The organism is Cobetia amphilecti, assembly GCF_020217465.1.
Classification (GTDB): domain Bacteria; phylum Pseudomonadota; class Gammaproteobacteria; order Pseudomonadales; family Halomonadaceae; genus Cobetia; species Cobetia amphilecti.
On sequence record NZ_CP084115.1, the window covers coordinates 1,089,102 to 1,204,444 of the forward strand.

General features: G+C 64.3%; 98 protein-coding genes (2 of these 98 cut by a window edge). 68 read left to right on the forward strand and 30 right to left on the reverse strand.

The genetic code is table 11. The annotated features are described in order from the left end of the window. The 5 genes from LCW13_RS04660 to LCW13_RS04680 form a co-directional block, all read left to right on the forward strand. Positions 1-1,114, forward strand: partial view of a MotA/TolQ/ExbB proton channel family protein gene (locus LCW13_RS04660; protein ID WP_225347704.1) — the 3' portion only. It extends 338 nt beyond the left edge of the window; the window shows 1,114 of its 1,452 coding nt (coding positions 339-1,452); the start codon falls outside the window, past its left edge; it ends in the stop codon at positions 1,112-1,114. Continuing rightward, positions 1,107-1,730, forward strand: a complete 624-nt coding sequence (locus LCW13_RS04665) for a MotA/TolQ/ExbB proton channel family protein (protein ID WP_082388107.1) — start codon at positions 1,107-1,109, stop codon at positions 1,728-1,730. Before LCW13_RS04660 ends, LCW13_RS04665 begins: the two co-directional genes overlap by 8 nt. Further along, positions 1,723-2,121 carry an ExbD/TolR family protein gene (locus LCW13_RS04670; protein ID WP_043331884.1) on the forward strand — a complete coding sequence of 133 codons (399 nt, stop codon included), beginning with the start codon at positions 1,723-1,725 and terminating at the stop codon, positions 2,119-2,121. The genes LCW13_RS04665 and LCW13_RS04670 overlap by 8 nt, the downstream gene beginning before the upstream one ends. 1 nt (position 2,122) lies before the next feature. Further along, the gene (locus tag LCW13_RS04675) at positions 2,123-2,917 is read left to right on the forward strand and encodes an energy transducer TonB (protein ID WP_225347705.1); all 795 of its coding nucleotides are present in this window, start codon (positions 2,123-2,125) and stop codon (positions 2,915-2,917) included. A gap of 133 nt (positions 2,918-3,050) precedes the next feature. Continuing rightward, entirely contained in the window at positions 3,051-4,346 is a 1,296-nt protein-coding gene (locus LCW13_RS04680) for a hypothetical protein (RefSeq protein WP_225347706.1), read from the forward strand. A gap of 137 nt (positions 4,347-4,483) precedes the next feature. On the opposite strand, the gene xthA is transcribed toward LCW13_RS04680, so the two are convergent. Together xthA and LCW13_RS04690 are read right to left on the reverse strand one after the other, a co-directional pair. After that, positions 4,484-5,296 (reverse strand): exodeoxyribonuclease III, encoded by an 813-nt coding sequence (xthA, locus tag LCW13_RS04685; RefSeq protein ID WP_225347707.1) that lies wholly within the window; start codon positions 5,294-5,296, stop codon positions 4,484-4,486. Continuing rightward, positions 5,296-5,562 (reverse strand): hypothetical protein, encoded by a 267-nt coding sequence (locus tag LCW13_RS04690; protein WP_043331879.1) that lies wholly within the window; start codon positions 5,560-5,562, stop codon positions 5,296-5,298. Before LCW13_RS04690 ends, xthA begins: the two co-directional genes overlap by 1 nt. A gap of 1,007 nt (positions 5,563-6,569) precedes the next feature. Here LCW13_RS04690 and LCW13_RS04695 point away from each other — a divergent pair. Both LCW13_RS04695 and dinG read left to right on the forward strand, forming a co-directional pair. Continuing rightward, complete coding sequence (locus LCW13_RS04695) at positions 6,570-7,874, forward strand: DEAD/DEAH box helicase (protein ID WP_131431459.1); 1,305 nt, start codon at positions 6,570-6,572, stop codon at positions 7,872-7,874. A gap of 217 nt (positions 7,875-8,091) precedes the next feature. Beyond that, the gene (gene dinG / locus LCW13_RS04700) at positions 8,092-10,230 is read left to right on the forward strand and encodes an ATP-dependent DNA helicase DinG (protein ID WP_192838440.1); all 2,139 of its coding nucleotides are present in this window, start codon (positions 8,092-8,094) and stop codon (positions 10,228-10,230) included. 176 nt (positions 10,231-10,406) lie between these two features. Here the strand turns inward: dinG and LCW13_RS04705 are convergent, their stop codons facing one another. Further along, positions 10,407-11,495: a 3-deoxy-7-phosphoheptulonate synthase gene (locus tag LCW13_RS04705; protein WP_043331875.1), complete on the reverse strand. Its 1,089-nt coding sequence runs from the start codon at positions 11,493-11,495 to the stop codon at positions 10,407-10,409. Positions 11,496-12,028: 533 nt separating this feature from the next. On the opposite strand from LCW13_RS04705, the gene rpoE reads away from it, so the two are divergent. Further along, a complete protein-coding gene (gene rpoE, locus LCW13_RS04710; protein ID WP_043331873.1) occupies positions 12,029-12,631 on the forward strand; it encodes an RNA polymerase sigma factor RpoE in 603 nt (200 codons plus the stop codon). 367 nt (positions 12,632-12,998) lie between these two features. Next, positions 12,999-13,736 (forward strand): sigma-E factor negative regulatory protein, encoded by a 738-nt coding sequence (locus LCW13_RS04715; protein ID WP_107335316.1) that lies wholly within the window; start codon positions 12,999-13,001, stop codon positions 13,734-13,736. A 186-nt stretch (positions 13,737-13,922) separates the two neighbouring features. Here LCW13_RS04715 and LCW13_RS04720 read toward each other — a convergent pair whose 3' ends face one another. After that, positions 13,923-14,168 carry a VF530 family protein gene (locus LCW13_RS04720; RefSeq protein WP_043331871.1) on the reverse strand — a complete coding sequence of 82 codons (246 nt, stop codon included), beginning with the start codon at positions 14,166-14,168 and terminating at the stop codon, positions 13,923-13,925. A 127-nt stretch (positions 14,169-14,295) separates the two neighbouring features. On the opposite strand from LCW13_RS04720, the gene LCW13_RS04725 reads away from it, so the two are divergent. From LCW13_RS04725 to acpS, 9 genes are all read left to right on the forward strand, one after another. Further along, positions 14,296-14,766: a SoxR reducing system RseC family protein gene (locus tag LCW13_RS04725; protein WP_054554989.1), complete on the forward strand. Its 471-nt coding sequence runs from the start codon at positions 14,296-14,298 to the stop codon at positions 14,764-14,766. Positions 14,767-15,051: 285 nt separating this feature from the next. Next, complete coding sequence (locus LCW13_RS04730; protein ID WP_043331870.1) at positions 15,052-16,467, forward strand: DegQ family serine endoprotease; 1,416 nt, start codon at positions 15,052-15,054, stop codon at positions 16,465-16,467. Positions 16,468-16,788: 321 nt separating this feature from the next. Then, complete coding sequence (gene lepA / locus LCW13_RS04735; RefSeq protein ID WP_043331869.1) at positions 16,789-18,609, forward strand: translation elongation factor 4; 1,821 nt, start codon at positions 16,789-16,791, stop codon at positions 18,607-18,609. A 55-nt stretch (positions 18,610-18,664) separates the two neighbouring features. Further along, a complete protein-coding gene (gene lepB / locus LCW13_RS04740; RefSeq protein WP_054554987.1) occupies positions 18,665-19,468 on the forward strand; it encodes a signal peptidase I in 804 nt (267 codons plus the stop codon). Between the two features lie 340 nt (positions 19,469-19,808). After that, entirely contained in the window at positions 19,809-20,501 is a 693-nt protein-coding gene (gene rnc, locus LCW13_RS04745; RefSeq protein ID WP_043331866.1) for a ribonuclease III, read from the forward strand. Positions 20,502-20,593: 92 nt separating this feature from the next. Continuing rightward, on the forward strand, positions 20,594-21,538 hold the full coding sequence (era, locus tag LCW13_RS04750) for a GTPase Era (RefSeq protein WP_052384345.1): 945 nt from the start codon (positions 20,594-20,596) through the stop codon (positions 21,536-21,538). Positions 21,539-21,741: 203 nt separating this feature from the next. Beyond that, positions 21,742-22,458 (forward strand): DNA repair protein RecO, encoded by a 717-nt coding sequence (gene recO / locus LCW13_RS04755; protein WP_225347708.1) that lies wholly within the window; start codon positions 21,742-21,744, stop codon positions 22,456-22,458. Between the two features lie 121 nt (positions 22,459-22,579). Then, the gene (gene pdxJ / locus LCW13_RS04760; protein ID WP_225347709.1) at positions 22,580-23,410 is read left to right on the forward strand and encodes a pyridoxine 5'-phosphate synthase; all 831 of its coding nucleotides are present in this window, start codon (positions 22,580-22,582) and stop codon (positions 23,408-23,410) included. Next, a complete protein-coding gene (acpS, locus tag LCW13_RS04765; protein ID WP_043331863.1) occupies positions 23,407-23,784 on the forward strand; it encodes a holo-ACP synthase in 378 nt (125 codons plus the stop codon). The genes pdxJ and acpS overlap by 4 nt, the downstream gene beginning before the upstream one ends. 125 nt (positions 23,785-23,909) lie before the next feature. On the opposite strand, the gene LCW13_RS04770 is transcribed toward acpS, so the two are convergent. Then, entirely contained in the window at positions 23,910-27,152 is a 3,243-nt protein-coding gene (locus tag LCW13_RS04770; RefSeq protein ID WP_225347710.1) for a hybrid sensor histidine kinase/response regulator, read from the reverse strand. 221 nt (positions 27,153-27,373) lie between these two features. On the opposite strand from LCW13_RS04770, the gene cysM reads away from it, so the two are divergent. The 5 genes from cysM to ppc all read left to right on the forward strand — a co-directional run bounded on the left by cysM (position 27,374) and on the right by ppc (position 36,036). Beyond that, the gene (cysM, locus tag LCW13_RS04775; RefSeq protein WP_225347711.1) at positions 27,374-28,360 is read left to right on the forward strand and encodes a cysteine synthase CysM; all 987 of its coding nucleotides are present in this window, start codon (positions 27,374-27,376) and stop codon (positions 28,358-28,360) included. Further along, positions 28,360-29,763, forward strand: coding sequence for an RsmD family RNA methyltransferase (locus LCW13_RS04780; protein ID WP_225347712.1), 1,404 nt, complete (start codon positions 28,360-28,362; stop codon positions 29,761-29,763). The genes cysM and LCW13_RS04780 overlap by 1 nt, the downstream gene beginning before the upstream one ends. 56 nt (positions 29,764-29,819) lie before the next feature. Next, entirely contained in the window at positions 29,820-32,084 is a 2,265-nt protein-coding gene (gene relA, locus LCW13_RS04785; protein WP_043331860.1) for a GTP diphosphokinase, read from the forward strand. Next, entirely contained in the window at positions 32,081-33,055 is a 975-nt protein-coding gene (gene mazG, locus LCW13_RS04790; protein WP_225347713.1) for a nucleoside triphosphate pyrophosphohydrolase, read from the forward strand. Before relA ends, mazG begins: the two co-directional genes overlap by 4 nt. A gap of 332 nt (positions 33,056-33,387) precedes the next feature. After that, a complete protein-coding gene (gene ppc / locus LCW13_RS04795; protein WP_043331859.1) occupies positions 33,388-36,036 on the forward strand; it encodes a phosphoenolpyruvate carboxylase in 2,649 nt (882 codons plus the stop codon). A 255-nt stretch (positions 36,037-36,291) separates the two neighbouring features. Here ppc and LCW13_RS04800 read toward each other — a convergent pair whose 3' ends face one another. From LCW13_RS04800 to LCW13_RS04835, 8 genes are all read right to left on the reverse strand, one after another. Further along, positions 36,292-37,338, reverse strand: coding sequence for an asparaginase (locus LCW13_RS04800; RefSeq protein WP_225347714.1), 1,047 nt, complete (start codon positions 37,336-37,338; stop codon positions 36,292-36,294). Positions 37,339-37,440: 102 nt separating this feature from the next. Beyond that, on the reverse strand, positions 37,441-38,100 hold the full coding sequence (gene pcp, locus LCW13_RS04805; protein WP_225347715.1) for a pyroglutamyl-peptidase I: 660 nt from the start codon (positions 38,098-38,100) through the stop codon (positions 37,441-37,443). 76 nt (positions 38,101-38,176) lie between these two features. After that, entirely contained in the window at positions 38,177-39,088 is a 912-nt protein-coding gene (locus LCW13_RS04810) for a DUF979 domain-containing protein (protein ID WP_225347716.1), read from the reverse strand. Then, positions 39,085-39,858, reverse strand: a complete 774-nt coding sequence (locus tag LCW13_RS04815; protein WP_225347717.1) for a DUF969 domain-containing protein — start codon at positions 39,856-39,858, stop codon at positions 39,085-39,087. The genes LCW13_RS04810 and LCW13_RS04815 overlap by 4 nt, the downstream gene beginning before the upstream one ends. A 368-nt stretch (positions 39,859-40,226) precedes the next feature. Continuing rightward, positions 40,227-41,417, reverse strand: coding sequence for an MFS transporter (locus LCW13_RS04820; protein ID WP_225347718.1), 1,191 nt, complete (start codon positions 41,415-41,417; stop codon positions 40,227-40,229). A 222-nt stretch (positions 41,418-41,639) separates the two neighbouring features. Then, complete coding sequence (locus LCW13_RS04825) at positions 41,640-42,254, reverse strand: hypothetical protein (protein WP_225347719.1); 615 nt, start codon at positions 42,252-42,254, stop codon at positions 41,640-41,642. A gap of 250 nt (positions 42,255-42,504) precedes the next feature. Then, the gene (locus LCW13_RS04830; RefSeq protein WP_225347720.1) at positions 42,505-43,119 is read right to left on the reverse strand and encodes a CBS domain-containing protein; all 615 of its coding nucleotides are present in this window, start codon (positions 43,117-43,119) and stop codon (positions 42,505-42,507) included. Positions 43,120-43,459: 340 nt separating this feature from the next. Beyond that, positions 43,460-43,960 (reverse strand): hypothetical protein, encoded by a 501-nt coding sequence (locus LCW13_RS04835; protein ID WP_225347721.1) that lies wholly within the window; start codon positions 43,958-43,960, stop codon positions 43,460-43,462. Positions 43,961-44,668: 708 nt separating this feature from the next. On the opposite strand from LCW13_RS04835, the gene LCW13_RS04840 reads away from it, so the two are divergent. From LCW13_RS04840 to LCW13_RS04850, 3 genes are all read left to right on the forward strand, one after another. Continuing rightward, positions 44,669-45,871: a GGDEF domain-containing protein gene (locus LCW13_RS04840; protein ID WP_225347722.1), complete on the forward strand. Its 1,203-nt coding sequence runs from the start codon at positions 44,669-44,671 to the stop codon at positions 45,869-45,871. An 87-nt stretch (positions 45,872-45,958) separates the two neighbouring features. After that, complete coding sequence (locus LCW13_RS04845; protein ID WP_225347723.1) at positions 45,959-46,594, forward strand: flagellar basal body L-ring protein FlgH; 636 nt, start codon at positions 45,959-45,961, stop codon at positions 46,592-46,594. A 369-nt stretch (positions 46,595-46,963) separates the two neighbouring features. Continuing rightward, entirely contained in the window at positions 46,964-47,503 is a 540-nt protein-coding gene (locus LCW13_RS04850; protein WP_043331847.1) for a glycine zipper 2TM domain-containing protein, read from the forward strand. 134 nt (positions 47,504-47,637) lie between these two features. Here the strand turns inward: LCW13_RS04850 and LCW13_RS04855 are convergent, their stop codons facing one another. The 8 genes from LCW13_RS04855 to LCW13_RS04890 all read right to left on the reverse strand — a co-directional run bounded on the left by LCW13_RS04855 (position 47,638) and on the right by LCW13_RS04890 (position 60,235). Next, positions 47,638-48,264 (reverse strand): PqiC family protein, encoded by a 627-nt coding sequence (locus LCW13_RS04855; protein WP_225347724.1) that lies wholly within the window; start codon positions 48,262-48,264, stop codon positions 47,638-47,640. 80 nt (positions 48,265-48,344) lie between these two features. Then, the gene (pqiB, locus tag LCW13_RS04860; protein ID WP_225347725.1) at positions 48,345-49,979 is read right to left on the reverse strand and encodes an intermembrane transport protein PqiB; all 1,635 of its coding nucleotides are present in this window, start codon (positions 49,977-49,979) and stop codon (positions 48,345-48,347) included. Next, positions 49,976-51,478: a paraquat-inducible protein A gene (locus LCW13_RS04865; protein ID WP_225347726.1), complete on the reverse strand. Its 1,503-nt coding sequence runs from the start codon at positions 51,476-51,478 to the stop codon at positions 49,976-49,978. Before LCW13_RS04865 ends, pqiB begins: the two co-directional genes overlap by 4 nt. A gap of 376 nt (positions 51,479-51,854) precedes the next feature. Next, the gene (locus LCW13_RS04870; RefSeq protein ID WP_215824022.1) at positions 51,855-54,986 is read right to left on the reverse strand and encodes an efflux RND transporter permease subunit; all 3,132 of its coding nucleotides are present in this window, start codon (positions 54,984-54,986) and stop codon (positions 51,855-51,857) included. 101 nt (positions 54,987-55,087) lie between these two features. Further along, the gene (locus LCW13_RS04875; RefSeq protein ID WP_225347727.1) at positions 55,088-56,386 is read right to left on the reverse strand and encodes an efflux RND transporter periplasmic adaptor subunit; all 1,299 of its coding nucleotides are present in this window, start codon (positions 56,384-56,386) and stop codon (positions 55,088-55,090) included. Between the two features lie 549 nt (positions 56,387-56,935). Then, positions 56,936-58,186: an ArsA family ATPase gene (locus tag LCW13_RS04880; RefSeq protein ID WP_225347728.1), complete on the reverse strand. Its 1,251-nt coding sequence runs from the start codon at positions 58,184-58,186 to the stop codon at positions 56,936-56,938. Further along, a complete protein-coding gene (locus LCW13_RS04885; RefSeq protein ID WP_199852375.1) occupies positions 58,177-58,497 on the reverse strand; it encodes a cory-CC-star protein in 321 nt (106 codons plus the stop codon). Before LCW13_RS04885 ends, LCW13_RS04880 begins: the two co-directional genes overlap by 10 nt. Then, positions 58,487-60,235, reverse strand: a complete 1,749-nt coding sequence (locus tag LCW13_RS04890) for a carbon starvation CstA family protein (RefSeq protein WP_225347729.1) — start codon at positions 60,233-60,235, stop codon at positions 58,487-58,489. The genes LCW13_RS04885 and LCW13_RS04890 overlap by 11 nt, the downstream gene beginning before the upstream one ends. 490 nt (positions 60,236-60,725) lie before the next feature. Between LCW13_RS04890 and coxB the strand changes: the two genes are divergently transcribed. The 4 genes from coxB to LCW13_RS04910 are packed head-to-tail and all read left to right on the forward strand — an operon-like array spanning position 60,726 to position 65,062. After that, entirely contained in the window at positions 60,726-61,901 is a 1,176-nt protein-coding gene (gene coxB, locus LCW13_RS04895; RefSeq protein ID WP_225347730.1) for a cytochrome c oxidase subunit II, read from the forward strand. A 30-nt stretch (positions 61,902-61,931) separates the two neighbouring features. Then, entirely contained in the window at positions 61,932-63,584 is a 1,653-nt protein-coding gene (gene ctaD / locus LCW13_RS04900) for a cytochrome c oxidase subunit I (RefSeq protein WP_107335293.1), read from the forward strand. A 27-nt stretch (positions 63,585-63,611) separates the two neighbouring features. After that, complete coding sequence (locus tag LCW13_RS04905) at positions 63,612-64,205, forward strand: cytochrome c oxidase assembly protein (protein ID WP_225347731.1); 594 nt, start codon at positions 63,612-63,614, stop codon at positions 64,203-64,205. Continuing rightward, a complete protein-coding gene (locus LCW13_RS04910; protein ID WP_131431479.1) occupies positions 64,202-65,062 on the forward strand; it encodes a cytochrome c oxidase subunit 3 in 861 nt (286 codons plus the stop codon). Before LCW13_RS04905 ends, LCW13_RS04910 begins: the two co-directional genes overlap by 4 nt. A 17-nt stretch (positions 65,063-65,079) precedes the next feature. Here the strand turns inward: LCW13_RS04910 and LCW13_RS04915 are convergent, their stop codons facing one another. After that, positions 65,080-65,271: a DUF2909 domain-containing protein gene (locus LCW13_RS04915; protein ID WP_043337068.1), complete on the reverse strand. Its 192-nt coding sequence runs from the start codon at positions 65,269-65,271 to the stop codon at positions 65,080-65,082. A gap of 118 nt (positions 65,272-65,389) precedes the next feature. Here LCW13_RS04915 and LCW13_RS04920 point away from each other — a divergent pair, with 118 nt between their 5' ends. From LCW13_RS04920 to LCW13_RS04930, 3 genes are all read left to right on the forward strand, one after another. Then, positions 65,390-66,094, forward strand: a complete 705-nt coding sequence (locus tag LCW13_RS04920; protein ID WP_225347732.1) for an SURF1 family protein — start codon at positions 65,390-65,392, stop codon at positions 66,092-66,094. 75 nt (positions 66,095-66,169) lie between these two features. Next, positions 66,170-66,811, forward strand: coding sequence for a hypothetical protein (locus tag LCW13_RS04925; protein WP_225347733.1), 642 nt, complete (start codon positions 66,170-66,172; stop codon positions 66,809-66,811). 407 nt (positions 66,812-67,218) lie between these two features. Next, on the forward strand, positions 67,219-68,325 hold the full coding sequence (locus LCW13_RS04930) for a COX15/CtaA family protein (RefSeq protein ID WP_225348109.1): 1,107 nt from the start codon (positions 67,219-67,221) through the stop codon (positions 68,323-68,325). Positions 68,326-68,459: 134 nt separating this feature from the next. Here the strand turns inward: LCW13_RS04930 and LCW13_RS04935 are convergent, their stop codons facing one another. Continuing rightward, positions 68,460-68,855 carry a glutaredoxin family protein gene (locus LCW13_RS04935; RefSeq protein ID WP_043337063.1) on the reverse strand — a complete coding sequence of 132 codons (396 nt, stop codon included), beginning with the start codon at positions 68,853-68,855 and terminating at the stop codon, positions 68,460-68,462. 75 nt (positions 68,856-68,930) lie between these two features. Further along, positions 68,931-69,998: a LysR family transcriptional regulator gene (locus LCW13_RS04940; RefSeq protein ID WP_225347734.1), complete on the reverse strand. Its 1,068-nt coding sequence runs from the start codon at positions 69,996-69,998 to the stop codon at positions 68,931-68,933. A 130-nt stretch (positions 69,999-70,128) separates the two neighbouring features. Here LCW13_RS04940 and LCW13_RS04945 point away from each other — a divergent pair, with 130 nt between their 5' ends. The 6 genes from LCW13_RS04945 (at position 70,129) to LCW13_RS04970 (ending at position 75,472) form a co-directional block, all read left to right on the forward strand. Beyond that, positions 70,129-71,334 carry a multidrug effflux MFS transporter gene (locus tag LCW13_RS04945; protein ID WP_225347735.1) on the forward strand — a complete coding sequence of 402 codons (1,206 nt, stop codon included), beginning with the start codon at positions 70,129-70,131 and terminating at the stop codon, positions 71,332-71,334. A gap of 146 nt (positions 71,335-71,480) precedes the next feature. Continuing rightward, positions 71,481-72,389: a lipid kinase YegS gene (gene yegS / locus LCW13_RS04950; protein ID WP_225347736.1), complete on the forward strand. Its 909-nt coding sequence runs from the start codon at positions 71,481-71,483 to the stop codon at positions 72,387-72,389. 163 nt (positions 72,390-72,552) lie between these two features. Further along, positions 72,553-73,005: an NfeD family protein gene (locus LCW13_RS04955; protein WP_225347737.1), complete on the forward strand. Its 453-nt coding sequence runs from the start codon at positions 72,553-72,555 to the stop codon at positions 73,003-73,005. A gap of 140 nt (positions 73,006-73,145) precedes the next feature. Then, entirely contained in the window at positions 73,146-74,171 is a 1,026-nt protein-coding gene (locus LCW13_RS04960; RefSeq protein ID WP_043337056.1) for an SPFH domain-containing protein, read from the forward strand. Between the two features lie 73 nt (positions 74,172-74,244). Continuing rightward, positions 74,245-74,703: a nucleoside deaminase gene (locus tag LCW13_RS04965; RefSeq protein WP_373456560.1), complete on the forward strand. Its 459-nt coding sequence runs from the start codon at positions 74,245-74,247 to the stop codon at positions 74,701-74,703. Between the two features lie 220 nt (positions 74,704-74,923). Beyond that, positions 74,924-75,472 carry a hypothetical protein gene (locus LCW13_RS04970; RefSeq protein ID WP_052384908.1) on the forward strand — a complete coding sequence of 183 codons (549 nt, stop codon included), beginning with the start codon at positions 74,924-74,926 and terminating at the stop codon, positions 75,470-75,472. Between the two features lie 260 nt (positions 75,473-75,732). Here LCW13_RS04970 and LCW13_RS04975 read toward each other — a convergent pair whose 3' ends face one another. Beyond that, the gene (locus tag LCW13_RS04975; protein WP_043335501.1) at positions 75,733-75,936 is read right to left on the reverse strand and encodes a cold-shock protein; all 204 of its coding nucleotides are present in this window, start codon (positions 75,934-75,936) and stop codon (positions 75,733-75,735) included. Between the two features lie 247 nt (positions 75,937-76,183). Here LCW13_RS04975 and LCW13_RS04980 point away from each other — a divergent pair, with 247 nt between their 5' ends. The 8 genes from LCW13_RS04980 to LCW13_RS05015 all read left to right on the forward strand — a co-directional run bounded on the left by LCW13_RS04980 (position 76,184) and on the right by LCW13_RS05015 (position 82,361). Further along, complete coding sequence (locus LCW13_RS04980; protein WP_043335503.1) at positions 76,184-77,023, forward strand: isopenicillin N synthase family dioxygenase; 840 nt, start codon at positions 76,184-76,186, stop codon at positions 77,021-77,023. A gap of 218 nt (positions 77,024-77,241) precedes the next feature. Further along, positions 77,242-77,667: an NINE protein gene (locus LCW13_RS04985; RefSeq protein ID WP_043335505.1), complete on the forward strand. Its 426-nt coding sequence runs from the start codon at positions 77,242-77,244 to the stop codon at positions 77,665-77,667. 127 nt (positions 77,668-77,794) lie between these two features. Next, complete coding sequence (locus tag LCW13_RS04990) at positions 77,795-78,220, forward strand: hypothetical protein (RefSeq protein WP_225347738.1); 426 nt, start codon at positions 77,795-77,797, stop codon at positions 78,218-78,220. Continuing rightward, positions 78,217-78,933 carry a ZIP family metal transporter gene (locus LCW13_RS04995; RefSeq protein WP_052384785.1) on the forward strand — a complete coding sequence of 239 codons (717 nt, stop codon included), beginning with the start codon at positions 78,217-78,219 and terminating at the stop codon, positions 78,931-78,933. The genes LCW13_RS04990 and LCW13_RS04995 overlap by 4 nt, the downstream gene beginning before the upstream one ends. A gap of 98 nt (positions 78,934-79,031) precedes the next feature. Beyond that, positions 79,032-79,616: an exopolysaccharide biosynthesis protein gene (locus LCW13_RS05000; RefSeq protein WP_043335511.1), complete on the forward strand. Its 585-nt coding sequence runs from the start codon at positions 79,032-79,034 to the stop codon at positions 79,614-79,616. A 300-nt stretch (positions 79,617-79,916) separates the two neighbouring features. Beyond that, positions 79,917-80,561, forward strand: coding sequence for a LysE family translocator (locus LCW13_RS05005; RefSeq protein ID WP_216061481.1), 645 nt, complete (start codon positions 79,917-79,919; stop codon positions 80,559-80,561). 67 nt (positions 80,562-80,628) lie between these two features. Then, positions 80,629-81,165 carry a hypothetical protein gene (locus LCW13_RS05010; RefSeq protein ID WP_043335517.1) on the forward strand — a complete coding sequence of 179 codons (537 nt, stop codon included), beginning with the start codon at positions 80,629-80,631 and terminating at the stop codon, positions 81,163-81,165. 113 nt (positions 81,166-81,278) lie between these two features. Further along, on the forward strand, positions 81,279-82,361 hold the full coding sequence (locus tag LCW13_RS05015; RefSeq protein ID WP_225347739.1) for a hypothetical protein: 1,083 nt from the start codon (positions 81,279-81,281) through the stop codon (positions 82,359-82,361). Between the two features lie 117 nt (positions 82,362-82,478). Here LCW13_RS05015 and LCW13_RS05020 read toward each other — a convergent pair whose 3' ends face one another. Continuing rightward, positions 82,479-84,461, reverse strand: a complete 1,983-nt coding sequence (locus LCW13_RS05020) for a transglycosylase SLT domain-containing protein (RefSeq protein ID WP_225347740.1) — start codon at positions 84,459-84,461, stop codon at positions 82,479-82,481. A gap of 274 nt (positions 84,462-84,735) precedes the next feature. Between LCW13_RS05020 and LCW13_RS05025 the strand changes: the two genes are divergently transcribed. The 12 genes from LCW13_RS05025 to sixA all read left to right on the forward strand — a co-directional run bounded on the left by LCW13_RS05025 (position 84,736) and on the right by sixA (position 99,991). Next, entirely contained in the window at positions 84,736-85,074 is a 339-nt protein-coding gene (locus tag LCW13_RS05025; RefSeq protein ID WP_107335278.1) for a YkvA family protein, read from the forward strand. 241 nt (positions 85,075-85,315) lie between these two features. Then, a complete protein-coding gene (locus LCW13_RS05030; RefSeq protein WP_225347741.1) occupies positions 85,316-85,702 on the forward strand; it encodes an MAPEG family protein in 387 nt (128 codons plus the stop codon). After that, the gene (locus LCW13_RS05035; protein WP_225347742.1) at positions 85,702-86,877 is read left to right on the forward strand and encodes a PaaI family thioesterase; all 1,176 of its coding nucleotides are present in this window, start codon (positions 85,702-85,704) and stop codon (positions 86,875-86,877) included. Before LCW13_RS05030 ends, LCW13_RS05035 begins: the two co-directional genes overlap by 1 nt. 318 nt (positions 86,878-87,195) lie before the next feature. Continuing rightward, the gene (gene htpG / locus LCW13_RS05040; RefSeq protein ID WP_107335276.1) at positions 87,196-89,079 is read left to right on the forward strand and encodes a molecular chaperone HtpG; all 1,884 of its coding nucleotides are present in this window, start codon (positions 87,196-87,198) and stop codon (positions 89,077-89,079) included. A gap of 423 nt (positions 89,080-89,502) precedes the next feature. Continuing rightward, positions 89,503-90,441, forward strand: a complete 939-nt coding sequence (locus LCW13_RS05045; RefSeq protein ID WP_225347743.1) for a glucosaminidase domain-containing protein — start codon at positions 89,503-89,505, stop codon at positions 90,439-90,441. 57 nt (positions 90,442-90,498) lie between these two features. After that, entirely contained in the window at positions 90,499-92,550 is a 2,052-nt protein-coding gene (locus LCW13_RS05050; protein ID WP_225347744.1) for an ATP-dependent helicase, read from the forward strand. Further along, the gene (locus LCW13_RS05055; protein WP_225347745.1) at positions 92,543-94,297 is read left to right on the forward strand and encodes a protein adenylyltransferase SelO; all 1,755 of its coding nucleotides are present in this window, start codon (positions 92,543-92,545) and stop codon (positions 94,295-94,297) included. Before LCW13_RS05050 ends, LCW13_RS05055 begins: the two co-directional genes overlap by 8 nt. A 619-nt stretch (positions 94,298-94,916) precedes the next feature. Then, positions 94,917-96,134 (forward strand): NAD(P) transhydrogenase subunit alpha, encoded by a 1,218-nt coding sequence (locus tag LCW13_RS05060; protein ID WP_225347746.1) that lies wholly within the window; start codon positions 94,917-94,919, stop codon positions 96,132-96,134. Further along, entirely contained in the window at positions 96,131-96,463 is a 333-nt protein-coding gene (locus LCW13_RS05065; protein WP_043335532.1) for an NAD(P) transhydrogenase subunit alpha, read from the forward strand. The genes LCW13_RS05060 and LCW13_RS05065 overlap by 4 nt, the downstream gene beginning before the upstream one ends. After that, a complete protein-coding gene (locus tag LCW13_RS05070; protein WP_043335534.1) occupies positions 96,463-97,851 on the forward strand; it encodes an NAD(P)(+) transhydrogenase (Re/Si-specific) subunit beta in 1,389 nt (462 codons plus the stop codon). The genes LCW13_RS05065 and LCW13_RS05070 overlap by 1 nt, the downstream gene beginning before the upstream one ends. Positions 97,852-98,196: 345 nt before the next feature. Then, positions 98,197-99,324: an NAD(P)H-dependent glycerol-3-phosphate dehydrogenase gene (locus tag LCW13_RS05075; RefSeq protein WP_084589572.1), complete on the forward strand. Its 1,128-nt coding sequence runs from the start codon at positions 98,197-98,199 to the stop codon at positions 99,322-99,324. Between the two features lie 157 nt (positions 99,325-99,481). Further along, positions 99,482-99,991 carry a phosphohistidine phosphatase SixA gene (sixA, locus tag LCW13_RS05080; protein WP_054554945.1) on the forward strand — a complete coding sequence of 170 codons (510 nt, stop codon included), beginning with the start codon at positions 99,482-99,484 and terminating at the stop codon, positions 99,989-99,991. A gap of 138 nt (positions 99,992-100,129) precedes the next feature. Here sixA and LCW13_RS05085 read toward each other — a convergent pair whose 3' ends face one another. Both LCW13_RS05085 and LCW13_RS17425 read right to left on the reverse strand, forming a co-directional pair. Then, positions 100,130-101,080 carry an AEC family transporter gene (locus LCW13_RS05085; protein ID WP_043335541.1) on the reverse strand — a complete coding sequence of 317 codons (951 nt, stop codon included), beginning with the start codon at positions 101,078-101,080 and terminating at the stop codon, positions 100,130-100,132. 152 nt (positions 101,081-101,232) lie between these two features. Next, positions 101,233-101,364, reverse strand: coding sequence for a hypothetical protein (locus LCW13_RS17425; RefSeq protein WP_263643036.1), 132 nt, complete (start codon positions 101,362-101,364; stop codon positions 101,233-101,235). A 617-nt stretch (positions 101,365-101,981) separates the two neighbouring features. Between LCW13_RS17425 and LCW13_RS05090 the strand changes: the two genes are divergently transcribed. The 6 genes from LCW13_RS05090 to LCW13_RS05115 all read left to right on the forward strand — a co-directional run bounded on the left by LCW13_RS05090 (position 101,982) and on the right by LCW13_RS05115 (position 110,532). Further along, complete coding sequence (locus tag LCW13_RS05090) at positions 101,982-103,157, forward strand: ABC transporter ATP-binding protein (protein WP_225347747.1); 1,176 nt, start codon at positions 101,982-101,984, stop codon at positions 103,155-103,157. Continuing rightward, positions 103,154-105,922, forward strand: a complete 2,769-nt coding sequence (locus LCW13_RS05095) for a GldG family protein (protein ID WP_225347748.1) — start codon at positions 103,154-103,156, stop codon at positions 105,920-105,922. The genes LCW13_RS05090 and LCW13_RS05095 overlap by 4 nt, the downstream gene beginning before the upstream one ends. Beyond that, positions 105,922-107,268, forward strand: a complete 1,347-nt coding sequence (locus LCW13_RS05100) for a DUF4340 domain-containing protein (RefSeq protein WP_225347749.1) — start codon at positions 105,922-105,924, stop codon at positions 107,266-107,268. Before LCW13_RS05095 ends, LCW13_RS05100 begins: the two co-directional genes overlap by 1 nt. A gap of 126 nt (positions 107,269-107,394) precedes the next feature. Beyond that, positions 107,395-108,339, forward strand: coding sequence for an alpha/beta fold hydrolase (locus LCW13_RS05105; RefSeq protein WP_318527677.1), 945 nt, complete (start codon positions 107,395-107,397; stop codon positions 108,337-108,339). Next, positions 108,336-109,304 (forward strand): alpha/beta fold hydrolase, encoded by a 969-nt coding sequence (locus LCW13_RS05110; protein WP_225347750.1) that lies wholly within the window; start codon positions 108,336-108,338, stop codon positions 109,302-109,304. The genes LCW13_RS05105 and LCW13_RS05110 overlap by 4 nt, the downstream gene beginning before the upstream one ends. A gap of 58 nt (positions 109,305-109,362) precedes the next feature. Next, on the forward strand, positions 109,363-110,532 hold the full coding sequence (locus LCW13_RS05115) for a patatin-like phospholipase family protein (RefSeq protein WP_225347751.1): 1,170 nt from the start codon (positions 109,363-109,365) through the stop codon (positions 110,530-110,532). A gap of 141 nt (positions 110,533-110,673) precedes the next feature. On the opposite strand, the gene LCW13_RS05120 is transcribed toward LCW13_RS05115, so the two are convergent. Continuing rightward, on the reverse strand, positions 110,674-111,516 hold the full coding sequence (locus LCW13_RS05120) for a transporter substrate-binding domain-containing protein (protein ID WP_225347752.1): 843 nt from the start codon (positions 111,514-111,516) through the stop codon (positions 110,674-110,676). Between the two features lie 172 nt (positions 111,517-111,688). Then, positions 111,689-112,294 carry a Smr/MutS family protein gene (locus LCW13_RS05125; RefSeq protein WP_131431499.1) on the reverse strand — a complete coding sequence of 202 codons (606 nt, stop codon included), beginning with the start codon at positions 112,292-112,294 and terminating at the stop codon, positions 111,689-111,691. Between the two features lie 254 nt (positions 112,295-112,548). On the opposite strand from LCW13_RS05125, the gene prmB reads away from it, so the two are divergent. The 3 genes from prmB to LCW13_RS05140 all read left to right on the forward strand — a co-directional run. Further along, a complete protein-coding gene (prmB, locus tag LCW13_RS05130; protein ID WP_225347753.1) occupies positions 112,549-113,511 on the forward strand; it encodes a 50S ribosomal protein L3 N(5)-glutamine methyltransferase in 963 nt (320 codons plus the stop codon). 167 nt (positions 113,512-113,678) lie between these two features. After that, positions 113,679-114,770, forward strand: a complete 1,092-nt coding sequence (aroC, locus tag LCW13_RS05135; protein WP_043335551.1) for a chorismate synthase — start codon at positions 113,679-113,681, stop codon at positions 114,768-114,770. A 236-nt stretch (positions 114,771-115,006) separates the two neighbouring features. Then, positions 115,007-115,343: the 5' portion of a DUF6489 family protein gene (locus tag LCW13_RS05140; protein WP_225347754.1), read on the forward strand. 200 nt of this gene lie beyond the right edge of the window; 337 of the gene's 537 nt are visible here — the first part of the coding sequence; it begins with the start codon at positions 115,007-115,009; its stop codon lies off the right edge, out of view.

The window sequence follows — 115,343 nt, forward strand, 5'->3', positions numbered from 1 at the left end:
GGCCCAGCAGGGCGATCTCGGTCAGGTGTTCGAGGTGGCACGCAAGCATGCACGCGAGACGCGTGAAGCACTGGCGGGCAACTGGCTGCTGGTCGGCGGCCAGGCGCGTCTGCCGGACCTGGGGCCGCGCGATGAGGTGCCGGGCCGCGAGCGACTCGCCGCCCTGACCGCGGACATCCGCAGCATCGCCACCGAAAGCGGTCGCGCGCTGCGCTTCCAGGCACCGCTGGCCGGGCCGGATGGCAGCATCAAGCCGCGTGAGATCGTGCGCGTCGGCGAACAGATGGCCTTCAGTGGTCGCCACCTGCTGGCGCCGCTGTCGGAAGACAAGGCTGTGGATGGTCCCTCTGCGCTGGATACCCTCGGCCTTGCGGGTACCACGCCGCTGCGCATTCGCAAGCAGCTGGCGGCCTTCGATGCCGGCGACAGTGATCGTCTGAGCTTCGATCCCACCGGTGGCGATGTCACCCAGGCGCTGGCGCGGGCGCCGCGTCTCGGTGAGCGTCTCAAGCAGGGCGGCGCCGTCGGTTACGTCATCGTCGGTCTTGGCGTGCTGGGCCTGATCATCGCGCTGATCCAGCTGGTGCGCCTGTCGCTGACCCGTCGGGCGGTCAAGCGTCAGGAAGCCGACCTGAGCCAGCTCAGTGACGACAACCCGTTGGGCCGTGTGCTGCATCGCTTTGAAGGCATGCGCCATGATCACGAGCCGGAAGCGCTCGAAGCCCGTCTCGATGAGGCGTTGCTGGCCGAGCAGCCCAGGCTCGAACGTGGCCAGGCGCTGGTCAAGCTGCTGGCTGCCATCGCGCCGCTGCTGGGTCTGCTGGGCACCGTGACCGGCATGATCGGCACCTTCCAGTCGATCACCGTCTTCGGGACCGGCGACCCCAAATTGATGGCCGGCGGTATCTCCCAGGCGCTGGTGACCACCGTGCTGGGTCTGGTGACCGCCGTGCCGCTGCTGTTCGCCCAGACCGGGCTTTCCAGTCTGTCCAAGGGCCTGATGGGCCGCCTCGAGGGCCGCGCCAGTGCACGTCTGGCCGACCACCTCGAGAAGCGCGCCCCGAGCAAGGCTGCCAGCACGGCGGCGCGTCAGCGGGATACCGAGCATGCCTGATTCGTTGGCCGCCTCTTCCTTGCTGAGCGGTGGCTTCGCGCCAGTGATGCGGCTGGTGGAAAGCGGTGGCCCGCTGATCGTGGTGATCTGCCTGATCGCCATGGTGCTGTTCGGGCTGGCGCTGGAACGCGGCCTCTACTGGCGGCTCGTGCATCGTCCGGCGCGTCAGCAGTTGATCCACGACTGGGTGGCGCGCAGCGAGCACCACAGCTGGTCGGCGCTCACCCATCGCGAAGTGCTGACCCGTGAGCTGCTGTCACGCCTGCGTGCGCCGCTGCCGTGGCTCAAGCTGCTGGTGCTGATCTGTCCGCTGGCGGGGCTGCTGGGTACCGTGACCGGCATGATCCATGTCTTCGATTCGTTGGCGATCGCCGGCACCGGTCAGGCGCGTGCCATGGCCGATGGTGTGGCACGCGCCACGCTGCCGACGCTGGCCGGCATGGCGGTCGCGGTGGTGGGCCTGATGTTCGTCACGCGTTTCGAGCGCGTGGTGCGTCGTGAAGACCAGCGCCTGCACGACCGTCTGGCGCGCGCCGTCGACGATGCACGTTCCGGCATGTCCGCTGCGAACGGCTTTGATTCCTCCTCTGATACAAGCGAGACACCACATGCGTAGACGTCGCATGGAGGCCGCGGAAGACAGCGGCGAGATCAATCTGACGCCGATGCTGGATGTCGTCTTCATCATGCTGATCTTCTTCATCGTCACCACCAGCTTCGTCAAGGAGTCCGGGGTCGAGATCCAGCGTCCGGAAGCCTCCAACGCCACGGCACGCCCTGACGCGGCGGTCATGGTCGCCATCACCGCCGAGGGTGCGGTTTGGGTCGACGGCAAGCCGGTGGATGCCCATCGCGTCGGCGACGCCGTGGCCGATCTTGCCGATGGTCAGCCGGTGGTGATCCAGGCCGACAGCCGCTCACAGACCGGTCTGCTGGTCGAGACGATGGATGCACTGCGCAACGCGGGTGTGCAGGACATCGCGGTCGCCGCCTCGAAGGGCGAATGACATGACGCGACGCCTGTATGCCAATCGACTCGTCGGGCTTGTCGGTGGTGCCTTGCTGGCGCTGGTGCTGTTCTATGCGCTGGCCTTGCTGGTCGCGCCGCCGGTGAACGACACGCCGCCACCGGAGCCTCTGTCGGTCTCCACCGTTCAGGCGCCTGAAGAGGCACCGGCGCCCGCGCCGGCGGCGAGTGAAAGTCTGCCCACGCCGCCGGCCGAGCCACCGCCGCCACCCAAGGCAGCGCCGATGCCGGCACCCAAGGCGACAAGCCCGGTGGCAATTCCCGAGGTCAAGACACCATTGCCGCCGACGCCAGAGCTGACCATGGATGACAGCCTGCCGCCGCTGGAAGTCGAGCGTCCGCCCAAACCGACCCCGAAGCCGAAACCGACGCCGAAACCGGCACCCAAGGCCAAGCCGGAACCCAAGGCGGTCGCCAGGCAGGCCGAGGCCGCTTCATCTGCGCAGTCGGCGTCTGATGCGTCATCACAGGCCGCGGCGAAGCCGTCCAAGCCCAAGGCGGCCCCGGCGGCGCAGGGTGGTTCACCGCGGCCCACCGTGCGCACCGCTCCCGAATATCCGAGTCGCGCGCGTCGCCGCGGCATCGAGGGCTTCGTCGAGGTGGCCTTCGTGATTCGCCCGGACGGCAATGTCGATGTCGGCTCGCTGCGGGTGGTGCGTGCCGAGCCGTCGGGCGTGTTTGACCGGGCGGCGATGAAGGCGATCGCGCGCTGGGAATTCCCGGCCGCGGGCAATGCGCGCCAGGCGCGCCAGCGGCTCGAGTTTCAGTTGCGTTGAGGCAACCCAAGACCCCATGGCGCGGGCTTTCATCGGGTGTCTGATGTGTGTCATATGTCGTCATCTCTGATGCCGTGGACTTGTCGGCAATGCGCCGGGTCATGGCAGCGGATGAACGCAAGAGGAAAGACTCATGGTAGCGAAATCCACACCGCCGCAGGACGCCGACAGCGCTGAGCGATCGCGAGGCCTGATGGCGCGGGCACGCCAGCTGCTGAGACGCGGCGGGCGCCGACTCACCCGCGTGACGCTGGTCTCGACCTGCCTGATGCTGATGATGGAAGTTGGTGGCATCAGTGCGGCCCATGCGGCGACGCGCGTCTCCGCCGAAGTGGCGGGGCAGTTGCGCACGCTGCAGTCACGGCTGGATGAAGGCGATTATGACGCGGTCGGTGAGCGCGCCGAGCGTGAGGCCAAGCGCCAGCGCGGTGAGGTGCGTGCGCTGTATCTGTCATTGGCGGCCAGTGCGCGTGCGCGTCAGGGCGATCAGGCCCAGGCGGCGCGTCTGTATGCCGAGGCGCGTCGCCTGCCGGGCGTCAATGCCTCCCAGGCTCGTGAGTGGCTGCGTCGTGAAGCGATGCTGCGCCTGCGCGCCGGGGAGCGCGATAGCGGTATCGCTCGCCTGGCGGAATATCTGCACGGCGGCTCGGCGAGTGCCGATGACCTGTGGCTGGCGGTCAGCCTGGAGGCCAATCGGGGTGACTGGGCGCGCGCCGAGGACTGGCTGGAGCGTGCCAGCAAGGCGAGTGCGCCGAGCGGCGATCGCCTGAAGCTGGCCGTCAGCGTCTATCAGCAGACCGGCCGCCATGGCGCGGCGGTGGCGCTGGTCGAGCAGGGGCTGGGCGAGTCACGTGACCCGCAGGACTGGCAGCGTGCCGTGGCGCTCTATCAGCGCCTCAATCAGAACACCCGCGCCGCCAGTACCTGGGAAGCGGCGTGGGCGGCGGGGATCGTCAGTGGCAGTGATGCCTACCAGCAGCGAGTCGACCTGCAGCTGGCGGCCGGTGCGCCGGCGCGGGCGGCGGAGCTGATCGAGGCGGGGCTTTCGAAATCCGCGACACCCGAGGGGCAGCCGCTGCTTGAAGACACCCCGGCGCTGCGTCGCCAGCTGGCGCAGGCCTGGACGGCGGCGCGCGATGTCGAGCATGCGCTCAAGGCGTGGGCAGCCGTCTCGCAGCAGAGCCAGTCACTCGAGGATGCTCGGCAGTATGCCGAGCTTGCCTATGACTGGGGCCGCTGGGAAACGGCGCAGCAGGCGCTGGCCGCGGCCGGTGAGCGTGGCGATGACTCGGCGCGTCATTGGCTGCTCTCCGGCGTGGTCGCCAGTCAGCTGGAGCAGTTCGACCCTGCGCGTGAAGCCTTCAAGAAGGCTCAGGCGCGTGGCGCCGAAGGGGCCGATGCCTGGTTGAAATCCGTCGCGCAGCGCTGATGACGTGAGAATCTGGCGATCCAGCGCTGTCTGAGCATTACTGCAACGAAAACGCCGCCTTTCCTGATCGTCCTGAGACGGGAAAGGCGGCGTTTGCGTGTCTGGCGATCGTGTTCGCGCTGGCGCTGCTCAGCGTATCAGCCGATATCGGTCCACACCGGGGCGTGATCCGACGGCTTTTCCATGCCACGCAGTGCGTAGTCGACACCGGAATCCTTGATCAGCGGAGTCAGGCCGGGGCTGGTCATGATCAGGTCGATGCGCAGGCCGCGCCTGGGCTCACGCTCGAAGCCGCGTGAGCGGTAGTCGAACCAGCTGAACTGGTCATCGACTTCCGGGTGCACGTGGCGGAAGCTGTCGGTCAGGCCCCAGGCGTAGAGGCGTTCCATCCACTCGCGCTCGATGGGCTGGAAGCTGGTCTTGCCTTCGCGCAGCCAGCGCTTGCGGTTGGGCTCGCCGATGCCGATGTCGCGGTCAGTGGCCGAGATGTTGTAGTCGCCCATCACCACCACGTGCTGCTCGGGCTGGTGGTCTTCTTCCAGCAGGCGGAACAGTTGCTGATAGAAGCGCGTCTTGTAGGGGAACTTCACCGGGTGCTCGATATTCTCGCCCTGGGGGAAGTAGCCGTTGTAGACGATCAGCGGCTCGCCGTTCGGGCCGTCGATCTCGACGCCGATCATGCGCTTCTGGGCATCCTCGTCGTCATCCGGCATGCCGTAGTGCACCTTCTTCGGCACCTGACGGGTCAGCATCGCGACGCCGTAGTGGCCCTTCTGGCCGTGCCAGACCACGTGATAGCCCAGCGCCTCGATGTGCGCGTGGGGGAATTCACTGTCCTGCACCTTGGTTTCCTGCAGGCCAATGACTTCCGGCTGATGTGCCTCGATCAGCGCTTCCAGCTGATGCGGACGCGCACGGATGCCGTTGATGTTGAAGGAAATCAGGCGCATCACGCTTCGCCTCCACCATCATCCTTGGAGGAGCTGTCTTCCTTTGCCGGCGCATCAGGGTGCAGCGGCAACAGCGGCGCGGCGTTCATGCGCTCCAGCTTGGCGGCAGCCTGGCTCTTGCGCTGGTCCTTCTTCTTGGCCACATAACGCGGACCGGAATGTACCTGGTCCGGGTTCTCGGCGCGCCACTTCTTGAAATCCTTGCGGCGCCCGGTACGAATCTGCACCTTGTCGGCGATGGAGCGGCTCTTCTTTCTACGTGTCATCTTCGGGCTTTCCTGTTCGGTGTCGGCAGTCGCCAGCCTTGAGTCGCACGGCAAGGCCGCGGCACGCGGGCAACCGCATCAGTTGTCGTGCATTCTACCAGCCTGCATGGGGCGGGTGCCATGAGGGGCGTCGTGGTGAGAAGCATCGCGTGTCGTGCACGCGAGGATGTCTCGCGCCGAGTGCGTCATGATGCAGGGGCGCGAAGACGCCGGCGGGCTGGTACAATATGTCGGCGTTATCGTCGCTGCCCGCAGGTGAGGTGCGTGACTGGCCGCTTGAATCGGCGCCTTGTGTCTCATGCACGATGGCGGGTCGCCTGCCCCTCGGGGCGCGCTTCCCCTCACGCATGTCAGAGACAACGGCTTGCCGGACGCGCCAGTCTTGCTGCCATTGCCCGTGCCAGCGACATGCAATATGCAATATGTGAGTGTTACCTGAATGACCCTGGCAGGTACGCCGCCCCGGCCCACACAGACAGATAGACAGACGGGCGGTGGCGAACTGTCCCGTGGCGTGGCCAAGGTTGCCCGGCAGCCTGATGCCCGCCCGATGAAGAAGCCCTTTCGACCGACACGCAGTATCGGCCGTCCTTGTGGCGACCCATGAGCCTGTCCGTTGCGTGAGCCCGGCGATGACATGACCGGTGCCACGTGAGCAGACCCTCATGGCAGACGTCCGCTCCAGTCCCTTGCCGAACATTCGGGCAGGGGAGCGCTGGATGCGTGAATCCGTCAAGAACAGGTGAGAGCATTCGTGTCCTTCTGCACCCGAGGCCTGCGTGGCCCCGGAGACGCACACCCAGGGGGTGTTGCCGCAGAAGGGCAGGGGATGGCTCCCAATCCGGTAAAGGCGCATGCAGCCCGAGACTACCGCGCATCAGGCGCGAGTCAGGCGAACCAGGTGAGACGACTGGGCATGACGAACCAACCGGGTGTGGCCTGTCACGGCGAGATTCCGAGAACGACCCGCGCCTGTCGCATATGAACCCTTGAAAAGAACGGATTACATGAGCGAGACGGATCAGACCCAGCCAGCCGCTGAGCAGACTCAGCAAGAGCCGCAGGACCCGAACCAGAAGCCGAGAAAGCCCAAGCGTCGTCGTCGCAAGCCGCGCCGCTCCCAGTCCAAGTGGAACCTCGATCAGTTCCCGGTCGCGCCGGTCGCCGGTCAGTGGCGCTTCCATGATTTCGATCTGCCGCTGCCACTGATGCGTGCCATCCAGAAGGCCGGCTTCGAATACTGCACCCCGATCCAGGCCCAGACCTTCGAGAAGGCACTGCTGGGTGGTGACGTGGTCGGTCGTGCCCAGACCGGCAGCGGCAAGACCGCCGCCTTCCTGATCGCCACCCTGGCCTACTTCCTGGAAGAGAAGGCGCCGGAAGGTCAGAAGCCGGGCGCGCCGCGTGCCGTCATCATCGCGCCGACCCGTGAGCTTGCGCTGCAGATCGAGAAGGACGCCAAGGCGTTCTCCGAATTCGCGCGCATCTCGGTGGCCTGCGTGGTGGGCGGCATGGACTACCAGAAGCAGCGTGAACGCCTCGAGCGCAAGGTCGACCTGCTGGTCGCAACGCCAGGCCGCCTGCTCGATTTCCACACCAAGCGCGATGTCGATCTCTCCGAGACCGAGGTGCTGGTGGTCGACGAAGCGGACCGCATGCTGTCGATGGGCTTCATTCCCGACGTCAAGCGCATCATCCGCGCCACACCGCGTCCCGAAGAGCGCCAGACGCTGCTGTTCTCCGCCGAGCTGTCTTCCGACGTGCTGGGGCTGGCCGAGCAGTGGACGCATGAGGCGACTCAGGTCGCGGTCGAGCACGAAGCGACGGCTGCCATCGCGGCGGACAACGACGCCGTGCAGACCTACACCGTGAGCGATGATGACAAGCTGCGTCTGTTGATCAATCTGGTGAAGCAGGGCGAGATGGAGCGCTCCGTGGTCTTCGGTAACAGCCGTGGGCTGGTGCGCAAGATCAACGCCGCGCTCAAGGAAGCCGGTATCGAGTCGGCGGTGATGTCCGGCGCCGAGACCCAGACCGAGCGCCTGGAAGCCCATGAGGCCTTCCGCAACGGCAAACTCAAGGTGCTGGTGGTCAGCGATGTCGCCGGGCGTGGCTTCGCACTCGAAGACGCGACCCATGCGATCAACTTCACGCTGCCGGAAGTGCCGGAAGACTATGTCCACCGTGCAAGCTTCAGCGATGTGACCTTGATCAGCTTCGTCGGTGAGGAAGATGTCTTCTCACTGCCGGAAATCGAAGACTACCTGCAGGAAACGCTGCCGCGTCAGCAGCCGCCCCAGGGCCTGCTGTAACGCCTGCTTGCATCCGCCCGGTCGCGATAGGGTGACCGGCCGCGCAGGGCAGTCGAGGTAGATGGCAGTAGCACGCAAAGACGGCGGACAGCTCAGGCTGTTCGCCGTCTTGCGCTCCATGACCCGCAGGTTTGATGACGAGTGGCCAGTCGCCAGTTGTTGTCGGCCGGATGTCGTGGGTCAGGGGTGGATGGCCAGTTGAGGAGAGAGACACGCAATGCTGGAAGATAGCCTCAAGGGCGAGATTCAGGGCGCCTACCGCAAGTTGCTCGAGGGTCTTGAGCTGACGCCGCGCTACGGGCAGCGGCTGATGATCGCCGAGATCGCGCGCACGCTGGGCAACATCGAGCAGAATCCGGAAGGCTATCGCCTCGGCAACGAGCATGTCTGCGTGCTGGAGGCCGGTACCGGTACCGGCAAGACGCTGGCCTATCTGCTCTCCGCACTGCCGGTGGCCAAGGCGCGCGGCAAGCGGCTGGTGGTCTCGACCGCGACCATCGCGCTGCAGGAGCAGGTCATGCATCAGGACCTGCCGGCGCTCAAGAAGCATTCGGGGCTGACCTTCGACTATGCGCTGGCCAAGGGCCGTCGCCGTTACCTGTGCGTGCAGAAGCTGGATCAGGCGCTGGAAGGTGTCGAGGACAACCCGACCATGGCGCTGTTCGAGCGCGACATGATCGCCAGCGACGGCGGCAGCTTCGTGGAGCTGGCCGGCAAGATGGCCGAGGACTATGCCAGCGGCGAGTGGGCAGGAGACCGCGACAGCTGGCCGCTGCAGGTCGAGGACCGCGACTGGGCGCGTCTGACCACGGATCACCGTCAGTGCACCAATCGCCGCTGCAGCCACTTCTCGGCGTGTGCCTTCTTCCGTGCCCGTCGTCAGCTGGAGCAGGCCGACATCATCGTCGCCAACCATGACCTGGTGCTCGCGGATCTCTCGCTGGGCGGCGGGCTGGTATTGCCATCGCCCAGTGACTGCATCTACGTCTTCGATGAGGCGCACCATCTGCCCGACAAGGCGCTGGATCACTTCCATCACCGCACGCCGATCAATCAGACGCTGCGCTGGCTGGGCAACCTCAAGAAGTCGCTCACCGAGCTGAATGCGGCGCTGGGCAGTCAGCCGACCATCGGGCGTCTGCTGGCGCGCATGCCCGAGTTGCTGGCGGATATCGAGCCGCGTCTGGGCGAGGTGTTCGGGCTGGGGCATCAGCTGGCGGATCTGCCCAATGGGGCCGGCGAGGACGTCACCAATCATCGCTTCGAGCGCGGTCAGGCACCGGAGGCGCTCAAGGAGCTGGGCCACAACCTGCTCAAGGGCTTCGCGGAGCTGTCGCGGGCGCTGGAGCAGATCGCCGACATCCTGCGTGAGAGCCTGGACCCGGAGAAGGCGACAGGTCTGCCCAAGGAGAATGCCGAGGACTGGCTGCCGCTGGTGGCCCTGCTGCACGGGCGTGCGCTGGAAGCCCATGCGTTGTGGGAGGCCATCGGCCTGAGCGACCCTGCCGATGGGCCGCCGCATGCGCGCTGGCTGACCTTCGAGCGCTTCAATGGCGAGCCGGAGATGACCGTCTCGGCAAGCCCGGTGTCGGCCGCGGAAACGCTGGCACGCCATCTGTGGGGCACCTGTTTCGGTGCGGTGCTGACGTCGGCGACCCTGACGGCGCTCAATCGCTTCGAACGCCTGCAGGAGCGCGCAGGCCTGGCCAATCGCTATCGCTATCAGCGTCTGCCCAGCCCGTTCGATTATGGCAAGGCGGTGCTGGCCATCCCGCGCGAGGCGGTGGAGCCGTCGCCGCCCGGCCCGCATGAGCAGGCGATCGTCGACTTCGTCAATGCGCTGGATGTGCGCGAGGCGGTGCTGGTGCTGTTCAGTTCGCGCAAGCAGCTGGCGGCGGTCAACAAGGCGCTGGACAGCGAGACCCGCAAGCGGGTGCTGGCGCAGAGTCGTCTGCCCAAGCATGAGCTGCTCAGTCAGCATCGCAAGGCGGTGGATGGCGGGCGCGGCAGCATCATCTTCGGGCTGGCGAGCTTCGCCGAGGGCATCGACTTGCCCGGCAAGTATCTGACCCACGTGGTGATCACGCGGCTGCCGTTCGCGGTGCCGGATGACCCCGTCGGTGCGACGCTGGCGGAGTGGATCGAGTCGCGGGGCGGCAACCCGTTCATGCGTATCGCGGTGCCGGATGTCTCGATCAAGCTGGTGCAGGCCTGTGGGCGCCTGATCCGCAAGGAAGCCGATGAAGGGCGTATCACGATTCTGGATCGACGCATCCTGACCAAGCGTTATGGTCAGCAGTTGATCGAGGCACTGCCGCCCTTCGTGCGCGAGATCGATGGCGTGCGCCAGAACTGATGGGGCAGAAGTGATGGGTCAGAACTGATGGGGCAGGGCTGAACGGTCAGAGCTGGCCCGTCAGCTGCCGACCCAGCGGCCACAAAAAAGCCCCGCCAATCGGCGGGGCTTTTTCATTCATCCAATGCGGCTGGTCTGAAATCAGTGGCCTAAGGCTTCTGGCTCAGGCTTCTGGCTCAGGCTTCGGCAGGCTGCTCGAGGCGGGCGCGCAGCGCGTCCTTGAGCTTGGCGTCCATGGTCTTGAAGGTGTCTTCGGTGGTGGCCCAGTCGATGCAGGCATCGGTGATGGAGACGCCGTATTCCATCTTGCTGCGGTCGGCATTGATCTTCTGCGCGCCCCAGTTGATGTGCGACTCGACCATCAGACCCATGATGGAGCGATTGCCCTCGAGAATCTGCTGGGTGACGTTCTCCAGCACCAGCGGCTGCAGGCCCGGGTCCTTGTTGGAGTTGGCATGGGAGCAGTCGACCATCAGGTTGGCGGTGACGCCGGCCTTGGCCAGTTCCTGCTCGGCCAGCGCGACGCTGACGCTGTCGTAGTTCGGCTTGCCGTTGCCGCCACGCAGCACGACATGGCCGTAGGCGTTGCCACGCGTGCGGATGATCGCGACCTGCCCGGCCTGGTTGATGCCCAGGAAGTTGTGGCCGTGGGATACGGACTGCAGGGCATTGACGGCGACATCCAGCGAGCCGTCGGTGCCGTTCTTGAAGCCGACCGGGCAGGACAGGCCAGAGGCCATCTCGCGGTGGGTCTGGGATTCGGTGGTGCGGGCGCCGATGGCAGACCAGCTGATGCAGTCCTGCAGGTACTGCGGGGAGATCGGGTCGAGGGCTTCGGTGGCCAGCGGCAGGCCCATCTCGGCCAGTTCGACCAGCAGGCCGCGCGCGATGTGCAGGCCTTCCTCGATCTCGAAGGTGTCATTGAGGTGCGGGTCGTTGATCAGGCCTTTCCAGCCGACGGTGGTACGCGGCTTCTCGAAGTAGACGCGCATCACGATGTAGAGGCTGTCCTTCACTTCCTCGGCCAGCACCTTCAGGCGGCGCGCGTAGTCACGGGCGGCGTCCAGGTCATGGATGGAGCAGGGGCCGACCACGACCAGCAGGCGCGGGTCTTCACCGTCCAGAATGCGCTGGATGGTGCGACGGCCTTCGATGACGGTCTCTTCGGCCTTGGCGGTCAGCGGGATGTCCTGCTTGAGCGCTTCGGGGGTGATCAGCACGTCCTGTGACAGGACGTTGAGGTTGTTGACGTGTTGTTCTGACATGACAGTGTCCTGAGCGGTGTGCGGTCTGCATGGCTGCTAGCAGAGTCAGACGGGCGTCTTCGCGCCCGCCATCCGTGTTGTGCGTACTGAATGACGTCCATGGTATCTGCTGCATGCCGGCTTGTCAGCGTCCTTGGGTCAAATTTAATCAACTGTCAAGCTGACTGGCGCTGACTTGAGGCTCGTGTGACTCAAGATAAGCGTAAATCGTAAAGAAATCGTTACGCTTTGACGTGTCAGCGTCGCCAAACGCTGTCATGACGGGAGTGAACACGCAAAACCTGAGGCTTTGACGGCATGGCGTCTTGCCGTACAAATGATAAACAGGAACACTGTGCGTTGATTTTGGTCGCGTCAGCGGGCCGCCGGGCGCTTTTTCGCCCCGCGCCAGGCATCGCATCCATCACAACGAATATCAATGGGGCCGGATAACGCATGCGCGAGTCGCAATTCCTGTCAGGTGCTGATGCCCCGGGGATTCCTGATGTGGAGTCCGCAAGCGGTGCCTCCACTCCCGCGGAGGGAGCGAGTGAATGAGTGTCAATGAAACGGACCAGCAGTTGGTCGAGCGCGCCCAGAAAGGGGATAACCGCGCCTTCGATCTGCTGGTCAGGAAATATCAGCACAAGATTCTCGGCCTGATCAGCCGTTACGTACACGATCATTCAGAAGTGCAGGATGTCGCCCAGGAAGCCTTCATCAAGGCCTATCGTGCGTTGCCCAACTTCCGGGCCGAGAGCGCCTTCTATACCTGGATGTACCGGATCGCCATCAATACGGCCAAGAATCATCTGGTCTCGCGGGGCCGTCGTCCGCCGGGCACCGACATGGATATCGGCGATGCCGAGGTGGTCGATCAGTCCGGCCGCCTGTCTGACATCGAGACGCCGGAAGCCGCCATGGCGCGCGATGAGCTGGAGAAGGTCGTCTTCGAGGCCATCGAGAAGCTGCCTGAAGATCTGCGCACCGCCATCACGCTGCGCGAGTTCGATGGCCTGTCCTATGAGGATATCGCCGAGGTGATGCAGTGCCCGGTGGGCACGGTGCGTTCGCGTATCTTCCGGGCACGTGAAGCGGTCGACAAGGCGATCCAGGGGCTGGTCAGTCCCGCCGCGGCGGTGTCTGCCGTCGAGTGACGTCGCTGTTCTGCGTCGCCCCTGTGAGAGAAGAGCCACAAAAATTTTGTTGGTTAAATTCAATCAACTCAGTGGCTTGGCGAAATCTTGCAGCTAAAGTGAATGTTTTCTGAACGAATGGCGGAACAATCCGTGCGGCGCGTGTTCTTACTGTTCAGTAGTCATGTAGCTCAGCGACTGCGTGCATGAGCGCTGGAAAGTTGAGTGGTGAGGGGCAGGGCACGAAAGCCCCTCTTCCACGGCGCAGTAACGCTGTTTGCCGTTGGCCCGCTCGGGCCATCAGCCGCCATGGTGAATGACGCCATTTGTTGCCAGGAGTGCAGATTGAAGTCGTCGTTCAATCTGACGAGTGTGAGGGTATTTACGCATGAATCTGAAGACCACCGAATCCGTGAAGGAGTCGCTGTCCGCGCTGATGGATGCGGAGGGTGACGAGCTGGATCTGCGTCGTGTCCTCAAGGGGCTCGATGAGTCTCCTGAGGCTGCAGACACCTGGCGCCGCTATCACCTGGCGCGCAGTGCCATGCATCGCGAGCGTGAAAGCACCTTCACTCTGGATATCGCGTCGGCAGTCAGCGCCGAGGTCGAGCTGATCTCCCGCGAGGCTCCCGCGAGCGCACCGCCCGTGGCCGAGCGCCGCAGCCTGTTCTCCTTTGCCGGCTCCGCGGCCATCGCGGCAGGCGTCGCGGTGATGGTGATCACCGGCGTGCAGGTCTTCAATGGCGGTGACAATGGGGTGCCCGGCGGCGTGAACAGCGGTGCAGAGCTTGCCAGCGGTTCTTCCGTCAACCAGGGCGGTTCAGCCATCCAGGGCGGCACCGTGCGTCAGGTCAGCCAGCCGTCAGTGAATGCCGAGGCGTCTCAGTGGGTACAGCCCGGTGCCAACAGCGGCTTGATGCAGGTCGGCGTGACGCCCTCCAGCTCGCGTCCGATGTTCATGGCGCCGCAAAGTGGCAGCTACGATTCCGGCATGTCGTCCAGCAATGTCGCCGCGGCGGATCTCGCCCAGCGTCGTCTGCTCGAGGCCTACCTGAGCCAGCATTCCTCGCGTGGCCCGGTGCCGGAGCGCAGTGAGTGGATCAGCCTGCAGGATGTTGCCCAGTAACATTCGCTGGATGACTGGCTTGCGCTGGCGTCGCTGCCAAGGCAGATGAAAGCAGCATGGATAGACAAGAAAAGAGGGGCAGCCAATGGCTGCCCCTCTTTTCTTGTCTGTATATCCTGGTTGCGCCCACACAACCTGGTCGCATCCGGCCAGCGTCGTCACTTGCCGGTGTGACCACGCTCGGCCTCAGTCATGCAGATAGCGATCTGCCGTCTGGATGTAGAGTGCCTCGACCTTGGCGCGTGCCCAGGGCGTGCGGCGCAGGAACTTGAGGCTCGAGTTGATGCTCGGGTCGCTGAGGAAGCAGTTGATGGGAATCAGCTCGCCCAGGGTCTCGAAGCCGTAGTGGTCCACCAGCCAGGTCAGCAGTGCCTTGAGGGTGACGCCGTGCAGCGGGTCCAGGCGGGAAGTGGATGGGGGTGCGTCGCTCATGCGGGCTCCTGTTGATGGTATCGTGGGCGCTTATCGGGCCTGAGGCGCGTGAAGTGCCGCCGTGAATGACGCTATTCTACGCGTATGTGTCGCCAGTGCGCGGCGAGTTTTTGCAGGAGTCAGCAAGATGATGCAGGAAGAGGGGCAGGTCACGGGGCATGGCAAGGAAGGCGTCTGGGTCGAGACCCAGCGTCGCTCCACCTGTGGTGCCTGCAATGCGCGCAGTAGCTGTGGCAGCGGCCTGTTGAGCCAGTTTTCGCGTCGCAAGCCGCATCGCGTGCTGATCCATGTGCCGGCAGGCGAAGACTTGCCGATGGTGGGTGAGCGGGTGGTGATCGGCATCGATGAGTCGGCGTTTCTGCGCAGTGCGGGCCTGCTGTATGGCCTGCCGCTGGTCAGCGGCATGCTGGGGGGAATCGTGGCCGAGCAGCTGGCGGGCGCTGGCACCCTGGCGGTGCCGTTGGGCTTCGCGCTCTCGTTGGCGGCGGGCCTGATGGTCGTGCGCTGGCATGCCGCGCGTCCTGAGCGCCAGGCACTCTACCGGCCGCGCTTGATGCGTCGTCTCGGCATGGACGCGATGGCGATCAAGGCGCTGTAGTCGTCGTGCTCAAGTGATAGCGGTAGTCGACTCTCTCGGCAGATAGGGGGAGTGACTTGCGTAGTCGGCAGGTGGCGTCGTCAGTCTGCATCGGGCTGGCATCGGCACCTGTCGGATGTTGGCGACGCATGGTTGCGTCCAGCGCGGCACCAATCGCTGAACTTCAACGACGCTTCGACGTCAATGAGAAGGACGCCGCCAGCGATGTGACGCTGCCATCGTCAGTAGTTGCGTGATTGCACGCCTGATAACAAGTGATGACAGGACGTACCAGGAGCCGCACTGATGAAATCCCTTTCCCGCCTGATGGTACCTGCCTTGGCCATGGCTGCCCTGATGGGCTCCCAGCTGGTTCAGGCTCGTGAATTGCCCGACTTCACCCAGCTGGTCAAGGACTCGGCGCCCGCGGTGGTCAATATCGCGACCACCACCGAGATCCAGCGCAGCTCGGGGCCGGTGTTCCGTGGGCCCAATGGCGAAGAGATGCCCGAATTCTTCAAGCGCTTCTTCGGTGATCAGCTGCCTGGTCCGGGCCGCGGGGGCGTCGAGAAGCGCTCCAGTCTCGGGTCTGGCTTCATCATCTCCGATGATGGCTACATTATGACCAATGCCCACGTCATCGACGGTGCCGATGAGGTGATGGTGCGCCTCAACGACCGCCGCGAACTCAAGGCGCAGGTGGTCGGTGAGGACAAGAAGACCGATATCGCGCTACTCAAGGTCAAGGCGGAAGACCTGCCGACCTTGCCGATGGGCGACAGTGATGCGCTGGAAGTCGGCGAATGGGTGGCCGCGATCGGCTCACCGTTCGGCTTCGATCATTCCGTCACCGCCGGTATCGTCAGCGCCATCGATCGCACCCTGCCGTCGGACGCCTATGTGCCGTTCATCCAGACGGATGTAGCGATCAATCCGGGCAACTCCGGTGGGCCGCTGTTCGATCTCGATGGCGATGTGGTGGGCATCAACTCCCAGATCTATACCCGCTCCGGCGGCTTCATGGGCGTGAGCTTCGCGATTCCGATCAATGTGGCGATGGATGTCGCCGACAAGCTCAAGACCGATGGACGCGTGGATCGCGGCTGGCTGGGCGTCGTCATTCAGCCGGTCTCCAAGGACCTGGCCGAATCCTTCGGGCTGGACCGTGCGCGCGGTGCGCTGATCGCCGATCTTGATCCGGATGGCCCTGCTGCCGCCGCTGGCCTCAAGAGTGGCGACATCATCACCGCCGTCGATGGCAAGGCGGTCGAGAGCTCGGCTTACCTGCCGCGCATGGTCGGCGCCAGCTCGCCGGGCGATTCGCTCAAGCTCTCCATCCTGCGCGATGGCAAGAGCCAGACGCTGACCGCCAAGGTCGGCCATTGGCCGGGCAGTGAGCAGGCGCATGCCGCCAAGGCCAGTGACGACAAGCAGGGGCTGGGCGTTGCGGTGGCAGAGCTCGACAAGGCCAGCTTGAACGAGCTCAACCTCGATCACGGGGTGCGCGTGATGGAAGTCGACCCGCAGGGCGTGGCTGCCGAGGCAGGCATCAGCGCTGGCGATGTGCTGGTCGAACTCAATCAGCAGCCGTTGACCAGCGTGCAGGCGCTGCGCGATGTGGTCGCCAAGCTGCCGACCAACCGTCCGGTCTCGCTGCGCCTGGTGCGCAATGGTCGCCCGCTGTACATCGCACTGCGCATGCGTGCCGACAGCGACAAGTGATCCCGCCAGCGCCTGACGCAAGCGTCAAGAACTTGAGCGACGAGCGCGCAGGCAACAGAAGGTGACCGCCACCGGCACGAAGGCGGTCACTCCGGTAGCAGACGGGGCGCACGGGCGACTGTGCGCCCCGTCTGCTGCCGGGCGGCCCTGCGGTTCACCCGAGTTCAGGCGGGTTGTGACAGGGCCGGAGGGGCGCAAAAGGCAACGCCTTCTATCATCGCTTGTGGTCGGACTGTACAATGCGTGCAATTCGATTTCCGTCGTCTCCCGTGTTGGCCGTGTGATTTCACGGAGACGGGCACAAATACAGAGCAGTGATCCATGACCGAACGCGTAACGCCGCCGTCCTTGAAGCATATCCGCAACTTCTCAATCATCGCCCACATTGACCACGGCAAGTCCACGCTGGCTGACCGCATCATCCAGCTGTGCGAAGGCTTGAGCGACCGTGAGCTCAAGGAGCAGGTGCTTGACTCGATGGACATCGAGCGTGAGCGCGGCATCACCATCAAGGCGCAGTCGGTGACCCTCGACTACCACGCTGACGATGGCAATACCTATCAGCTGAACTTCATCGATACGCCGGGCCACGTTGACTTCTCCTATGAAGTCTCGCGCTCGCTGTACGCCTGTGAAGGGGCGCTGCTGGTGGTCGATGCCGGCCAGGGCGTCGAAGCCCAGTCGGTGGCCAACTGCTACACCGCCATCGAGCAGGGCCTCGAGGTGCTGCCGGTCCTCAACAAGATGGATCTGCCGCAGGCGGACCCGGAAAAGGTCTCCCAGGAGATCGAGGAGATCATCGGTCTGGACGCGACGGATGCCTGTCAGGTGTCGGCCAAGTCCGGCATGGGCATGGAAGCGCTGCTCGAGCGTCTGGTGCGTGACATTCCGCCGCCCAAGGGCGATCCGGAGGCACCGCTGCAGGCGCTGATCATCGATTCCTGGTTCGACAACTATCTCGGCGTCGTCTCGCTGGTGCGTATCTTCGACGGTACCCTGAAGAAGGGCGAGAAGATCCGCCTGAAGTCCACCGGCCGTGACTGGGAAACCGGCGCGATCGGTATCTTCACGCCCAAGCGCAAGGAAACCGGCGTGCTGCGCGCCGGTGAGGTCGGCTTCATCGTCGCCGGTATCAAGGACATCATGGGCGCGCCGGTGGGTGACACCATCGTGCACACCAAGACCGCCGACAAGGTCGAGCGTCTGCCGGGCTTCCAGAAGGTCAAGCCGCAGGTCTATGCCGGCATGTTCCCGATCAGCTCCGATGACTACGAGGACTTCCGTGATGCGCTGCAGAAGCTGGCGCTCAACGATGCCTCGCTGGACTACGAGCCGGAGAACTCCGACGCGCTGGGCTTCGGTTTCCGTGTCGGCTTCCTCGGCACCCTGCACATGGAGATCATCCAGGAGCGTCTGGAGCGTGAGTACAATCTCGATCTGCTGACCACCGCACCGACGGTGATCTATGAGGTGCTGATGGACAACGGCGATGTGCTGCCGGTGTCCAACCCGTCCAAGCTTCCGGACATGGCCAACGTCGATGAGCTGCGCGAGCCGATCTGCCGCGCTACCATCCTCGTGCCGCAGGAATATGTCGGCAACGTCATCACCGAGTGCGTCAATCGTCGTGGCGTTCAGCTCGACATGCAGTTCCTGGGTAGCCAGATCCAGCTGATCTATGAGCTGCCGATGGCGGAAGTGGTGATGGACTTCTTCGATCGCCTCAAGTCCATCTCCAAGGGCTATGCGTCGCTGGATTACAGCTTCGAGCGCTTCGAGGCGGCCAAGCTGGTGCGTCTGGATGTGCTGATCAACGGCGACCGCGTCGATGCACTGGCGGCGATCATCCACCGTGATCACGCACATGGCCGCGGCCGTCTGCTGGTCGAGAAGATGAAAGAGCTGATTCCGCGTCAGATGTTCGATGTGGCGATCCAGGCTGCCGTCGGTGGCCAGGTCGTGGCACGCTCCACCGTCAAGGCGCTGCGCAAGAACGTCACCGCCAAATGTTACGGCGGCGACGTCAGCCGCAAGAAGAAGCTGCTCGAGAAGCAGAAAGCGGGCAAGAAGCGCATGAAGCAGGTCGGCCGGGTGGAAATTCCCCAGGACGCCTTCCTTGCCGTGCTCAAGATGAACGACTGAGGCAGGCCGCCGTCTGGCGGCTTGCCACCAAGACCCAGGGCAGACAGGGACAACGATGGATTTCTCGCTAGTATTGGTGATTGCCGTAGCGGTAGCCGGCGTGGTGTGGTTGATAGACCTGGTTGCCCTGCGCAGTGCGCGCAAGGCGCGTGTGGCCAAGGCCGAGGCCTCCGTCGAAGGAGAACTGGACGCCGGCACGCGTGAGAAGCTGGCGCGTGACCCGTGGCCGGTGGACTATGCCAAGTCCTTCTTCCCGGTACTGCTGCTGGTGCTGGTGGTGCGCTCCTTCGCGTTCGAGCCGTTCCAGATTCCGTCCGGCTCGATGTTGCCGACGCTCAAGATCGGCGACTTCATCCTGGTCAACAAGTATGACTATGGCCTGCGCCTGCCGGTGGTCGACACCAAGGTGCTGGAAGTCGGCGAGCCGGAGCGCGGTGATGTGATGGTGTTCCGTTTCCCGGAAGATCCGTCCACCAACTTCATCAAGCGCGTCGTCGGTCTGCCGGGCGATACCATTCGCTACGAAGGCAAGCAGCTCTACGTGAATGGTGAGGCCATCGACAAGACATTGAATGCGCGCAACTCCAGTGAACAGTCCGGTGAAGACCTGCTGGATGAGACACTGGGGAAACACGCCCATCAAATCTACAATAACCCTCAGGACCCCGGCCCGCAGATGCGCGAGATCCGGGTGCCGGAAGGCATGTACTTCGTGATGGGTGACAACCGTGATCACTCCAACGACAGCCGCTACTGGGGCTTCGTGCCGGAAGAGAACATCGTCGGCAAGGCGGTGGCGGTGTGGATGCACTGGAAAGAAGGGTTCCCGGACTTTTCCTCGGTACGCCTGATTCATTGATCAGTGCATTGACCGGGCCGCCGAGAGGCGGCCCGGTCGTGTCTGGCAGGGCCACATTGGCCCGCCGGCCTTATCAGTGCGGATTTTCGACATGGGACGATGCGTCGTGCCTGCCATGTCAACCTGCTGTTCATCATGTCGGACCCGTGGCCACAAGCTTGCGGGCAGCGCGGCTGACGAATATCGGATTGGGATGGTGGCAATCGGCAACTCCTCAAGCCGCGTAGGCTTCGGGCATCGCGAGACATGTCGAAGACGACAGGCATCAGCCAGCATGACTGATGCACCATTCGACAGGACGCCCGCGGGCGTCAGCGACAAAAAGAGAGTAGGGAGACCTGTGAGTAGCCCGCTGAATGCCTTTGTAAAGCGTATCGGCCACACCTTCGAGGATGCGAGCCTGCTGGAACTGGCTCTGACTCATCGAAGCTATGGTGGCCAGAACAATGAGCGTCTCGAATTCCTTGGCGATTCCATCGTCAACTTCGTGATCGCCGAAGCGCTGTTTTTGCGCTTCCCCCAGGCCCGTGAAGGCCAGCTGTCGCGCCTGCGTGCGCGCCTGGTCAAGGGCCAGACCCTCGCGGAGCTGGCGCGTGAATTCAATCTCGGCGAGAACCTGCGTCTGGGCTCCGGCGAGATGAAAAGCGGCGGTCACCGTCGCGAGTCCATTCTGGCCGATGCCGTGGAAGCCGTGATCGGCGCCATCTATCTGGACGCCGGCATGCAGGTGGCGCGTGAACACGTGCTGCGCTGGTACGCCACCCGTCTTGAAGCGCTGAATCTTCAGGACACCCAGAAAGACCCCAAGACGCGTCTGCAGGAATTCCTGCAATCGCGTCAGGCGGCACTGCCGCGTTATGAGGTGACCAGCGTCGAAGGCGAAGCGCATTCGCAGACCTTCAGCGTCGATTGCCACGTCGAGATGATCGACACCAAGACCACAGGCGTCGGCTCCAGCCGTCGTCATGCTGAACAGCAGGCGGCCGAGTTCGCGCTGCAACTGCTCGAACCTGCCCGCGGAGGCCGCTCATGAGCCATACCCCAGAAGACAACGTCACCCCGAGCGGCGACGCCCCTGATCACTCCACTGATAACGGCGTCGGCACGCCGGATGCCCTCGAGGGCATGCTGGCCGCCGCCGGTGTCAGCGATCAGCCGCTGCCGGACACCCGCTGTGGCTTCGTCGCCATCGTCGGTCGCCCGAATGTCGGCAAGTCGACGCTGATGAACCACATCCTGGGCCAGAAGGTCTCGATCACCTCGCGTCGTCCGCAGACCACGCGTCACCAGGTGATGGGTATCCACACCGAAGAGGGCACCCAGTGCGTCTTCGTCGATACCCCGGGGATCCACATCATGCAGCGCGATCGCAACAAGGCGATCAACCGCTTCATGAACCAGGCCGCCACCCAGGCGCTGCGTGATGTCGATGCCGTCGTCTTCATCGTCGACCGCACCCGCTGGATGGAAGAAGACCAGATCGTGCTCGAGAAGCTGGCCCACGTGAAGGCGCCGGTGATTCTGGTGGTCAACAAGATCGATTGGCTCAAGGACAAGACCACCCTCGCGCCGTGGCTGCAGAGCCTGCAGGAACGTCGTGACTTCGCGGCCATCATTCCGATGTCGGCCAAGAACGGCACCAACATCGATCTGCTGCTCGAGAACGTGATGAAGCGTCTGCCGCAGGGCGAGCACATGTTCGCGGACGACCAGATCACCAACAAGAGCTCTCGCTTCCTGGCCTCCGAGCTGGTGCGCGAGAAGGTGATGCGTCAGCTGGGCGACGAACTGCCCTACCAGATGACCGTCGAGATCGAGGAATTCAAGACCGATCAGCGCGGCACCCTGCACATCAGCGCGCTGATGATGGTCGAGCGTCAGGGTCAGAAGAAGATCCTGATCGGCGAGAACGGTGAGCGCATCAAGAACATCGGCCGTGAAGCGCGTCTCGAGATGGAACGTGCCTTCGACGCCAAGGTCATGCTGAACCTGTGGGTCAAGGTCAAGCGTGGCTGGTCGGATGACGAGCGTGCCCTGAAGAGTCTGGGTTACACCCACGACAAGGACTGACGACGTCGCGCGAGCGGTGCAGGGCGGTGGCGATCCGAGAGGGTCGCACCTGCCATGTGTCGCCCGTCGTTGATCCGATGTTCTCGCGGCCTCTGCCGCGCACCGCCTGGCCCTGTCCAGGCGGTCTCGTTTCTTGCCAGCCCCTCTGCCAGTCCTTCTGCCAGCTTTTTTTGCCAAGCCACCGTCTGACGTGAGCCTGCCTGATGACGCCGCAACCGGCCTTCCTGCTGCATCGCAAGCCTTACCGTGAAACCAGTGCCATCATCGAATTGCTGACCCTCGAACACGGAAGGGTGCGCGCGGTGGCGCGTGGCGTTCAGCGCCCGGGCAGCAAGGCGCGTGCACGACTGCAGCCGTTCACGCCCTTGCATGTCACCTGGCGTGGCGAGAGCGATCTCAAGACTCTCAACCTGATGGAGACCGGCGGCAGTGCCAGTCTGCTGGCGGGCGAGGGGCTGCTGTGCGGGTTCTACGCCAATGAGCTTTTGACCCGCACGCTGCCGGTGGAAATGCCGGTGCCGGAGCTGTTCGCGCTCTACTCGCTGACATTGGATGAGGTGGCACTGCCCGCCAGACGCGCCCCCGCGCTCAGGCGGCTCGAATACAGCCTGCTGGAAGCGCTGGAACAACTGCCGCAGTTTCGCGCTCTGGATGACAGCCCCTTGATGCCGGATGTGCGCTATGACTATGTGGTCAGTGAGCGACGCTTTCAGGCGCAGCCGCCAGGCGCGGCGGGCATCGAAGGGCGGGCCCTGAAGTTGCTGGCCAGCGAAGACTGGGGCCATCCAGGGCTTGCCCGTGAGAGCCTGTGGCTGGCGCGGCGTGCGCTGGCGCCGCTGCTGGGGGATCGTCCGCTGCGTTCGCGCGAGTTGATGATGCAGCTGACGGCCAGGCGGCGTCAGAGTCGTCAGTCCGACTGACGTCATCAGGCGTGGCGACACTGTCCGGCTGCGGCGTGACGCATGATAGTATTGCGCGACCTGTCTTCGGCATGGCCCTCGTCGCCATGCCTGTTCTCTTGTTCATCGTTAGGAGCTGATCATGCATCCGCTGCGCATCCTGCTCGGGGTCAACATCGACCACATCGCCACACTGCGTCAGGCGCGTGGTACCCGCTATCCGGACCCGGTCCAGGCCGCGCTGGTCGCGGAAGAGGCGGGTGCCGACGGTATCACCGTGCACCTGCGTGAAGACCGTCGCCACATCCAGGAGCGCGACGTGCGCATTCTGGCCGAGGTGCTCAACACGCGCATGAACCTCGAGATGGCCGTCAGCGAAGAGATGCTGGCGCTGGCCGAGGAAGTCCAGCCGGCCAACGTGTGTCTGGTGCCGGAAAAGCGCGAAGAGCTGACCACCGAAGGCGGACTGGATGTCGTCGGTGATCTGGCGCGCATCACCGCCGCCTGTGAGCGTCTGGCAGCGGCGGGCTGTGAAGTCTCGCTGTTCATCGACCCGGAGCCGGAGCAGATCCGTGCCGCCTTCGAAGCCGGTGCGCCGGTCATCGAACTGCATACCGGCGCCTATGCCGATGCCACGGGCGAGACGGCGCGTGTCGAGTTCGAGCGTATCGCGGCCGCCGCGGAGCTGGCCAACGAGCTGGGGCTGGTGGTCAATGCCGGTCACGGTCTCAACTATCACAACGTCGAGGCGATCGCGGGTATCTCCGGGCTCAACGAGCTGAACATCGGTCACGCGATCATCGCGCGCGCCATGTTCGTCGGCCTGAAGGAGGCCGTCATCGAGATGAAGCGTCTGTGTATCGCAGGCCAGGAAGCGGGCCTGATGGCCGCGCTGGATGCGCACGATCATGACCATGACCACGAACACGGTGATGCCCATGAGCATGTGCAGGGCTCAGGCTGCTGCGGATGATCGTCGGCATAGGCACGGACATCGCGCGTATCGAGCGCTTCGAGGCAGGCATGGCGCGCCACGGCGAGCGCTTTGCGCGCCGACTGCTGGGGGAAGAGGAGTTGGCGCGCTTTGCCGATCACCCTCAGCCGGCGGCCTTTCTGGCCAAGCGTTTCGCGGCCAAGGAAGCCTTCGTCAAGGCGCTGGGCACCGGCCTGCGTCAGGGCATGCGCTTCACCCAGATTCAGGTGGTCAACGACGCCCTGGGCAAGCCCTCGCTCAAGCTGTCTGACGAGGCGGAAGCCCTGACCGCGCGGGCGGGTATCCGCCATCTGCACCTGTCGATCAGTGATGAGCGTGATCAGGCCATCGCCTTCGTGGTGCTGGAGCGTTAGCCCTATTCGGTCTGACGCTGTATCGCGCCTGTGAACACGGCGCTCGAAACGACAACGCCACCCCTGCCTTGCGGCAGCGGGTGGCGTTGTCGTTTGTGCAGGACTGGTCTTTCAGGACTGGTCTTTCAGGGCTGGTTTTTGGACTGTGGCTCGCTCGTCTGTGGATTGCTTACCGATGACGAGCCTGTGTCGGAGGGCTCAGCGGGTGCGTCCGAGGGGGCGGTGGCGGACGATGAAGAGGTCTCGACAGAGGACGCTGTCGGCGTCTCAGGCGTCTCACCCGTCTCACCGTCGGGGCTAGCCGGTTCAAGCGGCGCGGCGAGCAAGGCCTTGGCCTCATCGCTGTGCGACCACTGGATCAGGCTGTCGATGGCCGCGAACAGGGCATCGACATCCTCTTCCAGCTGCGACAGGCCGCTGACGCGGATGCGGGTCTCCAGTGCCTCCACCAGCAGCGCCAGACGCGGCACGCCACAGTAGCGGCAGGCGCCGTTGAGATAATGCACGCCATCGAGCATCGCCTCGTTGTCACGCGCCTGCCAAGCGCGGCGGATCCTGGCCTCGCTCTCCGGCAGGCTCTCGATCAAGAGCCCCAGCATCTCCAGAGCCAGGGCCTCGCGGCCTCCGGCCATTTCCACGCCCAGCGCCATGTCGACCACCGGCAGGTCAGCGTCCTGCTCCAGACTGAGCTGACTCTTCGCGGCAGAGCGGGGCAGTGGCGCTACCGGCGATGAGGACTCGGCCTGGCTGGCAGCGTCTTTCACTCCCGGCGGCAAGGCAGTCATCGCCTGACTGCGAGCAGGGCTGCGCGGTTGGTTGCGTTCTGGACTGCGCGATTGGCTGCGGGCAGGGCTGCGCGATTGGCTGGATGACCGCGCGGCCTGCGGTGGCGGGTTCAGCGAAATGCCCAGATGACGGCTGAGCAGGTTGGCCAGCAGGCCCTCGTCGATGGGCTTGATCAGGTAATCATCCATGCCTTCCGCCAACAGCTCTCGCCGTTCATGCGCCAGTGCATGGGCGGTGAGGGCGATCACCGGCAGGTGGCGGTTGCCCTCGCGATGCTGATGACGCAGCGCCTTGGTGGCTTCCAGCCCGTTCATGCCCGGCATCTGGATATCCATCAGGACGGCATCCACGACCTGCTCCTGAGCCAGCGCCAGCGCCTCTTCGCCACTCTGGGCGGCCAGGGTGTCCAGCCCCATGTCGGTCAACAGCTCCTCGGCCAACAGGCGGTTGGAGGGGTTGTCGTCGACCACCATCACGCACTTGCGAGGCTGCGCAGGCGTTTCCTGGCTCGCAGGCTGGGCGGGGAGCTCAGGCCGCGGGCCGGCCGGTGGTGTCTTGGCAGGCGTGGTGCTCGCGGCAGGCGTGCTGGCTGGCTTGGCGCTCGCATCAGGCGTGGCGATCGGCTTGGCGGCCGGCGCCGTGCTTGCGTCCTGCTCACGTGTGGCCGGCTCGAACGAGGTGAAGGAGGCGCTGCGCGGCGCCTGAGTCGGGTCGCGGTGAGGTGAATGCAGCAGATTGGCCAGCTTGTGGCGCATCTGCAGGCGTGTGACCGGCTTGCTGACCACTTCGTCGATGCCGTACTGCTGCAGGTTCTCGGCGTCGGCGGGCAGGGGCGCGTTCAGCAGACCCAGCACGCGACACGGCAGATGCTTGAGGCGCGCGCCCCATTCATCCAGCCGCTTGAGGTCACGGCTCTCCAGCGCGACCACCACCAGATCCGGCTGCTCTTCGATGCCGACCAGCGTCAGTGACCAGCGGGTCAGCAGGTAACTCAGGGCGCGACGGGTGGCCGAGTGGGGCTCGATCAGGCAGATGCGTTGATGATCGAACACGACTTCGCGCGGGCGCTCCTCGATGCTGCTGACCGCCACCGGCACGCTGAACAGGAAGGTGGAGCCGTGGCCGGGCAGGCTGTCGACCTGGATCTCGCCGCCCATCTGCTCGACCAGTCGCTTGGAGATCATCAGCCCCAGGCCGGTGCCGCCGAACTGGCGTGCCCGTGACGGGTCTCCCTGCGAGAAGGCCTGGAACAGGCGATTGCGCTGGGCGCTATCCATGCCGATGCCGGTGTCTGCCACCGCGATCTTGAGGCGGGTGTTGCTGCCGGACAGATCATCCACCATCACGCGCACGATGACTTCGCCGCGCTCGGTGAACTTGACGGCATTGGCGACCAGATTCGTCACCACCTGCTTGATGCGCAGCGGGTCGCCCTCGAAGCGCTGCGGCACGTCGTCATAGACAAGCCCGAGCAGATGCAGATGCTTGCGATGGGCCTCCGGGGCATGCATGGCGAGCACTTCCTCGATCAGCGGTTCGATGTCCATCTGCACCTTCTCGAGCTCGAGCTTGCCGGCTTCGATCTTGGAGAAGTCGAGAATGTCATTGATCAACGACATCAGGCTCGAGGAGGCATTCTGCATGTGGCCCAGCCAGTCGCGCTGGCGGTTGTCCAGATCGCTGCGCCCCAGCAGGTTGCTGAAGCCGATGATGCCGTTGAGCGGCGTGCGGATCTCATGGCTCATGTTGGCCAGGAATTCCGACTTGATGCGGTTGGCTTCCAGCGCCTTGCGCCGCGCCATGTCGAGCTCGATGTTCTTGATCTCGACGGTTTCCATCGACTCGTGCAGGTCCTGGGTGGTCTGTTCGATCTGGTCCTGCATGTCCTCGCGCGCGCGCTTGAGCTGCTCGACGCTGCGGTTGTAGTTCTCGGCCAGCTCGCTGAGATCGTCATTGCCTGCCACCGGCAGCTGGCGGTGTGTCTCGCCGCGCGCCAGACAGGTGAGGGCCTCGCCCAGCTCATGCAGCGGCTGCAGCATGCGGCGCGAGCCATGGAAGGCCAGCAGCAGCAGCGCCAGCCCGAAGACCAGATTGGCCAGCCCGTAGCCGACCAGCAGCTGGTAGCGATGCAGCACCAGGCGGGTGTCGGAGGCCTCCAGTACCAGCCACGACATCTGCTCGCCGCGCTGCGTCTCGCGCCACGGGTCGATGACCGGCATCACCATCACCAGCGAGTCCGGGTCCGAGGGGTAGGCCTGACTCTCGACCAGCGTGCTGGTTTCCGGACGCTGGCTAGGGCCGAGATGCAACAGGGCGCCGCCGTTGGCGGTGCGCAGCGTCAGGGCGCGCACGTCGCGCTGGTCGATCAGCATCTGGGCCTGCTCGTGCAGGCGCTGGTCGTCAGCGGCGAGGGCGGCGTTGGCCATGCCCGGCATGATGGCCTGCATGCTGGCCTGCAGGCGCTCCATCATGGCCAGGCGCTCACCGCTGATCTCGCGGTCCACCGCATACAGGCTGAACATCAGGCTGGTGGCGAGGGGCAGCAGCAAGAGGGCAAGCTGGAATCGGGTACGAAGCAGCATGGCAATCCATCGTCAAAGGGCGAACGAGCATCAGCGGTCAGCATACCTCGCGCTCTTGAGCGAAGCGATGGCGAGCGCCCTGACAGGGCTGGGCGGGAGCGATATACTGCGCGCATCATCTACACCCCGACGCGGCCCCCCGTTCGTCCTTGGTCCCGATGCCAGCGCCTGACCGCTGTCATTCGGCTGTCCGGGCGCGGCGTCTCTGGAGTCTGCCTCTCATGTCTCATCTCAGCGAAACCCCCGGTGACGCCATCCCTGGCGCGTCCGATTATCCCAGTCTTGCAGATGTCGTCGGCAATACGCCGCTGGTGCGCCTGACGCGCATCAGCGCGGGCCGCAACAATGTGCTGCTGGCCAAGCTGGAGGGTCACAACCCCGCCGGTTCGGTCAAGGATCGTCCGGCGCTTTCCATGTTCCAGGAGGCGGAAGCGCGCGGCGAGATCTCTCCCGGCGATACCCTGATCGAAGCGACCTCCGGCAATACCGGCATCGCGCTGGCCATGACGGCGGCCATCAAGGGCTACCGCATGGTGCTGGTGATGCCGGCCAGTGCCTCCAGTGAGCGCAAGCAGGCGATGGGCGCCTACGGGGCCACGCTGATCGAAGCCGATGGCATGGAGCACGCGCGGGACCTGGCCGAGGGGATGATCGCGCGTGGCGAGGGCAAGGCGCTGGATCAGTTCGCCAACCAGGACAATCCGCTGTCGCATTACCGCACCACCGGGCCGGAACTCTGGCAGCAGACCCACGGACGCATCACGCACTTCGTGTCCTCGATGGGCACCACCGGCACCATCATGGGCACCTCGCGCTATCTGAAGGAGCAGAATCCGGCCATCGAGATCGTCGGCCTGCAGCCTGCCGAAGGTGCCAGCATCGCGGGTATCCGCCGCTGGCCCGCCGAATATCTGCCGAGAATCTTCGATGCCTCACGCATCGACCGCACGCTGGATATCGGCCAGCACGAAGCCGAAGTCTGCATGCGCCGCCTGGCGCGCGAAGAAGGCATTCTGGCCGGTGTCTCCTCCGGCGGTGCGCTGGCGGGCGCGCTCAAGCTCGCCGAGCAGGTCGAGAATGCGGTCATCGTGTTCATCGTCTGTGACCGGGGAGACCGCTATCTCTCGACAGGCCTCTATACCCAGGACGACGACATGACTCAGCAGGACACGCCCCACAATGAAGCCGTCGCAGGGGAGCGTTCCTGATGGCGCTGCTCGGACAGAAGCGACCGGCGCGCAAGCCGACCCGTCGCGAGAAGGAAGTGGCCAGTCGTGGCACCCGCAATGCCAGCGACGCCGACAGCCAGTGGCTGACGGTCGACCGCCTGGCCCATGACGGGCGCGGCATCGCCCATGACGAGAGCGGCAAGACCCAGTTCATCGATCAGGCCCTGCCCGGCGAGCGCGTGACGCTGGCCATCCACCGCACCCACAAGCGCTTCAATGAGGCGCATGTGCGTGCACGTGACAACGCGGCTGACAGTCGCGTGACGCCGCCCTGTGCCTATTTCGGCAGCTGTGGCGGCTGTGATCTGCAGCATATGGCGCTGGATGCCCAACGCACCCATAAGGTGCAGGTGCTGGGCGAACATGCGACACGCAATGGCGTGACGCTGCCCGAGATTCAGCCGCTGGGCGATGATGAAAGCCGTTATCGCCGTCGCGCGCGTATCGGCGTACGCGTGACCGATGCCGGAGAGTTGCAGTTCGGCTTCCGGGGACGCGGCAGCAACCAGCTGGTCGATATCACCACCTGCAGCGTGCTGGTGCCGGAGCTGGACCGCCTGCTCGCGCCGCTGCGTGAGCTGATCGAGAGCCTCGAGGCACCCAAGCGTCTGGGTCATCTGGAGCTGACCGCTGCCGAAGGGCAGGTCATCGTGGTGGTGCGCCAGCTCAAGGCGGTGCCGCGTGATGCGCAGCGCTGGCAGGCCTTCGCCGAGCAGCACGGCCTGGTGGTCGGCTGGCGGGTCGGACGTGATCCGGTGGTGCTGGAGTGGCTGTCGGGCACGCCGAACGCCGCGTATTCGCTGAGTGTCGGCGCAACGACGCTGCGTCTTGCCTTCTCGCCGGGCGACTTCGTGCAGGTCAATGCGGCGCTCAATCAGCGCCTGATCGACACCGCCTTCGAATGGCTGAGCGACGTCAGTGGCCTCAAGGTGATGGACCTCTACGCCGGTGTCGGCAACCTGACCCTGGCGGCTGCCGCGGCCGGCGCCAGTGAGGTGACGGGCATCGAGGGCAGTCAGGGCATGGTCGATCAGCTGATGGTCAATGCCGAAGCCAACGGACTGGCTCAGGTGAGTGCACGTCGAGCGGACCTGAGCAAGGCCCTGCCGTCACTCGAGGGTATCGACCTTCTGGTACTAGACCCGCCGCGTGATGGCGCTCAGCCTCTCTGCGAGGAGCTGGCACGTGATCTGCATGCTGGGAGGGTCAGCCGAGTGCCGCAGCGTGTGCTGTACATCGCCTGTGACCCGACCACGTTGATGCGTGATGCACGGCTGTTGCAGGACGCCGGTTATCGCGTCACGCGTGCCCTGATGGCGGACATGTTCGTTCACACGGCACATCTGGAATCGATGTTGCTGCTGGAGCGGGCGGAAGACTGAGGCGGTGCCCTCGGGCACTGTCATCAAGATGGCAAGATATTCAAGGACATAGGGTCATGGTCAAGGTGCGCGAAGATCAGCCGCTGACCGATAGCGGTGGTGTGGACATCCCGGTGTGGGTCGCGCGACTGCGCGAGGAAGTCCCGTCGGTGAATGCCGAGGTCATGGTGCAGGCCTGTGAAGTGGCGCTCAAGGTGGCGCGCGAGGCGGACGCCCGCGGTGACAAGCCGTGGCGCGAGCCGCTGCGCAGTTTCCGTTTCAGTCTCGAGATGGCCGACATCCTGTCGGAACTCAAGCTTGACCAACCGGCGCTGGTCGCGGCCGTGCTCTATCGCGCGGTGCGTGAAGGGCATCTGGGGCTTGAGGCCATCGAGAAGCATTTCGGCAAGGAAGTGGCACGCCTGATCGATGGCGTGCTCAACATGGCTGCCATCAGTCAGCTGCAGGCGCCGAGTCATGGCATGGCGCAGCATGACCAGCAGGACAACCTGCGCAAGATGCTGGTGTCGATGATCGATGACGTGCGCATCGCGCTGATCAAGATCGCCGAACGTACCGTCGCCCTGCGTCACGTCAAGGATGCCCCGCGCGAGAAGCGCATGCGCGTGGCCAGCGAAGTCTTCGATATCTACGGGCCGCTGGCGCACCGCCTGGGCATCGGTCAGCTCAAGTGGGAGCTGGAGGACCTGTCCTTCCGCTACCGCGAGGAGGATGAATACAAGACCATCGCCAAGCAGCTGTCCGAGAAGCGTCTGGAGCGTGAGCACTACATCGCCGATCTGCTGGTCGAGATGCGCACTCTGATGAGCGAGCAGGGCATCAAGCATTTCGATGTCGCGGGCCGCGCCAAGCACATCTACTCCATCTGGCGGAAGATGAAGATCAAGCGCATCGCCTTCTCCCAGGTGTATGACGTGCGCGCGGTACGGATTCTGGTCGGCACCGTCAGCGATTGCTACACGGCGCTGGGGATCGTCCACTCGCGCTGGCACCACGTGCCGCATGAGTTTGATGACTACATCGCCAACCCCAAGAAGAATGGCTACCAGTCACTGCACACTGCGGTGGTGGGGCCGAGCAACAAGGTCATCGAGATCCAGATCCGTACCTTCGACATGCACGAGGAGGCGGAGCTGGGCGTGTGTGCCCACTGGCGTTACAAGGGTCACGATGTCGGCCACAAGAGCCGCAGCTACGAGGACAAGATCGCCTGGTTGCGTCAGGTGCTCGAATGGCAGGACGAAGTCGGCGAGAACGGCGGCCAGGAAGCGATCCGTCAGGGGCTGAGCTCCGACGTCGCGCCGGACCGCATCTATGTCTTCACGCCGGAAGGGCATGTCATTGACCTGCCCAAGATCGCGACGCCGATCGACTTCGCCTACCGCGTGCACACCGAGGTCGGCCATCGCTGCCGGGGTGCCAAGGTCGACGGGCGCATCGTGCCGCTGACCTACAAGCTCAAGACCGGCCAGCAGGTCGAGATCCTGACCGCCACCAAGGGTGGCCCGAGCCGCGACTGGCTCAACCCGAATCTGGGCTACGTGCGCACCTCGCGGGCCCGCGCCAAGATCCAGACCTGGTTCAAGCTGCAGGCACGTGACCAGAACGTCGATGAGGGCAAGGCGCTGCTCGAGAAGGAATTCTCGCGGCTGGCGCTGGAGAATCTCGACCGCGACAAGCTGGCCAACGCCGTCAATTACCCGACGCGCGATGACATGTACGCTGCCATCGGCGCGGGCGATCTGCGCGTCGGCCAGGTGCTGCACCAGGCCCAGCAGCTGTTCGGCGATACCGATGATCAGGAGCAGCTCGAGCGTCTGCTGCGCCAGCGCAAGCCGCAGGGCAAGGAAAAGCCCGACGCCGTCATGGTGCTGGGGGTCGGCAATCTGAAGACCACCATGGCCAACTGCTGTCACCCGGTGCCGGGCGATCAGATCGCCGGTTTCATCACCCAGGGGCGCGGCGTGACCGTGCACCGTCAGGACTGCCCGAACCTGATCCAGCTGCGTTCGGACGAGCCGCGTCGCATCGTCGATGTCGACTGGGGTCAGCGCTCGCGCAATCAGTATCCGGTCGATATCGAGATCCAGGCCTGGGACCGCTCCGGTCTGCTGCGTGATGTCACCAACGTACTGAGCGGCGACAAGGTCAATGTGCTGTCGGTGAACACGCGCACCGATCAGCTCGACAACATCGCCACGCTCAAGATCACGCTGGAAGTCGAGAATCTCGACGTGCTGGGGCGCGTGTTCGCCCGCATCCAGCAGCTGCCCAACATCATCGACGTCAAGCGCCTGCGGGTCGGGGGCGACAAGGCATGAGGCTGGAGTCTGGTGAAAGTCGGGAACCTGGCGAAGAGACGGCCACGCCAGTCGATACGCGCTACACCCTCGATGACCTGCTGACCCTGATGGCCGTGCTGCGTGACCCGCAGTACGGCTGCCCCTGGGACAGCCGCCAGGATTACGCGAGTCTGGTGCCGCACACCCTGGAGGAGGCCTATGAGGTCGCCGATGTCATCGAGCGCGCCGCAGCCGATGCCAGTGTGCTAGAGGAGCTGCCGGCGGAACTGGGTGACTTGCTGTTTCAGGGCGTCTTCTACGCCCAGATCGCCAGTGAGCAGCAACGCTTCGATTTCCACGACGTGATCCATGTGCTGACCGAGAAGATGCTGCACCGCCATCCGCACGTCTTCCCGGATGGCACCCTCGCGTCGCGCCGTGAGGGCATCGCCACTCATGAGGTCGACGAAGGCTCGCTCAACGCCCAGTGGGAGTCGCTCAAGCAGCAGGAGTCCGCTGACGCGCCTGCCAGTCAGACTGCCGGCGACAGCGTACTGGATGGCGTGCCACTTGGCCTGCCGGCGCTGACGCGGGCGGCCAAGCTCTCGAAGAAGGCCGCGCGTTCGGGCTTTGACTGGCCGGACACGAGTGGCGTGCTGGCCAAGATTCGTGAGGAGCTCGGCGAAGTCGAGGAAGCTCTGGCCGAGGGTGATACGGCCCATGCGCGCGAGGAGGTCGGGGATCTGCTGTTCGCGGTGGTCAATCTCGCGCGTACCCTCAAGGCGGACCCGGAGCAGATGCTGCGTGCTACCAATGCGCGCTTCGAATCACGCTTCCGCCATGTGGAAGCCGCGATCGCCGGGCAAGGGCGCACGCTGGATGAGGCGTCGCTTGCCGAGATGGATGCGCACTGGGATGAGGCCAAGCGCCGGGAGCGTGCGGCTGAGCAGGCGCGACAGGGTGAGGGTGCGGCGTCAGTAGCGCGTCCGGTGACGCCGCTGGTTCGGTGATAGGGCGTCGTCGCAGGGTATTGGGAAAAGGGCATTTGGAAAAATGTAGTAAGTTTACGCGATAGTCGGATTGTGGAGCCGAGGCCCGCGGTCGTATGCTGAGGGGAAGCGATCAGGACGCGAGTCTTGTCCTGCTTTCCGGTCTGCTGCGCCGCGGGTCTTTCCGTTTCGCGCCAGTGTCTTCACCAGCGCCAGACCGGTGTCTTCCCTCAGCCGGTTGTCATCAGGTGTCTTTGCGCAATGAGGGAATCTGTTGTCAGCTATCTGACTGTGTGCCCCTGGTGACAGGGGAAGATGACCGCGGCAGCACCGTCACTCCCAAGGAGGGTTTCATGAGTCACGACTTGCATGAATCGTTGCGCGATAACGTGCGTATTCTCGGTGACAACCTCGGCCAGACCATCGCGGCCGACCTCGGCGATGACTTCGTCGCACGCATCGAGCGCATCCGCGCCCTGGCCAAACAGGGCCAGCAGGGCGATCAGGCCGCCCGTCATGAGCTGATCGACTATCTGCGTGATCTGCCGGATGGTGATCTGCTGCCGGTCACCCGGGCGTTCAACCAGTTTCTGAATCTTTCCAACATCGCCGAGCAGCACTACCGTGGCCGCTTCAAGCGCGTCGAGGATTATCGTCCCGGCAGCCAGCCGGACCTCGGCGAGCTGATCACGCGCATTCGCGAGCGTGGTTTCAGCGCGCAGAAGATCGTCGAGGAGCTCTCGGCGATGCGTGTCGAGCTGGTGCTGACGGCGCACCCGACGGAAGTCATCCGCCGCACCCTGATCCAGAAATACGATGCCATCGAGGGCTGTCTGACCCAGATGGAAGGCGCCTGTGATCGCCCGGAACAGGCGACCCTCGCGCGTGCACGTCTGACCGAGCTGATCAGCCAGGCCTGGCACACCGACGAGATCCGCCACGAGCGTCCGACGCCGGTGGATGAGGCCAAGTGGGGCTTTGCCACCATCGAGAACTCGCTGTGGCAAGCGGTGCCGGACTTCCACCGTCAGCTTGACGAGATGACGCTGGACGCCGCGGGTGAGCGCCTGCCGTTGGACGCCGCACCGATCTGCTTCGCCTCCTGGATGGGCGGTGACCGCGACGGCAACCCCAATGTCACCGCCAGCGTGACGCGGACCGTGCTGCTGCTGGGACGCTGGATGGCGGCGGACCTCTACCTTCGCGATCTCGAACAGCTCAAGTCGGAGCTGTCGATGTGGAAGTGCACGGCCGCCCTGCGTGCCGAGGCCGGCGATGTGGCCGAACCCTATCGCGAGATCCTGCGCCGCCTGATCCTGCGCATGGAAAGCACGCGTGACTGGGCCAAGGCGGGTCTGGACGGCAAGCGCCATGAAGGTGTCGATATTATCGAGACCCGTGAGCAGCTGTATACGCCGCTGCTGGCCTGCTACCGCTCGCTGTGCGATGTGGGGCTGGACACCATCGCCAACGGCGCACTGCTCGACACCCTGCGTCGCGTGGCCTGTTTCGGTGTCACCCTGACCAAGCTCGATATCCGCCAGGAGAGCACGCGTCACGCACAGGTCTTCGATGAACTGAGTCAGACGCTGGGGCTGGGCAGCTATTTCGAGTGGGACGAGCAGCAGCGCTGTGACTTCCTCACCAAGGAGTTGGCTGGCCGTCGCCCGCTGATCCCGCGCCATTGGGAATGCTCCACTGACACGCGCGAGGTGCTGGATACCTTCAAGGTCATCGCGCGCGAGCATCGCGAGGCGCTGGGCACCTACATCATCTCGATGGCCGGTCAGGCCTCCGATGTGCTGGCGGTGGCACTGTTGATGAAGGAGATCGGCGGTGATGTGCGCCTGCCGATCGCGCCGCTGTTCGAGACGCTGGATGATCTGGACCGCTCAGGCCCGGTCATCGACACGTTGCTGGGCATGCCGATCTATCGCGAGCAGGCCGGTGATCGTCAGGAAGTGATGATCGGTTACTCCGACTCCGCCAAGGACGCCGGCCAGCTGGCGGCTGCCTGGGCACAGTACCGCGCTCAGGAAACGCTGGTGGAAGTCACCAAGCGCCACGGCGTCGAACTGACCCTGTTCCACGGCCGTGGTGGCACGGTCGGTCGTGGCGGCGGCCCGGCGCATGCGGCAATCCTCTCCCAGCCACCGGGCTCGGTGACCGGCTCGCTGCGCGTCACCGAGCAGGGCGAGATGATTCGCTTCAAGTTCGGTCTGCCCGACATCGCCAGTCGCTCGATGGAGATCTATGTCTGCGCGGTGCTGGAGGCCAGCATGCTGCCGCCGCCGGCGCCCAAGCAGCAATGGCGTGACGAGATGGATCGCCTGGCTGGTATCGCGCACAAGGCCTATGTCGGCGTGGTGCGTGAAGACCCGAACTTCGTGCCGTACTTCCGCTCGGTAACACCGGAAACCGCACTGGCACGTCTACCGCTGGGCTCACGCCCCGCCAAGCGTCGTCAGGATGGTGGCGTCGAGACGCTGCGCGCGATCCCGTGGATCTTCGCCTGGACCCAGATTCGTCTGATGCTGCCCGCCTGGCTGGGCAGTGGCGAGGCCTTCGCCACGCGCATGCAGGAAGAGGGCGGCCTGGAAGTGCTGCGCGAGATGATGAATGACTGGCCGTTCTTCTCCACCTACGTCGACATGCTCGAGATGCTGCTCTCCAAGGCCGATCTTTCGACGGCGGCCTACTACGAGCAGCGTCTGGTCGATGAGCCGGCCCTGAAGGCGCTGGGGCAATCACTGCGTGATCGTCTCGAGCGCCTGGAGAAGGTGGTGCTGGAGATCCGCGATCAACAGGCACTGCTTGAGCATATGCCGCTGATCCGTCAGGCCATCGATGTGCGCAACCCCTACATCGACCCGCTGCATGGTCTGCAGGCCGAGCTGCTGCAGCGTAACCGCGACGCTGATGGCGCCATCTCCGCCGAGCTGTCACGCGCACTGATGGTGACCATGGCCGGTATCTCGGCCGGTCTGCGCAACACCGGTTGATTCAGTTGATCCAGCTGGCCCTGTTGATTTGCGCCTTGGCGTGAAGGATTAGCCAAGGCCTATCAGCGAAACTAGAAAGCCCCCGTCAGGTACGCCTGACGGGGGCTTTCTGTTATCTATCGGTCAACGCTGAAGGCTGGTTTGCGCGCTGATCAGCGACCAGAATTCAGCGCTCAGCGGCTAGAGTTCAGAGGCTAGAGCTCAGCGCTCAGCGACAAGAGTTCAGCGGCCAGCGACACGCGGGGTCGCCAGGACTCACAGCAGGCCGCTGGCGCGCTCGCCTACCAAGGGCATCAGGAAGCGTTCCCGCTGCCAGTCCTCATCCTGATCGAGCGCCACCAGATGCAGCAGTTTGGTGAAGGCCGCTTCCAGCGTCATGTCGTCGCCTGACAGCACGCCGACAGTGGCCAGGCCTGCGCCGGCCGCATAGTGGCCGATGGTGACCGGCCCGTGCGGACATTGGCTGATACCGGCCAGCAGCTTGCCTTCGCCACGCGCATCGGCCAATACCCCCAAAAGCTCGCCGTCTTCCGGCAGATTGCCGCTGCCCCACAGCTCCAGCACGGCGCCCTTGACCTCGGGGCGCATCAACTGCACACGCACGCTCTTGGCGCTGATGCCGGGGTAGAGCGGCAGGCGAATGATGCTGTCCTTGCCGAGGCGGGCATAGTCGGGCAGCTCGAAGGCGGGGCCTTGATCATCCATCAGGCGGCCGGGGTAGAGCACGGCGCGGTCATCGACCCATTCGCCCAGCAGCGGCGCATTGGGCGTGGTGAAGCCGCGGTGGTCCTGGGTGTACCACTTGCGGGTGCACACGCCACGCAGCAGCTGCCCGCCGAAGGCGACCACGACTTCATTGAGGGTCGGCTGGGCGGCGGCGGTGAGTGCCAGTTCGACATTGCCCAGCGCGTCACTGTGCTCGGCTTCCAGCGGCAACTGTGCGCCACTGACGATCACCGGGCGCGCGGTGCCCTTGAGCTGGAAGGCGAGGCTGGAGGCCGTCCAGGCCAGGGTGTCGGTGCCCTGCAGGACGACGAAGCCATCGAAGCTGTCGTAGGCGTCCGCGATCTGGCTGGCGATGGTGTGCCAGTCCGCCGGTGTCGCGGAGGAGGAGTCGATCAGCTGTGGAAACTCGCGCAGGGTGAAGGCGGGCAGACGGCCACGACGGCTGGGGGGCAGTTGTTCCAGTGCTGCGCGCAGACGTGTATCGAAGTCACCGGCAGGTACCAGTCCTTGTTCACTTTCCACCATGCCCAGGGTTCCGCCGGTATACAGCACCAGGATGTGTGTCTCGGGAGTCATCGTGTCCACCTGCCAGAAATGGGAAAGCCGGCATTGTAACGCATGCCGGCTTGCAGGGGAGCTGTCGGAGTCGGGCGTTCAGCCGCGACGCGATGGTGGCGCTCAGCTGATATTGCCACCGCCGATGCGTGCATCCTTCTGATGGGACATGGCGCTGACGCACATCACCCGTACGCCTTCGAGCATGCTTTCAAGACTCATGGTCGGCAGGCGGCCATCGACACTCTGCTCGGGCAGCGCCGGGATATGCACGAAGCCGGAGCGGATGGGGCTATCCGCCAGATGACGCTGCACCCCATAGAACAGGTGGTTGCAGACGAAGGTGCCTGCCGTGTAGGAGACGCTGGCGGGAAGGCCCGCCGCCTGGAGGTCGTTGACCATCGCCTTGATCGGCAAGGTGGTGAAACAGCCATCCGGGCCGTCGGCCTCGATGGGCTCATCCACCGGCTGGTGGCCGCCGTTGTCCTTGATGCGATAGTCATCCAGGTTGATGGCGACACGCTCCGGCGTGATGGCGCTGCGACCGCTGGCCTGGCCGAGCATGATCACGGTGTCAGGGGCGTGCTCGCCGATGGCCTTGATGACGCTGTCAATCGCGGCGTAGCGTGTCACCGGCACCCGGCAGGTGATGATCTCGAAGCGCTCATCGGGCTGGTCGTGCATGGCCAGTGTCTGACCGTCCAGTTGTTCGATGATCTTGAGGGCGGGATTGACGCTATCCGTGCCGAAGGGCTCGAAGCCGCAGAGTAGCAGACGACGCATGATGAAATTCCTTGGCTGGCATCGATCACCGCTGGTCACGGCTGGCGGTGATCGATGCGCGGGTAAGAGTGGGAGATCAGAAGGCCAGCAGCAGCATCAGGCTGATGTTGGCGGCCAGCATGACCAGCGCAGGCAGTATCTGTGCGCGAATGATGTGGTAGCGGTCATCCAGTTCCAGCAGGGCGGCCGGCACGATGTTGAAGTTGGCGGCCATCGGCGTCATCAGTGTGCCGCAGTAGCCGGACAGCATGCCCAGCACGCCGACGATGGCCGGGTTGCCGCCATGCAGCGCGATGACCAGCGGATAGCCGATACCGGAGGTGATGACCGCAAAGGCCGCGAAGCCGTTGCCCATCAGCATGGTGAACACGGCCATGCCGACGCAGTAGGCAATCACGCAGGCGATCAGGCTGGTATCCGGCACCACGCTCGAGACCAGCCCGGCGATGGTCTGGCCGACGCCGGCCTGATCGAACAGCAGGCCAAGCGCGGCCAGGAATTGCGGCAGGATGGCGGCCCAGCCGATGGCATCGGCCAGGCGGCGACCTTCCTGCATGCCGGTCGCCGAGCTCTCGCGCAGCAGCAGCAGTGCCACGGCAAAGGCCAGTACCGTCGCGACGCCAAGGCCGACCAGCGCACTCTGACCTGTCGTGAGGGTGTAAAGGAAGGTGCCGACCGGAATCACCAGCGCGGGGATGAACAGGCGCGACCCGAGACGCTTGCGGCGCGCCTGACGCGCCTCATCGCTCAACTGGCCGTAGTTGCCGAACCCGAGCTGGCCGGTGGCGGCCAGCAGGGCCAGCGCCAGCATGGCAAGTCCGACCACGACATCGGGCAGCCACTGGCCAAATGCCAGGCTGATGCCGAAGATCATCCAGAAGGCAGTGGTGCCGAGTCTGCGCGGATGATCACGATCGGTGAGCGTCAAGACGGCAAAGGCCATGATGGCGAAGCCGGTAATCAGGTAGAGAGCGTCGATACCGTTCATGAGTGGCTCTCCGTCGCAGAAGTGGTGAAGGTGTCCTTGCCTGGTGTCGCGTTGGCCTGGCCGGAGGGCTGGGGGTATTCCTCGCGCAGCAGCTGTTGTTCACGGCGAATGCGCGCGTCCAGCCGGCGGCAGAGCACGAAGACCACCACCAGTGACACCAGCGCGGTGGGAATGGCATACATTGCCATGTCGGCCAGGCTGACGCTGGCGCCACTCTTGTCGAGCACGCTCTTGATCAGCAACAACCCGCCAGAAGCCACGAAGATCAGCTGGCTGAAGAAGTTGCCGAAGTTCTCGCTGACGGCATTCAGAACGCGGATGCGTTGGCTCAGGGCCTTGAAGCGTGGCGAGCTCAGCGCCTCTTCGGGGAGATCACGTTCGGCGGCGCCGACTGACATCGGGGCGACCAGCGGTCGGATCATCGCCGGGTGACCACCGAGCTGCAGGCCGAAGGCATTGGTCGCCTTGCGCAGCACCAGGTAGCTGAAGGAGATGCGCCCGGCGCTGGCGGCTCGCAGTTTCTGGACCAGATGTTCGGCCTGATCGCGCAGTCCATTGCGCTCGAGCAGCCCGATCACCGGCAGGGTGATGATGAACAGCGAGACGGCGCGGTTGTCGGTAAAGGCCTGACCGAGCGCGGCGAGAATTTCAGTGGGGGACATGCCGGCCACCAGGCCGGAGGAGAAACCTGCCACCAGCACCACCAGCAGCGCATTGAGGCGCAGTGCCAGGCCGATGACGATGATGGCTACGCCGATCAATGACAGCATGAGGTGTCTCCCGAGCCGGGGGAGGACAATCGAATCCTTTCGAAGGACATGAGCATGTGCCTCTGGGTGTGAGATTGTTGTTATGAGGGTCTCGTTGCGAAGCAGGTCGAACATTGCCTGGCTGTTCGAAACATTGCCGAGCAGTTCGAACATGGCAGTGCCGTTCGAACATGGCAGGGCGCAATGTTCGTTGCTTTACAACGAGAACTCAGAGGGTAGAGCGACACCAGAGGAATCCAAATGAGACATTCGGAATATATAAATTTCAACGACATATAGTATCGGTAAAATCTATCATCCAGGCATGAATGACAGATAATATTGATGCCTTGGTGGGGCCTTGCCTCACCCCTTGAGGGGAGAAGATGTCAGCCATCGACCACTTCGGCGCTGCCATCCTCGCGCAGGCAGATACGGCGACGCCTGCCGACCTGGAAGCCAAGCATGGCGGCGCTCAGCAGGATCAGCGCGAACAGCGACGCGATCACGCGCAGGTCGGCCGTGATTTCCAGCAGAATGCCGACGGCGAGTGGCCCGAGGGCGGCCAGCATGTAGCCGGTGCCTTGTGCCATGCCGGAGAGGGCGCCCGCCAGACGTGCATCGGAGGTGCGCAGCACCAGCAGCGTCAATGCCATCGAGAAGCTGCCCCCCTGGCCGAAACCGAGCAGCACGGCGAACAGCCAGCGCAGTGACAGCGGCCCAATCATCAGTCCCAGCAGGCCGATGGCGGTACAGGACAACAGCAGCAGGATGGCGGGGCGCTGGTCGCGCCCCATGCGGCCGATCACGGGGGCCAGCAGGGCGGTGAGCACCTGTGCCATCACCGAGGCGGCCATCAGCCAGCCGGATTCGATATCGCTCAGACCGCGTTGCTGGAGCAGGAAAGGCAGCCAGCCAAAGACGATATAGGCCAGGGAAGACTGGCAGCCCATGAAGAAGGTGACCTGGCGGGCCAGCGGCAGGTGCCACAGGCGGGGGGTGGCCTGCTGTTGGCTGGTCATCTTCTCTGGCCACGGGTGGGGCATGCTCAGGCGCCAGGCGGGAAGCGCGATCACCACAAGCAGCGCCCAGCAGGCCAATGAGGCTTGCCAGCTGTCGAGAAGATTGGCCAGTGGCACGCTGAGTCCCGCGGCCAGCGCCGCACCAAGACATAGCGCCATGGTGTAAACGCCGGTGAACAGGTCGGCTCGCTCAGGATGCTCACGCTTGACGATGGCGGGCAGCAGGGTGCCGGCGACGCCGATGCTGCCGCCACATAACAGGGTGCCGAGATACAGCAGCAGCGCCATGTCACTGGCCCGCAACCACAGGGCGATGCCGAGAGTGACCAGGGCAAGGCTGAGGGTGCGCTCTACCCCCAGGCGGCGGGCCAGGCGCGGTGCCAGTGGGGCGAAGAGCCCCAGGCAGACGACGGGCAGTGTGGTGAGAAGGCCTGCTGCCAGCGTGCTCAGTCCCAGGTCCTGGGTGATGCGATCCAGCAGGGGCGCCAGGGATGACAGCGCCGGACGCAGGTTCAGGGCGACCAGAATCAGGATGAGCAGGAAAAGGGATGCTGGCATTCGGCGCATGAGGAAACCTGAACGAGAGGACAGGTCTGTGAGAATACCGGCATATGCTCAAGCTGTCTTGCCGCGAGCTGTCTTGCCGCGAGCCGTTCTTCCTCGAACCGGGCCCTGGACGGCAGAACGCTCGGCAATTGCCGAGCGTTCTGTCTCAATGCGCCTTTCTCGATACATCTGTCCTGGCTCAATGTCCCCGTCGTGATGCGCCGCTCCTGTGCCTCAGTACTTGGGCTCCAGCTCCAGCTCGCGTGTCGGGCTGTCGATCCTGCGTGCTGCCGCGCGTTGACGCGTCGTGGCGCCGTCGGCATGCACATCGTGGCCGCGGGGAGCGACATTGCGCCATGCGGGCGTCTTCTGCAGGCGCTCGGCATTGGCGCGTGCCGTATTGGAGACTGGCTGGCGACTCGCCTTGGCGCGAATCAGGGTCATGTCCTCAGTGCTCAGCAGCATGCCCTGGGGCGTGCGCTCCAGCACGAGGTGGCCGCGGAAGTGCCAGCAGCGCATGGGGGTATGCGCGACACGATAGCGATGGCCAGCCACCTCCAGCGAGATGGCCTCCTTCGGCTGGCAGCCAAGGGGATGCAGAGTCACTTCCTCCAGCAGCACCAGACGATTGAAGTCGTCCGGCTGAAGCACCTGATTGCCATCATGCATGCGCACCGGAAAGGCATGGTTGTCACGCTGCAGCTCACGCCGCTTGTGACTGACGCTGCCGCTGCCTTCCACGATGCCGGCACCACACACATGCACGAGCTCGCCATCAATCTGTTTGATGACGAGCACCTCGACGTGGCGCTGCTTGAAAAGATGATCACGCAGTGAGCGTAATGGCATGGCTGAAATCCTCATCTACACCATCCGTTGGCTGAGTATATCCGTCAGAGCCCGAGTCATCTCTCTGACCGACAGGCGCTTCCATGCTGCCTGCCAAGTGATATCTCGCGCTGATAGCCACATCATACGCCGTTTGTGAGCATTTTTCCCGAATCAAGCACCAGTCTGGGGATAAACCATCTTGTCAGGACGCGGCTTCATGACGCCTCTGTCAGCCAGATGACTGAGAACACTGCCTACCCTTGTCGGGTCACTCGTACTTGCCCAGCACGGCCCGGCAGATATCAGCGAAATTGCGTGCTTCCGGCGGGTGTTCCAGATCGAGCCCTAAGGCCTTGCCGACGCGGGAGGCGGCGACCAGTCCGCGCACGCTGAGCTTGCCATCGTCGCCCTGCTCGGTCACTAGCAGGTGGGATTCGCCGCTCTGACGCAGTGTCTCGACCAGGTCCCCGACGCGGGCGCGCTTGAGCACGGCGAGAGGAATGCCCTGCAGCTCCGCGCGGGGTATCTGCACCATGTCGGTAGTGACTTCGTCGCGCTGAACATTGAAGCGGGTCATGGCACGCATCACGACTCGGCCGCCCTGCAGCTCACGCGAGGTCACCACGCCGGTGAAGGTGCCATCATGATCGTGGACCAGCAGCAGACGCACCCCCGCCTGTTTCATGGTCGCCAGTGCCTGACCGATGGAGGCGCTGCCCTGAATGCTGCGACCGGCGGTGACGGCAAAGTCCGTCACCAGCTCACTGGCCGGGCTATCCATGGTGATGTCGCCGATCGGCTGCAAAGGCAGACGAGCGGAGGTGACATGAGAGAGCGTTTCGACGTCGAGGGTATGGTAAGCCGACGGTGCAATGGCATTCATGGACTGACTCCTGTAATCAGATGACGAGCATGTTCTGCGTACTGTGAGTCAGGCGAGGGCCAGGAGTTTCCTGCACGATGGGTAACCTCAGGTTGCTACTGTCGCAACAGTGACAGGATTTTCGGTCTGTCGGGTCAATATTCGTCGCTATCTGTGCGAGATGGGAAATGGATAGATTCCATTTAGGAAACAAAGGCCCCGGCAGGCCGGTACTGGCATGAGCCAGCAGTTTTCTTGCCCCTGACAGCAATGATGCCAACTGCACGAGGCGAGTGGGCATCATTGAGCCGATTCAGGGAGTTATCCCTTCATCAGGGGCTGGCGTACACGCCTGGGCGCATCACACCCACTGCTTGAGGTCGCCGCGTACGGCATCCAGGAAGGTGATGAAGTCCGTCTGGTCATCGGCGTCGCAACGGTCCACCTTGCAGGCCAGCTTCATCTTGGTGCCGGCGACGATTTCGTCATACACCTCGAGCGTGAGTTTCTCGACGCTGGCATCGGCGGGTTCCTGCTCGCCAGCCAGCAGGCTGAACGTCGTCATCAGCGTGCCGCGAAGACGCGTGGTGCCGCCTTCCGCGACCACTCGACGCACCTTGAGCCAGCCTTCGCGCACCATGATCTCACCCTGCGCATCGCGTTGCTTGTAGATGGTGCGATAGCATGCATTCTCGGAGACGCCCTTGGCGGCCATGCTTTCATAGGCCTTGATCATGCGCGTCGCCATGGTGCCAGCTTCGGCGATCTTGCGGCGGGCAGCACGATGTTCACGTTCCAGGCGGTCTTGCTTGGAGAAACGCTGCCACAGGTGGAAGTCGCGTGTCAGAGTGGTCGCGTCCATTACAGTCTCTCTTCTCTAAAAACGGCGGGGAAAAGTGGGTGACGGCTACTGCCATGTCCAGGCGCTGATGGTGTCACGAAGGCGGGCGATTGTCTGCCCGGTTCTTGCCTCAGACGTCGAGGAGGGCCCGAGGGCCAGGTGGTCTAGGTCATGCAGGCTGGCGATGAGATGTCAGCATTACCATGCTCAAGAGTACCATTGACTGGTCACGGACTTTTTCCAGCCCGGTCATCATCACGACTGAATCTAGGGCTTAAATCTTCTCTGAACTACTCTGCAAGTCACCCACAAGGCCCACTTTGTGAGAATCTTCGACTGCTGATCCTCGAGATTGCTGATGCTTCACGCTCAGGCTCCTGCTACGTGAGCCACGCCGCTGTGATGGGATTGCCAGTCTCGCAGGGGAGGGCGCCTGGTACACGTGAGTCACATGCTTGACTGCGCTGCATGCCTTGAAGGATGCGCACTGGTAAGAGCTGTCACGTTTCATACAGCAGCGTGAGATAGAATAGGCAGGTAAAATCATCAGGTAGCGCGCAGCGGAGGCACACGGGAAGTGCCGTAAATGAGGAAGGAATCATGGCGAAAGCAGATCGCCGTCGCAAAGCGGGAAGTCGGCAGGGTGTCTTGCGCACGGTAAACATGAAGTGGCGGTGGCCAGCTCCAGTGGGGCTGGCTGAGCGGCACCTCGTGCTTTATCAGTTGTTCATGTGGATCTATATCAGTGCGCTCGGCTGCCAGCTGGGCTACTTCGCTCTGCTGGGCCTGCAGCCTTATCCGCAGCCGGTGGTGATCAATGTCATCGGCGTCCTGCTCAACGTCCTGGCCATCATGTTCCACCGCAAGGGGTACATGAATTCCGCGTTGCTGTTGCTGGTGGTGCCGATGTCGGCCAAGGCGGCATGGTGGGAATATCAGTTCGGCGCCGAGGGTGGCTTCGAGTATTTCCATATCGTCGCCATCTTCTTCGTCTGTATCGCGTCCCTGTCACGCATTCAACGGCTACTGTTCAGTGGTGTCCTGCTGCTGTTCTATATCGGCGCCCAATACCTCACCAGCCCGGTCTATATCGTCTCCTACGAGTTCATGTCGCTGGCCAGTGTCGTCAACCTGGTGATGTCCGTCACCTTCATCGCGGTGGTGGCGGTGCAGATCGGGTGGGAGGCAGAGCAGCGCGAGAAGCGCTACCGTCGAGACTTGCGCCATGACCAGCTGACGGGGGCGCTGTCTCGTTTTGCCTTGCTGGAAGAGGGGCCGCGTCTGCTGAGTCGTGGTGGCCTGGGAGTGCTGATGATCGATGTCGATCACTTCAAGGCCATCAATGATACCCAAGGGCATGCGATTGGCGATGAGGTGCTGATAGAGCTGACGCAACGACTGCGTCACCACCTGCGCGGCAGTGATCAGTTGTGCCGCCAGGGGGGAGAAGAGTTCGTGGCCCTGTGCCCGACGGAGGACAGAGAAGGGCTCCAGCACGCAGCCGAACGCTTGCTGCTCTCGATCAACAGTCGTGCCTTCACGCTGAGCAACGGCCAGCTGCTGCGGGTCACCATCAGTATCGGGGTGGCCCAGGGCGGACCGGCCGCTTGCGCGGAATCACTGCTGCCGGACCTTCTGCAGCGTGCCGATCAGGCCATGTACCGTGCCAAGCGCGAAGGGCGCAATCGGGTGGTCACCGTCTGGGATACGCCCGATCACGGTGCAGCCAGTCTCGATCAGGTCGAGCTGTCTGATCACGGCCACAGCCCCGACCACGGTCACAGCCACGACAGCCTGGCCATGCCAGGCATACCGCCACTGGATACTCCGGGCGATGGATCAGGCGAAGCGGCCTCGGCCCCCAGTCGCTCTGATGTCAGTCACCATGACGATGTGCAGACCGCCGATGAGGTCTATCAGTGGAAGCGCTGACGCAAGGATGATGGCTTTGCCATTTCACCTCATTGGGCGTGATATCCGTGCGTGATCCACGCTCTCACCAAGCGGAGAGACAAGTTGATGATGGATTCCTGTGGCAGCGTTTCACGCCAGATGTCGCGCCGGCTCTTGCGGGGACTGCTGGTGGCGACGCTGGTCAGTGGTATGCCGCTTGCGGCGGTTCAGGCGGAGGAGTCGCCGAATGCTGCAGCGTCTTCGAGTGACGGGCAGGCGCCCCGGGCGCAAGTGATTGCCGACCCGGCGACACCCTCTCTGCCGCCTGCCGCCAAGGCCAGCAACAGCATCTTTCGCTGTATGCAGGCGGGGGTGCCCACCTGGCAGCAGCAGCCTTGCCAGCAGGGCGATACCCCCGTCACGCTGGATGATTCGCTGACGGTGGTGCCCGCCGCTGACGTGGTAGAAGAGACTTCAGGCGAAGACCCGACCGCACAGCGCCTGGCGCGTGAGAAGGAGCGTGCCCTGGCCGCACGTGAGGAGAGTCAGCGCCAGTACCGCATTCGTTCAGCGCTGGATGATGGCTATCTGGTGCAGGGCATGAGCGAGGCTCAGGCCATCTCGTTGCTGGGCAAGCCCAGTGATATCAGCGAGACGATTGCCGATGACACGTCCTGCCGTCTGCTGAACTGGTGGGAAGATGTCCGCGTGCAGTTCTGCAACGATGAAGCCGTGTCCATCACGGCCAATCAGCTGGATTGAGTGACTTGCGGTCAGGGCCATCAAGGCAAGGGCCGGTGCGAGCTGAGGCGCTCGCACCGGCCCTGTTCGTCCTGTCCGACTCGTACAGCCCGCGTCAGCGCCATGACGATGAGCGGGGTTTTCTGGCCGCAAGCCTGCTTGCCAAGAAATTGCTAATATAAGGCATGATCTAGCGTAGAACCCGTCTTTTTCATGTCCGATGTTGCGAAATGGCGACGACCGGGTGGTGAAGTTGCCACATTACCGAGTTTATCGAACAGTGTTAGATTACTCTCCGAACGCAGCAGCCAGCCTCTCAGGTGTCATCCAGGGGCATGGCTGACTGGCCGACGAGCCAGGCTGCAACACTATTCGGTGAGGAGAACACGCATGAACAAGTCCATCCTGATTGGCGCGATCGTGGCTGCACTGGGCATTGGCGGTGGAGTGGCGATCGGCAGCTATACGGCCAGCAACTCAGGCCCTGAATATGCCGATATCGTGGCGGTGGATGCCGTGACGGAAACCGTGACCACCCCGCGCGAGGTCTGTCACAACGAGACCGTGACGCATCAGGCGCCCAGCAAGGACACCCACAATGTCGTCGGCACGGCCGTCGGCGCGATCGTCGGCGGTGTGGTGGGCAATCAGTTTGGCGGTGGCAATGGCAAGAAGGTGCTGACAGCCGCGGGCGCCGTGGGTGGCGGTTATGCCGGCAACCAGATCCAGGGCCAGATGAAGAAGGGCGACACCTACACCACGACCGAACAGCGCTGCGAAACGGTGCAGGACGCGTCAGACAAGGTGGTCGGCTACGACGTCAAGGTCGACATGGGTGACGAGACCCGCACCGTGCGTCTCGAGGACAAGCCGGACGTGAAGCGCTTCGAGATCCGTGACGGTGAGCTGGTGCTGCCCCAGCAAGGCTGAGGCCAGCTAGCCGCCAGACAAGAAGACCCCCGACGGATTCCGTCGGGGGTCTTCTTTTTTTGGACATCCCGCTTTCTGGGCATCCAGCTTTCTGGGTATCCAACCGTGCTCTTTTCTATCAGACCGTCAGGTCGTCAGCTGGCATCCGCCGTGGCGGGCAATGCCTTGGCGATCTCGCGTGCCAACTGCTCGCCGGTCACACGCCAGCCTTCGCCCAGGCTATTGACCAGCGCCGGATAGCCGTCATCCGTCAGGGGAGTCAGCGTCTGGATGTCGCCTTCCTCCAGCACGCTGCCATCCACGCCGCGCAGGCGCCAGCGACCGGTGATGACGGACTGGCCATCGTGGCGGCCGATGAAGCGATCCAGGCTTACGCTCAGGCGTGCGCCCTTGAGGCCGCTCAGGCTGGTGTCCGCGATACGGTACTGGCTCAGCGGTTGGGCGGGGCTGGCCTTGAGCTGCGTGAGCAGCTGGCGGGTCAGCATGTCCTGCAGGTCATCGGCCCACAGGTTCTGACTGGCCTGTACCAGCGTGATGTCGTCCGTCTGATAGACCAGACTTCCGCCTTCCAGGTAGCTGGCCAGTTGCACCGGCATCACTTCCAGCAAGGGCGCATCGGCGGCAACGCTGCGCTGGGCGGCGGCCTGTGTCGTTTGCGGCAGCAGGTAGGCGCCACCGGTGGCGGCAGTCGTGCAGCCCGCCAGTGTGCCGAGCATCAGCAAGCCTGCCATCAGGCCGCCGAAGCGGCCCTGGCGCGACATTGAAGTGCGCGGTGAGGCAGATGGACTGCATGCTTGCGGCATGGCGGCTGTGCGGGTCGAGAGACTCATGGCTGTCGTCATCATTGGGCCCTTGGAATTGGATCGCGAGTGGTCGGCTTGTCGAAGATCAGGCTGGAGGGATTCTTCTCCAGCGTATCGAGCAGTGGTTCTGCCTTCTTGAGCACGCGGTCCAGTCGTTCGAGATCGCCTTCCAGCTTGCGGTAGGCGGAAGAATCCGGTGTCAGACCATCCAGGGTGCGATTGAGGTTGTCGATGCTGGTGCTGATATCGCCCGGCAGCTTCTGTACCGCCTCGGAACCCAGCAGGCTATCGACATGACCGGCCGTCTTGTCGAGGCGCTTGACCAGACTCTCGGAGGCCGACAGCGTCTTGTTCAGGTTGCTCAGGACCGGCTCGACATCGAGTGCATTGAGCTTGTCGAGCAGGGCATTGAGCTTGGCTTCCATCTGCGCCAGGCCCCCCGAGACGCTCGGCATGACCTCGATATCATCGAAGGTATCGGCCTTGTAGGGCGGCGGACTGTCATAGAAGTCGAGATCGACGAACAGGGCGCCGGTCAGCAGGTTGCCGGATTTCAGCGTCGCGCGCATGCCACGCTTGAAGAGGCGCTCGAGGCGCTTCTTCCACTGCGCCACGCCTTCATCATCCACTTGCCCCTCGAGGCGTTCGGGCTCGATGCGTATCAGCACCGGAATCTCGAAGCTCGACAGCGTCCGCACGCGCTGGTGAGTCAGGCGATAGGGCACGCTGACCACGGTGCCGAGACGGACGCCGCGGAATTCCACCGGCGCGCCGCGCGACAGGCCACGCACGGTATCGTCGACCATGATCACGTAGTCGATGGCCTGGTGGAAGCTGCCCTCACGGGCCTCTTCCTGGTCGGAATACAGCGTGAAGGAGGTGTTCTCGACCACTGGACGACCACGCGGCAGGTCTTCGGGAATGCCGAAGGCCACCCCGCCGCTCAGTACGCTTTCCAGTGACCCGACATCGACCTGCAGGCCCTGGGAATCCAGGCGCAGGCTGACCCCGCTGGTGGACCAGAAGCGCGTGGTGGAGGTCACCAGCTCATGGTAGGGCGAGTCGATATACAGGGTGTAGTGCATTTCCTTCTCGCTGGGGCGGAACTCGCTGGATTCCACGCGCCCGACCACGAAGCCCTCGTAGGTGACGGGGTCACCATCCGAGAGCACGCTGCCATCGTTGCTGGTGAGGTCGATGCGCAGCCCCTTGGCGTCCTGCGTCGTCACCGGCGGTTGCTCCAGCGCCACGAAGTTGTCCTCCTCATCGCGGCTGTCGCCGGGCTGAAGCTGGATATAGGCCCCCGACAGCACGGTATTGAGGCCACTGATGCCCTCACGACCGATGCGCGGCTTCACGACCCAGAGCCGCGAGTCGGCATTGAGCATGCGCTCGCTGTCCTTGGACATGCGCGCGGTGACGATGGTCTTGTCGAGATTGTCCGACAGACGCACGGATTCGACCTTGCCGACCTCGACATTCCGGGTCTTGATCAGGGTCTTGCCCGCCTCGATACCTTCCGCTGTCTCCATTTCGATCGTGATCAGCGGGCCACGGCTGGCGTAGTTGTGCCACACCATCCAGGCGCCGATCAGCAGGGCCACGATCGGGACTATCCAGATCGGCGAAAGGCGGCGTCGACTTTCACGACGTGCGCGAGAATCATCACTCATAAGTCATCCTGTGAGGCGGCAGCGGAAGGGGGATTGCGGGAAGCATTCGGGGTCGTGAATGGCGTCGTGAACGGAGGCGTGGCCTGCGAGGACGAAGCAAGAGACGCGGCGCCCGTCAGCGGCGTCAGCGGCAGATCACCGAACAGCGTGTTCGCCATCATCGTCTTCTCCGTCTCGGTGTCCCAGACAAGGCGTGGGTCGAAGCTCAAGGCCGACAGCATCGTCAGCACCACCACGCAGGCAAAGGACAGCGCCGCGGGCCCCGGGTGGACCGACATCAGCGCGCCCAGCTGGATCAACGCGGCCAGCAGCGCCACCACGAAGACATCGACCATCGACCAGCGCCCGACATATTCGGTGATGCGGTACAGGGTCACCCGCGCTCGCGCATGCTGCACCTCGGGGCGCTGGGCGCTGATGCACAGCCAGGCGATGGCGATCATCTTCGAGGCCGGCACCAGGATGCTGGCGATGAAGATGACCATCGCGATGGGCCAGTCACCATGTGACCAGAGCACCACGATGCCGCCGGCAATCGTCTGCGGGTCATTCTCCCCGAGGCTGACCGTGGTCATGATCGGGAAGAGATTGGCGGGGATGTACAGAATCGCCGCCGCGATCAGCCATGCCCAGGTGCGCTGCAGGCTCTGCGTCTTGCGCTGATGGACAGGGTCGCCACAGCGGCGGCAGTGGGTGTGAGCCTCCCGTTCGCCGCAGGCGTTGATCAGGCCGCAGCTATGGCAACTGGCCAGTCCCTGCAAGGCGGCGCCGATGCCTGGCAAGGTACCGCTGGGGGCGGCTGGCTCGCCTGCCAGCGCGAACCACATGCGATCCCCATCGATGCTGGCCAGCGTCTTGGTCATCAGCAGGGCGAAGGCGCAGAACGCCCAGAAGGAAGGACCGAAGCTGATATCGGCCATGCCGGCGATCTTGACCAGGCTCACCATCACGCCGACCAGAAACACATCCGCCATCATCCAGGGGCGCAGGTGGCTCAGGGTGCGCGCAATGCCGCGAATGCCTGGCAAGGGCAGTTTCAGCCCGATGGCCGCATGCGTATAGATGACGCCCAGCAGGTAGAGCGCCGGCAGCATCACGATGGTCAGGATCAGCAGCACGGCCAGGGAAGGATAGGACTCGGCCGTCAGGGCGGCGGGCGTATCGATCAGGCTGAGGCTTGCCGAGATGCCACTGGTGGCAAAGGCGATGAACTCGAAGGGCAGCGTCAGCACCAGCATCACCAGGCACGCCATCGCCAGTGCCAGGGTGCGCTGCACGGCATGGGCGTGGCGCTGGGCGAACAGATGATCGCAACGCGGGCAGCGGGCGCGCTCGCCGGCCTTGAGCGCCGGCAGTGCCACGACGAGGTCGCAGCACTCGCAGGCACGCATCCGCCGCCGTGACACGCCTGACGTGACAGGCGCGAACACCTGCGGCGGATCACGGGTTTCAAAGGTACGCCGGGTGTAGCGGCGCAGGGCAGCAAGGGGACGAGGCATGTCGCTCCAGCGGGATCGGGTGGTGTATCGCCGTGCCGCGCGTGTTCGGGGCATGCGCAGAGGCGTTGTCAGTCGCGGCTTGACCACGCCTGTGGTTGCGCTCTTGGGGAAGCGCTCTCGGGGATGCGCCGTCAGTGGCCTGGCCCCATGCACACGCGGACCTGCGAAGGTATAGGAGCTGTAGGAGCACCAGGCCTGCGCAGGCAAACAGTGTTCGATAGTAGCATGATGCCGCAAAAGGCTGATGGCACTCAATGCTTGCCGCGTGAGCGCGCCTTTTTTTGCCAGCCTGCAAACAGGCACGCCGCCCAGAGAGGGCGGCGTGCAGGGCCGTCACGCAATGTGACAGCAATGAGGCTTCTGTCGTGATCAGAGATCAGACAAGGTCATCCTCCTGGCGGGCCGCTTCGTGGGCTCGCTTGAGGTCCTTCGGCTCACCGAAGAGGCGGCGCACGACCACATAGCAGACCGGCACCAGGAAGATCGCCAGCACCGTGGCCGAGATCATCCCGCCGATCACGCCGTTACCGATGGCGTGACGGCTGGCGGCACCCGCACCCGTCGAGATGGCCAGTGGCACGGCACCCAGGGTGAAGGCCAGCGAGGTCATCAGGATCGGGCGCAGACGCATGCGCACGGCTTCCATGGTGGCATCGATCAGCGAGCGACCTTGCACTTCAAGGTCCTTGGCGAACTCGACGATCAGGATCGCGTTCTTGGCCGAGAGCCCGATGGTCGTCACCAGGCCGACCTGGAAGTAGACGTCATTGTCGAGTCCGCGCATCCAGGTGGCGAGCAGGGCACCCAGCACCCCCAGCGGTACCACCAGCATGACGGAGAACGGAATGCTCCAGCTCTCATACAGCGCGGCCAGACACAGGAAGACGAAGACCAGCGAGATGGCATACAGATACGGTGCCATGCCGCCACTCTGGGATTCCTGCAGCGAGATGCCGGTCCATTCCAGCGCGACGCCATTGTTGAGCTGGCTGACCATCTCTTCCATGGCCTGCATGGCCTCACCGGTGGAGTAACCCGGTGCCGCCTGTCCCAGCAGTTCCATCGAGGAGACGCCGTTGTAGCGTTCCAGCTGCGGCGACCCGTAGGTCCACTCGCCGTTGATGAAGGCACTCAGCGGCACCATCTCGCCGGAGGTGTTGCGTACGTACCACTTCTTGAGGTCTTCCGGCTGCATGCGGGCACTGGCTTCCGCCTGCACATAGACCTTCTTGGTACGACCGTTGTCGAGGAAGTCATTGACGTAGGTCGAGCCCCACGCCGTGGAAAGCGTCGAGTAGACCTCTGACAGCGAGACCCCCATCGCCGTCGCCTTGAGTTCGTCGATGTTGAGCGTGAACTGCGGGCTGTCTTCCAGACCATTGGGGCGCAGGCCGGTCACGGCTGGGTTCTGGCCCGCCATGCCCAGCAGCTGGTTGCGCGCGTCGGTCAGTGCCTTGTGGCCGATGCCGCCACGGTCGACCAGCATCATGTCGAAGCCGCTGGCGTTGCCCAGCTCCATGATCGGCGGCGGGTTGATGGCGAAGACCAGGGCTTCCTTCAAGGTGCCGAAGTAGCTCTGTGCTTCACTGACCACGCTGAAGGAATCGCGCTCGCGCTCATCCCACGGCTTCAGGTTGATGAAGGCCAGGCCCATGTTCTGACCGCGACCGGCGAAGCTGAAGCCGGCGACGTCGAACATTTCCTGAACCGCATCTTCCTGATCGACCAGGAAGTGATGCTCGACCTTTTCCAGCGTCTCGAGCGTCTGCTCCTGAGTGGAGCCCACCGGCAGGATGACCTGATTGAACAGATAGCCCTGATCCTCATCCGGCAGGAAGCCGGTCGAGATGCGCGTGAACACCACGCCACAGCCGACGACGATCAATGCATAGACCAGCATCGAGCGACCGGTGCGCTTGAGCATGCCGCCAACGCCTTTCTGGTAGCGCGCGTTGGAGCGATCGAAGACCCGGTTGAAGAGGCCGAAGAAGCCGGTGGTCTTCTCCTTGGTCGGCTTGAGCAGGGTGGCGCACAGAGCCGGCGTCAGGATCAATGCCACCAGTACCGACAGCGTCATCGCCGAGACGATGGTCACCGAGAACTGACGGAAGATCGCGCCGGTGGTGCCGGGGAAGAAGGCCATCGGAATGAACACGGATGACAGCACCAGGCCGATACCCACCAGTGCGCCGGTGATCTGGCCCATCGACTTGCGGGTCGCTTCCAGTGGCGAGAGCTTCTCTTCGTGCATGACGCGTTCGACGTTTTCCACCACCACGATCGCATCGTCGACCAATAGCCCGATGGCCAGCACCATGGCGAACATCGTCAGGGTATTGATGGAGAAGCCCAGCACTTCCAGCACCCCGAAGGTGCCCAGCAGCACGACCGGGACCGCGATGGTCGGAATCAGGGTGGCGCGGAAGTTCTGCAGGAACAGCAGCATCACCAGGAAGACCAGTGCCACGGCTTCCAGCAGTGTCATCACCACTTCTTCGATGGAGATCTTGACGAAGGGTGAGGTGTCGTACGGAACCTTGAAGCTCATGCCAGGCGGGAAGTAGGCGGACAGCTCATCGAGGCGGTCCTTGACGGCCTGGACGGTGTCCAGCGCGTTGGCGCCCGAGGCCAGCTTGATCCCCAGGCCTGCAGCAGGCTTGCCGTTGTAGCGGCTGACGGTGCTGTAGGTCTCGGCGCCTTTCTCGGCGCGACCGACGTCACGCAGATAGACCTGAGAGCCATCTTCCTGGGTCTTGAGCAGGATGTTGCCGAACTGCTCCGGCGTTTCAAACAGGGTCTGCGCCACGATGGTGGCGTTGAGCTGCTGGCCTTCTTCCGCCGGCAGATTGCCCAGCTGGCCCGAGGCGATCTGGTTGTTCTGCGTGCTGATAGCCGTGGTGACGTCGCTGGTGGTCAGCTTGAAGTTGTTGAGCTTCTGCGGGTCGAGCCAGACACGCATGGCCCCCGGCGCGCCGAACAGCTGGGTCTCGCCGACGCCCTGGACACGCGCGACCTCATCCTGGATGTCGGAGGCGACATAGTCGGTCAATTGCTGCTTGGTCATGCTGCCATCGTCAGAGACGAAGGCCGCGACCATCAGGAAGCTGCCGGAGGACTTGGTGACCGAGACACCCTGGTTCTGTACGGATTGCGGCAGGCGCGGAGTGGCCAGCTGCAGCTTGTTCTGTACCTGAACCTGGGCGATGTCGGGGTCGGTGCCGGTGTCAAAGCTCAGCTCGATGCTGGCGTTGCCCTGGGAGTCCGAGGTCGAGCTCATGTACAGCAGATTGTCGATGCCGTTCATCTGCTGCTCGATGACCTGGGTCACCGTGTCTTCCACCGTCTGGGCGGAGGCACCGGAGTAGGTAGCCTGAATGGTGATGCTGGTAGGGGCCAGCGAGGGGTACTGCTCGATCGGTAGCTTGAGGATACTGAAGATACCCCCCAGCATCACGATGATGGCGAGCACCCAGGCAAAGATAGGGCGATCGATGAAGAATCTGGCCATGACGTTTGAGGCTCCTGGAACGTCGTTCGGGACGGTCACCAGTCACACGAGAAGCGTCTCTCGTCTGGCTGGCGACAGTGGCGCGAAAAGCGGGGGCAGGCTTACTGGCTATCGCCGGTCCTGGCCTGTTCACTTTCCGAGGAGTCGCTGCTGGCAGCAGTCCGCGACTGAGATGCGGCGTTCTGGTCAGTGCCTGTCTCGTCCGAGGCGATCTCGACCGTGGCACCCGGCTTGATCTTCTGCAGACCGCTGACGATGACCTTGTCATTGCTGTCGAGGCCGCTGGTCACCAGCCACTGATTGTCGATGGCCTGACCGATCACGACCTGCTTGGCCTCGACCTTGTTCTCGGCATTGACCGTCATCACGCTGGCCTGGCCCGTGCTGTCACGGCTCACGGCCTTCTGCGGAATCAGGATGGCATCCTTGGCGACGGCTTCGGTCAGGCGGGCACGCACGAACATGCCCGGCAGCAGCAGCTCATCTTCGTTGGGGAACAGTGCGCGCAGCGTGACCATGCCGGTCCCCTGGTCGACAGTGACATCCGCGAACTGCAGCTTGCCCTTGGCGCCATAGACGCTGCCGTCTTCCATCACCAGCTCGACTTCCGTCTGGACCGGTGCGGTGGCGGCATCGCGATTCTCGCCCAGCTCACGCTTGAGACGCAGCACCTCGGTGGCGGACTGGGTCAGGTCGACATAGATGGGGTCCAGCTGCTGGACGGTGGCCAGGCTTGTTTCCTGGCTGGCCGTGACCAGTGCGCCCTTGGTGACGCTGGACTTGCCGATACGGCCACTGATCGGTGAGGTGACCCTGGTGTAATCCAGGTTGATCTGCGCGCTGGATACCGCGGCCTTGGCCGAGGCGACATCGGCACGGTCTTCGCCGACGGTGGCCACGGCATCATCGTAATCCTGCTGGCTGACCATCTTGCGCGCGACGAGGTTCTTGTAGCGCTTGGCCTTGAGGCTCGAGGTGTTGAGGCTCGCCTCGGCACGCGCCAGGCTCGCCTTGGCGCTTTCGACATCGGCGCGATAGGTGCGCGAATCGATGTGATAGAGCACCTGACCTTCCTCGACGTCACTGCCTTCGGTGAAGTCGCGCGATTCGATGATGCCGCCGACCTGCGGACGTACTTCCGCGATCTGATAGGCACGCGTGCGGCCCGGAAGTTCGGTGGTGAGCGGTACATCCTGGGCAGTGACGGTGACGACATCGACCTGAGCGGCCTGGCTGGCACCTGCGGCGGAGCCTTGGCCAGCCTCCTCCTTGTCGCCGCTACAGCCGGCCAGCAGGGCACCGACCAGCAGCAGGCTTGCCGGAAGCAGGCCGAGGCGGCGGGCATTGAAAGCCAATGGGTGTCTCTGCAAGCGGGATTGACTGGGGGAAGTCGGGGCCATGGAGCGTCCTTTACGAAATTCAGGGGCTGAAGTGCGTCACTATCGCCACATTGTGACTCACCGCAGGCGCGGCAGGTCAAAGCAACGATGTCATGATGAGGAATATATTTAGCCCGCTATTCTATCGGAATGGCGAGGCGACTGTATGGTTGTTTTGTGCAGTTATTGCGCACCCTGTTGCAACAGATTGTTGCCATGTGAGCAGCATGCTGAACGTCATGGAGGGGGATGCAAGACAATGCAATTCGCTTGCCATGCCCGTAGGCGTGCACATGCCTCGCCTCACTCAAGGTGCGTGCACAAGTCAGGTGAGGCCAGGGCAGTGATGGTGCATCAATATGCGCAAATTCTGAATAAGTTATCAGATCGAAGTGTCTGAATGATGAACTCCCCGACCCCGTGCGCAAATGCATGTCGTCAGCACAGGGCGGATAAGGGATCAGCGTGAGGTCGGGAGAGCGGGAAAGCGGGAGGGTGAGAGAGCGGAAGTGCTGAGGGGGCTGAGGGTCTGAAGCACTGATGGGCTGAAGCGCATGGCGACCTCTCGAGTCATCTGGCGGGAGCAGCGCAACCGCAAGAGGACGCGGCAGGGGTGGGTGACCAGGGGCGGAACGCAGTGAACTGTGCCACCAGCGGGGCAAGGCTTGCGCGATCCTCCGGCAGCTGTGGTTGGCGCAGCAGACGCACGCATGGGCGATCAGCGAAGGCCTCCTCCAGTCTGGCGGCCCAGTGTTGCTGCTGTTCTCGCCAGGTCGCGACCCAGTCAGCCTGCGACTCGTGGGGCGTTGAGGAGGGACCGCCAGCCCCTTGCGCGGCGGGCTCCGGCAGGCATTGATTGATGATCAAGCCGCCGACGGCCAGGCCATGGGCTTCCAGTGCCTCTCGTGTTCGGGTCGTCTCCAGACACGGCAGCTTCTCCGGCGTGCTGACCAGAATCACGCGCGCCCGGCGGGTATCGCTCAAGCGCTGACGCAATGCTGCGTAGCGCGTACGGCGTTGCTCCAGCGCCTCGCTGATCGGGTCTTCCGGCGCTTCTTCGCCTGGCGTCTCTGATGCCTGCTGACTGTCCAGCCACAGGCTGCGTTCGGCGATGGCGCGCCTGCGCTGACCCAGCATGCCCTCCAGCCAGCCGCCCAGCACTTCGGGCAGACTCAGCAGGCGAATGGTGTGCCCGCTGGGGGCCGTATCGAACAGGATATGGCGATAGTGTGGGGCTTCATCTTCCAGCGGGGCTGGCGGAGTCAGGATGATCTCCACCAGCGCATCGAAGAGTGCCGCTTCACTGGTGCCGGGGGCGTGGCGTGACAGCTCGAGCTGGCGCATCACGGTGGCACTGCGCTCGCCACTTACCAGGGGGGCGATCCGGTGGCGGACCGCCTCCAGGTAGCGGTCGCATTCCCGCTCGGGGTCCAGTTCCATCACGTCGAGGCGCGGCGCGATGTTGCAGGGCTTGCCACCGATCGCACCGAACAGGTCGCCGAGGTTGTGCGCGGGGTCTGTCGACACCAGCAGGGTCGCTTCGCCTTTCTCCGCCAGTGCCAGCGCCTGCGCGGCCGCGCAGCTGGTCTTGCCGACACCGCCCTTGCCACCGAAGAACCAGATCTCGGGGTGCTTGGATATCCCGGCTTGCTCCGGCGCTCGGCCAGACTGGTGAGTGTGAGTCTCGTGAGTCTCGTAAGTCTCGTGAGTCTCGTAAGTCTCGTAAGTCTCGTGAGCCGCTGACGGCTGAGTGCCTGCCCAGACAGCCGTATCTTTCGCCGTGCGGGATGCTGCGCGTTTCCAGAGCCTGCTCAACAGCACTTGATGCCCTCCAGCGGTGAATGCTCAAGCCCCTGACGCAGGTGCCAGTCATGCATGCGTTCCAGCATCAGCGGCAGCATTTCCAGCGAGACGGCGGGGGCCGGATTGGGAATGCCCATCAGCTCCGCGAAGCTCATCATCATGAAGATGTCCTCCTCTTCACGGGCAAGCTGCGCCAGATCGCGCTGCTGGTTGACGCGCAGCATGGCCTCCCAGCCATCCCGCAGCTGAATGGCGCCTGTCAGCAGGCGCCGTGTCAGACCCGGCTGGCGGGGTGATGACGCCAACCGGGTATCGTCATCAGCTCTCATGAGCGCTCACCCGGGCGGGAGACTTCAGGCTGCGGCTGGCCTCGAGCAGGATCCACAGCGCAAACACCATGATCAGGCTGCCGAAGGTGAACAACAGCCATTGCGGGTCGTTGCTGCCCATGCCCGACCAATCCAGCACCACCTGCTGCACCATCGCCCACAGCGTCATGATCATCAAGAAGACCATCGGGGCCAGGGTATAGATGACAGGGCGGCCCTGACGCTTGAGCCACACCGACACCAGCATCAGCGAGATGCCCGCCAGCAGCTGATTGCTGGTGCCGAACAACGGCCACAGCAGGTAGCCGCCGGAACCGAAACCCTTGGGTCCCTGCGGCAGGATGACCAGTGCGGCACTGGCGATGACGGCGATGCTGGTGGCGACATGCTTGTGGCTGAGCGCCGGCATGCCGTATTCGCTGCCCAGTTCCGCGATGATGTAGCGCATCAGGCGCACGGCGGAGTCCAGCGTCGTCGCCGCGAAGCTGACCACGATGACCGCGACCAGCGTACTGCCGACGTTGGCGGGCAGGCCGAGGTGCGAGATCAGCTGACCGGATCCCTGAACGAAGCTCGAGAGGCCATTGGCCCCGGCGGCGGCGAAGCTTGAATAGGTTGCGGTGAAGTCGGCCTGGGTTGCGAACAGGGTCGCCACCGCGATGATGGAAATCAGCGCCAGCATGCCTTCGCCCAGCGCGCCGGAGTAACCGATCATGCGCGCATCCGGTTCATGGGACAGCTGCTTGGAGGTGGTCCCGGAGGCGACCAGGCCGTGGAAGCCAGAGATGGCGCCGCAGGCGATGGTGATGAACAGCAATGGGTAGAAGGACATCTCGGCATCGGCGTTGAAGGCCGGCGCCGTCAGATGCGGGCCACCTACGGCCAGCCCCAGATACAGCAGTACCAGCCCGACCACCAGCTGGTGAGAGTTGATGGTGTCGCGTGGCTGCAGCAGCTTCCAGACCGGCAGTACCGATGCGATGTAGACATAGCTCATCAGCGCGATGATCCACACCAGGAAGGCGCTGGAGATGGGCGAAAGGCCGAACAGCAAGGTGGCATCCTCGCCACCCGCCATGGCGGTGAAGGCACCGGCCAGATCGATCTGCAGGAACTCGAACTGGCCCGCCAGCAGGGCGGCGGCATACATCACCATCAGCGCGAGCAGCGAGGGGATCAACATCTTGCCGCCACGACGATAGACGCGATGACCGATCCATACCGCCAGCGGGATCTGGATCAACACCGACAGCACGCTGGCCGGGAAGTTGATGAACAGATTGGCGATCACCCAAGCGAACACCGCGTTCAGCATCAAGACCAGAATCAGGATGATGAACAGAAACAGCAGCTTGGCACGCTTGCCGATCAGCTTGTCCGCCAGGGTGCCGACGGACTGGCCGCGATGGCGCGCTGACAGCGTCAAGGTGCCGAAATCATGCACACCTGCCGCGAACAGACTGCCCAGTACGACCCACAGCACGGCCGGCAGCCAGCCCCAGTAGACGGCGATCGCCGGACCGACGATGGGGGCTGCGCCCGCCACCGAGGTGAAATGGTGGCCCCACAGCACCCAACGATTGGTCGGCAGGTAGTCGGTGTCATCGCGCAGCGCATGGGCTGGTGTCACGAAATTCGGGTCGAGGCGGAAGATGCGTTCGGCCAGAAAGCGGGAATAGAAGCGATAGCCGATGGCGAAGGCAACGCAGCCGAACAGGGCAAGCCAGATGGCGTTCATGGCAGATTCCGAGGGGCGTGGTGATGGATTGAGTAGGGCGTGCTGGCGTGTACCGGTTGTCAGCTCGACATGCCGCTGTCGAGCGCCCGCCGAGCAAGACCTTCCGTCAGGGTTTTCAAGCAAGACTTTCAACACACTGGTGCAGATCGGCGTGACGCTAACATCGATAAATGCGCATATAACTTCGCCATTGGTCGCCCCGATGCGCGCCGGCATATCGCCAGCCGACTTCTTGGCAATGACTCAATCGCCGCCTCTCTGCGTGGACTGAACGCAGAAGCGCGCCACTGCCTTGTGCTCAGGCGGCATCACGCGCGGGGTAGCCGTTTTTGCCTCGCTCTGCCTTGCGACCAAGGAGTATCAGTGGGTTGATCCACGCGACCTTGTGTTCCGCCAAGCTCTTCTATACTCGAAGCAAGTCGGAGCACGGGGAGCCGCTCAGCGCCGTCATCTGGGTGAGGCTCTCGATAACAAAGACAAGGAGGCGCCGATGTCATGGATCGCGGAATGCCTTTCCCGTGTCACCAGGCCAATGCGTCTGCGCTTGCGACGTACAGTGACGACCCTGTCACTGACGGCCTTGTCACTGACAGCCCTTTCCCCTTCGGTGCTGGCAGTGGAATACAACATGCCGGTCGGGGTCACCGCGGTCAGCCGCGAGATCCACTCGCTGCACATGATCATCTTCTGGATCTGTGTGGTCATCGGCATCGTGGTGTTCGGTGTGATGGGCTACGCGATGATCAAGCACCGCAAGTCACGCGGTGCGGTATCGGCAAGCTTCCATGAAAATACCCGTATCGAGATTCTGTGGACCGCCATCCCGCTGTTGATCCTGGTGGTGATGGCGGTGCCTGCCACCGCCACGCTCAAGGACATGTACGACGCCTCCGAATCGGCGCTGGACGTGAAGATCACCGGCCATCAATGGCGCTGGCAGTACGAGTATCTGGGCGAGGATGTCGCCTTCACCTCAAGCCTCGCGACCCCGCGCGAGCAGATCAACAACACCGCCACCAAGGGCGAGCATTACCTGCTGGAAGTCGACAACCCGCTGGTGTTGCCCATCAATCGCAAGGTGCGCTTCCTGACCACCTCCGCCGACGTCATCCACTCCTGGTGGGTGCCGGACTTCGGCGTCAAGAAGGATGCCATCCCCGGCTTCATCAATGAGGCCTGGACGCGTATCGAGACCCCCGGCACCTATCGTGGCCAGTGCACCGAGCTGTGCGGCAAGGACCACGGCTTCATGCCGGTGGTGGTCGAGGCGTTGCCGGAGGCCGAGTTCGATGAGTGGCTGATCGCGCGCAAGGCCGAAGCCGAGGCCGCGCTCAACGATGCCGGTCGTGACTGGAGCCTCGAGGAGCTGATGGAGAAGGGCGAGAAGACCTACGCCACCATCTGCGCCTCCTGCCACCAGCCGGATGGCCAGGGCATGCCGCCGGCGTTCCCCTCGCTGGTGGGCAGTGCCATCGTCACCCAGGACATCCAGGCGCACATCGATATCGTGGTCAACGGCAAGGCGGGCACGCCCATGGCGGCCTTCGCCGATGTGCTGAGCCCGGTCGAGCTGGCGGCTGTCATCACCTATGAGCGCAACGCCTGGGGCAACGATACCGGCGAGCTGGTGCAGCCAGCCGTCATCAAGGAACAGCTGTCTCAATAGCGTGCAAGCGACGCATTCAGGAGGCGTGTCATGGCCAGTGAACAGCCACGCAAGGCGGTACTTCAGGCCAGCGAGAGCGAGGGGGCCACCGCAGGCGGCGCTCATGTGGGCGAGGGCCACGGCAGCGCGCCGCGCGGCATGCTGCGCTGGCTGCTGACCACCAATCACAAGGATATCGGCACCCTCTATCTGATCTTCTCGCTGAGCATGCTGTTCATCGGCGGCATCATGGCGCTGGTGATCCGCACCGAGCTGTTCCAGCCCGGCCTGCAGATGGTGCAGCCGGAGTTCTTCAACCAGATGACCACCATGCACGGGCTGATCATGGTGTTCGGCGCCATCATGCCGGCCTTCACCGGGCTGGCCAACTGGATGATTCCGCTGCAGATCGGCGCGCCCGACATGGCGCTGCCGCGCCTCAACAACTTCAGCTTCTGGCTGTTGCCGGTCGCCTTCCTGTTGCTGCTCTCCACCCTGCTGATGGAGGGCGGTGGCCCCAACTTCGGCTGGACCTTCTACGCGCCGCTGTCCACCACCTATGCGCCGCCTTCGACCAGCTTCTTCATCTTCTCGCTGCACATCGCCGGCATCAGCTCGATTCTCGGCGCCATCAACATCATCGCCACCATCCTCAATCTGCGTGCCCCGGGCATGCGCCTGATGGACATGCCGCTGTTCGTCTGGACCTGGCTGATCACCGCCTTCCTGCTGATCGCGGTGATGCCGGTGCTGGCGGGTGCCATCACCATGATGCTGTTCGACATCAACTTCGGCACCAGCTACTTCAATGCCGCCGGTGGCGGCGACCCGGTGCTGTTCCAGCATCTGTTCTGGTTCTTCGGGCATCCCGAGGTCTACATCATGATCCTGCCGGCCTTCGGCATCGTGTCCGCCATCGTGCCGACCTTCTCGCGCAAGCGATTGTTCGGTTACGCCTCGATGGTCTACGCCACCGGCTCCATCGCGATCATGTCCTTCCTGGTCTGGGCGCATCACATGTTCGCCGTCGGCCTGCCACTGGTGGCGGAACTGTTCTTCATGTACACGACGATGCTGATCGCGGTGCCGACCGGCGTGAAGGTCTTCAACTGGATCGCCACCATGTTCCGCGGCTCCATCAGCTTCGAGCCCCCGATGCTGTTTGCGATCGCCTTCATCGTCCAGTTCACCATCGGCGGCTTCTCGGGCCTGATGCTGGCCATCGCCCCGGCGGATTTCCAGTACCACGACACCTACTTCGTGGTGGCGCATTTCCACTATGTGCTGGTGCCCGGCGCGCTGTTCGCGATTCTCGCCGGAGCCTACTACTGGCTGCCCAAGTGGACCGGCTTCTATCCCCACGAGGGGCTCTCGAAGTGGCATTTCTGGCTGTCGGTCATCGGCGTCAACCTGACCTTCTTCCCGATGCACTTCTCGGGGCTGGCCGGCATGCCGCGCCGCATTCCGGATTACGCGCTGCAATTCGCCGACTTCAACATGCTGTCCAGCATCGGCGCCTTCCTGTTCGGTATCTCGCAGCTGCTGTTCCTGGTCGTGATCGTCAAGTGCGCGCGCGGCGGTGTCAGGGCGCCGGCGTGTGCCTGGGAGGGCGCGGTGGACCTGGAGTGGAGCGTGCCGAGCCCGGCGCCGCTGCACACCTTCGAGATTCCCCCGCAGACCCGCGATGGCCAGATCATCCGCTGAGCGATGGACAGCGGCCAGGAGAGTGACATGCCCTCACGCGATCACGCAGCACAGCAACAGGCAGTGGCACGCACCGTGCGGCGCACGCTGCTGGCGCTGGTCGCGATGTTGGGCTTCGCCTTCGCGCTGGTGCCGCTCTATGACGTCTTCTGCAATCTCACCGGCCTGAATGGCAAGGCCGCCAGTCAGGCCAAGGCCGCGGTGGCGATGGAGATCGACGAGAGCCGCTGGGTCTCGGTGCGCTTCATCACCCAGCAGGGGCAGGGTCTGCCGTGGACACTCGAGGCGCTGGATGAGCAGTTCCGCATCCACCCCGGTGGCCAGTACAGCGCGCGCTTCGTGTTCACCAATCATGCCGATTATCCGGTGCGTGGCCGCGCGGTCCCCAGTGTCAGTCCTGCCGAGGGCTCACTGCATCTGCGCAAGATCATGTGCTTCTGCTTCCAGGAGCAGACGCTGGCAGCAGGCGAGCGGCGCGAGCTGCCGCTGGTCTTTCAGGTCGACCCTGACCTTCCGGAGGGCATTCGTGATCTGACCCTGGCGTACACGCTCTATCCGGTCATGACGCCGTCATCCGCGGGGGACGATGGTGCAGAGAATTCTGCAGGAGGTGAAACATGAGCAGTGGCAGCTATTACGTCCCGGCCCACAGTGCCTGGCCCATCTTCGGCGTGCTGGCGGTGGGCGGCATGATGATCGGCACCGGAATCTGGATGGTGCACGGCAGCGCCGCCTGGTTGTCAGGCATCGGCCTGCTGGCCGTTGTGCTGGTGATGGCGGGCTGGTTTCGGGATGTGGTGCGCGAGTCGATGGGCGGCCTCTACGATGACCAGATGGACCGCTCGTTCCGCTGGGGCATGGCCTGGTTCATCTTTTCGGAATTGATGTTCTTCGCGGCCTTCTTCGGGGCGCTGTTCTATCTGCGAACCTTCGCGCTGCCCTGGCTCGATGGTGAGGGCGCCAAGGGAGTGACGGCGTTGCTGTGGCCGGACTTCACCGCCAGCTGGCCCCTGATGACGCCGCCGGATGCCAGCATCGCCGGGCCCAGAGAGCTGCTGTCGCCCTGGCAGCTGCCGCTGGCCAACACGCTGTTGCTGGTCAGTTCCAGCGTCACGCTGACGGTGGCGCATGAAGCGCTGAAGATGGAGTTTCGGCGCACGGCGCGCAACTGGCTGGCGGGCACCGTGGTACTGGGGCTGTGCTTTCTGACCCTGCAGGGCATCGAATACTACGAGGCCTGGCACCACCTGGGGCTGACGCTGCAGGCGGGGGTCTATGGCGGCACCTTCTTCCTGCTGACCGGTTTTCATGGTCTGCACGTCACCATCGGCACCCTGATTCTGATCGTGATGCTGGTGCGCGTGATACGCGGCCACTTCTCGAGTGAACGTCACTTCGCCTTCGAAGCGGCTGCCTGGTACTGGCACTTCGTCGATGCGGTGTGGATCGGTCTGTTCCTGTTCGTCTATGTGTTCTGACAGCACGCGGCGTGATGTCAGTCCAGCATTCCGGTGGAGAAGCCAATGACCAGCAGAATCACCAGACACACTGCCAGGCCAACCCGCCATTTGAGAGAGGTCAGCAGGCGTCGACTGCGGCTGCCATCGCGCAGCAGAAAACCGGCGCCGGCGACCAGGCTTGCCAGCATGCCGATAAAGACCAGTGCGATCAGCGATTTGAGCAGCATGTCACCTCCCGGGGCGCAGACAGTGGCGGGTGAGCACAGCGCGGCACTCGCTTGTGACAGTCGAGCTCATCCGGCTGACAAGCGCAAGTCAGTGCCAGCGGCGCAGGGGTCTTCAACGGTGCCGACGCAGGAGCGCCAGGTCGGACGCGGCTGGTGGCTGTTCTGGGGATGCCTGATCGTGCTCGGTCTGTGTCTGTGCAGCTGGCAGGTGATGCGTGGCCAGGCGCGTGCCCAGCATCTGGAGGATACCGCCAGCGCGCCGGAGCTGGTGATGCCGACGGCACCGCCCGCCAGTGCCAGCCTGATCGAGCTGCGCGGCGAGTGGCTCGCGGAACACAGCCTGCTGCTGGACAACCGCACGCTGGACAAGCGCCATGGCGTGGCGGTGCTCACGCCCTTCCGAACGCTGGATGGCCGCTGGTGGCTGGTGGAGCGTGGCTTCGTGGCATCGCCGGCCCCGCGCAGTGACCCGGAGTTCACGACCCCGACAGGCTCCGGGGTGATCAGTGGTCGCTGGCAGTGGTTGAACGGCCAGGGCAACAGTGGTGGCCCACTGTTCGGCCCCAATCGCGAGGGGCAGCGCCTGCAGCAGGTCGATCTGAGCGCCTGGCAGGCGCTGGGCACACCGGCCTTTGCGGGTGTTCTGCACCAGACGAGCGGGGAGGGGCGATTCCTGCCCTGGTGGCAGCCGAGCAACATGACGCCGGAGCGTCATTACGCCTATGCGCTGCAGTGGCTGGGACTCAGCCTGGGGGCGGCGGTGGTCATGATTCTGGGCGCGCGCCGTCAACGCCAGTCCGCGCTGCGTCAGCGCCAGGCCTAGCGTCTGGTGCTTATGTCTTGAGTCTGTTGTCCGCACACCCGGGCAAGCAGGGAAGCCGTCGTCAGGAGGAGAGCGATGACACACGTGATGCGACAGCGTCTGAAACTCGTGGCCTTGCTGGGGCTGTTGTCCGCCCCGCTGCCCTTGGCGTGGGCCATGCTGAGCGCACAGGTCGGGATTCCCGAGGGGCGGGTGGCAAACGGTGCCCTGTTGCCAAAGGTCAAGCCGCTCACGGACTGGTCGCTCGACTACCTCGTGACAGAGAACGCCACTGACAACGTCACCGAAAACGCCACAGGAAACGCGACTGACGGTGCTGTTAGCGCGAAGGAGGCTCCCGGCATGCCGCCGCTGGCCGCCCGAGGCGCGGATGAACAGCGTTTCTGGCTCAGCTGGCCGGAGCCGAACCAGCCGCAGCTGGCCGCGGCGCAGGCCGAGCGCTGGTGGCGCCTGCATCGCGCACTTGGCAAGGAGGCGCCACGCCTGGGCCGCCTGGTGGTGGCTGAAAAGACCTTTGTGCATCCCCGGGTGCCGGGCGAGCAACGGGCGCTCGGGCGCTGGCCGGCACCGAACGATGCCACTTCCGCGTCGCACCAGTTGCGCCTGATCGACCCTCATGGGCAGGTCGTGGTCGCCTACGGGCCCGAGATCACGCCGCAGGCCGTGATGAAGGATGTGCGCCGGCTGCTCAAGCGTAATCCGGTTGCTCCTCGATAGGTCGCGCCTAGCCAGGTCGGACCTCGATAGTTAGCGCCTAGCCAGGTCGGACCTCGATAGTTAGCGCCTCGCCAGGCCGGACCTCTCCAGACCAAGCCTCGCCAGGCCGCGCGTGATCTTCTTTCGCTTCACCAGGGAGATATGCCATGTCTCGCCTCGCCATACAGAAGCGCTATCCACCGCGGGCCTGCGCCGTCTCGCGAGCTCGCCAACGAGGGGCGGCGTTGCTGCCTCGGCCGCCATTTCTGCGTCACGCCACCACTGATGAAGCTGCCGCCGCGCAGGCCTTCTCGATGGCGACGCCTGAGCTGACGTCTGATCTGGTGCATGGCCCTGCCGCCCGGCAGGAGGCGAGCCGGCGGGTGACGGCACGCCTGTGGCGCAGCAGCCAGCAACTGGTCGCCAGCATGCTGGGATTGGTCATTCTGGTGATCGGGCTGGGAGCCTGGACGCGGCTGGTGGACGCCGGTCTGGGGTGCCCCGACTGGCCGGGCTGTTATGGCGCTCTGGTCGTGCCGGATGCCCAGACGGCGAGTCTGCATAGCCCGCATCATCCGCTTGAAGGCTACAAGGCGTGGGCGGAGATGATCCATCGCTATGCGGCGAGTCTGCTCGGGCTTGCGGCAATCGTATTGCTCGCACTGGGCTGGCGGATACGCCGTCGGGAGGCTCATCAGTCGCAGGCCTTTGAGGGTGGCAGCGGCGAGGCAAAGGTGACTGATCACTGGGGCGCGGAGGCGCGCACGCGTTTTCCCCTGGCCGGCTGCTGGCTGTTGTTGGGCATGCTGTTGGTCCAGGGCGCGTTCGGGGCCTTTACCGTGACGCTGAAGCTGTGGCCGCAGGTGGTGACGCTGCATCTGCTGGGCGGTCTGAGCGTATTGAGCCTGCTGCTGTTGCTGTGGCTATCACTCAGACGGCGGGCGGCGCACCTCAAGGTGACAGCTGAGCAACACACGGCGGGCGCTGATGCAGCGCACATCCGGCGTCAGCCCTGGCTGGCCACTCTGGCCGCGGCTCTGCTGCTGGGGCAGCTGGCCCTGGGGGGCTGGACCTCGAGCAATTATGCCGGGCTTGCCTGTGAAGGTTTCCCGACCTGCAATGGTGCCGCATGGCCGGCGATGGACTGGGGAGAGGGCTTCCACCTGACCCAGGATGTCGGCCCCAGTTATCTGCACGGGCAGCTGCATGGTGAGGCGCGCACGGCCATCCACATGGCGCACCGTGGCGGGGCCGTGCTGCTGGGGGCGGTGCTGTTGGCGCTGTATTGGCGCCAGCGCCGCCACTTGCCGGCGCGGAAGGCGGCGCCTGACAACCCCTGGCGCTGGGCGCTGGGGTGTTGGCTGGTGCAGGCAGGCTTGGGAATCGCCAATGTGCTGTGGTGGTTGCCGCTGGATCTGGCGCTGGCGCATACCCTGGGGGCCGTCGCGCTGACGCTGGCGATGGTGTGGGCGATGGATCGGATGCGCCAGGCGGCTCGCCTCAAGCGGGCATCCGTCTCGCAGGCGCTGGCCTGATGAGAGGCAGAAGGTGGGCAAGACGGTAAGCAGAAGAGAGACACCCAAGCGCGCGTGATCGCGCTCACCAGACCGCAAGAGGCCGCTCTCATGAGCGGCCTCTTGCGGTCTGCGTCGTATCAGCCGGTATCCTGTCAGGCGGCGCTGCCGAAGCGCTCCTGCAGGTAGGCATTGATGGTGTCGGATTCGTACATCCACTCTTCGCGCCCATCGTCATGGGTGATCAGCAGGCACGGCACCTTGACGCGACCGCCACCCTGTTCGAGGGCCTGGCGGTGAGTGGCGTTGTGCTGGGTGTCGCGCTGCTCGACGTTCAGGTTCAGCTGATGCATGCGCTTGCGCACCTTGATGCAGAACGGGCAGGTCGAGAACTGATACAGCGCCAGTTTGGCCGTCTCGGCGTCCACCTCGGCCTGCTGGGCGGGGCTGCGCTCGAGCGCGCTGCCACGGGTCAGCTTCTCGCTGAGCAGCATGAAGGGAGCCAGCACCAGACGCAGGGTGCGGAAGAACAGGCGGATGATGGAGCGCATGGCAGAACCTCATGGGACGTGCGGGTATCGGCGCCAGTGCCGCAGGGCGGGTGGCGAATTTACAATGGGGCCATTCTAGAGCTCAGCGGCCTCGGCGTCTTCCCCATGCGCGTTGCGAATATGCGTCAGCAGGGACTGTCGCAACCAGCGGTGCCCGGGGTCCTGCTCGTGGCTGGCATGCCAGATCAAGCGGTAGCTGAGCGCGGGCAGGCGCATCGGTAGCTCAAGGATCGCCAGTCCATGCAGCTCGCTGCTGGCCTGGGCAAAGCTTCTGGGGGCGCAGAACACCAGCTCGCTGTGCGCGACGATGCTCAGGGCATCGCGGAAATCCGGCACCAGCACGCTGATGCGGCGTGGTGCGCCGTGCTGCTCCAACCGCTCATCCAGCGACCAGCGTGAGCGTCCTTCGCAGGTGGCCTGGACATGACTCAAGGCCGCGAATTCACTCAGCGTCATCGGTGTCTGGCGCCGCGTGAGCGGATGATCATGCCGCACCAGAATCACATGGTCGTCGCGCCACAGCAGGCGCGACTGGAAGCCAGCGGGGAGGGCAGGCGGCTCGCCCGGGGTCTCGGCGCTGTGATCGTGTCCGGCAAGCCCGATATCCAGCTGGCCCTTTTCCATCAGGCTCAGACAATCGGCCTGCCAGCGGCTGATCTCGAGGCTGCCATGCGGCAGCGCATCGGTCAGTGTGCGCGTGCAGGACGGCATCAGGGTCGCCCAGGCGCTTTCCAGCACTGCCAGCTGAAAGCGCCGCTGGCTGGTAGCGGGGGTGAAGGTGGCAGGGGCGCTCAGATTCTCGAGACGCGAGAGCAGCTCGGCCAGTTCACCACGCAATGACAGTGCACGCGCCGTGGGGCGCAGACCATGGCGTTCGCGAATGAAAAGGGCGTCATCAAACATCACGCGCAGGCGTGCCAGACTCTTGCTGACGGCAGACTGCGAGAGGTGAAGACGGCCCGCCGCGCGCGTCACGCTGCACTCTTCCAGCAGCACCTGCAGCACCTGCAGCAGATTGAGGTCGATGCGCGTGTTGAAGGGCGTGGCCGCTGGCGCTGAGCCCGAAGACGCAGGCAGTGAAGACGCGGCTGGAGACTGGGCACCAACCGGCCTTGCGGGTGTCTGCGGAGCAGTCGCGCTCATGAGTTTCTCCAGTGGAATATCAGGCCTGAAATAATATCATTTTGCTTCATAAGTCGCAGGCGCTAGGCTCTGCGGATTCTTGATGGCCCTCTGTCGGGCCGCCCTTGGCTTCTGACTCTCGAGATTATCCATGTCCGTGTCTTCCTCTGCTGCCGCAAGGCCCATGCCCAACGCACGACTATTGCTGTTGCTGCTGGTCGGCTGCGTGATGTTCTCGCCGCTGGCGATCGATATCTATCTGCCCTCACTGCCGGCGATGGCGCGCGAATTTGCCCAGCCCACCGATGTGATGCAGATGACGGTGACGCTGTTTCTGGGCGCTGTGGGTGTCGGGCAGATTCTGGTCGGCCCGTTGACGGACCTCTACGGACGACGTCCGGCGCTGTTGGGCGGCGCGACGGTCTACCTCGTCGGCGCGATGGTCGCCGTGCTGGCACAGGACATCAGCATGCTGTATCTCGGGCGTATCCTGCAGGGGCTGGGGGCATGCGCCACGGTGACGGTGGCCTTCGCGGCCGTGCGTGACTGCTACACGCCGGAGCAGGGCGCCAGGATGTACAGCTATCTGAATGGTGCGCTGTGCATCATTCCGGCGCTGGCGCCGGTGCTGGGCGGTCTGCTGGCGGTGCAGTTCGGCTGGCGCTCCAACTTCCTGTTCATGGCCGCCTTCGCGCTGTGCGTCGGCCTGATGGCGTGGAAGAGCTTTGGCGAGACGCGTCCTGCCACGACGGTCGTGGAGCGTCCGCTGTACAACTGGGCGCGCTACCGCCCCGTGTTGACCAGCTGGCGCTTCCTGTATCAGGCGCTGGTCGCGATGGCCGCGATGAGCGCCATCCTGCTGTATGTGTCGTCGTCCTCCGAGCTGCTGGTCGAGCGCCTCGGTCACTCCGAGCTGGTCTTCAGTGCCCTGTTCGGCGGCAATGCCGTGATCAATATCATCACCTTCTTCTTCGCACCGCGCGTGATCACGCGCCTCGGCCGTCAGCCCACCGTGCGTCTGGGGCTGGCGATCATCCTGCTCTCCGGCCTGATGCAGGGCGCGGCCTTCGCCTGGCTGCCACTGTCAGCCGCTGCCTTCATGGTGCCGGTGGCAGTGCTGTCGGTCGGCTTCTCGCTGGCACTCGGCGCGGCATCAAGCCTGGCGCTGGAGGCCTTCGCTGAGCGTGCCGGCACCGCTGCGGCGCTACTCGGCAGCATCCAGCTCGGCGGCTCGGCAGTGGTGGCAACGGCGCTGCTCAATACGCCGCTCGCCCCTCAGCAGGGACTGTTGCTCATCAGCGTGGTGATGGTGCTGCCGTTGCTGCTGCTGGGTGCGCGACGTCAGCCGGGCGTCTAGTCGGTAAGACTGCCCGATGGGACTGGACGGGCATGGAGGATTCGCTGGCTGGCGCCAGAGGCGGGCCGCAGGGCAGAGATGGTTCATTGAAGGCCCCCGACCAGAGTATGCTTGTCGCTCGATCCGCATGTCGCCAAGGAGGCACCATGGAATCAGCGGCGCGTGTGCGCGTGATACTCAACGGAGACAAGGCTCAGCAGCCGGAGCTGCGTGAGGCCATCTTCGCTCAGCGTGAGCGTATGGCAGGGCTTGAAGTGCGGTTGACCTTCGAGGGAGATGATGTCGCGAGGCTGGTGCGCGAGGCGGTCGATGAAGGCGTCACGCGGCTGGTCGTTGGCGGCGGTGACGGCACCCTCAATCTGATAGCCAATGCATTGATGCAGCATCCACTCGCGAAGCGTCCGGAAGTCGCGATCCTGCCGTTGGGCACCGCCAATGACCTGGCGACCTCGCTCGGCATCCCCGAGCCGGTGACGGAATCGCTGGCGCTGGCCTGTGAAGGCGCGGCGCGAGCCGTCGATGTGGTGCGGCTGGATGATGCCTACTTCCTCAACATGGCCTCGGCAGGTTTCGGCGCCGAGGTGACGCGCTCGACGCCCGGTGGCCTCAAGAAGCTGTTCGGTGGCGGGGCCTATTCGTTGATGGGTGTGCTCAAGGCGTGGGACTTCCGTCCCTATCGTGGCAGCGTGACCCTCAATGGGGTGGAGGAGGAGCTGGCGTTGTTCGTACTGGCGATCGGCAATGGTCGTCAGGCGGGCGGCGGTCAGGAGCTGGCGCCTCGGGCGCTGCTCGATGATGGCTGCTTCGATGTGCTGGTGATCCGCGACTTCCCCATCGCGCGGGTGGGTGAGGTGATCGAGGAGCTGGAGTCGCTCCCCGACAACGGCCATTTCGTGCGTTATGTGCGCACTGACGCGCTGCACTATCGTGGTGAGTCGCTGCCGGTGAATCTCGATGGCGAGAGCTACCTGATCGAGAACAGCGAATTCCAGCTGATTCCCGGCGCTCTGCGTCTGGTCGCCCCGCAGGACGCCGCCCTGCTGACACACTCATGAGCCCGCAGATGGGCCATTGAGCGCTGGCTGAGCCATGTGGGCTGGCTGGTACACGAGCGCAGTCTGGGGTTTACTCAGGCTGCGCTCGTTGCGTTGGTGGCAGCGTATTCTTCCAATCTCTCGGCCGCGCAGGGCGGGAGTCAGGACTTCAGGGAGTGATTGCATGGTCGGTTTGGCGGCGTGGCATATCTGGGTCATCCTCGCGTTGATTCTGGCGGGGCTTGAGCTGCTGGGCGCGCAGTTCGTGTTGCTGGCACTGGGTGTCAGTGCCCTCGGGGGCGCTCTGGCGGCGGGGCTGGGGGCGGGGCTAAACATCCAGTTGATCAGCGTCGCGATCACGGCCCTGGTGCTGGTGCCGCTGTTCGTGCGCAAGATCCATCCCTATCTGTTGCCCAAGACGCCCTACGGCACCCTGGGCAGCGGCGCGGAGACCGGGCAGCTGGCCAAGGTGATCATCGGCAACGGCGGAAAACCTGCCGTACGCGTGTCAGGCAATGAGTATCCGCTACGCTGGGAGGGGGAGACGCCGCCGGCAGCGGGGGACACGGTCAGGATCGTCAGCGTCGAAGGCATCACCGTCTGTGTCGAGCCTGTCTCGAAGGAGTCTGTGGAGTAGCGACTGTCTCGAAAGGAAGTGACACAAAGACGCCATGAGATCGCGGCTCGACGGCGCGGTCGTGGTGGCAGCGGGTCAAGCGTGATCGGATATCTCACAAGGGCTTGCGGATACGGCCCAGTTCAAGGGAGTTGAGCAATATGATTATCAGTCCGGGACTCATCATCATTCTTTTCATACTGGCGCTGGTGGTAATCCTGCTGGCCAAGGGATTGATGATCGTCCAGCAGTCAGAAGCCGTCGTCATCGAACGCCTCGGCAGCTACAGCCGCACACTGGAATCCGGCGTGAATCTGGTGATTCCGTTCATCGACAAGCCGCGCTCGATCACCATTCGTCGCTATCGTGAGGTCAAGGGCGACAATCTGCCCTTGGTGGTGGAGGAGACGCGCATCGATCGCCGCGAGACGGTGATGGACTTCCCCGGCCAGAGCGTGGTGACGACGGACAACGTCACCGTGACCGTCAATGGCGCGCTCTACTTCCAGATCGTCGATCCCAAGCGCGCCGTCTATGAAGTCGAGAACTTCACCCAGGCCGTCGAGGTTCTGGCCAAGACCAGCCTGCGCTCCGAGATCGGTCGCATGGAGCTCGACAAGCTCTTCGAGAGCCGCAAGGAGGTCAACGACGCCTTGCAGATCACCATGGATGAGGTCGGTGACAAGTGGGGCGTCAAGGTGACGCGCGTCGAGATCCAGGACATCAGCATGCCTGAGGAAGTCGAGGACGCCATGCGGCTGCAGATGGCTGCCGAGCGCAAGCGTCGCGCCACGGTGACCGAGGCCAATGGCCAGCGCGAAGCTGCCATCGCGACCGCCGAGGGCGAGAAGCAATCTTCGGTACTGCGTGCCGAGGGTGACAAGCAGGCCGCGATTCTGCGCGCCGAAGGTGAGCGTCAGGCCATCTATCAGCTGCGCGATGCCATCGGTGCGGAAGACCCGCAGCTGGTGGTCGGCTACATGCTGGGCCAGAAATATCTGCAGGTGCTGCCGGACATGGCGCGCGAAGGTGATCGCGTCTTCATTCCCTACGAGGCCTCTGCCTTGCTGGGTGCCATGGGCAGTTTCCGCGAGCTTGCCACTGAAGTCGGCGAGCCCACCAATGCCAGCAATGAAGGGCTGAGACGCGCCCGTCAGATGATGACAGGCGAAGCGGGCCTGGGCTGAGTGTATTGTGCCGAGCAGTGAGTGGCAGTAGGCTGCCGCTCCACTGAATATTCACCGCATCTGGAGCAAGACGATGACAGCAATGACTACCGATCATGAGCGCTTCCTGCAGGCCGCCATTGAAGAGGCGGAAAAGGGCTATGCGGCTGGCGGCGTGCCGATCGGCTCGGTACTCGTCCATGATGGCAAGATCATCGGTCGTGGCCACAATCAGCGCCAGCAGAAGGGCAGCACGGTGTTGCATGGTGAAATGGATGCACTGGAAAACGCCGGTCGCCTGCCGGCCAGCGTCTATCGTGAATCCGTGCTCTACACCACGCTGTCACCGTGCCCGATGTGCAGCGGTGCCATCCAGCTCTACGGTATCCCGCATGTCGTGGTCGGTGAGAACCACACCTTCATGGGCGCGGAAGACCACCTGCGTGGCCTGGGCGTCAAGGTCGATGTGGTCGACAACGCGCGCTGCCGCGAGCTGATGGCGACCTTCATTCGCGAGCAGCCGGACGTCTGGAACGAAGATATCGGTGAGTGATCGCGGCGCGGTTGTTGGTGGTAGCTGATGGAAAATGGTGTTCGTTAACACTATTCTGCTGTGAAAAGGGCGGAATGCTTGAAAAGCTGTCGGTCTGGCACCATGTCTTGGGTATCAGGCGCCAAGCCACGCTTTCGCTTGCATGACTACACGACCTTTGTTGCAATGCCACTTGCAGGAAACAGGGGCTGGCAACTCCCCACCTATCATGGAGAAGACGATGAAACTCAAGCAATGGATGATTCCCGCACTGGCCGCTGGCCTGTCTCTGGCCATCGCTGGTTGCGATAACGGCGATACTGACAAAGCTGCCCAGAACGCCGAGACCTCTGCCGAGCAGAGCGCCGAGCAGGCTGAACAGAGCGCCGATCAAGCGACTGACGCCGCTGCCGAGAAGATGGACCAGGCAGCTGACGAAGCGGCCGCAGAGATGGACGACGCTGCTGACAAGGCCGACAACATGGCTGACGACGCTGCCGAATCCGCCGATGCCATGGGTGATGAAGCTGCTGCCGAGAGCGAAAGCGCCCTCGACGCGACCAAGAACGCTGCTTCCGAGACCTATGAGTCTGCCAAGGAAGGTGTCAACGACGCTGCTGACGCCACTGCCGATGCTGCCAAGAACGCCTATGACTCCACCAAGGAGCAGGCTGCCGAGCTGACCGACTCCGCTGAGCAGTCTGGCGACAACGCTGCTGCCGAAGCGAACGAGAAGATCAACGCTGCGCAGCAGGATGCCAACGAGTCCATCGACGAAGCGCAGCAGTAATCACTGGCCAGCGAATGCTGGTGTGATGCCTGTCGCAAGCCGTGTCACTGGCTGAGTGCGAGTGACACGGCCGCCGATACAAGAACGCCGTGACCCCCCTGGGTCGCGGCGTTCTTGTTGCTGGCGACTCTTCGTGAAGCGTGAGTCAGGCCAAGGTCTGGCCACAAAAAAGCCCGCCGGAAGACGGGCTTTTCCATGACTGTCTTGCTGCCATCATCAGGGCGCCGGTGAGGGCGGCCTGACCAGGCTGATCGAGAAGATCAGACCGGCTTGATGTTTGCGGCCTGAAGGCCTTTCTTGCCCTGGGTGACGTCGAAGGAAACCTTCTGACCGTCTTGCAGGGACTTGAAGCCTTCTGCCTGAATTTCAGAGAAGTGCGCGAACAGGTCGTCGCCGCCGTCGTCCGGAGAAATGAAGCCGAAACCTTTGGTGTCGTTAAACCACTTGACTGTGCCAGTTGCCATGATTCTTTCCTTGCTTACGAGATGATGTTGGTGGTCTGCCCATCAGACCAGAGTGCGTTGGTGCGGCTAGGGGGAATTCCACCAGAGAGACGCGTTGCGTCCAGCGACGACATCCTTTCCTGCTTGACCTACGCATGCAGCCTAGGCTGCACGTGCTCGCTTCCATTCGAACAGAAAGTTGTCGTATTGGCGACTCCTTCCGGCTCAAGTAGGATGCTCACACAGAGCCAACATAGATGGAAATGCCATGAAGGTCCAGAACGTAGATTACCGCTCGGCCGATGCAGCCGAAAAATTTGTCGAATCCCTGCGCACGACGGGCTTCGGTGTCATCCGCAATCACCCGATCTCTCATGAATTGGTCGAGAAGATCTACGCCGAATGGGCCGAATTCTTCTCCAGCGCCGACAAGCTTGACTGGCGTTTCGACCCCAAGACCCAGGATGGACTGTTCCCGGCAGATGTCTCCGAGACCGCCAAGGGCCATACGGCGCGTGATCTCAAGGAGTATTACCATATCTACCCGTGGGGCAAGATTCCGGACAGCCTGCGCGAGAATGCCATGGAGTATTACCGCCAGGCCGAAGCCTTCGCGGCAGAGCTTCTGAGCTGGGTCGAGGCCCATTCACCTGCCGAAGTGGCCGAGCTCTACCGTGAACCGCTCTCCAACATGATCAAGGACAGCGGTCAGACGCTGCTGCGCGTGCTTCACTACCCGCCGATGACCGGTAGTGAAGAGCCGGGCGCCGTCCGTGCCGCGGCGCATGAAGACATCAACCTGCTGACCGTGCTGCCGGCAGCCAACGAGCCGGGCCTGCAGGTGATGGACGTCAATGGCGAATGGATGGACGTGCCCTGTGATCCGGGTCAGCTGGTCATCAATGTCGGCGACATGCTTCAGGAGACCAGCGGTGGCTACTTCCCGTCGACCACGCACCGCGTGATCAACCCGACCGGCGAGGGCTCCAGCCAGTCACGCCTGTCGTTGCCGCTGTTCCTGCATCCGCGTCCCGAAGTGGTACTGTCTGACAAGCACACGGCGGACTCCTACCTCAAGGAACGTCTGCGCGAGCTGGGCGTCATCTAGCGCCGGCTGCGGCCTGGCTTTCGTTTCCGGCCTGGCTTTCGCTCCCGGGAGCGATGAAGAGACACCTGCTGATCCGACGCCATCCGCGCCAGTGCGCGGGTGGCGTTGTCGTTTCCGGGCGTGGCCTCTGGCGGCAGAAGGCTTGATTCATCGGCGCCAAGACCGCATTGACAGTATTCGCAATCATGATCTGCCGCATCGCGGCTAAGGCTTCACTGATGACCACATCGCCTGTTGTACAGGACACGCATTCCAAGACCATGGGCTATCTGCTGTGGATCTTCGGTTTCCTCGGCGCGCACCGTTTCTACTATGGCAAGCCGGTCACCGGCACCATCTGGCTGTTCACCTTCGGGTTGCTGGGCATCGGCTGGTTGATCGACCTGTTCCTGATTCCGGCGATGGACCGCGAGGCGGACTTCCGTTTTCGCGAAGGCCCGATCAATTACTCGCTGAGCTGGATTCTGCTCACCTTCCTGGGCGTGTTCGGCATCCACCGCATGTACATGGGCAAGTGGCTGACCGGCTTGCTCTACCTGTGCACCGGTGGGCTGTTCTTCATCGGCGTGCTGTATGACTTCTGGACACTCAACGACCAGATATCGCTGCGCCATGCCGAGCAGGCACCGGCCACCCAGCGCTAGAGATCACGCCTGCGTTGCATCCAGCGGGACGGAAGTGACGTAGCAGGAAAGGCAGTGTCGAGTTTTCGCATGTTCTAATGTGCTGGGGCTCGGATGTTTTCATCAACATGACGACAAGGAAGTGAACATGATCTGGTTGAAAGCCTTCATCGCCGCCTTTCTGGCGACTCTGATCTTCCATCAGGGCCTCTTCGGGCTCTTCTATCTGGCCGACATTCTGCCCAAGGCGCCCTACAACATGACGCCTACCGGGCCGCTGGGCGTTCCGTCAGTGCTCTCGCTGGCCTTCTGGGGCGGGCTGTGGGGGCTGCCGCTGTGGGCATTGGTGCGTCGCAGGACGGGCGTCAGCCATTGGCTGATCAGTCTCGTCTTCAGTGCAGTCGGCCCGACGGCCGTGGCCATGCTGGTCGTCTTCCCGCTCAAGGGAATCGAGGTCGCGCCACTGATGGTGGTCGGTGGCCTGATCCTGAATGGCGCCTGGGGCGTCGGTACCAGTCTGTTGATGCGTGTGCTGGGTGCGCGACCGAGTCCTGCAGCCCCGACGACAGCATGATGGCATCGATTCCGTGGACCATGGTGGCGCTCGCCTGGGCTGCCGGGTTGTGCATGCCGCTGGGTGGCGTGATCGCCCAGCTGGAGCGCAGTCACGAGAGTCACGTCAAGCGCAGCTGGCTGGCGGGGATCACCGCGCTCGGCGGCGGCATTCTGTTGGCCGCCGTCTCACTGGTGCTGGTACCGCATGCCATGCAGGCGCTGTCCATCGCGGCGCTGTTGGGGCTGTTCCTGCTGGGCGCGCTGATCTTCATGCAACTGGACCGCTGGCTGGCGCGCGGTGGCGGCGCCAAGGGCCAGTTGCTGGCGATGCTGATGGACTTCATCCCCGAGGCGATCGCACTGGGCGCACTGGCCTCTGCCTCTCCCGCCGCGGCGATGCTGCTGGCACTGTTCATCGCGGTGCAGAACCTGCCGGAAGGCTTCAATGCCTATCGTGAGCTGGAAGGGGCCGGGCTGACGGCGCGTCAGGGGCTCGGGGCCTTCGTGCTGCTGTCACTGCTGGGCCCGCTCGCGGCATTGGCCGGCCATCTGTGGCTTGCGGATGCGCCGGGCGTGCTGGGCGGACTGATGGCCTTCGCCGCCGGTGGCATTCTCTACCTCGTCTTCCAGGACATTGCGCCCCAGTCGCGGGTGGCGCATCACTGGTCACCGCCGTTGGGCGCCTCGCTGGGGTTCATGATCGGCATGCTGGGCGATCGCCTGGTCGGCTGACGATCAGCTGACGATTCACCGTGGCGGGGCGGCACCAGCTGACTCGCCACGGCTCGAGACCTTCACACCCTCCGTCATCTTCCCGATAGGGAGCTCGCATGAGCAAGCACGCCAATGAAGGCAACCTCACGGGGTTGCTGGAAGAGCTGGACCGCGAGATCGAAGGGGATATCTCGCTGGGCGACATTCTGGAGCATTTCAACTCCCGGGGCTTCGGCCCCTTGCTGGTATTGCCTGCCTTGCTGGTACTGCTGCCGACCGGGGCGATCCCCGGGGTACCGACGACCTGTGCGCTGTTCATCGTGCTGATCGCGGGTCAACTGTTGCTGGGGCGCAAGATGCCGTGGTTGCCACGCCGGCTGGCGCGCTTCAGTTTCGAGCATCAACGCCTGACCCATGGCGTCGAGCGGGCAAGGCCCTGGACGCGACGCCTCGATCGTCTGCTCAAGCCACGCCTGAGCTTCATGACGCGCGGCATTGCCTATCGCGGTATCGCGGCGCTGACCATCCTGCTGGCCACGGCCATGGTGCCGCTGGAGCTGGTGCCCTTCGCCGCGGCCTTGCCGGCAGCGACCTTGCTGCTGCTGGGGCTGGGGCTGATCGGGGAGGATGGCCTGGTCATCCTGCTGGCCTTGCTGGTGCTGCTGCTGGATATCGCCACGGGGTTCTGGTTGGTAGGTTGAAGGCTGCGTTGGTCGCTCAACAGCGACGCAGCGTATTTTAGGAGTCGAGGCTCGTATCCTTGATGACGCGAGATGGCTTCTGCATGCCATCAGCTGCGGGCTCATGAGAGCGCCTGCGCCGTTGTGTAGCAACGCAGTAAGACAAAAGACTGAAGTGCACCATTCAGAGGCAAACCAGGCTGTCATCTTGGTGTGGATGGCTTTGCAGGCTGGCCGTGCTCGCCTAGACTGGTCGCCTGTTCAGTGCCATGGGGGCACGAATTCGGCTACTGAAGCGGGTCTGTCGCAAGGACGTTCGTCATGTTTGATTTCATTCAGTTCGATGCTGCCTTCTGGTCCTTCGTGGTGGCCATCACCTTGCTGACAGTCACGCCCGGGGTCGACACCCTGCTGGTGATTCGCAATACCTCGCGCGGTGGCCTGCGTGACGGCGTGCTCACCAGTCTCGCGATCTGTGCCGGTCTCTTCGTGCACGCGCTGGTGTCGTCGGCGGGCATCTCGCTGATCCTGTTGCAGTCGGCATGGGCGTTCTCGGCCCTCAAGCTGGTCGGAGCGGGCTATCTGATCTGGCTGGGCATCAAGAGTCTCAAGAGTGCGCGGCGCGCGCGCGGGCTGAATGTCGACGTCACCGTGACACGTCAGCAGGTATCGTGCTGGCTGCCGCTGCGTGAGGGCTTCCTGTCCAATGTGCTCAACCCCAAGACGGTGGTGTTCTACATGGCCTTTCTGCCGCAGTTCATCGCGCCGACCGACCCGGCCGTGCTCAAGTCATTGTGGCTGGCGGGTGTCCACTTCGTGATCGCCAATCTCTGGCAGATCAGCGTGGCGCTGATGGTCGGTGGTGCAGGGCGCTGGCTGGCAAGGCCGCGGGTCGCCTGCTGGATGGAAGGCATCACCGGGTCCGTCATGGTGCTGCTGGGGGCACGGCTGGCGCTAGGCCGCTAGGGATGAGCGGCCACTGCCAACATCGCAACGGAGCGCATGGGATGACGGTTCGTATCCTTGATGACACATGGATCCTGTGACATTGACACTGGCGGCCTTTCTCAAGGTCGTCACGCACCTGGAGGCTCGGGATATCAGTGATGTCTACGATTCCCGCGTACAGCAGGTACGGGTGCTTTACTACGGTTACACCATCGACTTCCGCCACCAGCTGTGGCGCATCGATGATGAATCGGTCTGTGCACATCTGGAAAAGACCGGTACCGCCGTCGAGCAGCGCGAGTGCTCGCGCATGGCCAGCCGACTGTTCGTCGAGACCTGCCATGCCTTGCAGCGCCGGGGGCGGGCGGCACATATCGACACCCGCACCATGTATTGCAAGGCCGCAGCGACCTTCAAGCCCCGGCGCGACCCCTATGCGGGCATGACGCCGGCAGAGCGCAAGGCGCGCAAGGCGCTGGAAGCGGCGCATCGAGAAGCCGAGCAGGCCTGCAACCGCTACGTGCTGGATGCCCTGTCCTCGAATTCTCTGGAGATCCTGCGTCTGCGGCAACGCTACTGCGACAAGAGCAATCGATTGGCAGCACGGCTCGAACAACAATGATGCCCGGGCCGGTGCTGACGCCTGCCCGAGCCAACGACAGCAGCGGTACAGTGCTGCATTCATGACATGAAGACCGGCCCATCAAGGCTGGCATTGGCAGGGAACGCAATCGGATGAGTCTTTCACATACCCTTCGTCGCCGTCTGGGCGGGTTGAGTGCCGTGGTGCTGGTGGTCGCCGGGATAGCGGCCTGGCTGTACGCCGTCGATGAGGGGCGCTGGGTCGGTCGCGTGACCACGCGCCCCGAAACGCTGAATCTCGAGTCGGTGGAGCAGGGCAATCTGCCGGTCAATCAGTTCGTCTCGTTGCGCAATCACTGGGCGGTCTATCGCGAGCACACCGAGACCTTCCGTCTCGATGCCAATGCAGACGGGGGGCGCCGCATCGAGACGCTCTATTATCCAGTCATCTCTGACATGAACCCCTATCTACTGGAGCTGGCCGGTCTGTCACGCGCCTTCGGGGGCATCGATGGCATCCCCTCGGAAGAATGGCCGCGCATCGAGCGCATGGGCGTGCTGGTGCGAACCGACTCCGTGCAGAGCCTGGAAAACGTCCCGCCGCTGATCGAGTTCCCCGATGGCCTGTTCGGCACCGTTTTGCACGCCGAGACGGACCTGCCGGGCGATGAGCGCTCCCTTCTGGCCGAGCGCTGGCCCGATATCGATCTGTCGCGTGTGATCATCATCAATGCCGGCCACCGCCCCGGCAATGTCTGGGCGATGATCGTCTATGGCGTGCTGGGCACGCTCTGCTGGGCACTGGCGGTCTGGCTGATGGTGCGAATGATGCGTACACCGCGCGTCACGCGCTCCCAGCCTCTGGCCTATTCCGGCCGAGCGGCATCGGAGCCGGTGGTGTCGCAGGCATACCCGGGCAGCGAGGCTGGGGGCGAGGGGGCGTCTCAGCGCCATGCTGCACAGGTCCATGCGGCATCCCAGCCCTATGCGGAATCTCAGTCCCATGACGACACACCACAGCCCCAGGGCGCTCCCGGCAAGCGCCAGGGCTGGCGTGGCAAGGGCAAGGGAGGCGATGAAGGGCGACCCCTGAGCTATGCCGAGGCGCTGGGACGGTATACCCCTCAGCAGAAGCCGCCGTTCGGCAATGGCGTGGCTGCCTCGCGACCGGGCGAAGCCAAGGGCGAGAGCCAGTCCGGGTCCTCGCCCGCCATTCGTCCACGGCGCGATGACTGACTGAACGAATGGCTGAAGGGCGCAATGAGCTCTGTCGCCATGGACCCTGATGCCATGAAAACGAAAACGCCAGCCCCAAGGGGCTGGCGTTTTCGTTGCTGGATGCTGCTGCTCGGCTCAGCGGCGATCCATCAGCGCGGTGGTGTAGCGCTGGCTGACTTCGCGGTCGCTGACCACCTTGACGCCCTCGCTGGTGCCCTTGGCCAGGCTTTCGAAGATCACGCGGTAGGCCAGCACGGCCTTGACGTATTCGCGGGTCTCCTTGAAGGGGATACGCTCGACGAAGCGGTCGTATTCGCCCGGGGTATCGGCGAGCCAACGATCGACGCGTCCCGGCCCGGCGTTGTAGGCCGCGGCGGCGGCCAGGCGGTTGCCTGAGTAGCGGTCCAGCATCTCGCGGATATAGGTGCTGCCAAGACGGATATTGGTGACCGGATCACCCAGTGCCGCGTTGCTGGGCGTGGGCAGCCCCAGGCCGCGACTGACCTGAGCGGCGGTGCCCGGCATCAGCTGCATCAGACCGCGTGCGCCCACCGGCGAGGTGGCGGTGGGATTGAAGGCGCTCTCGCGACGCGCGAGTGCCATCAGCATCCACGGGTCGACGCCGGCATCGGCACCGAAGCGCTGGAAGTCATGCTGCCAGGCCGGCGGGAAGCGCCAGGAAAGGCCATCCCACAGCTGGCCGCGGATGGTGGCGAAGACGGTCAGGTCATACCATTTCTGCTGCAGTGCATAGGCTGCCAGACGGCGAGCATCGGCGTCATCCGCCTGGGTGACGGCGTTGAACCACTCGGAGCGAGCCAGACCGATCTCGTCGATGTTCATCAGCGCCCTGACACGCTTGACGGCCGGCGTCTCGGCGACCTCGGCCAGTTCCGCGTCGGAGAAGTCCTGGTCATCGCGATTGAGCGAATACGCCTGCCCGATACGGTCGGCGGCCAGGAAGCCGTAGAAGTTGCGCTCGGTCGCGGCGCGCGTCCAGGCGGCGCGTGCTTCCTGCGGGCGACCCAGGCTGTCATCGGCACGCCCCAGCCAATACTGGTAGCGGGCTTCATTGCGGAAGCGGTCCGGCATCTTCAACACCCATTCACGCACCTGCGGCCAGTCGCCATCGCGTACCGCGTTGCGCATGCGCAGATCGAACAGCTCCTCGTCATCGAGGATGGTCAGGCGCTGATCGACCCAGCCGCGGTTGTTGGGGATGTCGCGCACCAGTGAATACCAGGCCAGGTCGCGTTCGACGGTGTGGCGCTGCTCATCACTCATCGGCATGTGCGGATTCACCTTGCGCCAGGCTTCCAGCGCGGCCTCGGTGTCGGCACGCACGAAGCCATGCATGGCGGCGACGCTCAAGGCGGCGAAGGCATGGCCGCCGCGGCCGAGGTTGGTCGGCAGGCGCGTGATGGCGGCAAAGTTGCCTTCAAGCTGTTCGCGTGCCGCGATGGCCCGCTGCCAGTTGCTGGGCAGCTGGCGCTCGAGATAGCTGACCATGCCACCCTGGCCGGCAGCCCAGGCGAGCATGGCGCGTTCCCAGATGGCTTGATCATCGATCACGCCACGCTCGCGCAACGCCGAGAACAGCGGGTCACAGGCCGAGTCCTGCGAGCCGGACACATGCCAGAGCTTCAGGCCGCCTTGCGATGCGCTCGCGATATCATTGCTCAGCTGCGCCGTGTAGTAATAGCACTGGCGCTGCGCGCCCGCCGGCACGCCATCGCTGACTTCCAGCAGGGCATCATGACGGCCGGTACGCCCGTAGGCGGAGATCGCCTGGCCTCGCATCCACTCGGCCAACGGCGAGTCCGCATGACGCTCGATGAAGGACAGCACTTCCGCGGCGGTGGCGTACGGCAGGCGGGCCTTGAGCTGGTGATACTCGATGTAGCCCTCCAGCACGTGGCCATTGACGGCGACCTGCTGAATCTCGTCAAAGCGCTTGGCGCGCGCATCATCGAAGGCGGCGCGGAAGCTCTGGTCACTGGGAGTGGCGGCCTGCAGGGGCAGGCTCAGTCCCAACAGCAGGCCTAGGCCGGTGAGGTGCCGCAGCGCCGCGAAGCGACGGCTGCCACGGGGTCGGAGAGTTTGCTTGCCTGGTGTCACCTGGGACTCCTGCGACTGTCGGTAAAGGGGGCGTGGGCTGGCTGCGACCTTGTGGTGGCGGTTCAGTGCCCCGATGTTGAACAAGTGCCCCGATATTGGCTATCAGGGGTTGCCGATTCAGTAACGATAGTGGCTATCGTGGCAGTGGTCGGCGCTGAATAACAGCACCATCTGATACTGATAGTGAATTATCCGAGAGTGATATCGCGGCTGTGCTGCCGCGAAGATGAAAAGCTCAGTGAATGAAATTTGTGCTACCCGTGAGGAGTCCACTATGGGCAAGGCATTATGGTTGACGCGATTGTTTGGCCGCCGACATGTGCTGGGCAAGGCAGGCGCCGCCTTGCGCACCATGGGGCCCTTGCTGCGCGACGTAGTGAGCGGACGTTATCGCCCGGTACCGTGGAAGGCGCTGGGGTTGGCGGCCGGTGCCTTCATCTACCTGGTCTCACCGCTGGATCTGATCCCGGATCTGCTGGTGGGGCTGGGGATTCTCGATGATCTGGTGATCGTGACCTGGTTGCTCGGCAAGCTCGATGATGCGCTGGCCGACTATCGCCTGTGGCGTGGCGAGATTCCCGAACCTGATCCCTCCGAGCCGCCGACTCCCTGAAGGCGTGCAGCGTGGAAGCTTCATTCCTCTACCAGCCCTGACGCCTGGCACTGGCCATTGGCCGCATGGCAGGGACGCCGCCACCCTGCCATGCTCGTGACACGCTATCAAACACCAGTTTGAATTGGCGTGCCGTCAGTGTCTGATCTGTCGTTTATCACAGGGCGGCGCACCGTTTGTTCACAAACGAGACGCGCCGCTGTGGCAACGCCCTGAACAACGCCTTTCAAGGAAATTCTGCATGCTGATCTATGCCTGCCTGTTGTTTGCCGCACTGATGCTGGTGCTGACCAAGGTACCGGTCGCCTGGGCGCAACAGCGAACCGGTCGCTACGACAACCACGATCCGCGCGCACAGCAGCGTGAACTGACGGGCTTCGGGGCCCGCGCGCTCGCCGCGCACCAGAACACCATCGAAGCCTTTCCGCTGTTTGCCGCCGGGGTACTGGTCAGCGTGATCACCGCGCCGGGTGCCCCCATCGCGACCATGCTGGCGGTGATCTTCGTGCTGGTACGACTGGGCTATTGGGGCTGCTATCTGGCCAACATCGCCCCGTTGCGCTCCCTGTTGTGGGGCGCCGGCTATCTGGTCTCCCTCACGTTGATGGCGATGCCGCTGTGGATGTGATGCATGCAGTGCCGCAGAGCCTGCTGGGGCTGGCCGTCAATCCCGCTGACGTGCCGGCTGCGGGTGGCGTATTGGATGACGCCAGCTGGGCGCGGGCGCTGACCGGATTCCTGAGCTTCATTCCGCACACGGCGCGCTTGAACGTCAGGGTCGAGGAGGTCGCCGCGCCGGCCATCCGCATGCAGCTGCCGTGGCAACCGGCCTTGATCGGCGATCCGCACCGCAGGCTGGTGCATGGCGGTGTGCTGACCATGTTCGCCGATACGCTGTGCGGCAGTGCCGTGCTCACGGGGTTATCGGCACCGGAAGTCTGCCCGACGCTGGATCTGCGCCTCGATCACTACCGACCCGGCGTCGAGGGCCTGGCGTTGGTGGGCGAGGCGCGCGTGCTGCGGGTCACGGAATCGATGGTGTTTACCGAGGCGCAGATCTGGCAGCAGCCGGGCAAGATCCTGTGTCGTGCGATCGGCAACTTCGTCAGGCTCGGCGAGCGCAATACGCCCAGCGGCTTTGCCGAGGCGCTGCTGGCGGCGGCCAACGCTCAAGCCTCCACGAATCCTTCCACGGTCGAGTCGGAACCGCTGGGGCAATCAGCACAGGCTGCACAGCCAGCAGGCGAGAAAACCGAGCCGCAGGCGCCGCACAATGTCCAGGACCCGCGCGGCCTGCTCAGTGCGCGACGTTTCGTCGAAGGGCAGCGCACTCACGCCGACCTGGCGGCGCTGCTGGCGAGTCTGCCCTACGCGCAGGCGATCGGGCTTGGGCTGTGCGCCATTGACGGGCAGCAGGCGGGCGCGGCCAGTGATATCGAGCTGCATCCTGAGCAGGCGCTGAGCTATTCCATGGCGGCGATGCCCGACAATGTCGGCAACCCGATGCTGCCGGCGGTGCATGGCGGCGTGCTGGCCGCGGCAATGGAAACCGCTGCGACGCTCGAGGTGCTCAGGCGGCATGGGCGCGGCGGGCGTGAAGCGCGCCTGCCCAAGCTGATCGATTTCTCCATCGACTATCTGGCCACGGCGCGCGGCGATCAGGTGACGCGCATCGACTGTGAAGTGATGCGTGAAGGTCGCCGCATGACCAATGTACGTGTCAGTGCCTGGCAGAAGTCCCGCGAGCAACCGGTCGCCAGCGCGCGCATGCACTTCGTGCTGGAATCACTCGCCTCCCCGTGATGGCAGGTGATGTCTGCCCTGCAGGCGTCACACTAGAAAGCGCCTCCCTGATGGCTACTTCCTCGTTGGCTTCCTTCGTTGCTACCCCAGGGAGCCGCTTGGGTGTTTCTGTCCCATGCGCCAGGTGGGCCGGGCGCAATCATCTGTCGCTAGTGCCTTGAAATCCCTCACCCTTGCCCCATATCTGATCCACGAGTGCTTCCTTCGATCTGCCGCCCAAGAAAGGCAGGCGTCGGCGAGCCGGTTAAATTGTTGCGGGGGCGCTCTGGCCACCGCGAATCTTCTTTTCAGGCATCCACGACATAGAGGTCCTTTTCGATGACGACCGCCACTCACACCGAAACGCATGGCTTCCAGACAGAAGTGAAGCAGCTGCTTCACCTCATGATCCACTCGCTGTATTCCAACCGCGAGATCTTCCTGCGCGAGCTGGTCTCCAACGCGGCGGATGCCTGCGACAAGCTGCGCTACCAGGCGCTGGACAACGATGCCCTCTACGGCAATGACAGCGAACTGCGCATCGAGATCGAGCATGATGCCGAGGCGAAGACCATCACCCTGCGTGACAACGGCATCGGCATGAGCCGTGACGATGTGGTCGCCAACCTGGGCACCATCGCGCGCTCCGGTACCGCCGAGTTCATGAAGAACCTGTCGGGTGACCAGCAGAAGGATTCGCGTCTGATCGGTCAGTTCGGGGTCGGCTTCTACTCCGGCTTCATCGTCGCCGACGAGATCACCGTGCGCACCCGTCGCGCCGACCTGGGCGCTGACCAGGGCGTCGAGTGGACCTCACGTGGCGAAGGCGAGTTCAGCGTCGCCGACATCGAGCGCGCCGAGCGCGGTACCGAGATCGTGCTGCACCTCAAGGACGATGCCATCGAGTTCGCTGACGATCATCGTCTGCGCAACCTGGTCACCAAGTACTCCGACCATATCGAACTGCCGGTGCGCATGAAGCGCGTCGAGAAGGACGAGGAAGGCAACGAACAGGTCCACTGGGAAACTGCCAACTCCGCCACCGCGCTGTGGGTGCGCTCCAAGTCCGAGGTCAGCGACGAGGAGTACAAGAACTTCTACAAGCACGTCTCGCATGACTTCTCCGACCCGCTCAGCTGGAGCCACAACAAGGTCGAGGGCAAGCTCGAGTACACCAGCCTGCTGTTCGTGCCGGGCCGTGCGCCGTTCGACCTCTACCAGCGCGATGCCGCGCGTGGCCTGAAGCTCTACGTGCAGCGCGTCTTCATCATGGACGACGCCGAGCAGTTCCTGCCGCTGTACCTGCGCTTCATCAAGGGCGTGCTGGACACCAATGACCTGTCGCTGAACGTCTCGCGTGAACTGCTGCAGCAGGACCCGCAGGTCGACAAGCTCAAGTCCGCGCTGACCAAGCGTGGCCTGGACATGCTCAAGAAGCTGGCCAAGGACCCCGAGCAGTACCAGACCTTCTGGAACCAGTTCGGCTCCGTGCTCAAGGAAGGCCCGGCGGAAGACTTCGCCAACCGCGAGAAGATCGCCGAGCTGCTGCGCTTCTCCACCACCGAGACCGACAGCGCGACCCAGGACCAGTCACTGGCCCAGTACGTCGAGCGCATGAAGGAAGGCCAGAGCAAGATCTACTATCTGGTCGCCGACAGCTTCAATGCCGCCAAGTCCAGCCCGCACCTCGAGATCTTCCGCAAGAAGGGCATCGAAGTCCTGCTGCTGACCGACCGCATCGACGAGTGGCTGATGAGCCACCTCACCGAGTTCGACGGCAAGTCCTTCGCGGATGTCGCCAAGGGCGATCTCGACCTCGGCGATGTCGAGAACGAAGAAGAGAAGAAGGCCCAGGAAGAGACCGCCAAGGCCAAGGAAGATCTGGTCAAGCGCGTCAAGGAAGCGCTGGCCGAGAACGTTCAGGAAGTGCGCATCACGCACCGTCTGACCGATTCCCCGGCCTGCGTGGTGCTGCCGGAGCACGAGATGGGCTACCAGATGCGCAAGATGATGGAAGCCGCTGGCCAGCCGCTGCCGGAAGTGAAGCCGATTCTCGAGCTGAACCCGGAGCACGCCCTGGTCACGCGTCTGGAAGGCGGTGAAGGCGATTACTTCACCGACCTGGCACACGTGCTGCTTGATCAGGCCATCATCGCCGAAGGCGGTGCGCTGGAAGATCCGGCCGCTTACGTGCGCCGCCTGAACAGCATGCTCAGCGCCTGAGACGGCGGAACGATCGAGCCACTGGCTTGATCAAGCATGTCCGCAACGACGCCCTCGCAGCCTGTGCTGCGGGGGCGTTTTGCGTTGAGTGTGTCGTCAGCGATAGCGTCCAATGCGAGGTGCAAGGTGTGCAGGTCAGGCAGGCGGCAAGGCAGGAAGGGAGGAAGGAAGCAAGAAAGGGAGGAAGGGAGGAGGGGAGGAAGCGCAGGGAGCACAGAGAGCTCGCCGCGTCATTGGCGCGAAAAGGCGGGCATCGCCTGGCGGTCTGTCGGTGACGGACGACAGGGCTTGCCGTGTCTTTCCTCGCTTGGCCGGCCGCGCCATCTTCTCGCCCACGCGTTTTTAGGGTTTCATGCAGCCTCATGAGATACGCTGATGGTATCTCGCGTCTTGCTACTGCATCCCTCTCGATGAGCGCAGCACATGACTTACCTACCTTTCTCTGCGGATTGGCTGACTGGCGGAGTGCGTGGCCTGCCATGCCTGTCTGCGTGGACCTGGCCGCGGCGCCCGTGGCGCCTGAGCCCTGTTCGTCTGGGCGCTGTCCGTCTGGGCTCTGTTCGTCCGGGCTCTGTCCGTCTGGTCAGTGCCGCCTTGCTGCTGGTGATGGGGCTGGGCTCGATGGCGCAGGCGGCGCGGCTGGATGATGAGCTACTGGCCCGTGACAAGACCCATCAGATGCCGGACCTGCGGCCCTATCCCGCGGGCAACCAGCGCAAGGTCGCATTCTTCGAGCTGATGATTCCGCTGGTGGTGGCCGAGAACCAGCGCATCGCCGAGCAGCGCGACTGGTTGCTGGCGATGCGCAAGCGCGCCGGTGACGGAGGGCGTGACTACAGCGAGCGCGAGCAGGAGCGCCTCAATGGCCTGTGTGACCAGGCCAATCTGCCCTGCGATGTGACTCGCGAGGACATCGGCGTCAGCTGGACGCGCCTGCTGCTGCGCATCGATACCCTGCCGCTGGACATGGTGCTGGTGCAGGCCATCGAGGAGTCGGGCTGGGGGACGTCGGGCCATGCCCGTGAGGGCAACAATCTGTTCGGCATGCGCTGCTTCTCGCGTGGCTGCGGTATCGGGCCGCCGGGGCGTGAATATCGGCGCTTCGAGAGCCTGGAGGCCGGCATCGCCGCCTATTTCGACAACCTCAATTCCCAGCGCAGCTATGCCGAGCTACGTGAGCTGCGCGGGCGTCTGCGCAACGCGGGCCAGCCGGTGCGCGCCGAAGACCTCATCCCGACGCTGAGTGCCTACTCGACGCGGGGCAACGCCTACTTCACCACGCTCTATGATCTGTTGCGCTGGAATCGTGGTCTGATGCGTACCGTGCGTGAGCGCCTCGCGGCCAATGGCGCCCTGTCCTAGTCATGATCGCGCAGCGAAGGTCTTGCCCCCCGCGCTGACAGGGGGGATCATGCCGCCATGCATCTGAGCAATGATCAACGGCGAATTCTCGCCCATCCCTTTCCCTCGCGCCTGCGCGATCGCACGCCGGCCAACAGCGCCGAGCACAGCGATTGCGTGGTGGTGCGTGCCTGTGCCGGCAGCGGCAAGACCGTGCTGATGGTCGAGCTGGCGCGTACCTACGCCGACGAGACCCTCATCTACACCTCGCTCAACCCGGCGGTGGCCGGGCGGACCGCCAGTCAGCTGCCCGCCAATGTCCAGTCGCTGTCGCTGCATCAGCTGGCGCGTCAGGCCTTGATGGAGGAGTACGGCGACAAGCTCAAGCGGCAACCCGACATCACACGCCGTCTGGCGCCGCAGAGCCTCAGCTGGCTGGGCAGTCTTTCCAGCCAGTCGCGCAGCCTGATCGCCCAGGGCCTGAACACCTTCTTCGCCGAGAGCGACGCGGTGCCGATGCCGGAGCATCTGCCTGAAGGCGTGGCACAACGGCTGAGCGCCAATGAGCTGCGCCAGCTGGTCGAGAGCATGCGGCTGGTGTGGGAGTGTCTGCTGGACCCCGCCGATCATCAGCAGAGCCTGTCGTTCAATGCCCTGCTCAAGCTGTGGTCGCAGCATGGCCAGTCGCTGGAGGCCGACCTGGTGATGCTGGATGAGGCGCAGGACGCCACGCCAGCGTTGCTGGCCATGTTGCGTCGCCAGCGCTGTGACCTGCTGCTGATCGGCGACCCGCATCAGAGCCTGTCGCGTCAGGTGGAAGGCATGAGCTCGCTGGATTCGCCGCTGCTGGCCGATGCCACCGTCTACTCGCTGCCCGGCGCCTGGCGCTTCGGGCCTGCGTTGGCGGCGCTGGGCACGCGACTGGCGGCCTGTTCGCCCACCGCCCGCGAGCAGGCCATGAGCGGCCTCGGCCCGGCGACCCGTCTGGCGCTGCCCGCGGTGCGTGAGGCATTGCTGCACTCCGGCAAGCGCCATGCGGTGATCAGTGCCGGTCCGGTGGCGGCGCTGGGGGAGGCGCTGGCACTGCATCAGCGCGGCATCGCGGTGGCCTGGCTGGACGGCATCGAAGGCTATCCGCTGGCGGGGCTGCTGGATCACTGGCGGCTCTGGCGCGCATATCAGATGGCCGAGCAGGGCGACAGCGCGAGTCAGCGTGAGTGGTGGCGACTGCTGCCTCCCTCCCTGACACGGCTCGGTCAGACCCCGGCGCAGGTGCTGGGAGCTCTGACGCGTCTCGATGATCATCAGGCGCGCAGCCTGCATGAGCTGGCCTCCTGGTATGCCCAGGCGCCACTCGATCAATGGATCGGGGAGCTGCGCAAGCACGATGGCGACCTGCAGGCCGCCATCGTCAGTGCTCACTCGCGGGGACAGTCGGTCGAGCTGCCCACGGTCATGCTGGGGACGGTGTTCCGCGCCAAGGGACTCGAATTTGATTGCGTGGTGCTGGCCGATGATCTGGCACTGCCAAGCGCGCGCCAGCAATTGCCCAATCAGGTGCTGGTCACCAATCTCAGCTACACCGCCGCCACGCGGGCACGCCAGCTGCTGGTGCTCAATGAGCGCCTGAGCCACTGGTGGCAGGCGCAGGGCGAGAGTGAGCGCTTCCCTCTGCTCGAGGCACTGCCGCAGGCCTGGCTGAGCGAGTCCACGCATGGCGTACAGGCGCCACATCCGTGGTGGGGCAAGGCACGCCTGTCGGAGTTGGCGCTGACACCGCGCAAGCGCCTGCTGCTGCGCCGTCATGAGAGCTCGCTTGAGGACACGTCTGCCGCGGTGTCGCCCGAGGTTGGCACGCGCGATCAGGCACCAGCCTCGAGCGACCCTGCCAGTCATGCTCAGCACCTGGGCCATGCCCGGGGCTCCGACGATGCCCTGCAGGCGCTCAAGCGTCAGGCACGCACCGACACGACGGCGCGCAAGCTGTATGAAATGGCCAGCAAGCTGCCGCCCGGGCGACCCTCCGGCGGCCTGCGCAGCCTGTTGACCCCGAGCGACGCCGCCGCGTCCACTTCTTCCCCCAGCGAGTCGCCGACCCCCGGCGGCCCGACGGAGCCTCTTGATGAGTGAGTTTGCCCCTACGCCCGCCGCGCAAGTGCACGACCTGGCGGCGCTGCGCTTCAACAATCGTTATGCCCGCCTGCCGGAGCACTTCTTCACGCGTGTCGCCCCGCAGCCGCGACAAGGCACGCGCCTTGCCGATGTGAGTCCTGACTGCGCCCGCCTGCTGGGGCTGGAGGCGCCCTTGACCTCTGACGCCTCCAGCGAGGAGGCGCTCGAGCAGCTGCGCCTCTTGATGGCCGGTGAGCAGTTGCTGCCGGGCATGGACGCATTGGCCCAGAAATACACTGGCCATCAGTTCGGTCACTACAACCCGCAGCTCGGCGACGGGCGTGGCATTCTCCTCGGCGAGCTTGAGACTGAACACGGCAAGATCTTCGATCTGCATCTCAAGGGCGCCGGGCGTACGCCTTACTCGCGCTTCGGCGATGGTCAGGCGGTGGTGCGCTCCAGCGTGCGCGAGTATCTGGCCAGCGAGTACATGGCCGCGCTGGGCATTCCCACCAGCCGCGCGCTGGCACTGGCGGTGAATGCCGAGCGGGTTCAGCGCGAGACCGTCGAGCCCGGCGCTACCGTGTTGCGCGTCTGCGAGAGCCACCTGCGCTTCGGGCACTTCGAGTGGCTGGCCCACTCCGGCCGGCATGAAGACCTCAAGACGCTGATCGATCACGCCCTGCGGGAGCATTTTTCAGAGTGTCTGCCCGAGGAGCTGACTGAACCTCTGTCTGAGTGCCTGCCCGAAGAGTTGACTGAACGTCTGCCGGAAGCCGGCGCGCAGGCAGCGGCGGACCAGCCTCTTGCGGACCAGCCGCTTGCAGACCAGCCCCTCACAGACCAGGTGCGCGTGACCAGCGCGCTGGCCATGTTCGAGACAGTGATCACTCGCACCGCGAGACTGATCGCGGCCTGGCAGGCCTACGGCTTCGTGCATGCGGTGATGAACACCGACAACATGTCGCTGCTGGGGCTGACCTTCGATTACGGGCCCTACGCCTTCCTCGATGGCTATGAAGAGAATCTGGTGCCGAATCATACCGATCAGGCCGGGCGCTATGGTTTCGCCCAGCAGCCGGGCATCGGGCTATGGAATCTGGAGCGTCTGGGGATCGCGCTGTCGCCGCTGATCGATGTCGAAGCGCTCTCTGCTGCGCTGGGCACCTACGAGGGCGAGTTGCAGCGCGAATATGCCCGCCTGTTGCGCGCGCGTCTCGGGTTGCCGGATGCTCGTGATGAGGACATGACGCTGGTGCAGCAGTGGCGCGAGCTGCTGGCGGCCGGCAAGGTCGACCACACCCATGCCTACCGTCTGCTCAGTCATTGGGATGTCACGCAGCCCGCGCCGGAAACGCTGGTCGTGCGCCTGGCGGGTGAGCGTGGGCCGCATGGCAACTCGGCCCAGGCGCGCGATGAAGCCTCGGCGTGGCTCGCGCGCTATCAGGCGCGTGTCATGGCCATCGGACTCTCCGCCGAGGATGAGCGCCAGCGACGTCTGGCCATGCTCGGCTGCAATCCCCTCTATGTGCCGCGCACGCATCTACTGCTGGAGGTGATCGCACGGGTCGAGCAGGGCGATGACACTACGCTCAAGGCCTTGCGTCAGCGTCTGACGGCGCCCTTTTTCCGCCCCGAGGAGGGCAGTCTGGAGGCGGCACTGGAGCTGGGGCAGGCGCAGGGCGTCGATGCCGAGCTCGTCGATGACTGGACACGGCCACCGGCGGCGAATGCAGCGCCGATCTGCATGAGTTGCTCTTCCTGAGCTGCTCGTCCTGAGCGGTTCTCATGGGGGGCTGAACTGCTGCGCTGACAGCGCAAGCCATGGCCGGACATCCGCTTGGCGCAATGCAGGAAACACGCGCTGACACTCAAGTCATCGTCACGAAAATGGGATACTGCTGCGGCGGTATCCCATTTTTCATGGCAGACGCTGTGGCAGCCATAAGCTCGAGATTATGCGATGCATAACACAAAGCTGAGCTATTCTTGGTGAGGTGCTTTTTGTAAACTCATTGCAAATCAGTCACTTGGTAGTGCCGCAAGGCGCCTGTCAGCATAAGGCGGCTGTTATGGCTGCCATAACGATAGCTTTATGCTTGATTTTATTGCTTTTTTTGCAATGCAGCGCTTGACCCTGATGCACCGACAAGAAAAGACTGATGCTGGACACTCATCGTGTCGCGGGTGATGTCAGGCCTTCTGGCCATGCGTGAGTCACGGCTTGCGATTCAGGCAAGTCTCACCTGTGACAGGCAATAACGTCGCTGAAAGCGCCTCCGGCAGGCAGGATGGCGCGAATCAGCGCTCAACAGGAACGACGCCATGAACCTTTCAAGGCTGGCAGCCTCAGGCATGAACACGGACGTGAAACGAGGTGCGCGATGCTGAATATTCTAGTCGTGCGCGAGATGCGTGCACCGGACCTGGTGACACCCGACGAGGGCGTGAGCAGCACACTGGCGCGCGGGGAATGCCGCGTCGCGCTGGACCCGGTGACGGCCGGCAAGCTCGCGCGTCACCTGGACAGCAGCGTCAGTGACACCAGCGACGCCATCGTGCACGTGGAGAGCGGCGCCGGGTGTCATGCGCACTTCGATGATGCGGCCTACGCCGCCCAGCCCGGGGTGACGGTCGTCGCCGAGGCCGATATCGCGGCGGCGCGTGCCGCGGCGGATCTCGTGCTGTGCGTGCGCACGCCCAGCGAGTCACAGATCAGCGAGTTGCGTGAGGGCGCGGTGGTGGTGGCATTGATGACGCCGTACCAGAACCCGCAGCTGATCAGCAAGCTTGCCAGCCAGGGGCTGACCAGCCTGTGCATGGAATTCGTGCCGCGTATCTCGCGCGCCCAGAGCATGGACGCCCTGTCCTCGCAGGCGGGTGTCGCGGGCTATCACGCCGCGTTGCTGGCGGCCAATGAGTCCTCGGTATTCTTCCCGATGCTGACGACTGCCGCCGGGACCGTGCGTCCGGCGCGTGTCGTGGTGGTCGGTGCTGGCGTCGCGGGTCTGCAGGCTATCGCGACCGCCAAGCGTCTCGGCGCGCAGGTGTGGGCCTATGACATCCGCGCCGCCGCGCGTGAGCAGGTCGAATCGCTGGGCGCCAAGATGATCGATACCGGTGTCGATGCTTCCGGTGAGGGCGGCTACGCCCGCGAACTGACCGATGACGAGCGCGCCCAGCAGGCCGATGCGCTGGCACGTCACATGGGCGATGCGCATGTGGTGATCTCCACCGCCGCGATTCCGGGGCGTCCGTCGCCGCGCATCATCAGCCGCGAGATGGTCGAGGGCATGAAGCCCGGCGCCGTGCTGGTCGATCTCGCCGCCGAAGGCGGTGGCAACTGTGAACTGACCGAGCCCGGCAAGCGTGTCGAGCATGCTGGCGTCACGGTACTCGGCCCGCTGGACATGGCCTCGAGCCTGGCGGTCAATGCCAGCGAGATGTACGCCAAGAACCTCTTCAACCTGCTGACCCCCTTCATGAAGGACGGCGAACTGACGCTGGACTTCGAGGATGCGGTGCTCGGCCCGATGCGTCTGACCGAAGGCGGCCGCATCACCCACGATGACGTACGCGCTCGCGCGGAGGACGCCGCATGATCGAAGGACTTTCTGCCGTATACATCCTGATGCTGGCGGCCTTCGTCGGCTACGAGGTCATCTCGCGCGTGCCGGTGATTCTGCACACGCCCCTGATGTCCGGTTCCAACTTCATCCACGGCATCGTGCTGGTCGGGGCGATGATCGCCCTCGGTCAGGCCGAGACCGGCATGCAGCAGTTCATCGGCTTCATCGCCGTGCTGCTGGGCGCCGGCAACGCGGTCGGCGGTTATGTGGTCACCGAGCGCATGCTGGAAATGTTCAAGACCAGTGATCGCAGCAAGGGCACAGACGCTGCCAATGGCATCAACGACAAGGAGGCTCGCTGATGAACTGGCTGGTCGAAACAGGGTATTTCGCGGCGGCGGTGGTCTTTATCCTCGGCCTCAAGCGCATGTCACATCCTTCCACGGCACGCAGCGGCATCCATTGGGCCGGTATCGCGATGGTCGTGGCCACGCTGCTCACCTTCCTGCATCCGCAGATTGATGGTCGTTATGGCCTGATGCTGCTGGCCATCGTCATCGGTGGCGGTATCGCCTGGTACTCCGGCAACAAGGTCGAGATGACCGACATGCCGCAGATGATCGCCATCTACAACGGCATGGGCGGCGGTGCGGCAGCGGCGATCGCCGCGGTCGAGCTGATGCGCATGAGCGACAACCCGGCACTGATCGAGCAGCACGGCTCGCTGGCGCTGTGGCTGGGCGTGCTCGGGGCGATGATCGGTGCGGTGGCCTTCTCCGGTTCCATCGTGGCCTGGGCCAAACTGGATGGGCGCCTCAAGAAGGCGTTCAACTTCCCGAGTCAGCAGCTGATCAACATGATCGTGCTGGGCCTGACGGTCTATCTGGGTGTCGTGATCGCGGCGGTGGAACCATCAAGCTCGCTGGTGCTGGTGTTCTTCGCGCTTGCGTTGCTGTTCGGCGCGATGCTGGCACTGCCCATCGGTGGCGCCGACATGCCGGTGATCATCTCGCTGTTCAATGCGCTGACCGGCCTTGCGGTGGCGATGGAAGGCTTCGTGCTCGGCAATGCCGCGATGATCATCGCCGGTACTGTCGTCGGGGCGGCCGGTACGCTGCTGACCCAGCTGATGGCCAAGGCCATGAATCGCCCGATCCGCAACGTGCTGTTCAAGCAGTTCGGTGGCGCATCAGGTGTCGAGCAGGGCGAGATCGAGGGCAGCATGAAGGCCTCCGATCCGATGGACGCCGCCGTGCAGCTGGCCTTCGCCGAGCGCGTCATCATCGTGCCGGGCTACGGCATGGCGGTGGCACAGGCGCAGCACAAGGTCTGGGAGATGGTCGAGCTGCTGGGTGAGCGTGGTGTGGAAGTTCGCTTCGCGATCCACCCGGTCGCCGGCCGCATGCCGGGTCACATGAACGTGCTGCTGGCGGAAGCCGGCGTGCCCTACGACATGATCGCGGACCTGGACGAGATCAACAACGACTTCGAGACCACCGACGTCACGCTGGTCATCGGCGCCAATGACGTGGTCAATCCGGTCGCCAAGAACGACGCCTCAAGCCCGCTGTACGGCATGCCGATCCTCAACGCCGACCAGTCACGCAACGTGCTGGTGATCAAGCGCGGTCAGGGGTCCGGCTTCTCCGGTGTCGAGAATCACCTGTTCTATCTTGACCACACGCGCATGGTGTATGGCGATGGTCAGAAGGTGGTCGGCGACATGATCACGGCCCTCAAGACGCTGTGATCTGACGCCTCGGCGTGATGGGGGCAAGTCTGCCGCCATCACGCCAGTGCTGAACAGACCGGCAATTTCTGCGCCTCAGGGGCAGGAATTGCCGGTTTTTTTATGCATGTCGATTGTTCATGCATATCGAGGATTTATGCGTATCGACGGTTCATGCCAGTCGATTGCTTGCGAAGCGCGCGTGGCAGGCACGTCACTCAGGCGCGTCACCCAGGCGCGTCACCCAGGCGCAGCCCCTGCGTTGGCCACGAGGTCTGCGCAGACATCTCTTGTTCAGCATTCTCTGACAAACTATGAGTACAATGCCTGCCATTCACTGAGCACATCGTCATCCAAGGAGTCTGCATGTCTGCCACTACCCCTTCACCTCGTCGGGCCATTCGTGATCGCGAGGTAAGCGAAACGACCCCTCAGGCGGTGGGACTCAATGTCTGCGTGCTGGGTGGCGGCAGCTTCGGGACCGCGATCGCCTCGATTGCCGCCGACAACGGTGCCAGCGTCACCCAGTGGATGCGTGATGCCAGCCAGGCCGAGGAGGTCAACACCCGGCACCGCAACTCGGGCTATCTGCCGGGCTTCGAGATCAATGCCTCGGTGCGTGCCACCACCGACATGGCCGATGCACTGGCCGAGGCCGAGCTGGTGTGCGTGGCGATTCCTTCCAAGGCCTTCCGTACGGTGGTCCGTCAGGCGCGCGCCCACCTGCGTGAAGGGCAGATTCTGGTGGCCACCACCAAGGGCATCGAGAGCGAAGGCTTCACCCTGATGAGCGAGGTGCTGGAGCAGGAAACCGGCTTCACGCACATCGGCGTGCTGTCTGGCCCCAATCTGGCGGCCGAGATCGCCCAGCGGCAGCTGACGGCCACGGTGATCGCCTCCGACGATGCCTACACCCGCGCTCGCGTGCAGACGGCCTTCGGCTGCGACTATTTCCGGGTCTATGCCAGCAATGACCGCTACGGCGTCGAGCTGGGCGGGGCGCTGAAGAACATCTACGCCATCGCGGCCGGCATGGCCGCGGCTCTGGGCATGGGCGAGAACACCCGCGCCATGCTGATGACCCGCGCGCTGGCCGAGATGAGCCGCTTCGCCGTGGCCAAGGGCGCCAATCCGATGACCTTCCTCGGCCTTGCCGGCGTTGGCGATCTGATCGTGACCTGCTCCTCGCCGTTGTCGCGCAACTATCGGGTCGGCTACGCACTGGGAGAAGGGCGCACCCTCGACCAGGCGGTCGAGGTGCTGGGGCAGGTCGCCGAGGGTGTCAACACCGTGCGATTGGTGCAGGATGAATCCGAGCGGCTGGGCATCTACATGCCGCTGGTCAGTGGCATGGCCAAGGTGCTGTTCGAGAATGTCGACCCGCATCACATGGCCCGCGCGCTGATGGGCGGTGAGCAATCCAGCGATGTGGAATTCGTGCTGTCGCGTGAGTCGGTGCAGCAGGCACGGCAGTTGGAACCCGACGGCTCCTGAGGACTCATAGCAGGTAGCGGGTGATGGAGCGTGTTTCGCCATCCCCTTGTCTGACTCGTGCAACGCTCCGGTTGGCGAGTCCCTGGTCATCGGCCGCAGCGACAGAGCGAGTGATGAAGCGCTTGCGCTGCGGCAGTCATCTTTTCAGGAGAATGTCATGAGTGTACTGATCATGCGTCACGGTGAGGCCCAGGCCGGCACGCCGGACCCCAGCCGCGAATTGAGTGAATATGGCCGCGAAGAGGCGCGCCGCATCGGTCGCTGGTTGGCCCATCAGCTGCCCGCCGAGCGTCGTGCGCGGCTGACGCTGGTCGTCAGCCCGTTTACCCGCGCCCAGCAGACCGCCCAGGAGATCTCCTCGGCGCTGGAGTTGAGTGGTGAGCAGCAGACAACGCTCGAGATCATCACCCCGGACGACCCGCTGACGCCGGTACTCGACTGGCTGCAGACCCATGTGCCGCCCACCTCTGAAGGGCGCGAGCCGCGTGACTGGCTGATCATCAGCCATAATCCGCTGGTCTCGAATCTGGCCAGCGCCCTGGTCGATGGCCCCGGCAGCACCCAGTTGGCCTTTGCCACCGCAAGTCTCGCCTGGTTGGACGCCGATGTCTGGGCCGCAGGTCTGGCGGATCTGCACCAGTTCGTGAGCCCGGCGGAACTGGCGTAAGACACGCGCGGTGGTCATGAACCACAACCATTGAGCCGCAACCATTGAGCCACAACGAAACGCCCCCGCCAGTCTGCACTGGCGGGGGCGTTTCGTTTTGACATGCAGCCAGACTGCTGCTTGATCAGACCGCTGCTGCTAGACCAGACCGCTCAGCTTGAGCACGAAGATGCCTGCCGTGATGGTGATGCCTGCCATCAGGGTGCTGATGGCGATGATGTTGGCGGCCAGGCGGTCATTGCCGCCCATTGCCCGCACCATCACGAAGCTTGCCGCCGCCGTCGGTGAGGCGAAGAACAGGAACAGCACCCCGAGTTCGGTACCGCGGAAGCCCAGCAGCACGGCGACGGTGGTCGCCAGCAGCGGCACGCTGATCATCTTCATCAGGCTGGCGCTCAGCGCCAGCTTGCGGCCTTCACGCAGCGAGCGCATCGACAGGGTGCCGCCGATGCAGATCAATGCCAGCGGCAGCGTCATGCGCGCGAAGTAGTCGCCGGAGGTCTCCAGCCACTCGGGCAGCTGCCAGCTGAAGGCCGCGAAGGGCAGGGCGGCCAGCACGCCGAGAATCAACGGGTTGGTGATGATGCCGCGCGCGATGCCACTCCAGCTGGTGCGGCCATCGCCGAGATAGCTCGACAGCACCACCACCGACAGCATGTTGTAGGACAGGATGACGACGCCCATCAGGATGCCGCCCATCGAGAGGCCGAGATCGCCGTAGAGGTTGGCGGCCAGTGCCAGCCCGACGATGGCGCAGTTGCCGCGAAACGAGCCCTGGACCACCTCGCCGCGTTCCTTTCTCGGCACGCGCAGGATCGCCCAGCCCCACAGCAGCAGGAAGGTGCCCAGTGTCGCCAGCGCGAAATAGGTCAGCATGCCCGGGCGCAGGGCGTGATCCAGGTCCGCGCGTACGATGGAGAGGAAGACCAGCGCCGGCATGGTGCCCTTGAACACCAGCGATGAGGCGGTGCCGATGAAGGTGTCATCGATCCAGCCGAGGCGTTTGAGGCCCAGGCCCAGAAATACCATCGCGAAGACCGGAACGGTGACGTTCAGGGTCGCGACGAACAGCGCCAGCATGTCGTTCATGAAGTAGTCTCGCTCATTTCCGCCCTTGTCCTGTGAGTGTTGCGGTCTGTCTGATGAGGCTTTTGGTCAGCGTCTGACGAGCGTTGCGCTACCGCGGCGGCCCGTTGCGAGCTGTCGTGTCAGCCCGTCGTGAACTGCCGCGGCGGCCTGGCTCAGGCCAGCCAGAAGCCCGTGATCAAGGCCGCTGCCAGCAAGGCCCAGAACAGGCCGTTGCGCAGGCGGGTATCGCGACGCGGCCTGGAAGACGGCGAGGAAGTAGCGGACTGCTTGTCATGCTTGGGCATCGAGGGGTCCTGTCCAGCAAGGTGAAATATTGGCTCAGCGAATGAAGGCTCAACGTGTGAAGGCTCTGTCAGCTAGACGGCCGGCCAGCAGGCGCTCTGACAACAGCGCGTGCCTGTCATCCGCCCAGCATATCAGGCTTTCCTTAGACTTAGGGATAGTCGTGCAGCTCGGGCATCAGCCCCGGTGCTAGTTCGGCTATCAGCTCTGGTATCAGGTCGCGCTGATCGCATGCCGCCAACCAGGGGCGCGGGCGGGCGTGATGATCGAGAAGATCGGCGCCGAGACCTGCCTTGAGGGCCGGCAAAGGGCGGAATAGACGCCATAACCGCGCGAGTGGCGACTGTGCGCGCACTCCTGCTTGGCGAGCGCAGGCTGTCCGCTTACCCTGTGCGCTGCATTGTCATCTGTCACGGTTATCTGCCGGGGCCACTGTTATTTTCCGGCCTCATGATCATCTGCCGGAACCATCAGCCTCGGCAGCGCATTGCCCCTATCAAGAAAAGTACAAGGAGCGGGTATCTTGCAGGACCCATACACGACCTCTGCGTCATCTTCTGCCGCGACTCCCTCTGGCGCGACGCCCTCTGCTGCGACTCGCTCTGCTGCGACTCGTTCTGTGGCAGCTCGCTCTGCTGCAGCTCCCGCGGGCGCGTCTGCCGAGCCTTCCGCTTCCCCGGCGCTGTTGGTCAGTCGTGGGCTCGGGCGTCAATTCGGCCAGCAACAGGCTGTCACCGGGCTGACCTTCACGGCCTCACGTGGTGAGGTCATCGGTCTGCTGGGTCCCAATGGCGCCGGCAAGACCACCAGCCTGCGCATGCTGGCGGGCACGCTCGCCGCCACCCAGGGCCAGCTGGAGCTGGAAGGCGAAGCCTTCGATGGTCGCGCCAGTCAGCGCCAGCTCAATCGCCTCAAGCGTTGTATCGGCTATCTGCCGGAAGGCGCGCCCCTGTGGCCGCAGCTGACGGTGCGCGAGAGCCTCGAGTGCGTGGCGGGTCTGCATGGGTTGTCGCGCAAGGTGCGTAATGATCGCCTTGCGGCATTGATGGATCGCCTGGATATCACGCCTTTCGCCAATCAATTGTGCGCCGTGTTATCCAAAGGCTATCGGCGTCGCGTGGCGCTGGCGATGGCGTTGACCCATGACCCGGACATCCTGCTGCTCGATGAGCCCACCGATGGGCTGGACCCGCTGCAGAAGGACAGCGTGCGCGCCTTCATTCGCGAGCTGGGGCGCGAGCGACTGATCATCGTCTCCACCCACCTGCTGGAGGAAGTGCCTCGCATCTGTGACCGTGTGCTGGTCATGGCCAATGGCCAGCTGGGCTTCGATGATACGCCGGAGGCGCTGGCCGCGACCTCGGTCAGCGAAGGCATTCTGGGCGGCAGCCGTTCGCGCTACGGCGCGGGGTATGGGGCGAGCTCCAGCCTGCCGGTATGGCGAGTGACGCTGAGTCGGGCCCTGAGCGAGCGCGAGCTGGCCAGTGTCTCGCGCCTGCCGGGCGTGGCGGCCATCACGCCCGTCAAGCCCGGCGATGCCATGGCGCGTGACAAGTCGCCGCTGGTGGTTTCGACTGGCGCCGTGCTGCGCCTGGCCGGGCGTCTCCACCAGGACCCGCGCCCCGCGCTGGCACGCTGGTGCAGCTACATGGAAATCCGCCTCGATGAATGCGTCCACGAACGGGGCGATATCGAGGTCGCGTTCCGCCAGCTGGTGACGCGCATGGCGGAGCAGCCCTTGCCGTTGCCGATGCGCAAGCAGGCACCGCGCGCAGATCAGGAGGTGTCGTCATGAGGGCCGTTCTCGCGCTGGTCCGCCGTGACCTGCATCAGGCACTGACGCAGGGCGCCAGCTGGTCGCTGCTGGTGGTGATGGCGGTGCTGGCTCCGCTGGGAGCCTTCGAGGTGGGCGATCTGCTGGCACGTGATCGCGCCGATCTTGGCTCGCTGTGGCAGGTGTTGCCCTGGTTGCTGGTGCTGTGGACGCCGCTGCTGGCCCTGCGCGGCTGGCCGGAAGAGCGTGCCAACGGCCTGCTCGAATGGCTGTCCGGCCTCGGGCTGGGGTCGTGGCGACTGGCCAGCGCACGCCTGATCAGTGCCAGCGTGCTGGGCTGGCTGGGGCTTGCGATGACGGCGCCGCTGGTAGTGCTGATCCATTGGCTCGGCACGCCGGATCTCGGCCTGATGCTCAGCGGCTATCTGGGCATGGCGCTGCTGGTGATGGCGCTGGCCAGTCTCGGTCAGGCGCTGGCGGTGCGCGCGCCTTCTGCGCTGTCGGCGTGGCTCGGGGCGCTGGTACTGGGTCTGGCGCTGATGCTGCCGGGCACACCCGCGGTGACGAGCCAGCTGGCTCAGCATCTGGCGCCGCACTGGGTGCAGCTGCTCGATCTGATCAGCTTGCCGGCGCATCTGACGCCTTTCAGTGAAGGCCGGCCGACCTGGCTCGATGCCAGCTACTTCCTGCTGTTGACCCTGGCCGGGCTGGTGCTGCAGGCGCGCGGCCTCAGTCAGGAGCGCCATGCACGCAAGCAGGCGCCACAGTGGCTGGTCACGGCGGCGCTGGCGGCTGCGGTCACCGCGCTATTGCTGGCCGGCGTGCGCCTGCCGCCGCTGCTGACGGCCGACGGCCACAACCCGCTCACCCGCGCGCATGATCTGACCGCCACGCGTCAGCACAGTCTGAGCCCCGCCAGTCGTGCGGTGCTCGATGATCTCGAGGCTCCGGTGACGCTGACCTTAGCCTACAGCGAACGCTTCGCCGCCGATCTGCCGCAGCTGCGTGAACTGGCGACACGGATCGAGACGCGTCTGGCCGCCTTCGCGCGTGAGCCGCAGATACGCCTCAAGCGTGTCGACCCTGCACCGGACAGTGCCGACTTCGCGGATCTCGAAGCGCAGGGCCTGACCGAGCTGTCATTGCCGGGCGGCGAAGAGATGCTGTTCGGGCTGGTGGTAGATGGCCCCTACGCCGAACGCCGCGCCATTCCGCTGCTCAAGGCGGCGGATATCGGCGGGCTGGAAGCGCAGGTGACACGCCAGATCCAGGAAGTCTCGCGCACCGAGCCACCGCGCCTGGGCGTCGTCTCGCGTTTGCCGGTGATGGGCCAACCCAGTCTGGAGCAGGGCAGAGCGCTGGGCAGCTGGGGCCTGATGGAGCATCTCAATGCACGCCTGCGCATCGACTGGCTGTCGGCCGGCGATGATGCCGCGCGTCCGATCGCCGATCAGGATGCGTTGCTGGTGATCGCGCCGCGGCTGTTGCCGGTCAAGACGCTGGAGGCCATCACGGCCTATCTCGAGCGTGGCGGCCGGGTGTTGATGCTGGTGGACCCGCTGCCCGAAATGCTCGATCAGCCGGCGCCGGCTTCCGAGGCGCTGACGACATTGCTGGCGCGCGCCGGGCTTGAATTGCGCGCGGGCGAGGTGGTGGCGGATGCGCAGCTGGCCTTGCCGATCGGCTTGCTGGACGGCACGCGTGCGCTGAGTCCGACGTTGCTCGGGCTAAGTGCCGCGCAGCTGTCGGACGCCGCGCTCAACCTCAATGTCGAGCAACTGGTGATGTCCAGCGCGGGCTGGTTGGCGCCGCTGTCTGATGCAGCAGATGCATCATCGAAAGGCCCAGGGGCGCAAGACGCGCCGTTGCAGTGGCTGATTCGTGGCAGTGATGAGGCGCGCCTGATTCCGGCGGCACGCGTTCACGCCAGCCGCATGGACCCGCGTCCGCTGTCGGGGCTGGCAGGGGAAACACCGCCGGCCGGTGGGCTGGCCGTGCTGGCGCAATGGCCAGCGGCGGGCGCCAAGGGTGGCCAGTTGCTGGTGGTCAGCGATGTCGACATGGCCAGTGACCGTCTGTGGCGGCGCACGGCAGCGGATGGCAGCGAGCAGGCCCTCAATGCCAATGCGCGCTGGCTGGAAAATGCCGTGGACCTGCTGGCAGGCAGCCCCGAGCTGGTCGCCCTGCGCGCGCGCGCCCATCAGGTGCGCGAGCTGACGCGCCTGCATCAACTGGCCGATCGTCAGGCCGCCGAGGAGACCCGGCTGCGCAATGCCTGGCAGACGCGTCTGAGTGCGCTCGGCGCGACGCCGGTGTCTGGCAAGGCCGAAGCCGCGCAGCAGAGCGACGCCCTGGCGGCGATGCAGCAGGACTTCGAGGACGCGCTGTCACGTCAGCAGCGTGAGGCGAATGCCGAGCGTGATGCCCTGCGTCGCGAGCTGCGCCTGTGGACGCTGCTGGCCTTGCCGGTGGCGTTGAGCCTGCTCGGCGAGCTGATCTGCTGGCGCCGTTATCGTGCCAGCCGTCGCGCGGGCTATCAGTCGACAGGGCGTCTGTCGGGCCACGGTCAGCCCAGCGGGAAGCGCAGCGCAGAACGAAATGAACAGCGCAATGAACAGCGCAGTGCACAGCACAGCGCCCATTCCGCGAGTGACGTCGCCACAAGCGCTTCGACAGGCTCGGGCAAGTCAGCCGCAAGCAATGCAGCTTCAGGCAAGGCAGCTTCAGGCAAGGCAGCTTCAGGCAAGACGACGCCGAGCGATACTACCCAGTCGGGAGGTGATTGATGGGGCGCTTCAATCGGACGGGATGGGCACTGACGGCGCTGGTCTCCGTGGCCGCGGTGATGGCGCTTACCGCAGGGCCGTCACTGCTGGAATCGCTGCGCTCAGGCGCCGCCACGGACGGGGCAGACCCGGCCCAGTGGCAAAGTGATTCGCTGATGAGCCAGGCGCTGACGACAGTGGCCGCGGGTCAGTCAGGCATCTTGCAGCCCTTGCCGCTGCTCTCGCAGGTGGCCGCCTCGGCGCAGCGTATCGGCATTCGACGTGGCGCAGAGGCCAGCCAGGACTGGTTGAGTCTGGCGCGTGGGCCCGCAGGCGACTGGCAGATCACCTCATTGGCCGGCTGGCCTGCCCGCCAGGGCAAGGTGGAGGCGCTGGTGAGTCAGCTGGGCGAGGCACAATTGCGCACGCGCAAGCCGGCCACGGACAAGGCACTTGAAGCGCTGGGCTTCAGCGCGCAGTCACCGCTGCTGAGCGTGAAGGGCAACGGCGCTCAGGTGAGTCTGCAACTGGGCGCCAGGCCCGCGGCGGCAACGCAGCTGAGCGGTGCGGGCAGGGCTGAGTTGGCGGGACGCTACGTGCGGTGGGTGCCATCGCCCTCGGATGCGAAAGTGAAAGGCTCCCACGCTTTGGCTGGCGTGAATGGCGCGCCGATCTGGGAGCTGACGCGCGATATCGGGTTGCCGGACTGGCGCGGCGGCATGGCGCCCAGCGAGGTGCTGAATGTCACCGAGCTGCGCAGTGACGCCGCGGTGTACAAGCCGCTGAGTCGCATGGACATCTCGCTGGTGGCGTCTGCTCAAGACGCCTCAGCACGGCAAGCGCCGCTGGTACGAGGCCTGGCACCTGACAGCGACGCTGCCCATCAGATTCTCGCTGCGCTGTCGCCGCTGACGCAGAATGACCTGCGCCCCCGTGCCTCCACGATAGAAAGCGGCGCAGCCCAGCCAGACGCCTGGCAGCCTGCCGTGACGCTGACCCTCAACTGGTCGCGCCCCTCGCTCTATTACCGTCAGCATGAGCAGCTCAATGATCGCACCCAGCTGGTGCTGGCCATCGCCGCGGGCAGCAAGCCCTGGGCGCGGCTGACGCTCTCCGGCAAGGGGTGGCCACCTGAACTGGTCGCGCGCTTGAATGCCGTCGAGATACAGGTCAATGGCGCGCTGCGCGATCATCTGCTGGCACTGGGCGCGAGGGCGTTGCAAGACGAGCCCGTTGAGCTCACGGCTATCGCGGTTCAGGCGGCGCTGGCGGTCAGTCGTGCCTTGGCGTTGCCTGAGGCGGAAGCAGCTGAGACGGGAGCGGAAACAGCCGCTGCGCTGGTGCCGGCGGGCATGGAAGGGGAGTGAGGTGCTCCATGGGCCAAAGGGAGGAGTAGCGCCCATGGGGCGGGGCTGGCATGCTGTTGACTATATTTAAACAACCGTTTGTCTGGGCGCGTCAGGGACGGCGGCCCGTGGTAAGGAGACCTTGCGATGAATGCCACCTCACGGCAACCCCGGCCCGGGCAGGACTTGTCCAAGCAGGGCGACGCTAACCCGGCGGGCCTGAATGCCGACACCGAGCGCCCGGTGCTGGCCTTCGCGCATGCCAATGGCTTCACCGGTGCCTGCTACAAGAGCCTGCTGGCGCCGCTGGCCGAGCACTTCAATCTGCTACCGGTGGACCGACTGGCGCACGACCCTGCCTACCCGGTCGGCAACAATCTGATCTCGCTGCGTGATGAGTGGCTGGCGTGTCTGGACGCCGCGCTGGGGCCATTGCCCGCGGCGGGCGGCACCGGGCGCAAGGTGATCGGGGTCGGGCATTCGCTGGGAGGCATCGTCAATTACATGGCGGCGCTCAAGCAGCCGGAACGCTTCCACTGCCTCGTGCTGCTCGACCCGCCGTTGATGCTGGGCCGTGATGCGCTGGGCATGAAGGTCGCCAAGCGCTTCGGCTTCATTGATCGTGTCACGCCGGCAGGCCGCACTCGCGGGCGTCGCGCGCGCTGGGACTCCCGTCAGGCCATGCAGGATTACCTGCGCCGTCGTTCGCTGTTCGCCAATTTTACGCCAGAGGCGCTGGACGACTACGTCGACAACGCCACCCATCGTCACGCGGATGGCAGCCTGTCATTGAGTTTCGATACCCGTCATGAGGTCGAGATCTTCCGTCACCTCAGCGATCACCTGTCAGGCTCGCCGGCGAAGCTGGCGGTGCCGGTCAGGATTCTGGCCGGCGCCCAGTCTGATCTGCTCACGCCGGCGCGTCAGGCACGCCTGCGCCGCGCCGGGCTGACGGTGGAGCATGTCCGGGGAGGACATATGTACCCCTTCGAATACCCACAGGAGACGCGCGCCGCGCTGCTGGCGGCCATCGCGGACCTCGCGCCGCCGGATGTACTGCCGCCAGGCCTGCTGGCCGGGAGGCAAGCATGAGCACTGATCAATCCATTCAGGACATCGCAGAGGCTCCCCTCAGCGCCAACGTTACGCTGCGAGAGCGTCGCTTCCCACGGCGCACAGGCGGAGAATTGGCGGCCCTGGAGTGGGCGCCTGCCGAGCACGCCGAGCAGGCACCGACGTGGCTGGCGCTGCATGGCTGGCTCGACAATGCCGCCAGCTTCAGCCGCCTGGCGCCGCTGTTGTGTGAGCGGCTCGGCATTCGTCTCATCGCCATCGACATGGTCGGTCACGGTCTCTCGAGTCCGCTGGGTGAGCACGGTGATTATGCGGTGTGGGATTACTGCCACGATGTGATCGAGGCGCTGGAAGGCCTGTATGACGAGGGGCTGCCGCGCGCGCCGGTCACGGTGATGGCGCACTCGCTGGGGGCGGCGGTGTCGGGGCAGGTGGCTGCAGCGCTGCCGGAATATATCGCGCGACTGGTGCTGATCGATGGCATCGGCGCACTTGCCTCGCCAGCATCGGAGGTGGTCGATCAGCTGCGCCGCGGATTGCTGGCACGCCACACGCAGCCGGTCAGGCGCGCCGCCACGCGACGTGCCCATTATCGTCATGTCGAGGACGCCGTGGCGGCGCGGGTCGCGGGAGGTGTCACGCCGATCGATGCCGACACGGCGCGGCCGATCGTCGAGCGCAACCTCGAGGTGCTGGAAGACGGTGGCCTGCGGCTGAGAAGTGACCGTCGCCTGCTGCGGCCTTCACTGATGCGCTACACCCCGGAGCAGGTGCTGGCGTTATTGGCGGCGTTGACCCAACCGGTACTGCTGATCGAGGGCGAGCAGGGTATCCTGACCATAAGGCACGAGGCACAGCAGGCGCGCGATGCCGTGAAGAGGCTCGAGCGTCGCGTCTTGCCGGGCGGCCACCACCTGCATCTGGAGCCGGCCCATGCGGCGGCGGTCGCCGATGCCATCGTCGAGTGGATCAGCTCGCACTGAGCGATGCACCGCGTGCCGTGTCCGTTCATCTTTCATCATCTGCAGCGGGAGACATGCCATGGCCAAGCGCAAGACCATCGCCCTGGCACTGGGGAGTGGCGGGGCCCGAGGCTATGCCCATATCGGCGTCATCGAGGAAGTGCTGGCGCGCGGTTACGACATTCGCGCCATTTCGGGCTGCTCGATGGGCGCACTGGTCGGGGGTATCCATGCCGCCGGCAAGCTGGATGCCTATCGCGACTGGGTCTGTGAGCTGGATTACTTCGACGTGCTGCGGCTGGTGGATGTCACCTGGAGTCCGATGGGCGCCATCCGCGCGCGCCGCATCATGGATGAGCTGGAAGCCCTGATCGGCGACACGCGCATCGAGGATCTGCCGATTGCGGTCACCACCGTCGCCACCGACCTGATCGCCCAGAAGGAGGTCTGGTTCCAGAGCGGCAATCTGCTCGAGGCGATTCGGGCCTCCATCGCGGTGCCCGGGGTGATCACGCCGGTGCAACGCGACCGCAAGGTGCTGGTGGATGGCGGCCTGATGAATCCCTTGCCGATCACGCCGCTGGTCGCCGCCCACGTTGACCTGGTGCTGGCGGTCAACGCCACGGCGCATTCGCCGCGCAATCAGACACTGGAGCAGATGCTGCCGCCGGCCGATGCCGCCGAGGAAGAGGCGCGCGAAGCTGCCCTGGAAGCGCGCGGCGGTGGTTTCAGTGACTGGCTGCGGGGAGTGCGTCGCGGTGCCGAGCGCATCTTCTCTGCCGAGAAGGAGCAGGCGCTGGAGGACCAGCAGGGCATGGCATTTGCCAGTCCGGTCGGCGGCGTCCCGCTGCCGCCGGGCGATGCCTCGCGCCTGAAGTTCGAGGCACTGAAAAGCAGCGATGCCGAGCCAGCGCCGGGAGAAGAAGCGTTGGCAGAGCCGCAGGCAGAGACTGGCGCTGTCGTCACCCATGGCAGGCAGCCGCCATCTGCAGCCGAGCCTGAGCGGGTCGATGAGAACGCGCCGGAGCTTGCCTGGGGCAAGCTGGACATGATGATGCGCTCCTTCGATATCACCCAGGCGACGCTGGCCAAGTACAAGATCGCCGGCTATCCGCCGGATATCCTGGTCGAGATTCCCAAGACGGTGTGTGGCGCCTATGAATTCCACCGCGCCGCGGGCCTGATCAAGCTGGGCCGGCACCTGGCCGCTGAAGCGCTGGATCGCTACGAGAAGGGCAGCGACGGCTAGCCTTGTTTGAGTTGCCCTTTAATGAAAAAGCCCCCGCCAATCGGCGGGGGCTTTTCGTTACGGTGCTCTTCAATACAGTGCTCTTCAATACAGAGCTCTTCATTGAAGAGCGTGTGACCGAAGCCTGAGCGAAGCGTCGTCTCAGCCGTTGATCCACTTGTCGAAGATGGCAGCCTGCTCGCCGGTGCCCTGCATCTGGGTCAGCCACTGATCGACGTAGGCCTTCCAGATATTGTCACCCAGCGGCAGCAGATAGCCCTTCTGGGAGAAGGTGAATGGCGTGTCCGGGTGCACGCTGCACAGTTCCGGGTGACGGCTGGCCTGCAGCTGGGTCTCGATGGCGTCGGTGACCATCACATCGGCACGGTCTTCGATGATGTTGTTGAAGATGGTGCGGTTGTCGTTATGCGCGACGCGCGTGGCATCGCTCAGGTATTCATTGGCGAAGCGCTCGTTGGTGCCGCCCGGATTGACGGTGATGCGCACGCTGGGCTGATTGATCTGCGCGACGGTCTGGTACTTGTCGACGTCCTCGCAGCGCACGATGGGCGTCTTGCCGCCGGTCTGGTACGGCTTACTGAAGTAGGCCTGAGCCTGACGGTCCAGCTTGACCGAGATACCGGACATGGCGATGTCGCACTTGCCGGAGGTGAAGTCTTCCATCAGCGTCGGCCAGCTGGTCGGCACGGGCTGTACCGTGGCGCCCAGGCTCTTGGCCAGTGAGGCGGCCATGTCGATGTCGATGCCTTCGAAGTCGCCATTGTCTTCACGGTGGCTGAAGGGCGCGTAGTCACCGGTGGTACAGACCTTCAGCACCTGGCCTTGTTGCACGCGCGAAAGGGTGCTGTCGGACAGTGCATCGCTGGCGGCGGCCGGCATGGCGAAGGCCAGTGACAGGCCAGCGGCGGTCGCGCCGCCGAGAATGGCAGCGGAAAGGGCGTGGCGTGAAGAAGTGCGCATTGGCTGTTCAGCGTTGGGTGTCATCAGGGTGTTCCCTTGTCTTTATGGCGGCAGGCTCGGCGTGAGGCCTGCCTCTGCTACTCGAGTGCTAGGCTATTCAAGCACTCAGTTATTCAGATGCTCGCTATTCAAGTGCTCAGCGATTCAGATGCTCGGATCGTCAATGTCTCGGCGGTGTGGCGAGCGCGGGATTCGCTCAGTCGAGCAGCGGGTCACGGCCCTTGCTGCGCAGCAGGACATAGACTGCGCCGCTGCCGCCATCCAGCTCCAGTGACGAGGTGAAGGCCAGCACGTCAGGCCATTGGCGCAGCCAGGCATTGACGTGGCTCTTGATGATGGGGTGATCGGCCATGCCGGTCCATGCCTTGCCATGCACCACCAGCACGCAGCGTGAGCGACGGGCGATGGCATCGTCGATGAAGGACTCGAGCTCGATGCGGGCCTGCTCCAGCGTATAGCCGTGCAGGTCGAGGCCCGCCTCCCAGGCGATCTCGCCGCGCTTGAGGCGCTGACGCTGGCGGTAGGGGAGATCAGGCACCGCGAAGTCGAGCAGCTGGCTGGGCGTGACCGGCTCGACCTGACCATCGGTGGTACGTGATGGCGTGCCGAGCGTGTCGGTCGAGGCTTCGCTGGCGGCAGCGCGCCGCGCCGCCAGACGCGCCTGCTCTTCCTTGTCGACGGGCTTGCGGCCGGGGTCGGCGCGGTTGGTGGTGATCTTGCGAACGCCGGCCTGCTTGAGGGCGGCACGGAAGGCGTTGAAGTCGTCGCCGGTATCCGAGCTGTCGTCGTGGTTGGGTGGCATGGCCGGGCTCCGCGGGCAATAAAATGGCAAGTCGCGCAGTATAGCGCGGCTGTTGTCGCTGTCGAAGACAGGCTGTTGTCACTTTCGAAGACAGGCGGTTGTCGCTTGCGAAGACAAAAGCGGCAGGCGCGCCATCAAGGCATGCCAAGGGTCGCCGCCACGCCTCGTGAACGCTACAATGCCTGCGCGAGACGCCACCGGCCCCTCACGACTGGCGGCGCTCGTTGTCCATCTGTCCGCTTACAGGAATCACCGTGTCCACATCTTCCGCGTCCGACCTGCGCCATCCTTCCAGCCTCAGTGAGCCGGACTCCCGTCTCGTCGAGGAGCTGGTGACCCTGCGCGACCTGATCCGCTGGGCGACCAGTGAGTTCCACGCGCATCGCCTGCACTTCGCCCATGGCACCGATTCTGCCTGGGATGAAGCGGTGGCGCTGGTGCTGGGTGCGCTGCATCTGCCGTGGGGCACGGACCCCGCCGTGATCGACGCGCGCCTTCTGACCATGGAGCGAGCGCGCATCGTGGCGCTGGTGCGTGAGCGCATCACCACCCGCAAGCCGCTGCCGTACCTGCTCGGCGAGGCCTTCTTCACTGGCGTGCCCTTCGATGTCGATGAGCGCGTGCTGATTCCGCGCTCGCCGATCGCCGAGCTGATCGAGAGCGGCTTCTCGGCCTGGTTCCCGGAACTGCCGCCGACTCGCGTGCTGGACATGTGTACCGGTTCCGGCTGCATCGGTATCGCCACCGCGCTGGTAATGCCGACCGCCGAGGTCGACCTGGTCGATATCAGCAGCGAGGCGCTGGAAGTCGCGCGACGCAACATCGAACGCCACGACGTGGCAGGGCGTGTCATCGCCGTGCAGTCGGACCTGTTCGCGGGCGTGGCGGGCAAGCGCTATGACCTGATCGTCTCCAATCCGCCCTATGTGGATACCTTCGATCTCTCCAACATGCCGCAGGAATTCGGCCATGAGCCGGCGCTGGCGCTGGGCGCCGGTGATGACGGCCTGGATATCGTGCGTCGTATCCTGCGTGAGGCGCGTGACTACCTGACCGACGACGGCGTCTTGATCGTCGAGGTCGGCAACTCCGAGCGTCACCTGATGGAAGCCTTCCCGGAAGTGCCCTTCATGTGGCTGGAGTTCGAGCGCGGCGGCAACGGCGTCTTCGCCATCGATGCCCAGACGCTGGAAGTCTGCGCGCCCGAATTCGCTTGAGCTGGCGGGCGCCTGACCCGGCGGATTTCGCTTGAGCTGGCGGGTGCCTGAGCTGGCGGGATTCGCCAGAAGCACGGGCGCAAGCCGCCAGGCTCTGCAACGCTTACGACAACTATTATCAGAACGCCGTCGGCCATGACCGGCGGCATCGCCTGAGGACCCCCTGAATGTCCGGAAATACCTTCGGCAAGCTGTTCACCGTCACCACCTTCGGCGAAAGCCACGGTCCGGCACTGGGCGCCATCATCGATGGTTGCCCGCCGGGCATCGAGATCAGCGAAGCGGATCTGCAGATCGATCTGGACCGCCGCCGTCCCGGCACCTCGCGCCACACTACCCAGCGTCGCGAGCCGGACCAGGTGCGCATTCTCTCGGGCGTGTTCGAGGGTCGCACCACCGGCACGGCCATCGGCCTGATGATCGAGAACACCGATCAGCGCTCCAAGGACTACGGCAAGATCAAGGACCAGTTCCGTCCGGCCCACGCCGACTACACCTATCACCACAAGTACGGTGAGCGTGACTATCGTGGCGGCGGCCGCAGTTCGGCCCGCGAGACCGCGATGCGCGTCGCCGCCGGTGCCATCGCCAAGAAGTATCTGGCGGGCCTGGGCGTGCAGGTGCGTGGCTACCTGTCCCAGCTCGGCCCCATCGAGCTTGAGGTCAAGGACTGGTCGCTGGTCGACACCAACCCGTTCTTCTGTGGCGATGCCGATCGCCTCGAGGAGCTGGAGCAGTACATGGACGCCCTGCGCAAGGAAGGCGATTCCGTGGGCGCCAAGGTCACCGTCGAGGCGACTGGCGTGCCGGTCGGCCTGGGTGAGCCGATCTTCGATCGCATCGATGCCGAACTCGCGCATGGCCTGATGAGCATCAATGCCGTCAAGGGCGTCGAGATCGGTGACGGTTTCGCCGTGGTCAGCCAGAAGGGCACCGAGCACCGTGACGAGATGACGCCGGAAGGCTTCCTCTCCAATCATGCCGGCGGCATTCTGGGCGGCATCACCAGCGGCCAGACCATCCGTGCCAGCATCGCCCTCAAGCCGACCTCCAGCCTGCGACTGCCGGGGCGCAGCATCGACGTCAACGGCGAGGCGGTCGAGGTGATCACCACCGGCCGTCATGATCCGTGTGTCGGCATCCGCGCCACACCGATCGCCGAGGCGATGGTCGCGCTGACGCTGATGGACCACCTGCTGCGCCATCGCGGTCAGAACGCCGACGTCAAGGTCGACACGCCGGTGCTGCGCGAGGTGTAAGCCGCTTGCGGCGTTGCTGAGCTTGTAGAAAAACACGCCCCAGCCGTGGAGAGATGCCCTGCATCCTTCGTGGCTGGGGCGTCTTGCGTTGTGGGCTGGCTTGCGGAAAGTAAATAAGAAAAGACGTAAGTAGCAGGCTGCCCCCGTGTCACTCGCGCTGCTAGACTCGAATGGCATGCATGCCAGCGGACTCGCGCACCACGCCGTGCGCGGGCAGACAACACAAGGAATCTGCCATGAAGATCAATGTCGAATTCGACCTCACGCCGCAGGAATTCCGCCAGGCGATGGGCCTGCCGGACGTGGAAGCCTTCCAGCAGGAATTGATGGAGCGCTTTCGTCGCCAGATGGAGGCCGGTGTTGAAGGCTACGACCCCATGAGTCTGCTCAAGCCATTGATGGCACCGGGCGCGGGCACGCCGTTTGCCAAGTTCATGCCGCCGGGCATGGCCGAGGGGATGATGGGCGGCGCGTCTGGCAATGCCGGGCAGGGCGCAGCGGGCGGCATGTCGGGCGACATGGGCGAGAGCATGGCCCAGGGCATGGCCGCCTTCAATCAGTACCAGAAGATGA

Coding starts and splice junctions, on each gene's coding strand:
- LCW13_RS04665 (WP_082388107.1), top strand. CDS start 1,107: ATGCCTGATTCGTTGGCCGCCTCTTCCTTGCTGAGCGGTGGCTTCGCG.
- LCW13_RS04670 (WP_043331884.1), top strand. CDS start 1,723: ATGCGTAGACGTCGCATGGAGGCCGCGGAAGACAGCGGCGAGATCAAT.
- LCW13_RS04675 (WP_225347705.1), top strand. CDS start 2,123: ATGACGCGACGCCTGTATGCCAATCGACTCGTCGGGCTTGTCGGTGGT.
- LCW13_RS04680 (WP_225347706.1), top strand. CDS start 3,051: ATGGTAGCGAAATCCACACCGCCGCAGGACGCCGACAGCGCTGAGCGA.
- xthA (WP_225347707.1), bottom strand. CDS start 5,296: ATGCGCCTGATTTCCTTCAACATCAACGGCATCCGTGCGCGTCCGCAT.
- LCW13_RS04690 (WP_043331879.1), bottom strand. CDS start 5,562: ATGACACGTAGAAAGAAGAGCCGCTCCATCGCCGACAAGGTGCAGATT.
- LCW13_RS04695 (WP_131431459.1), top strand. CDS start 6,570: ATGAGCGAGACGGATCAGACCCAGCCAGCCGCTGAGCAGACTCAGCAA.
- dinG (WP_192838440.1), top strand. CDS start 8,092: ATGCTGGAAGATAGCCTCAAGGGCGAGATTCAGGGCGCCTACCGCAAG.
- LCW13_RS04705 (WP_043331875.1), bottom strand. CDS start 11,495: ATGTCAGAACAACACGTCAACAACCTCAACGTCCTGTCACAGGACGTG.
- rpoE (WP_043331873.1), top strand. CDS start 12,029: ATGAGTGTCAATGAAACGGACCAGCAGTTGGTCGAGCGCGCCCAGAAA.
- LCW13_RS04715 (WP_107335316.1), top strand. CDS start 12,999: ATGAATCTGAAGACCACCGAATCCGTGAAGGAGTCGCTGTCCGCGCTG.
- LCW13_RS04720 (WP_043331871.1), bottom strand. CDS start 14,168: ATGAGCGACGCACCCCCATCCACTTCCCGCCTGGACCCGCTGCACGGC.
- LCW13_RS04725 (WP_054554989.1), top strand. CDS start 14,296: ATGATGCAGGAAGAGGGGCAGGTCACGGGGCATGGCAAGGAAGGCGTC.
- LCW13_RS04730 (WP_043331870.1), top strand. CDS start 15,052: ATGAAATCCCTTTCCCGCCTGATGGTACCTGCCTTGGCCATGGCTGCC.
- lepA (WP_043331869.1), top strand. CDS start 16,789: ATGACCGAACGCGTAACGCCGCCGTCCTTGAAGCATATCCGCAACTTC.
- lepB (WP_054554987.1), top strand. CDS start 18,665: ATGGATTTCTCGCTAGTATTGGTGATTGCCGTAGCGGTAGCCGGCGTG.
- era (WP_052384345.1), top strand. CDS start 20,594: ATGCTGGCCGCCGCCGGTGTCAGCGATCAGCCGCTGCCGGACACCCGC.
- recO (WP_225347708.1), top strand. CDS start 21,742: ATGACGCCGCAACCGGCCTTCCTGCTGCATCGCAAGCCTTACCGTGAA.
- pdxJ (WP_225347709.1), top strand. CDS start 22,580: ATGCATCCGCTGCGCATCCTGCTCGGGGTCAACATCGACCACATCGCC.
- acpS (WP_043331863.1), top strand. CDS start 23,407: ATGATCGTCGGCATAGGCACGGACATCGCGCGTATCGAGCGCTTCGAG.
- LCW13_RS04770 (WP_225347710.1), bottom strand. CDS start 27,152: ATGCTGCTTCGTACCCGATTCCAGCTTGCCCTCTTGCTGCTGCCCCTC.
- cysM (WP_225347711.1), top strand. CDS start 27,374: ATGTCTCATCTCAGCGAAACCCCCGGTGACGCCATCCCTGGCGCGTCC.
- LCW13_RS04780 (WP_225347712.1), top strand. CDS start 28,360: ATGGCGCTGCTCGGACAGAAGCGACCGGCGCGCAAGCCGACCCGTCGC.
- relA (WP_043331860.1), top strand. CDS start 29,820: ATGGTCAAGGTGCGCGAAGATCAGCCGCTGACCGATAGCGGTGGTGTG.
- mazG (WP_225347713.1), top strand. CDS start 32,081: ATGAGGCTGGAGTCTGGTGAAAGTCGGGAACCTGGCGAAGAGACGGCC.
- ppc (WP_043331859.1), top strand. CDS start 33,388: ATGAGTCACGACTTGCATGAATCGTTGCGCGATAACGTGCGTATTCTC.
- LCW13_RS04800 (WP_225347714.1), bottom strand. CDS start 37,338: ATGACTCCCGAGACACACATCCTGGTGCTGTATACCGGCGGAACCCTG.
- pcp (WP_225347715.1), bottom strand. CDS start 38,100: ATGCGTCGTCTGCTACTCTGCGGCTTCGAGCCCTTCGGCACGGATAGC.
- LCW13_RS04810 (WP_225347716.1), bottom strand. CDS start 39,088: ATGAACGGTATCGACGCTCTCTACCTGATTACCGGCTTCGCCATCATG.
- LCW13_RS04815 (WP_225347717.1), bottom strand. CDS start 39,858: ATGCTGTCATTGATCGGCGTAGCCATCATCGTCATCGGCCTGGCACTG.
- LCW13_RS04820 (WP_225347718.1), bottom strand. CDS start 41,417: ATGCCAGCATCCCTTTTCCTGCTCATCCTGATTCTGGTCGCCCTGAAC.
- LCW13_RS04825 (WP_225347719.1), bottom strand. CDS start 42,254: ATGCCATTACGCTCACTGCGTGATCATCTTTTCAAGCAGCGCCACGTC.
- LCW13_RS04830 (WP_225347720.1), bottom strand. CDS start 43,119: ATGAATGCCATTGCACCGTCGGCTTACCATACCCTCGACGTCGAAACG.
- LCW13_RS04835 (WP_225347721.1), bottom strand. CDS start 43,960: ATGGACGCGACCACTCTGACACGCGACTTCCACCTGTGGCAGCGTTTC.
- LCW13_RS04840 (WP_225347722.1), top strand. CDS start 44,669: ATGTGGATCTATATCAGTGCGCTCGGCTGCCAGCTGGGCTACTTCGCT.
- LCW13_RS04845 (WP_225347723.1), top strand. CDS start 45,959: ATGATGGATTCCTGTGGCAGCGTTTCACGCCAGATGTCGCGCCGGCTC.
- LCW13_RS04850 (WP_043331847.1), top strand. CDS start 46,964: ATGAACAAGTCCATCCTGATTGGCGCGATCGTGGCTGCACTGGGCATT.
- LCW13_RS04855 (WP_225347724.1), bottom strand. CDS start 48,264: ATGTCGCGCCAGGGCCGCTTCGGCGGCCTGATGGCAGGCTTGCTGATG.
- pqiB (WP_225347725.1), bottom strand. CDS start 49,979: ATGAGTGATGATTCTCGCGCACGTCGTGAAAGTCGACGCCGCCTTTCG.
- LCW13_RS04865 (WP_225347726.1), bottom strand. CDS start 51,478: ATGCCTCGTCCCCTTGCTGCCCTGCGCCGCTACACCCGGCGTACCTTT.
- LCW13_RS04870 (WP_215824022.1), bottom strand. CDS start 54,986: ATGGCCAGATTCTTCATCGATCGCCCTATCTTTGCCTGGGTGCTCGCC.
- LCW13_RS04875 (WP_225347727.1), bottom strand. CDS start 56,386: ATGGCCCCGACTTCCCCCAGTCAATCCCGCTTGCAGAGACACCCATTG.
- LCW13_RS04885 (WP_199852375.1), bottom strand. CDS start 58,497: ATGAGAGCTGATGACGATACCCGGTTGGCGTCATCACCCCGCCAGCCG.
- LCW13_RS04890 (WP_225347729.1), bottom strand. CDS start 60,235: ATGAACGCCATCTGGCTTGCCCTGTTCGGCTGCGTTGCCTTCGCCATC.
- coxB (WP_225347730.1), top strand. CDS start 60,726: ATGTCATGGATCGCGGAATGCCTTTCCCGTGTCACCAGGCCAATGCGT.
- ctaD (WP_107335293.1), top strand. CDS start 61,932: ATGGCCAGTGAACAGCCACGCAAGGCGGTACTTCAGGCCAGCGAGAGC.
- LCW13_RS04905 (WP_225347731.1), top strand. CDS start 63,612: ATGCCCTCACGCGATCACGCAGCACAGCAACAGGCAGTGGCACGCACC.
- LCW13_RS04910 (WP_131431479.1), top strand. CDS start 64,202: ATGAGCAGTGGCAGCTATTACGTCCCGGCCCACAGTGCCTGGCCCATC.
- LCW13_RS04915 (WP_043337068.1), bottom strand. CDS start 65,271: ATGCTGCTCAAATCGCTGATCGCACTGGTCTTTATCGGCATGCTGGCA.
- LCW13_RS04925 (WP_225347733.1), top strand. CDS start 66,170: ATGACACACGTGATGCGACAGCGTCTGAAACTCGTGGCCTTGCTGGGG.
- LCW13_RS04930 (WP_225348109.1), top strand. CDS start 67,219: ATGCTGGGATTGGTCATTCTGGTGATCGGGCTGGGAGCCTGGACGCGG.
- LCW13_RS04935 (WP_043337063.1), bottom strand. CDS start 68,855: ATGCGCTCCATCATCCGCCTGTTCTTCCGCACCCTGCGTCTGGTGCTG.
- LCW13_RS04940 (WP_225347734.1), bottom strand. CDS start 69,998: ATGAGCGCGACTGCTCCGCAGACACCCGCAAGGCCGGTTGGTGCCCAG.
- LCW13_RS04945 (WP_225347735.1), top strand. CDS start 70,129: ATGTCCGTGTCTTCCTCTGCTGCCGCAAGGCCCATGCCCAACGCACGA.
- yegS (WP_225347736.1), top strand. CDS start 71,481: ATGGAATCAGCGGCGCGTGTGCGCGTGATACTCAACGGAGACAAGGCT.
- LCW13_RS04955 (WP_225347737.1), top strand. CDS start 72,553: ATGGTCGGTTTGGCGGCGTGGCATATCTGGGTCATCCTCGCGTTGATT.
- LCW13_RS04960 (WP_043337056.1), top strand. CDS start 73,146: ATGATTATCAGTCCGGGACTCATCATCATTCTTTTCATACTGGCGCTG.
- LCW13_RS04965 (WP_373456560.1), top strand. CDS start 74,245: ATGACAGCAATGACTACCGATCATGAGCGCTTCCTGCAGGCCGCCATT.
- LCW13_RS04970 (WP_052384908.1), top strand. CDS start 74,924: ATGAAACTCAAGCAATGGATGATTCCCGCACTGGCCGCTGGCCTGTCT.
- LCW13_RS04975 (WP_043335501.1), bottom strand. CDS start 75,936: ATGGCAACTGGCACAGTCAAGTGGTTTAACGACACCAAAGGTTTCGGC.
- LCW13_RS04980 (WP_043335503.1), top strand. CDS start 76,184: ATGAAGGTCCAGAACGTAGATTACCGCTCGGCCGATGCAGCCGAAAAA.
- LCW13_RS04985 (WP_043335505.1), top strand. CDS start 77,242: ATGACCACATCGCCTGTTGTACAGGACACGCATTCCAAGACCATGGGC.
- LCW13_RS04990 (WP_225347738.1), top strand. CDS start 77,795: ATGATCTGGTTGAAAGCCTTCATCGCCGCCTTTCTGGCGACTCTGATC.
- LCW13_RS04995 (WP_052384785.1), top strand. CDS start 78,217: ATGATGGCATCGATTCCGTGGACCATGGTGGCGCTCGCCTGGGCTGCC.
- LCW13_RS05000 (WP_043335511.1), top strand. CDS start 79,032: ATGAGCAAGCACGCCAATGAAGGCAACCTCACGGGGTTGCTGGAAGAG.
- LCW13_RS05005 (WP_216061481.1), top strand. CDS start 79,917: ATGTTTGATTTCATTCAGTTCGATGCTGCCTTCTGGTCCTTCGTGGTG.
- LCW13_RS05010 (WP_043335517.1), top strand. CDS start 80,629: ATGGATCCTGTGACATTGACACTGGCGGCCTTTCTCAAGGTCGTCACG.
- LCW13_RS05015 (WP_225347739.1), top strand. CDS start 81,279: ATGAGTCTTTCACATACCCTTCGTCGCCGTCTGGGCGGGTTGAGTGCC.
- LCW13_RS05025 (WP_107335278.1), top strand. CDS start 84,736: ATGGGCAAGGCATTATGGTTGACGCGATTGTTTGGCCGCCGACATGTG.
- LCW13_RS05030 (WP_225347741.1), top strand. CDS start 85,316: ATGCTGATCTATGCCTGCCTGTTGTTTGCCGCACTGATGCTGGTGCTG.
- LCW13_RS05035 (WP_225347742.1), top strand. CDS start 85,702: ATGCATGCAGTGCCGCAGAGCCTGCTGGGGCTGGCCGTCAATCCCGCT.
- htpG (WP_107335276.1), top strand. CDS start 87,196: ATGACGACCGCCACTCACACCGAAACGCATGGCTTCCAGACAGAAGTG.
- LCW13_RS05045 (WP_225347743.1), top strand. CDS start 89,503: ATGACTTACCTACCTTTCTCTGCGGATTGGCTGACTGGCGGAGTGCGT.
- LCW13_RS05050 (WP_225347744.1), top strand. CDS start 90,499: ATGCATCTGAGCAATGATCAACGGCGAATTCTCGCCCATCCCTTTCCC.
- LCW13_RS05055 (WP_225347745.1), top strand. CDS start 92,543: ATGAGTGAGTTTGCCCCTACGCCCGCCGCGCAAGTGCACGACCTGGCG.
- LCW13_RS05060 (WP_225347746.1), top strand. CDS start 94,917: ATGCTGAATATTCTAGTCGTGCGCGAGATGCGTGCACCGGACCTGGTG.
- LCW13_RS05065 (WP_043335532.1), top strand. CDS start 96,131: ATGATCGAAGGACTTTCTGCCGTATACATCCTGATGCTGGCGGCCTTC.
- LCW13_RS05070 (WP_043335534.1), top strand. CDS start 96,463: ATGAACTGGCTGGTCGAAACAGGGTATTTCGCGGCGGCGGTGGTCTTT.
- LCW13_RS05075 (WP_084589572.1), top strand. CDS start 98,197: ATGTCTGCCACTACCCCTTCACCTCGTCGGGCCATTCGTGATCGCGAG.
- sixA (WP_054554945.1), top strand. CDS start 99,482: ATGAGTGTACTGATCATGCGTCACGGTGAGGCCCAGGCCGGCACGCCG.
- LCW13_RS05085 (WP_043335541.1), bottom strand. CDS start 101,080: ATGAACGACATGCTGGCGCTGTTCGTCGCGACCCTGAACGTCACCGTT.
- LCW13_RS17425 (WP_263643036.1), bottom strand. CDS start 101,364: ATGCCCAAGCATGACAAGCAGTCCGCTACTTCCTCGCCGTCTTCCAGG.
- LCW13_RS05095 (WP_225347748.1), top strand. CDS start 103,154: ATGAGGGCCGTTCTCGCGCTGGTCCGCCGTGACCTGCATCAGGCACTG.
- LCW13_RS05100 (WP_225347749.1), top strand. CDS start 105,922: ATGGGGCGCTTCAATCGGACGGGATGGGCACTGACGGCGCTGGTCTCC.
- LCW13_RS05105 (WP_318527677.1), top strand. CDS start 107,395: ATGAATGCCACCTCACGGCAACCCCGGCCCGGGCAGGACTTGTCCAAG.
- LCW13_RS05110 (WP_225347750.1), top strand. CDS start 108,336: ATGAGCACTGATCAATCCATTCAGGACATCGCAGAGGCTCCCCTCAGC.
- LCW13_RS05115 (WP_225347751.1), top strand. CDS start 109,363: ATGGCCAAGCGCAAGACCATCGCCCTGGCACTGGGGAGTGGCGGGGCC.
- LCW13_RS05120 (WP_225347752.1), bottom strand. CDS start 111,516: ATGACACCCAACGCTGAACAGCCAATGCGCACTTCTTCACGCCACGCC.
- LCW13_RS05125 (WP_131431499.1), bottom strand. CDS start 112,294: ATGCCACCCAACCACGACGACAGCTCGGATACCGGCGACGACTTCAAC.
- aroC (WP_043335551.1), top strand. CDS start 113,679: ATGTCCGGAAATACCTTCGGCAAGCTGTTCACCGTCACCACCTTCGGC.